The sequence below is a fragment of the Deinococcus indicus genome (genome assembly GCF_002198095.1).
In the GTDB taxonomy this organism is placed as follows: Bacteria; Deinococcota; Deinococci; order Deinococcales; family Deinococcaceae; genus Deinococcus; species Deinococcus caeni.
Genome location: NZ_NHMK01000008.1, coordinates 10001 through 121445, shown reverse-complemented (window position 1 = coordinate 121445; position 111445 = coordinate 10001). Strand labels below are relative to the sequence as shown.

At 70.6% G+C, this 111445-nt stretch carries 108 protein-coding genes (2 of these 108 cut by a window edge); 62 read left to right on the top strand and 46 right to left on the bottom strand.

Features of this window, described 5'->3' with window-relative positions; all coding sequences use genetic code 11:
- From CBQ26_RS02605 to CBQ26_RS02585, 5 genes are all read left to right on the top strand, one after another.
- Positions 1–106, top strand: partial view of a secondary thiamine-phosphate synthase enzyme YjbQ gene (locus tag CBQ26_RS02605; protein ID WP_088247042.1) — the end only. The gene continues 320 nt to the left of window position 1, outside the view; only the last 106 of its 426 coding nucleotides appear in the window; its start codon lies off the left edge, out of view; its stop codon occupies positions 104–106.
- The gene (locus CBQ26_RS23105; protein ID WP_088247041.1) at positions 103–372 is read left to right on the top strand and encodes a DUF7710 domain-containing protein; all 270 of its coding nucleotides are present in this window, start codon (positions 103–105) and stop codon (positions 370–372) included. The genes CBQ26_RS02605 and CBQ26_RS23105 overlap by 4 nt, the downstream gene beginning before the upstream one ends.
- Positions 373–568: 196 nt before the next feature.
- The gene (locus CBQ26_RS02595) at positions 569–1786 is read left to right on the top strand and encodes an adenylosuccinate synthase (protein WP_088247040.1); all 1218 of its coding nucleotides are present in this window, start codon (positions 569–571) and stop codon (positions 1784–1786) included.
- A gap of 154 nt (positions 1787–1940) precedes the next feature.
- Complete coding sequence (gene folE / locus CBQ26_RS02590; protein ID WP_078301978.1) at positions 1941–2552, top strand: GTP cyclohydrolase I FolE; 612 nt, start codon at positions 1941–1943, stop codon at positions 2550–2552.
- A 276-nt stretch (positions 2553–2828) separates the two neighbouring features.
- Positions 2829–5663 carry a sensor domain-containing diguanylate cyclase/phosphohydrolase gene (locus CBQ26_RS02585; RefSeq protein WP_143341953.1) on the top strand — a complete coding sequence of 945 codons (2835 nt, stop codon included), beginning with the start codon at positions 2829–2831 and terminating at the stop codon, positions 5661–5663.
- Positions 5664–5723: 60 nt separating this feature from the next.
- On the opposite strand, the gene sufU is transcribed toward CBQ26_RS02585, so the two are convergent.
- Positions 5724–6149, bottom strand: a complete 426-nt coding sequence (sufU, locus tag CBQ26_RS02580) for a Fe-S cluster assembly sulfur transfer protein SufU (RefSeq protein ID WP_088247038.1) — start codon at positions 6147–6149, stop codon at positions 5724–5726.
- Between the two features lie 5 nt (positions 6150–6154).
- A complete protein-coding gene (locus CBQ26_RS02575) occupies positions 6155–7333 on the bottom strand; it encodes a M20 family metallopeptidase (protein ID WP_088247037.1) in 1179 nt (392 codons plus the stop codon).
- A 134-nt stretch (positions 7334–7467) separates the two neighbouring features.
- On the opposite strand from CBQ26_RS02575, the gene CBQ26_RS02570 reads away from it, so the two are divergent.
- The 3 genes from CBQ26_RS02570 (at position 7468) to CBQ26_RS02560 (ending at position 10256) form a co-directional block, all read left to right on the top strand.
- Positions 7468–7668, top strand: a complete 201-nt coding sequence (locus CBQ26_RS02570) for a hypothetical protein (protein WP_229844112.1) — start codon at positions 7468–7470, stop codon at positions 7666–7668.
- Between the two features lie 63 nt (positions 7669–7731).
- A complete protein-coding gene (locus tag CBQ26_RS02565; protein ID WP_088247035.1) occupies positions 7732–8835 on the top strand; it encodes a Gfo/Idh/MocA family protein in 1104 nt (367 codons plus the stop codon).
- 212 nt (positions 8836–9047) lie between these two features.
- A complete protein-coding gene (locus CBQ26_RS02560; protein WP_088247034.1) occupies positions 9048–10256 on the top strand; it encodes an NAD(P)/FAD-dependent oxidoreductase in 1209 nt (402 codons plus the stop codon).
- A gap of 53 nt (positions 10257–10309) precedes the next feature.
- Here the strand turns inward: CBQ26_RS02560 and CBQ26_RS02555 are convergent, their stop codons facing one another.
- The 3 genes from CBQ26_RS02555 to pyrR are packed head-to-tail and all read right to left on the bottom strand — an operon-like array spanning position 10310 to position 13076.
- Entirely contained in the window at positions 10310–11569 is a 1260-nt protein-coding gene (locus CBQ26_RS02555) for a dihydroorotase (protein ID WP_088247033.1), read from the bottom strand.
- A gap of 17 nt (positions 11570–11586) precedes the next feature.
- Complete coding sequence (locus tag CBQ26_RS02550; protein ID WP_088247032.1) at positions 11587–12531, bottom strand: aspartate carbamoyltransferase catalytic subunit; 945 nt, start codon at positions 12529–12531, stop codon at positions 11587–11589.
- Positions 12528–13076 (bottom strand): bifunctional pyr operon transcriptional regulator/uracil phosphoribosyltransferase PyrR, encoded by a 549-nt coding sequence (gene pyrR, locus CBQ26_RS02545; protein ID WP_088247031.1) that lies wholly within the window; start codon positions 13074–13076, stop codon positions 12528–12530. Before pyrR ends, CBQ26_RS02550 begins: the two co-directional genes overlap by 4 nt.
- Before the next feature lie 390 nt (positions 13077–13466).
- On the opposite strand from pyrR, the gene CBQ26_RS02540 reads away from it, so the two are divergent.
- Positions 13467–13910: an Hsp20/alpha crystallin family protein gene (locus tag CBQ26_RS02540; RefSeq protein ID WP_088247030.1), complete on the top strand. Its 444-nt coding sequence runs from the start codon at positions 13467–13469 to the stop codon at positions 13908–13910.
- A gap of 109 nt (positions 13911–14019) precedes the next feature.
- Here the strand turns inward: CBQ26_RS02540 and CBQ26_RS02535 are convergent, their stop codons facing one another.
- The 4 genes from CBQ26_RS02535 to CBQ26_RS02520 form a co-directional block, all read right to left on the bottom strand.
- Positions 14020–14874, bottom strand: coding sequence for a hypothetical protein (locus CBQ26_RS02535; RefSeq protein ID WP_373297134.1), 855 nt, complete (start codon positions 14872–14874; stop codon positions 14020–14022).
- A 274-nt stretch (positions 14875–15148) separates the two neighbouring features.
- Positions 15149–15811 carry a phosphatidylserine decarboxylase gene (locus CBQ26_RS02530; RefSeq protein ID WP_088247028.1) on the bottom strand — a complete coding sequence of 221 codons (663 nt, stop codon included), beginning with the start codon at positions 15809–15811 and terminating at the stop codon, positions 15149–15151.
- A gap of 90 nt (positions 15812–15901) precedes the next feature.
- Positions 15902–16645, bottom strand: a complete 744-nt coding sequence (locus CBQ26_RS02525; protein WP_088247027.1) for a peptidylprolyl isomerase — start codon at positions 16643–16645, stop codon at positions 15902–15904.
- 54 nt (positions 16646–16699) lie between these two features.
- Positions 16700–17170, bottom strand: a complete 471-nt coding sequence (locus CBQ26_RS02520; RefSeq protein ID WP_055362231.1) for an Lrp/AsnC family transcriptional regulator — start codon at positions 17168–17170, stop codon at positions 16700–16702.
- A 162-nt stretch (positions 17171–17332) separates the two neighbouring features.
- Here CBQ26_RS02520 and ald point away from each other — a divergent pair, with 162 nt between their 5' ends.
- The 5 genes from ald to CBQ26_RS02495 all read left to right on the top strand — a co-directional run bounded on the left by ald (position 17333) and on the right by CBQ26_RS02495 (position 23732).
- A complete protein-coding gene (gene ald / locus CBQ26_RS02515; RefSeq protein WP_088247026.1) occupies positions 17333–18439 on the top strand; it encodes an alanine dehydrogenase in 1107 nt (368 codons plus the stop codon).
- A 342-nt stretch (positions 18440–18781) separates the two neighbouring features.
- A complete protein-coding gene (locus tag CBQ26_RS02510) occupies positions 18782–20620 on the top strand; it encodes an ABC transporter ATP-binding protein (RefSeq protein ID WP_088247025.1) in 1839 nt (612 codons plus the stop codon).
- Positions 20621–20645: 25 nt separating this feature from the next.
- Positions 20646–21539 carry an aldo/keto reductase gene (locus tag CBQ26_RS02505; protein WP_088247024.1) on the top strand — a complete coding sequence of 298 codons (894 nt, stop codon included), beginning with the start codon at positions 20646–20648 and terminating at the stop codon, positions 21537–21539.
- Positions 21540–21736: 197 nt separating this feature from the next.
- Entirely contained in the window at positions 21737–22756 is a 1020-nt protein-coding gene (locus CBQ26_RS02500) for a Gfo/Idh/MocA family protein (protein WP_088247023.1), read from the top strand.
- Positions 22757–22796: 40 nt separating this feature from the next.
- Positions 22797–23732, top strand: a complete 936-nt coding sequence (locus tag CBQ26_RS02495; protein WP_172417885.1) for a quinate 5-dehydrogenase — start codon at positions 22797–22799, stop codon at positions 23730–23732.
- A 6-nt stretch (positions 23733–23738) separates the two neighbouring features.
- Here the strand turns inward: CBQ26_RS02495 and CBQ26_RS02490 are convergent, their stop codons facing one another.
- A complete protein-coding gene (locus CBQ26_RS02490; RefSeq protein WP_172417884.1) occupies positions 23739–24677 on the bottom strand; it encodes a phosphotransferase family protein in 939 nt (312 codons plus the stop codon).
- A gap of 65 nt (positions 24678–24742) precedes the next feature.
- On the opposite strand from CBQ26_RS02490, the gene xpt reads away from it, so the two are divergent.
- From xpt to msrB, 3 genes are all read left to right on the top strand, one after another.
- Complete coding sequence (gene xpt / locus CBQ26_RS02485; protein WP_088247021.1) at positions 24743–25324, top strand: xanthine phosphoribosyltransferase; 582 nt, start codon at positions 24743–24745, stop codon at positions 25322–25324.
- 274 nt (positions 25325–25598) lie between these two features.
- A complete protein-coding gene (locus tag CBQ26_RS02480) occupies positions 25599–27161 on the top strand; it encodes an acyl-CoA carboxylase subunit beta (RefSeq protein ID WP_088247020.1) in 1563 nt (520 codons plus the stop codon).
- A 106-nt stretch (positions 27162–27267) separates the two neighbouring features.
- Complete coding sequence (gene msrB / locus CBQ26_RS02475; protein ID WP_088247019.1) at positions 27268–27720, top strand: peptide-methionine (R)-S-oxide reductase MsrB; 453 nt, start codon at positions 27268–27270, stop codon at positions 27718–27720.
- 59 nt (positions 27721–27779) lie between these two features.
- Here the strand turns inward: msrB and CBQ26_RS02470 are convergent, their stop codons facing one another.
- The 3 genes from CBQ26_RS02470 to CBQ26_RS02460 all read right to left on the bottom strand — a co-directional run bounded on the left by CBQ26_RS02470 (position 27780) and on the right by CBQ26_RS02460 (position 31250).
- Positions 27780–28604 carry a CAP domain-containing protein gene (locus CBQ26_RS02470; RefSeq protein WP_088247018.1) on the bottom strand — a complete coding sequence of 275 codons (825 nt, stop codon included), beginning with the start codon at positions 28602–28604 and terminating at the stop codon, positions 27780–27782.
- Between the two features lie 208 nt (positions 28605–28812).
- On the bottom strand, positions 28813–29544 hold the full coding sequence (locus CBQ26_RS02465; RefSeq protein ID WP_191299718.1) for a hypothetical protein: 732 nt from the start codon (positions 29542–29544) through the stop codon (positions 28813–28815).
- 254 nt (positions 29545–29798) lie between these two features.
- Complete coding sequence (locus CBQ26_RS02460) at positions 29799–31250, bottom strand: magnesium chelatase ATPase subunit I (protein ID WP_088247054.1); 1452 nt, start codon at positions 31248–31250, stop codon at positions 29799–29801.
- 128 nt (positions 31251–31378) lie between these two features.
- Here CBQ26_RS02460 and CBQ26_RS02455 point away from each other — a divergent pair, with 128 nt between their 5' ends.
- Positions 31379–31726 (top strand): hypothetical protein, encoded by a 348-nt coding sequence (locus tag CBQ26_RS02455; protein WP_088247017.1) that lies wholly within the window; start codon positions 31379–31381, stop codon positions 31724–31726.
- A gap of 22 nt (positions 31727–31748) precedes the next feature.
- Positions 31749–32396 (top strand): DUF2268 domain-containing putative Zn-dependent protease, encoded by a 648-nt coding sequence (locus tag CBQ26_RS02450; RefSeq protein WP_229844113.1) that lies wholly within the window; start codon positions 31749–31751, stop codon positions 32394–32396.
- Here CBQ26_RS02450 and CBQ26_RS02445 read toward each other — a convergent pair.
- From CBQ26_RS02445 to CBQ26_RS02435, 3 genes are read right to left on the bottom strand one after another with little or no spacing between them, the layout of a single operon-like run.
- Positions 32393–32896 carry a hypothetical protein gene (locus CBQ26_RS02445; RefSeq protein ID WP_088247016.1) on the bottom strand — a complete coding sequence of 168 codons (504 nt, stop codon included), beginning with the start codon at positions 32894–32896 and terminating at the stop codon, positions 32393–32395. The genes CBQ26_RS02450 and CBQ26_RS02445 overlap by 4 nt on opposite strands.
- Before the next feature lies 1 nt (position 32897).
- The gene (locus CBQ26_RS02440) at positions 32898–33806 is read right to left on the bottom strand and encodes a DMT family transporter (RefSeq protein WP_088247015.1); all 909 of its coding nucleotides are present in this window, start codon (positions 33804–33806) and stop codon (positions 32898–32900) included.
- A 35-nt stretch (positions 33807–33841) separates the two neighbouring features.
- Positions 33842–34363 (bottom strand): DUF1697 domain-containing protein, encoded by a 522-nt coding sequence (locus tag CBQ26_RS02435; RefSeq protein WP_088247014.1) that lies wholly within the window; start codon positions 34361–34363, stop codon positions 33842–33844.
- Positions 34364–34418: 55 nt separating this feature from the next.
- Here CBQ26_RS02435 and CBQ26_RS02430 point away from each other — a divergent pair, with 55 nt between their 5' ends.
- The 4 genes from CBQ26_RS02430 (at position 34419) to CBQ26_RS02415 (ending at position 37599) form a co-directional block, all read left to right on the top strand.
- Positions 34419–34850 carry a GNAT family N-acetyltransferase gene (locus tag CBQ26_RS02430; RefSeq protein WP_088247013.1) on the top strand — a complete coding sequence of 144 codons (432 nt, stop codon included), beginning with the start codon at positions 34419–34421 and terminating at the stop codon, positions 34848–34850.
- 93 nt (positions 34851–34943) lie between these two features.
- Entirely contained in the window at positions 34944–35438 is a 495-nt protein-coding gene (locus CBQ26_RS02425) for a hypothetical protein (RefSeq protein WP_088247012.1), read from the top strand.
- Between the two features lie 71 nt (positions 35439–35509).
- Positions 35510–36943, top strand: a complete 1434-nt coding sequence (gatB, locus tag CBQ26_RS02420) for an Asp-tRNA(Asn)/Glu-tRNA(Gln) amidotransferase subunit GatB (protein ID WP_088247011.1) — start codon at positions 35510–35512, stop codon at positions 36941–36943.
- Positions 36940–37599 (top strand): hypothetical protein, encoded by a 660-nt coding sequence (locus CBQ26_RS02415; RefSeq protein WP_244897976.1) that lies wholly within the window; start codon positions 36940–36942, stop codon positions 37597–37599. The genes gatB and CBQ26_RS02415 overlap by 4 nt, the downstream gene beginning before the upstream one ends.
- Positions 37600–37645: 46 nt before the next feature.
- Here the strand turns inward: CBQ26_RS02415 and CBQ26_RS02410 are convergent, their stop codons facing one another.
- The 4 genes from CBQ26_RS02410 to CBQ26_RS02395 all read right to left on the bottom strand — a co-directional run bounded on the left by CBQ26_RS02410 (position 37646) and on the right by CBQ26_RS02395 (position 43797).
- Complete coding sequence (locus CBQ26_RS02410) at positions 37646–39685, bottom strand: cation:proton antiporter (protein WP_088247010.1); 2040 nt, start codon at positions 39683–39685, stop codon at positions 37646–37648.
- Positions 39686–39751: 66 nt separating this feature from the next.
- Entirely contained in the window at positions 39752–41791 is a 2040-nt protein-coding gene (locus CBQ26_RS02405; RefSeq protein ID WP_143341951.1) for a sensor histidine kinase, read from the bottom strand.
- Positions 41792–41878: 87 nt separating this feature from the next.
- Positions 41879–43243: a sensor histidine kinase gene (locus CBQ26_RS02400; RefSeq protein ID WP_088247009.1), complete on the bottom strand. Its 1365-nt coding sequence runs from the start codon at positions 43241–43243 to the stop codon at positions 41879–41881.
- The gene (locus CBQ26_RS02395; RefSeq protein WP_229844116.1) at positions 43243–43797 is read right to left on the bottom strand and encodes a molybdopterin-dependent oxidoreductase; all 555 of its coding nucleotides are present in this window, start codon (positions 43795–43797) and stop codon (positions 43243–43245) included. The genes CBQ26_RS02400 and CBQ26_RS02395 overlap by 1 nt, the downstream gene beginning before the upstream one ends.
- Positions 43798–43887: 90 nt before the next feature.
- Between CBQ26_RS02395 and CBQ26_RS02390 the strand changes: the two genes are divergently transcribed.
- The 4 genes from CBQ26_RS02390 (at position 43888) to CBQ26_RS02375 (ending at position 47107) form a co-directional block, all read left to right on the top strand.
- On the top strand, positions 43888–44850 hold the full coding sequence (locus CBQ26_RS02390) for a carbohydrate kinase family protein (protein WP_172417883.1): 963 nt from the start codon (positions 43888–43890) through the stop codon (positions 44848–44850).
- Positions 44847–45878: an endolytic transglycosylase MltG gene (gene mltG, locus CBQ26_RS02385; protein WP_088247007.1), complete on the top strand. Its 1032-nt coding sequence runs from the start codon at positions 44847–44849 to the stop codon at positions 45876–45878. Before CBQ26_RS02390 ends, mltG begins: the two co-directional genes overlap by 4 nt.
- Before the next feature lie 145 nt (positions 45879–46023).
- A complete protein-coding gene (locus CBQ26_RS02380; protein ID WP_088247006.1) occupies positions 46024–46221 on the top strand; it encodes a hypothetical protein in 198 nt (65 codons plus the stop codon).
- 133 nt (positions 46222–46354) lie between these two features.
- Positions 46355–47107 (top strand): DUF421 domain-containing protein, encoded by a 753-nt coding sequence (locus CBQ26_RS02375; RefSeq protein WP_088247005.1) that lies wholly within the window; start codon positions 46355–46357, stop codon positions 47105–47107.
- A gap of 99 nt (positions 47108–47206) precedes the next feature.
- Here the strand turns inward: CBQ26_RS02375 and CBQ26_RS02370 are convergent, their stop codons facing one another.
- The 10 genes from CBQ26_RS02370 to ruvX all read right to left on the bottom strand — a co-directional run bounded on the left by CBQ26_RS02370 (position 47207) and on the right by ruvX (position 60439).
- Positions 47207–47944, bottom strand: a complete 738-nt coding sequence (locus tag CBQ26_RS02370; protein ID WP_088247004.1) for a hypothetical protein — start codon at positions 47942–47944, stop codon at positions 47207–47209.
- Between the two features lie 127 nt (positions 47945–48071).
- A complete protein-coding gene (locus CBQ26_RS02365) occupies positions 48072–48455 on the bottom strand; it encodes a 2Fe-2S iron-sulfur cluster-binding protein (protein WP_172417882.1) in 384 nt (127 codons plus the stop codon).
- Between the two features lie 26 nt (positions 48456–48481).
- Positions 48482–50020 (bottom strand): sensor domain-containing diguanylate cyclase, encoded by a 1539-nt coding sequence (locus CBQ26_RS02360; RefSeq protein WP_088247003.1) that lies wholly within the window; start codon positions 50018–50020, stop codon positions 48482–48484.
- A 268-nt stretch (positions 50021–50288) separates the two neighbouring features.
- Entirely contained in the window at positions 50289–51929 is a 1641-nt protein-coding gene (locus tag CBQ26_RS02355) for an adenine deaminase C-terminal domain-containing protein (RefSeq protein ID WP_229844118.1), read from the bottom strand.
- A 270-nt stretch (positions 51930–52199) separates the two neighbouring features.
- Positions 52200–53057: a hypothetical protein gene (locus tag CBQ26_RS02350; protein ID WP_088247001.1), complete on the bottom strand. Its 858-nt coding sequence runs from the start codon at positions 53055–53057 to the stop codon at positions 52200–52202.
- A 36-nt stretch (positions 53058–53093) separates the two neighbouring features.
- Entirely contained in the window at positions 53094–54194 is a 1101-nt protein-coding gene (locus tag CBQ26_RS02345) for a peptidase C39 family protein (protein ID WP_088247000.1), read from the bottom strand.
- A gap of 63 nt (positions 54195–54257) precedes the next feature.
- Complete coding sequence (locus CBQ26_RS02340; RefSeq protein WP_088246999.1) at positions 54258–55265, bottom strand: alpha/beta hydrolase; 1008 nt, start codon at positions 55263–55265, stop codon at positions 54258–54260.
- Between the two features lie 126 nt (positions 55266–55391).
- On the bottom strand, positions 55392–57095 hold the full coding sequence (locus CBQ26_RS02335) for a long-chain fatty acid--CoA ligase (RefSeq protein ID WP_088246998.1): 1704 nt from the start codon (positions 57093–57095) through the stop codon (positions 55392–55394).
- A 181-nt stretch (positions 57096–57276) separates the two neighbouring features.
- Positions 57277–59658, bottom strand: coding sequence for an isoamylase (locus CBQ26_RS02330; RefSeq protein ID WP_088246997.1), 2382 nt, complete (start codon positions 59656–59658; stop codon positions 57277–57279).
- A 325-nt stretch (positions 59659–59983) separates the two neighbouring features.
- Positions 59984–60439, bottom strand: coding sequence for a Holliday junction resolvase RuvX (gene ruvX, locus CBQ26_RS02325; RefSeq protein ID WP_088246996.1), 456 nt, complete (start codon positions 60437–60439; stop codon positions 59984–59986).
- On the opposite strand from ruvX, the gene CBQ26_RS02320 reads away from it, so the two are divergent.
- Complete coding sequence (locus tag CBQ26_RS02320; protein ID WP_088246995.1) at positions 60438–61238, top strand: enoyl-CoA hydratase-related protein; 801 nt, start codon at positions 60438–60440, stop codon at positions 61236–61238. The two genes, ruvX and CBQ26_RS02320, sit on opposite strands and share 2 nt — an antisense overlap.
- A gap of 41 nt (positions 61239–61279) precedes the next feature.
- On the opposite strand, the gene CBQ26_RS02315 is transcribed toward CBQ26_RS02320, so the two are convergent.
- A complete protein-coding gene (locus CBQ26_RS02315) occupies positions 61280–61891 on the bottom strand; it encodes a hypothetical protein (RefSeq protein ID WP_088246994.1) in 612 nt (203 codons plus the stop codon).
- A gap of 152 nt (positions 61892–62043) precedes the next feature.
- On the opposite strand from CBQ26_RS02315, the gene CBQ26_RS02310 reads away from it, so the two are divergent.
- The 8 genes from CBQ26_RS02310 (at position 62044) to CBQ26_RS02275 (ending at position 69434) form a co-directional block, all read left to right on the top strand.
- On the top strand, positions 62044–63183 hold the full coding sequence (locus tag CBQ26_RS02310; protein WP_088246993.1) for an XdhC family protein: 1140 nt from the start codon (positions 62044–62046) through the stop codon (positions 63181–63183).
- A 109-nt stretch (positions 63184–63292) separates the two neighbouring features.
- The gene (rraA, locus tag CBQ26_RS02305) at positions 63293–63805 is read left to right on the top strand and encodes a ribonuclease E activity regulator RraA (RefSeq protein WP_088246992.1); all 513 of its coding nucleotides are present in this window, start codon (positions 63293–63295) and stop codon (positions 63803–63805) included.
- A gap of 44 nt (positions 63806–63849) precedes the next feature.
- Positions 63850–64239 carry a YbaN family protein gene (locus CBQ26_RS02300; RefSeq protein WP_088246991.1) on the top strand — a complete coding sequence of 130 codons (390 nt, stop codon included), beginning with the start codon at positions 63850–63852 and terminating at the stop codon, positions 64237–64239.
- Positions 64236–65201, top strand: coding sequence for an alpha/beta fold hydrolase (locus CBQ26_RS02295; protein ID WP_088246990.1), 966 nt, complete (start codon positions 64236–64238; stop codon positions 65199–65201). The genes CBQ26_RS02300 and CBQ26_RS02295 overlap by 4 nt, the downstream gene beginning before the upstream one ends.
- A 9-nt stretch (positions 65202–65210) precedes the next feature.
- Positions 65211–66224: a 4Fe-4S dicluster domain-containing protein gene (locus CBQ26_RS02290; RefSeq protein WP_088246989.1), complete on the top strand. Its 1014-nt coding sequence runs from the start codon at positions 65211–65213 to the stop codon at positions 66222–66224.
- A 207-nt stretch (positions 66225–66431) separates the two neighbouring features.
- On the top strand, positions 66432–67913 hold the full coding sequence (locus CBQ26_RS02285; RefSeq protein ID WP_088246988.1) for a D-alanyl-D-alanine carboxypeptidase: 1482 nt from the start codon (positions 66432–66434) through the stop codon (positions 67911–67913).
- 222 nt (positions 67914–68135) lie between these two features.
- On the top strand, positions 68136–68735 hold the full coding sequence (gene rdgB / locus CBQ26_RS02280; protein WP_088246987.1) for an RdgB/HAM1 family non-canonical purine NTP pyrophosphatase: 600 nt from the start codon (positions 68136–68138) through the stop codon (positions 68733–68735).
- A 138-nt stretch (positions 68736–68873) separates the two neighbouring features.
- Positions 68874–69434 carry a hypothetical protein gene (locus CBQ26_RS02275; RefSeq protein WP_088246986.1) on the top strand — a complete coding sequence of 187 codons (561 nt, stop codon included), beginning with the start codon at positions 68874–68876 and terminating at the stop codon, positions 69432–69434.
- A gap of 74 nt (positions 69435–69508) precedes the next feature.
- Here the strand turns inward: CBQ26_RS02275 and CBQ26_RS02270 are convergent, their stop codons facing one another.
- Positions 69509–69958, bottom strand: coding sequence for a SufE family protein (locus CBQ26_RS02270; RefSeq protein ID WP_088246985.1), 450 nt, complete (start codon positions 69956–69958; stop codon positions 69509–69511).
- A gap of 143 nt (positions 69959–70101) precedes the next feature.
- On the opposite strand from CBQ26_RS02270, the gene CBQ26_RS02265 reads away from it, so the two are divergent.
- The 3 genes from CBQ26_RS02265 (at position 70102) to CBQ26_RS02255 (ending at position 72777) form a co-directional block, all read left to right on the top strand.
- Positions 70102–70962: a sulfurtransferase gene (locus CBQ26_RS02265; protein ID WP_088246984.1), complete on the top strand. Its 861-nt coding sequence runs from the start codon at positions 70102–70104 to the stop codon at positions 70960–70962.
- A gap of 199 nt (positions 70963–71161) precedes the next feature.
- On the top strand, positions 71162–72499 hold the full coding sequence (locus CBQ26_RS02260; RefSeq protein WP_088246983.1) for an alpha/beta hydrolase family protein: 1338 nt from the start codon (positions 71162–71164) through the stop codon (positions 72497–72499).
- Positions 72496–72777 carry a hypothetical protein gene (locus CBQ26_RS02255; RefSeq protein ID WP_088246982.1) on the top strand — a complete coding sequence of 94 codons (282 nt, stop codon included), beginning with the start codon at positions 72496–72498 and terminating at the stop codon, positions 72775–72777. The genes CBQ26_RS02260 and CBQ26_RS02255 overlap by 4 nt, the downstream gene beginning before the upstream one ends.
- A gap of 61 nt (positions 72778–72838) precedes the next feature.
- Here CBQ26_RS02255 and CBQ26_RS02250 read toward each other — a convergent pair whose 3' ends face one another.
- Positions 72839–73834, bottom strand: a complete 996-nt coding sequence (locus CBQ26_RS02250; protein WP_088246981.1) for a metallophosphoesterase family protein — start codon at positions 73832–73834, stop codon at positions 72839–72841.
- Between the two features lie 35 nt (positions 73835–73869).
- Between CBQ26_RS02250 and CBQ26_RS21710 the strand changes: the two genes are divergently transcribed.
- Genes CBQ26_RS21710 through CBQ26_RS02230 form a run of 4 tightly spaced genes read left to right on the top strand, consistent with a single transcriptional unit; the run spans position 73870 to position 75638 of the window.
- Entirely contained in the window at positions 73870–74124 is a 255-nt protein-coding gene (locus tag CBQ26_RS21710) for a hypothetical protein (RefSeq protein WP_088246980.1), read from the top strand.
- A gap of 16 nt (positions 74125–74140) precedes the next feature.
- Positions 74141–74506 carry an MmcQ/YjbR family DNA-binding protein gene (locus tag CBQ26_RS02240; RefSeq protein WP_088246979.1) on the top strand — a complete coding sequence of 122 codons (366 nt, stop codon included), beginning with the start codon at positions 74141–74143 and terminating at the stop codon, positions 74504–74506.
- Entirely contained in the window at positions 74503–75069 is a 567-nt protein-coding gene (locus CBQ26_RS02235; RefSeq protein WP_143341948.1) for a class I SAM-dependent methyltransferase, read from the top strand. Before CBQ26_RS02240 ends, CBQ26_RS02235 begins: the two co-directional genes overlap by 4 nt.
- A complete protein-coding gene (locus tag CBQ26_RS02230) occupies positions 75066–75638 on the top strand; it encodes a hypothetical protein (protein WP_088246978.1) in 573 nt (190 codons plus the stop codon). Before CBQ26_RS02235 ends, CBQ26_RS02230 begins: the two co-directional genes overlap by 4 nt.
- Before the next feature lie 173 nt (positions 75639–75811).
- Here CBQ26_RS02230 and CBQ26_RS02225 read toward each other — a convergent pair whose 3' ends face one another.
- The 5 genes from CBQ26_RS02225 to CBQ26_RS02205 form a co-directional block, all read right to left on the bottom strand.
- The gene (locus tag CBQ26_RS02225) at positions 75812–77206 is read right to left on the bottom strand and encodes a serine hydrolase domain-containing protein (protein ID WP_088246977.1); all 1395 of its coding nucleotides are present in this window, start codon (positions 77204–77206) and stop codon (positions 75812–75814) included.
- Between the two features lie 93 nt (positions 77207–77299).
- Positions 77300–79975 (bottom strand): alanine--tRNA ligase, encoded by a 2676-nt coding sequence (gene alaS, locus CBQ26_RS02220; protein ID WP_088246976.1) that lies wholly within the window; start codon positions 79973–79975, stop codon positions 77300–77302.
- Between the two features lie 99 nt (positions 79976–80074).
- Complete coding sequence (locus CBQ26_RS21210; protein ID WP_143341946.1) at positions 80075–80704, bottom strand: hypothetical protein; 630 nt, start codon at positions 80702–80704, stop codon at positions 80075–80077.
- Positions 80705–82570 (bottom strand): glucosaminidase domain-containing protein, encoded by a 1866-nt coding sequence (locus tag CBQ26_RS02210; protein ID WP_143341944.1) that lies wholly within the window; start codon positions 82568–82570, stop codon positions 80705–80707.
- A 104-nt stretch (positions 82571–82674) separates the two neighbouring features.
- On the bottom strand, positions 82675–83709 hold the full coding sequence (locus CBQ26_RS02205) for an AfsR/SARP family transcriptional regulator (protein WP_088246974.1): 1035 nt from the start codon (positions 83707–83709) through the stop codon (positions 82675–82677).
- A 152-nt stretch (positions 83710–83861) separates the two neighbouring features.
- Between CBQ26_RS02205 and CBQ26_RS02200 the strand changes: the two genes are divergently transcribed.
- Positions 83862–85361, top strand: a complete 1500-nt coding sequence (locus CBQ26_RS02200; protein ID WP_088246973.1) for an amidohydrolase — start codon at positions 83862–83864, stop codon at positions 85359–85361.
- A gap of 74 nt (positions 85362–85435) precedes the next feature.
- Here CBQ26_RS02200 and CBQ26_RS02195 read toward each other — a convergent pair whose 3' ends face one another.
- From CBQ26_RS02195 to CBQ26_RS02180, 4 genes are all read right to left on the bottom strand, one after another.
- The gene (locus tag CBQ26_RS02195; protein WP_088247046.1) at positions 85436–86164 is read right to left on the bottom strand and encodes a YebC/PmpR family DNA-binding transcriptional regulator; all 729 of its coding nucleotides are present in this window, start codon (positions 86162–86164) and stop codon (positions 85436–85438) included.
- 123 nt (positions 86165–86287) lie between these two features.
- Entirely contained in the window at positions 86288–86476 is a 189-nt protein-coding gene (locus tag CBQ26_RS02190) for a hypothetical protein (RefSeq protein ID WP_088246972.1), read from the bottom strand.
- A 144-nt stretch (positions 86477–86620) separates the two neighbouring features.
- Positions 86621–87658 (bottom strand): sugar phosphate nucleotidyltransferase, encoded by a 1038-nt coding sequence (locus CBQ26_RS02185; protein WP_088246971.1) that lies wholly within the window; start codon positions 87656–87658, stop codon positions 86621–86623.
- A gap of 58 nt (positions 87659–87716) precedes the next feature.
- Positions 87717–88694 (bottom strand): alpha/beta fold hydrolase, encoded by a 978-nt coding sequence (locus CBQ26_RS02180; RefSeq protein ID WP_373297139.1) that lies wholly within the window; start codon positions 88692–88694, stop codon positions 87717–87719.
- Between the two features lie 74 nt (positions 88695–88768).
- On the opposite strand from CBQ26_RS02180, the gene CBQ26_RS02175 reads away from it, so the two are divergent.
- The 11 genes from CBQ26_RS02175 (at position 88769) to CBQ26_RS02125 (ending at position 98530) form a co-directional block, all read left to right on the top strand.
- Complete coding sequence (locus CBQ26_RS02175; RefSeq protein ID WP_088246969.1) at positions 88769–89077, top strand: hypothetical protein; 309 nt, start codon at positions 88769–88771, stop codon at positions 89075–89077.
- 219 nt (positions 89078–89296) lie between these two features.
- The gene (locus CBQ26_RS02170) at positions 89297–89965 is read left to right on the top strand and encodes a response regulator transcription factor (protein WP_088246968.1); all 669 of its coding nucleotides are present in this window, start codon (positions 89297–89299) and stop codon (positions 89963–89965) included.
- A gap of 289 nt (positions 89966–90254) precedes the next feature.
- The gene (locus CBQ26_RS02165) at positions 90255–91271 is read left to right on the top strand and encodes a TerC family protein (protein ID WP_088246967.1); all 1017 of its coding nucleotides are present in this window, start codon (positions 90255–90257) and stop codon (positions 91269–91271) included.
- Between the two features lie 122 nt (positions 91272–91393).
- Positions 91394–92287 (top strand): P1 family peptidase, encoded by an 894-nt coding sequence (locus CBQ26_RS02160; protein WP_088246966.1) that lies wholly within the window; start codon positions 91394–91396, stop codon positions 92285–92287.
- A gap of 103 nt (positions 92288–92390) precedes the next feature.
- Positions 92391–92672, top strand: a complete 282-nt coding sequence (locus CBQ26_RS02155; RefSeq protein ID WP_055363170.1) for a hypothetical protein — start codon at positions 92391–92393, stop codon at positions 92670–92672.
- Positions 92673–92978: 306 nt separating this feature from the next.
- On the top strand, positions 92979–93635 hold the full coding sequence (locus tag CBQ26_RS02150; RefSeq protein ID WP_088246965.1) for a hypothetical protein: 657 nt from the start codon (positions 92979–92981) through the stop codon (positions 93633–93635).
- A gap of 9 nt (positions 93636–93644) precedes the next feature.
- Entirely contained in the window at positions 93645–95177 is a 1533-nt protein-coding gene (gene cobA / locus CBQ26_RS02145; RefSeq protein ID WP_088246964.1) for a uroporphyrinogen-III C-methyltransferase, read from the top strand.
- 85 nt (positions 95178–95262) lie between these two features.
- Positions 95263–95823 carry a precorrin-2 dehydrogenase/sirohydrochlorin ferrochelatase family protein gene (locus CBQ26_RS02140; RefSeq protein ID WP_229844120.1) on the top strand — a complete coding sequence of 187 codons (561 nt, stop codon included), beginning with the start codon at positions 95263–95265 and terminating at the stop codon, positions 95821–95823.
- Entirely contained in the window at positions 95820–96917 is a 1098-nt protein-coding gene (hemA, locus tag CBQ26_RS02135) for a glutamyl-tRNA reductase (protein WP_088246962.1), read from the top strand. The genes CBQ26_RS02140 and hemA overlap by 4 nt, the downstream gene beginning before the upstream one ends.
- Before the next feature lie 284 nt (positions 96918–97201).
- Positions 97202–98077 carry a CAF17-like 4Fe-4S cluster assembly/insertion protein YgfZ gene (ygfZ, locus tag CBQ26_RS02130; protein WP_088246961.1) on the top strand — a complete coding sequence of 292 codons (876 nt, stop codon included), beginning with the start codon at positions 97202–97204 and terminating at the stop codon, positions 98075–98077.
- Entirely contained in the window at positions 98078–98530 is a 453-nt protein-coding gene (locus CBQ26_RS02125; RefSeq protein WP_229844121.1) for a hypothetical protein, read from the top strand.
- 227 nt (positions 98531–98757) lie between these two features.
- On the opposite strand, the gene CBQ26_RS02120 is transcribed toward CBQ26_RS02125, so the two are convergent.
- The 3 genes from CBQ26_RS02120 to CBQ26_RS02110 form a co-directional block, all read right to left on the bottom strand.
- Positions 98758–99777: an ABC transporter permease gene (locus tag CBQ26_RS02120; protein ID WP_088246960.1), complete on the bottom strand. Its 1020-nt coding sequence runs from the start codon at positions 99775–99777 to the stop codon at positions 98758–98760.
- A 46-nt stretch (positions 99778–99823) separates the two neighbouring features.
- Positions 99824–100846, bottom strand: a complete 1023-nt coding sequence (locus CBQ26_RS02115) for an ABC transporter permease (protein ID WP_088246959.1) — start codon at positions 100844–100846, stop codon at positions 99824–99826.
- Between the two features lie 312 nt (positions 100847–101158).
- Entirely contained in the window at positions 101159–102880 is a 1722-nt protein-coding gene (locus tag CBQ26_RS02110; protein WP_088246958.1) for an ABC transporter substrate-binding protein, read from the bottom strand.
- Positions 102881–103113: 233 nt separating this feature from the next.
- On the opposite strand from CBQ26_RS02110, the gene CBQ26_RS02105 reads away from it, so the two are divergent.
- From CBQ26_RS02105 to CBQ26_RS02080, 6 genes are all read left to right on the top strand, one after another.
- Positions 103114–104133, top strand: a complete 1020-nt coding sequence (locus CBQ26_RS02105; protein WP_088246957.1) for a D-alanine--D-alanine ligase family protein — start codon at positions 103114–103116, stop codon at positions 104131–104133.
- Between the two features lie 105 nt (positions 104134–104238).
- The gene (locus CBQ26_RS02100; protein ID WP_088246956.1) at positions 104239–105234 is read left to right on the top strand and encodes an extracellular solute-binding protein; all 996 of its coding nucleotides are present in this window, start codon (positions 104239–104241) and stop codon (positions 105232–105234) included.
- A 184-nt stretch (positions 105235–105418) separates the two neighbouring features.
- Entirely contained in the window at positions 105419–107047 is a 1629-nt protein-coding gene (locus CBQ26_RS02095) for an ABC transporter permease (RefSeq protein ID WP_088246955.1), read from the top strand.
- Complete coding sequence (locus CBQ26_RS02090; protein WP_088246954.1) at positions 107044–108129, top strand: ABC transporter ATP-binding protein; 1086 nt, start codon at positions 107044–107046, stop codon at positions 108127–108129. Before CBQ26_RS02095 ends, CBQ26_RS02090 begins: the two co-directional genes overlap by 4 nt.
- A 175-nt stretch (positions 108130–108304) precedes the next feature.
- Positions 108305–109159 (top strand): KPN_02809 family neutral zinc metallopeptidase, encoded by an 855-nt coding sequence (gene ypfJ / locus CBQ26_RS02085; RefSeq protein WP_088246953.1) that lies wholly within the window; start codon positions 108305–108307, stop codon positions 109157–109159.
- A gap of 82 nt (positions 109160–109241) precedes the next feature.
- Complete coding sequence (locus tag CBQ26_RS02080) at positions 109242–109934, top strand: M48 family metallopeptidase (protein ID WP_088246952.1); 693 nt, start codon at positions 109242–109244, stop codon at positions 109932–109934.
- Between the two features lie 202 nt (positions 109935–110136).
- Here CBQ26_RS02080 and CBQ26_RS02075 read toward each other — a convergent pair whose 3' ends face one another.
- Positions 110137–110349 (bottom strand): hypothetical protein, encoded by a 213-nt coding sequence (locus CBQ26_RS02075; protein WP_088246951.1) that lies wholly within the window; start codon positions 110347–110349, stop codon positions 110137–110139.
- 124 nt (positions 110350–110473) lie between these two features.
- On the opposite strand from CBQ26_RS02075, the gene CBQ26_RS02070 reads away from it, so the two are divergent.
- Positions 110474–111445: the 5' portion of a PQQ-dependent sugar dehydrogenase gene (locus CBQ26_RS02070; RefSeq protein ID WP_088246950.1), read on the top strand. Its footprint extends 165 nt past the window's final position; 972 of the gene's 1137 nt are visible here — the first part of the coding sequence; the start codon lies at positions 110474–110476; its stop codon lies beyond the right edge, outside the window.

The following is a 111445-nucleotide window of genomic DNA, read 5'->3' as shown; positions in this document are numbered from 1 at the left end:
CGGTCGGCTGGCGCTGGGCACGTGGCAGGGCGTGTACCTGTGTGAACACCGTGATCATGGCGGCCCAAGACGACTGCTCCTCACGCTGAACGGCGAAGCGTTGTGACGGAAATCTGGGTTTTTCACGCGGAAGGGGCTGCCCTGGCTTCTGGTGCGTTCTCCACGCGCGAGCAGGCAGAGCTCTGGATTCGACGTCATGGCCTGACCGGACTGCTGACCTCCTATCCTCTGGACGAAGGGATGTACGACTGGGCAGTCGCCCACACGCCGTTTCGCCCCAGACGTGCTGACCAGACCACGCCGACATTCATCGGTCGGTTCACGAGTGGGTATCGTCCACACGAGCATTACCGGGATGGCAGGCCAGTCTGAACGGCCTGGGGGTTGAGGTTTTTTCAGAGATGTCCAGGTGTCGCCTGTCCGTCTCTGGTAAACAAGTCCCGCCGGGTGGCCTGCCGTTTCCCGTACACTGAGTTACGGTGCTGCGCGCCGTGTTTTTTTTGCTCTGGCCCCCTGGTGGGGTGCGGGTAAGGGGAGCAAGTCTGTGCGCGTGGCGTGGAGGGCTTGAATGCCTGGAATTGCGATTGTTGGCGCTCAGTGGGGCGATGAAGGCAAGGGGAAGATCACGGATTTCCTCGCGCCGGAAGCCGAGTTCGTGGTGCGGTATCAGGGCGGCGCGAACGCCGGGCATACGGTCACGGCGAAGGGGCAGACGTTCAAGTTGAACCTGCTGCCCAGCGGCGTGCTGCATGACGGGACGGTCAGCGTGCTGGGTGACGGGATGGTCATTGACGCGGACAAGTTCATGGAGGAACGCCGCAACCTGCTGGCGGGGGGCCTGAGCCCGGACCTGCGGATCAGTGACCGGGCGCATCTGGTGCTGCCTCACCACAAGTTCGTGGATGGCCGGAAGGACTTCGTGGGGACGACGGGGCGCGGGATCGGCCCGGCGTACGCGGACCGGGCGCGCCGCGTGGGCATCCGTTTCGGGGATCTGCTGGATGACGGCGTGCTGCGCGAGCGGATCGAGCGGCTGCTGGAGGCCAAGCCGAACAGCACCCGCGACGCGGGCTGGACGAGCGTGGACGTGGCGATGGAGTCCCTCGCCCCGACCCGCGAGGCGCTCGCGCCGTTCATTCAGGATACGGGCGAGCAGCTGCGCGCCGCGATCCGTGACGGCCGCAACGTGCTGTTCGAGGGCGCGCAGGCGACCCTGCTGGACCTGAACTACGGCACGTACCCCTTCGTGACCAGCAGCCACCCCACGGTGGGCGGCATCCTGGTGGGTGCGGGCGTGAACCACAAGGCCATTCACAAGGTGTACGGCGTGGCGAAGGCCTTCAACACCCGCGTCGGGCACGGGCCGTTCGTCACCGAAGTGCATGACGAGGCGGGCATCCTGCGTCTGCGTGGCGACGGCAGCAAACCCTGGGACGAGTTCGGCACGACGACCGGCCGTCCGCGCCGCGTGGGCTGGCTGGACCTGCACCTGCTGAAGTACGCGGTGGACGTGAACGGCCTGGACGGGCTGGTCATCAACAAGATGGACGTCCTGGCGGGCCTGGACGAGGTGCCGGTCTGCGTGGGGTACGACGCGGACGGTCAGCCGGTCATGAAACGCATGAAGGGCTGGGCGACCACCGAGGGCGCCGACAGTCGCGCGACCCTGGCGAAGGAAGCCCAGGCGTACCTGGACCTGATCGAGGAGACCGTGAACTGCCCCGTGGTGATCTTCTCGGCTGGCCCGGCCCGCGAGCAGACGTATGGCGAGGTCAGCTGGAAGTAACCCGGACTCCGGGTGGGGATTCCCTCACGTCCGGGAGGGTCGTGGGGGGTTCCTGAATCTTTTTTGACAATTGCCGCGAGGGGCTACGGCCTACACTCGCGGCATTCATGTTCACGCCTCCCGGACCGGGAGCGCGTGAGAAGGAGCAACGCCCTTGACGATTGAAACCGTGATCAGCGCCGCTGACGAGAAGCAGGAAGTGCCGGGCCTGAGCGCCCTGACCCACAGCTGGCTGGGCGCCATCGGGGAGGACCCGGAGCGCGAGGGGCTGATCAAGACCCCGCACCGCGTGGCGAAAGCCTGGGGGTTCCTGACGGCCGGGTACCAGAAGACGTTGCATGAGGCGGTGGGCGACGCCGTGTTCGCCGCCGACGGCAGCGAGATGGTGATCGTGAAGGACATCGAGTTCTACTCCATGTGCGAGCACCACATGCTGCCCTTCTATGGCCGGGCGCACATCGCGTACATTCCGGACGGGCAGATTCTGGGCCTGAGCAAGTTCGCGCGGATCGTGGACCTGTACTCGCGCCGCCTGCAGGTGCAGGAGCGCATCACGACGCAGGTGGCCGACGCCGTTCAGGAACTGCTGGCGCCGAAGGGCGTGGCGGTCGTCATGGAGGGCGTGCACCTGTGCATGGCGATGCGTGGCGTGCAGAAGCAGAACAGCAGCACCAGCACGAGCGCCATGCGTGGCCTGTTCAAGAGCGACCCGCGCACCCGCGCGGAGTTCATGAGCGCCGTGCAGACCACCCTGCGTTCCCGCTGACCGGCCGTCCGGGCAGGCGCCGCCTGTAAGAAATTCGACATTATGGGTGGGGTCACTTTCCGGTCCGGGGAACCGACACGCGCCGTGCGTTCACGCCTCCCGGACCGGTTCTGCCGGCCAGAACGCGCGCAGACCACGCCGGGACTTCGGGCGACGCCGGACCTCCGGTCGTGATTAGGGCCCGATGAGGATCCATTCAGGCCTTTGTGTGGTGTGCGCGCGATAAGAGGCATGTAAGGACCGATCCCCTACGGTGACTGGGGGGAGGAACGTGCCGTGTTACTGAATTTCTGCTTGCTGCTGACCTGCACGTTTCTGCTGAGTCTCACGTACCGTCAGTGGCCGGTCCCGGCGCGGGCGGCCGAGCATCAGCTGAGGATCGTGCTGGCAGCGGTCGCGTCGGTCCTGCTGCTGATGAACACCCAGGAGGTCGGTCCCTACAAGATCGACCTGCGGTTCGTGCCGCTGGCGCTGATCACCCTGCGCTACGGCGTCGGGCCGGGCCTGCTCGTCGCGGCCGGGCCGGTCGCGCTGCGCGCCCTGGAATCCGACCTGGGGGGCCTGTCGGCGCTCGTGAACGCCCTGAGCGTCCTGGCGCTGGCGGGCGTGCTGCGCGGACACCTGAACTTCCGGGAGCTGGGGCGCGCGGACCTCTGGAAACTGCCGGTCCCGTACCTGGGCGTGGGCCTGATGCTGTTCTTCACGCCCCAGCCGCCCGGCGTGTCCCCGTGGGTGTTGTACCCGTCCATGCTGGCGCTGCACTCGCTGGCGACCCTGGCCGTGCTGGGCGTCCTGAACGCCCGGCTGCGCCTGCTGCGCGCCACGTCCGAACTGGAACGGCAGGTCCTGACCGACGAACTGACCGGGCTGGGCAACCGGCGGCGCTTCGACCTGGACCTCGCGCGGCTGGAGACGGGCGGACAGCTCGTGATGCTGGACATCGACGACTTCCGCTCGCTGAACGAACGGCACGGCACGCCGGTCGGGGACCGGGCGCTGCGGTACATCGGGCAGGTCATGCAGGACGTCGCCCCGCACGCCGCGTACCGCCTGAGCGGCGAGGAGTTCGCGCTGCTGCTGAACGTGGGCGGAGAGGCGGCGGCCCGCACGCTGGTCGAGCGGCTCCAGGCGCAGGTCACGGAACCCGGCGGGCTGCCCTGGGCGAACCTGACCCTGTCGGCCGGCATGGCGACCCGCCTGCTGCACGAGACGCCCGGCGGGCTGATGTCCCGCGCGGACGAGGCGCTGTACCTCGCCAAGACGAACGGCCGCAACCGGCTGGTCGTGCAGCAGTACAGCGCCCGGCGCAGCACCACCGAGGCGGCCCTGCCGGACATCCGCCCCCGCTACTCGCTGTGGCAGGCGCAGCGCACCACCGTCAACCTGCTCACGCAGCGCCGCACCCTGACCGACGACGACTGGCACGAACTGCTGCGACTGGCCGTGCAGACCGTGGACGGCGTGGAGGCCGGCACCCTGAACGTCCGCGAGGGCAGCGTGTTCCGCGTGTGCGCTTCCGAGGGGTACGACGAGGGCCTGACCGGCCTGACCCTGACCGAGAGTTCCCAGCGCCGCTGGTACGGCGGAAGCCTGCAGGACTGGCTGGCCGGTAAACCGCGCGTCATGCGGCCCGGCGAGATCCAGCGCGCCTGGGCGTCAGCCGACGAGACGCACCAGGCCGGATCGGCCAGCGTGTTCGCGCACCTGGGCCGCCGCGACCAGCTGCGCGCGAACCTGTGCCTGCCGGTCGTGCTGGGCGGCGAGGTGATCGCGCACCTGAACCTCGACTCCCTGAGTTCCGAGGACGTGTTCACGCCGGCCGTCATGCAGGACGCCGGGGTGTTCGCGCAGCAGATCGCGGCGCTGCTGCAGTTGCAGGAACGCTGGCGGGAACTCGAACAGCTGGCCCGGCTGCACGGCGACCTGAGCCTCAGCCTCGACGACGACGCCATCGCCGGGCACCTGACCGACACCGCCCACGCCCTGCTGCGCACCAGTTACACCGTCCTACTGCGCTACGACGCCACGCAGGACATGCTGATCAGCGCGGCCCGCGCCGGGGCCAGCCCGCTGGACGGCCCCCCGGTGCGGCTACGGCGCGGCGAGGGCATGTCCTGGCGGGCGCTGGAGACCGGGCAGGTGCAGCGCGTGGAGGACATCATGACCACGCCCGGCGCGTACCGGCCCGAGAACCTGGAACCCGACCGCCGCGCCCTGATGGCCGTGCCGCTGCTGTCGCACCAGCGGCAACCGCTGGGCGTGCTGTGCCTGCTGCGCAGCGCCCACCGGCCCTTCCAGGCAAGTGACGAGGCGCTGGCCGCCATGCTCGCCAGCGTCGGCACGCGCGTCATGGAGCGCGGCACGCACCTGAACGACCTGCGCGCCACGCTGGAAGCCTCGCTGAACACGCTGGGCGTGGCCCTCGAAGCGCGGGACTTCGAGACGCAGGGCCACACCCAGCGCGTCCGGGACCTGGCGCTCACGATGGGCGCCGCGCTGCGCCTCCCGGACGACCAGATGACGGCGTTGCGGCACGGCGCGACCCTGCACGACATCGGGAAGCTGTGCATTCCGGACGCCGTGCTGCTCAAACCGGGCCGCCTGACCCCGGACGAGCGGGCCGTGGTCGAGCAGCACGCCCCGCTGGGCGCGGACCTCGTGGGCCGCATTCCGTTCCTGCACCCCGAGGCTCACCACGTCGTCCGGCACCACCATGAACGCTGGGACGGCGCGGGCTACCCGGACCGGCTGGCCGGCCAGGAGATTCCGCTGCTGGCCCGGATCTTCGCGCTGTGCGACGTGTACGACGCCCTGATCAGCGTCCGCCCGTACAAGGAGGCCATGACCCACACCCGCGCGCTGGAGATCATCCGCGAGGGGCGCGGCACGCAGTTCGACCCGGTGCTGACGGACCTGTTCTGCGAACTGATCGCCCAGGGCGCCCCGGTCCCGGCGGCCAGCCAGCCGGCCGGGGCGGTGCGCGGCGGTCCGGTCGGGACGGGTCCGGTGGGGGCGGGTCCGGTGGGGGTGGGCCCCGTCAGTGCCGGGCCAGTCGGCACCGGGTCGGTCCTGGCTGGCGCGGGCACCGAGGGGGAAGGCGTACGTTCCTGAACGGCGGCCGACCGGCCGGGTCCACACGGGTGGGCTTCCCGCTGACCTGAACGCCCGTCCCTAGCGGTCGGGCGTGTCCAGCGCCTGCTCCAGCGCCCGCCAGGGCAGCAGCGCGCATTTGCGCCGCGCGTGCAGGCGGCTGACGCCCGCCAGGGCCAGCAGGTCGCCCAGGTCCGGCGTGCCCTCGGCGTCGCCCATGACCATCGCGCGGAACTGCCCGGCCAGCGCCCGCGCCTCGGGCAGGGTCTTTCCGGTCAGGGCGACGGTCATCAGGCTGGCGCTGCTCTGACTGATCGCGCAGCCCTTCCCGCTGAAGGTCAGCTGCCCGATCCGGCCGCCCTGCACGTCGGCCCAGACGGTCACCTGATCCCCGCAGCCGGGGTTGTCCAGCGTGACGCCGGGCACGCCGTCCAGCGCTCCGGTGTGGCGCGGGCGGCGCTGGTGGTCGGCGATGATCTGCTTGGCGACCGCCTCGGGCAACTGCACGGGCCTTACTCCGGGCGGGCGAGGCGCAGCGCGGCGGCACGCAGCATCTGCACGCCGGTCTCCAGGCTGGTCTCGTCGATGGTGAAGCGCGGGTGGTGGTGAGGCCAGCGGCTGTCGGCCTCGTCGCTGCCGGACCCGACGTTGAAGTACGCGCCGGGCGCCTTTTCCAGGTACGCGCTGAAGTCCTCGCCGCCCATGGTGGGTTTCGCGTCCCGGAAGCGCTCGGCGCCGACCACGTCCAGCGCGATCTCCTTCAGCTGCGCCGCCACCCAGTCAGTGTTGATCAGCGGGCGGTACCCGAACTCGTAGTTCAGTTCGTAGGTGGCGCCGTGCGCCTCGCAGATGCCCTTAACGACCCGCTCGATCAGCTGCGGCGCCCGCTCACGCAGCGCCGGGTCGAAGGTGCGGACCGTGCCCATCAGCTCGGCCGTGTCGGGAATGACGTTGTGGGTGGTGCCGCTCGTGAACTTCGTGATGCTGACCACCAGCGCGTCCTGCGCGGCCACCATGCGGCTCACGACATGCTGGAGGTTCGTCACGACCTGCGCGCCCACCGCGATGGGGTCCACGGTTTCCTCGGGGTGCGCGCCGTGCCCGCCCTTGCCGCGGATCGTGAGTTCCAGCATGTCCGGCGCGGCCATGAACGCCCCCGGTTTCACGGCGACCACCCCGGCCGGCAGCTGGCTGTTCAGGTGCAGGCCCGTCACGACGTCCACGCCGTCCATCAGCGGGGTGTTCATGACCAGTTCCTCGGCGCCGCCCGGCCCGATCTCCTCGGCGTGCTGGAAGATCATGCGGATCTCGCCCGGCACGCTGTCCGGGGTGGCGGACAGCAGCTGCGCCACGCCCAGCAGGATCGCCGTGTGCCCGTCGTGCCCGCAGGCGTGCATCACGCCGGGCGTGCGCGAGGCGAACTCGAAGGTGTTCTCCTCGTGGATGGGCAGCGCGTCGATGTCGGCGCGCAGCAGCACGGTGCGGCCCGGCAGGCCCCCCTTCAGGACGGCCAGCACGCTGGTCGCCGTGGGGCGCGACACGCTCAGGCCCGGCATCTTGCGCAGCTCGGCCTCGATGTACGCGGCCGTCCCGTGCTCCTCGAAGCCCACCTCGGGGTGCATGTGCAGGTGCCTGCGCCACGCCACGAGTTGCCCACGAAGTTCCTCCACCCGGTCACCTGTTGCGGTCATGCCCCAGCCTAGCGCCTCCGGGCGGTCCGGCAGGCGGACGTTTCGATGGGCCGGACACCCGCCCGCTGCCCGAGGTGAAGGAACCTGAGTCTGCCCTCAGCAACTTTCCTCCGCGACGTGTCGTAATGGACAGCATGAAGACCTCCTCGAAAGGCAAACTCGGCCTGATCATGGCCGCCGCTCCGGTCGTGCTGGAACTGCTCGTCAAAGCACGCGCCGCCCAGAAGAAGAACAGCCGCTACACCCGCGCCCGCAAACGCGACCGCATGATCGACTCGCTCCTGAGCGGCGCGCAGCGGGCCGTGGGCAAACGCGGCAAACGCCGCTTCTTCTGAACCCGTAAGGCCCCCTCAAGGCGCGTCCCCCCATCCGGCGGGGGCGCGCCTTTACGGTGGGTCATGCCTCTGAAACCGCACATCACGCCGCCCGAAGCGCAGGACACGCGGGTGGGCTTCGCCCTGGTCGGTATCGGTAAGCTGACCGCCGAGGAACTCATTCCCGCCGCCCGCACCAGCGAGCACGCCCGCGTGGCGGCGCTCGTCAGTGGCGAGGCGGACCACGCGCAGGGTTTCGCGCGTGCCCTGGGCCTGACCGAGGGGGACGCCTACACCTATGAGCAGTTCGACGAACTGGCGGACCGTGACGACGTGCAGGCCGTGTACATCGTGCTGCCCAACAGCCTGCACCGCGAGTACGCCACCCGCGCCGCTCGCATGGGCAAACACGTCCTGTGCGAGAAACCGCTGGGCGTGAACGCCGAGGACGCCCAGGCCATCGTGGACGCCTGCCGGGAAGCCGGGGTGCTGCTGATGACCGCGTACCGCTGCCAGTACACGCCGGAACACTGGGCGGCCAGGGACGCCGTGCAGGACGGCACGCTGGGCGACCTGCGGCTGCTGCACTCCATCCACGCGCAGGTCGAGGACGACCCCGAGGCGTGGCGCCTGAAACGCGAGCTGGCGGGCGGCGGTCCGCTGCCGGACGTGGGCATCTACAGCCTGAACACCCTGCGTTTTCTGACCGGGCAGGAACCCGAGTGGGTGTTCGCCACGCAGCACCAGCCCGGCGGCGACCCGCGATTCCAGGAGGTCGAGGCGTCCATGAGCGCCCTGCTGGGCTTCCCCGGTGGTGTGAGCGCCACCATCCAGACGAGTTACGCCGCGCACGACACCGGCACCCTGCGCGTGATGGGCGAGGCGGGCAGCCTGAACATGGACCCCGCCTTCCCCTACGACGGCCTGAAACTCAGCCTGTCCGACCGGGACGGCACCCGCCAGCCCAGTTTCCCCGACTACGACCAGTTCACGCTGGAATTCGACCACTTCGCGCAGTGCATCCGCAGCGGCGACACCCCGTGGACACCCGGAGAGGAGGGGGTGCAGGACCACGTCATCATGGACGCCCTGTACGAGAGCGCCCGCACCGGGCAGGTCGTGCGCCTGCCCACCCACGCGGAACGCGACGCCTTCCGGGGCACGAAACCGCAGCTGCCGCAGAAGTAAGTACACTGCGTTTATCTTGTAGATAAACCGCGCGGAGCGCGTAGCAGAGGAAGTCCGTTGAAGCGGGAATGGAGAGATTCCGGTGCCTTCCCGGAATCTCGCAATGTTAGCTTCGACGGACTTAGAACCCCAACGAATCCTGAACGCTGCGTGCGGGGAACCGTAGCCACGCGCCCACCCGGCCCGGCGGGCGTCCCACCAGAATCGGGCGTATGGATCTCCGCAGCGGACGCGCCTTCTGGCCTCTCACGAACGGCCTCATGCACACCTACCCGCCCCTGAGCGGCGACGAACGCGCCGACGTGCTCGTCATCGGGGCGGGCATCACGGGCGCGCTGCTCGCCGACAAGCTCAGCGCCGCCGGACTGGACGTCGTTGTGACCGACCTGCGCGACGCCGCGTTCGGCAGCACCAGCGCCAGCACCGCCCTGCTGCAGTACGAGATCGACACGAACCTCGTGGACCTGATCCCCATGATCGGGCAGGCCGACGCGGAACGCGCCTACCACCTGTGCCGCGACGCCATCGACACGGTGCGCGACCTGACCGCCGAACTGCCCGACGACTGCGGCTTCCGCGAGCGCGGCAGCCTGTACTACGCCAGCAACCGCCGGGACGCCCGCATGCTCGCCCAGGAACACGCTGCCCGCACCCGCGCCGGCCTGAAGGTCGAACACCTGGACGCCCGCAGCCTCAAGTCCCGCTTCGGGATCACGGCGCCCGCCGCGCTGTTTAGCCCCGACGGCGGCGAGGTCGATCCGTACCGCCTCGCGCAGCACCTGCTTCAGCGGGCGCAGTCGCGGGGCGCGCGGGTGTACGACCGCACGGAAGTCACCCGCCTGGACGAACACCGGGATCAATTCACCGCGCACACCGACCGGAACGCGAAGATCCAGGCCCGCTGGGTCGTGGTCGCCACCGGGTACGAGGCCGAGAAGTTCCTCGGCAGACGCCTCGCGCAGCTGAAGAACTCCTACGCCCTGGCGACCGAACCCATCGAGCAGACCGACGGGGAACTGTGGCCCACCGGCTGCCTCATCTGGGAAACGGCCCGCCCGTACCTGTACGCCCGCACCACCCAGGATGGCCGCGTCGTCATCGGCGGCGAGGACGACAACCACCACAACCCCGCCCGCCGCGAACGCGCCCTGCCCGGCAAACAGAAACGGCTGGAACGCAAACTCGGGAAGCTCCTGCCGCACCTCCACCCGGAAACGGCCTTCGCCTGGGCCGGTACCTTCGGCGAGACGAAGGACGGCCTCGCGTACATCGGCCCCCGGCAGAAGGGCGACCGGCTGCTGTTCGCCCTCGGGTACGGCGGGAACGGCATCACGTACAGCGTGCAGGCCGCCCGCCTCCTCACGGAACTGATTCAGGGCGAGGAGCACGACGACCTGCGGATCTTCCGGCTGGACCGCTGAACGGCAGTCGGGCGCGGAGGCAATCCCTCCGCGCCTGGCCAGCCGTGTGCCCGTTACCGCTGGTAGGCGACTTTCCCGTCAACGACCGTCAGCAGCGGCCAGCCCTTCAGGCTTTCGCCGGCCCAGGGGGTGAACTTCGCCTTGCTCTTGAACCCGGCGGGGTTCACGGGGCGTTCAGTGGTCAGGTCGAGGACGACCAGATCGGCCTTCGCGCCCGCGTCCAGGGTGGGGGGCTCCCAGCCCATGACGCGCGCCGGGGCGGCGGTCATCAGGTCCAGGATGCGCTCCAGGCCCAGCGTCTCACCGAAACGGGTGTACATCAGCGGGAACGCCAGTTCGATGTACGCGATGCCGCTGGGGGCGTCCAGCAGGTCCCGTTCCTTCTCCGCGCGGGTGTGCGGCGCGTGATCCGTCGCGAGGCAGTCCACGCTGCCGTCCCGCAGGCCCTCCAGCAGGTGATCGGCGTCCGCCTGGGTGCGCAGGGGCGGCGCGACCTTGTAGATCGCGTCGAAAGAACGCAGCGCCTCGTCCGTCAGGGTCAGGTGGTGCGGGCAGACCTCACACGTCACCGGCAGGCCCTGCGCCTTCGCCGCCCGCACCAGATCCAGCGCGCGCGCCGTGCTCAGGTGCTGAATGTGCAGCCGCGCCGGGACGCCCTGCGCGTGCAGGCCCGCCACGATCTCGATATCCCGCGCCACGCGCGCCGCCTCGGCCGCCGCCGGGTTGCCAGGCAGTCCCAGCGCCTCGCTGACCGGCCCCTCGTTCATCACGCCGTCCGCGCGCAGGGATGCGTCCTCGGCGTGCACGCTGATCACCATGCCCAGGCTCCCCGCCGTCTCCAGCCCCAGGCGCAGCGTCCGGGCGTTCTCGTTCGTGCGCCCGTCGTCCGTGAACATCGCCGCGCCCGCCTCTTTCAGGTACGTCAGTTCGGCCAGTTCCTCGCCCTTCTGCCCCTTCGTCAGGGCCGCCGCCGGACGCAGGCGCGCAAAGCCCAGGCCCGCCGCCTTCTCGATCAGCGTCCGCACGATCGCCGGGTCGTCCACGACGGGGCTGGTGTTCGGCATGCTGACCACCGTGCCGTACCCACCGGCCGCCGCCGCCGCCAGCCCACTGCTCAGGTCTTCCTTCTCCGTCTGCCCCGGCTCCCGCAGGTGCGCGTGCAGCTCGATCAGCGCGGGCGCGACCGTGCCGCCCTGCCCGTCGATGACCTGCCCTTCTTCCGGAAGGTTCCAGCCCTTGATCAGGCCGCCCTCGATGGTGACGCTCTCGGTCTTCTCCGACCCGACGCGCTTGATGTTCGTAATCGTGATCATGTCTGTTCCCTCGCCCTTCAGTTCCGTCCGACCAGCAGGTGGTACAGGACGCTCATGCGGATGGCCTGTCCGTTCTCGACCTGTTTCAGGATGCGGCTCTGGGGGCCGTCGGCGGCGTCGCTGCTGATTTCCAGGTCGCGGTTCATGGGGCCGGGGTGCAGGACGATCGCGCCGCTCTCGGCTTCCCCCAGCAGGGTGTCGTTCACCTGGTAGGTGTCGGCGTATTCCTGAAGGCTGCCGAGGAACCCGCCGCTCATTCGTTCGCGCTGGAGGCGCAGGGCCATGACGGCGTGGGCGCCGCGCACGGCTTCCTTGGGGTTGGTGGTGAGGGTCACGCCGGGCATCTGCGCGAGGCCGGGGGGGAGGAGGGTGGCGGGGCCGCACAGGACGACCTGCGCGCCCAGTTTGGGCAGCAGTTCGGCGTTGCTGCGCGCCACGCGGCTGTGGCGGACGTCACCCAGGATGGCAATCTTCTTGCCTTCCAGGCTGCCGTATTCCTGCCGGATGGTGTAAGCGTCGAGGAGCGCCTGGGTGGGGTGGGCGCGGCGGCCGTCCCCGGCGTTGATGACGGGCTTGCCGCTGTAGCGCGCCACCAGATGCGCGGCGCCGGCGGCGTGGTGACGGACGATGTACGCGTCGACCTTGTAGGAGGTCAGGACTTCCAGCGTGTCGCGCAGACTCTCGCCCTTGCTGACGCTGCTGGCCCCGGCGGCGAACGTGAGGACGTCGGCACTCATGCGGCGCGCGGCCAGCTCGAAGGAGGTGCGGGTGCGGGTGGAGTTCTCGAAGAACGCGTTGCAGACCGTCAGGCCCTGGAGGGCCGGGACCTTCTTCACGGGCCGGTCGAGCACCTGGAGCATTGTGTCGGCGTTGTCGAGGATGGCGCCCAGGCGTTCGGGCGTCCAGTCCTGGAAGTCCAGGAGGTGGGGGGGGCGGGTGCCCATGCTGGTGGGCGAGTTCATCGCAGCGCCTCCATGTCCCACAGTTCGACGCTGTCCACGTCGTCGGTTTCCTGCACCTTGACCTTCACGACCTCGCTGGCGGCGGTGGGGAGGTTCTTGCCCACGTAATCCGCGCGGATCGGGAGTTCACGGTGCCCGCGGTCCACGAGGACGGCCAGCTGGATCCCGGCGGGGCGGCCGAGGTCGATCAGGGCGTCGAGCGCGGCGCGGACGGTGCGGCCGGTGTACAGCACGTCGTCGACCAGGATCACGCGGCGGTCGCGCAGGTCGAAGGGCACCTGCGTCTCGCGGATGATGGGCTGCTGGGCGACCTCGCTCAGGTCGTCGCGGTACAGGGTGATGTCCAGCATGCCGGTGGGGACGTCCACGCCTTCTAGGGCGCTGAGCTTCTCGGCCAGCCGCCGGGCCAGGGGGATGCCGCGGGTGTGTACGCCGATCAGGGCGAGGTTCTCGGCGCCCTTGTTGCGTTCGATGATCTCGTGCGCGATGCGGGTCAGGGCGCGGCGGACCTCGTCGGGCGTGAGGATGATGGCCTTGGGGGTCATGCGCTCACCGGGGCGGGGCGGGGCATAAAAAAAGGGCCGTTCAGCGTGGGCTGACGGTGCGTGGATGTGGACATGGTGCTCCTTCTCCTGCCTCACGGGGCGGGTGCAGCCTCACGGGACTGCCGGGAAAGGGACGGGTTGGGTTGGGGTTGCCGGGGCGCAGGCAGGTGGACTGCCGTGCGCGGCCTGACGAAGTGTAACACCGCGGGCGTGGGGGTGTGCCGGAGCGGGGGAGGGGTGTCCAGTTCTGAACGCCGATTCAAGGCGCACTAAACTTGACACGAATGCACTCAGGTTTTACTATGGTGTCAGTTGAGCGTATGGCACTCAGATGTTCGGAGTGAACCGGCGGCCCCGGAACCTGCGCTCCCACCCACAGGAGGAACCCCCATGATGCGATTCGACCCCTTCCGTGAAATCGAGGAACTGACCCAGCGCATGGACCGCGCCTTCGGCCAGAGCGCCAGCGCCCCCACCCGCATCGCCCCGCCCGTCGACGTCCACGAGGACGACCAGGGCCTGGAACTCACCCTGGACCTGCCCGGCATCCACCCCGACCAGATCCAGCTCGAAGCCGAGAACCAGACCCTGACCGTGCAGGCCACCCGCAGCTACGACCGCCGCGAAGGCCGCACCGCCCACCGCGTCGAACGCGCCTACGGCACCCTGGCCCGCACCTTCAGCGTGCCCGCCAAGTACGACCTGGGCAAGGTCGAGGCCGACTTCGACCACGGCACCCTGACCATCCGCGTCCCCCGCAGCGAGGCCGCCCAGAAACGCGCCATCACCGTCCGCAGCGCCCGCGTCCTCGACACCGAAGCCCCCACCGCCTGACCCCCACCTCCTTCCCTCTGCGCAGCAGGGCGAGCCGCTTGAACGGCTCGCCCTGCTGCGACTGCTGGTGGGTCATCCATCGCCCATCACCTGTCAACCATCACCCTCTCTACTCGCCCTCGCGTACCGCCTCCAGCAGCTCCTGCGCGAGATTCAGCGCGGCCGGACCCAGCGGCGCGCGGGTCACGCCCAGCAGGGTGCCCAGCTTGTCGCGCCGGGCGGGCGTCAGGTGCAGCCAGCCGCTCAGGTCCGCGCGGTGCGTGCGGGCCGCCTCGTCCCGCAGGTACCGCACGGCGCCGTCGTAGTACCCGGCCTGGAAGGCGGCGCGGGCGCGGCGTTCCTGCTCGACCAGCCCCAGGCCGCGCGTGGCGAGCAGCACCCGCCGGGCCTCGTCCTCGCCGCCGAACCCGTACAGGGCCTCCAGGCGGTACACCGCCTTCGGGAAGCGCAGGCCCGCCGAGGCCCGCCAAGCGTGCGGCAGGCGGATCTCGAACTCCGGCCACAGGTGCAGCCAGGTCAGCAGCGCCGGGTACAGCAGGTTCAGGGCGACGCTGCGCGCGTCCGCCAGGGCCAGCAGCTGCTCCTGCACGCCGTGACCGGGGCCGGTGTGCGCCTCGCGCGCCAGCTGGAGCTGCCCGGCCGCCTGGTTCAGCAGTTCGGCGCGGTGCGCGGCCCGCTGCGACTCGCTCAGGTTCCACAGGGTCCGCTGAATGCGGCCGTAATGCCCGGTGGGATCGTAGACCACGCGGCTGGTCGCCAGCAGCGCCAGCGGCGCCTCGGCCCGCGCCGTCTCCCAGTCACGCCACGCCTCCAGCTTCTCGAAGGGAAAGCGTTCGGTCGTCACGCCGGCCCGCGTGTCGGCGTGCGGCTCGGTCACGCCACGCTCGAACGCCACCAGGGTCGGCAGGCTGCCGGTCCACGCGAACTCCGTGCCGTAACTGCCGGCGTAGGCGACAGCCCGCACGCGCCGGTCCGCGACCAGCCGGTCCGCGGTGCGTTCGGGTCCGCCCGTCCCGTTATCGTCTGTTGCGCGTGCCCTGCCCACCCTGCCTCCCTTCGCCGGCCGTGACCCTGCGGTGACTGCCATGACTGCCCGGACCATTCCAGGCGCAGCAGCATACCGGTTCCGGGCGCCGGACGCCGTGACGCGCGGCAGGGTTCACCCGGAACCCGCGTTGCTTCCACTCGCTTCGCTCGGATTGATATGGGCTGCAAAGTCCGTTCAATCCGAGTCCGTCTCAGTTGTCTGCGCGGGCCGCGACGGTCTGCGCGCCCAGGACCCGGTCCCCGACGCCCACGGCCGGCGTGAACGCCCCCGGCAGGTGCAGCAGCACCAGCCCGCCCTCTGCCAGGAACGCGGCCTTGAAACCGGCGCGGCCCTCGTCGCCGCCCTGCTGGTACGAGGTGGCGCGCAGGCCCGCGCCCGGCGCCACAAGCGTGACCGTCACGTTCCCGAACGGCGTGACCGTCACGCTGCTCAGGCGTTCGTTCTCCAGGGTGCCCCGCCCCCCCAGCAGGTCCGGAATGCGCCCCGCCAGGGCGCCGGCCGCCGCGCCCGCCCCCAGCAGCGGCACGTTCATCACGGCCGGCCGGTGCGCGACCCGCGTGACCGTACCCGCCACCGGCTGGTACACGTAATGCGCGTCCAGCGGCCCCACCAGAACCCCGATCAGCCAGCCGTCGGCGGCGTCCGGTGCGTTCAGCAGGCCCGCCACGTCCACGCCGTCCAGCCCGGTGCCCTGCACGCGGCGCACGAAACTCACGGTGCCGTCGGCGGGACTCAGGACCTCGCCGGAACCCGCCTGCGGCAGCCGCACCGGGTCCCGGAACCGGTACACGCTGCGGACATACCAGAGGGCCGCGCCGGCCGCCACGAGCGGAAGAAGGGAACGCACACGCATGTCCGTCAGTGTAGAGCGCCCCGCCCCGCGCGGGATGGAACGCTCCTTACAGGATCACGCCGCGCAGGATCAGGCCGCACCCCCCGCCGGTCAGCGGGATTCGAGGATCTGCACGCCGATCAACGTGTCGGCCGCCGCGCCCGGAATGGCCTGCTCTCCCTGCCCAGTACTGCGCGCCGTGCGGGTCAGGCTGGCCAGCACGTTCTGCCCACCGATGACCTGCCCGAACACCGTGTACCCGCCGCTCAGGAAGTCCGCCGGGGCGACCGTGATGAAGAACTGACTGCCCTGCGAGGTCAGGCTCTGCGACCGCGCCATCCCCAGCACGCCCACGCGGTCGAAGCGCAGGCCGTTGCTGACCTCCGCCGCGAACTGGTAGCCAGGGCCGCCCGTTCCCCACGCGGACCGGCGGGCCGTGTCCGCACTGAGGGGATCGCCGCCCTGCGCCATGAACCCCTCGATCACCCGGTGAAAGCGCGTGCCGTCGTAGAAGCGGTGCCGGGCCAGGAACACGAAGTTGTTCACGGCGACCGGCGATCCCTTCGCGTTCAGGTCCACCGTGATGTCCCCCCGGTCCGTCTTCAGGACCGCGCGGTACGAACGGGCCGGGTCGATGGTCATGGCCGGCGCGGACGCGAAGGACCGCACCGGTGTCTCAGACAGGAACGGCATCGCCTCGAACGACACGGCGGGCGCCGGGGTGGGCGCGGGCGTGGCCACCGGGGCCGGCGCAGTCACGGGAGCGCGGGTGGCCGCCGGAGCGCAGGCGGACAGGGCGGCGCCCAGCAGCGCCGCGCAGGTCAGGGAACGACCGTTCAGGGAATGGAAGGGCATACCCCCAGTGTTCCACAGCGCCCATGAGATCGTCCTGAACGCCGCCCCCGCCGGTCATTCCAGCGGGAGGCTGGTCGTGTGCTTCTCCTGCTTGACCACGATGGTACTCGCGGTGTTGCGCACGCCGGGAATGGCGGCCAGGGTGTTCACCAGGAAATGCTGGTACGCGTCCAGGTCCGGCACGCACACCTTGAGCAGGTAATCGATGTCCCCCAGGCACAGGAAGCACTCCAGCACCTCCGGGCGCTCCTGCATCTTCTGCGCGAACTCCTCGAACCCCGCCTTCGTCTGCTTGTCCAGGGTCACGCGCACGATCACCATCAGTTCCCGGCCCACCATCTTCGGGTCCAGCAGCGCCACGTACCGCTGAATCACGCCCTCCTCCTCCAGGCGGCGCACGCGGCGCAGCGTCGGGGCGGGCGTCAGGCCGATCTCGTCGGCGAGTTCCGTGTTCGGAATGCGGGCGTCCCGCTGGAGGATGCCGAGAATCTGCCGGTCCAGCGCATCGAGAATATTCTGAGACATGATCGGTCGTATTCTGGCATAAACGGGCAACAGGGTTGCGAAGGCGCCCCGAAAGAGGCCGGCAACGGCAATCGCCGGTCCGTGAAGAACTGTTAATCTTGCGTCACAAGAAGCAGCACCACCGCCGGCAGGAGACACCTGCACGGCCAGCGAGGTCACACCATGCACATCGGACTCCCCAAAGAAATCAAGGTCAAGGAAAACCGCGTCGCCCTCACCCCCGGCGGCGTCGCCACCCTCGTCCGCCGCGGTCACACCGTCACCGTCCAGCAGGGCGCCGGCCTCGGCAGCGGCATCGCCGACCAGGACTACGTGAACGCCGGCGCCACCCTGGGAAGTGCCGACGAAGCCTGGGCCGCGCAGATGGTCGTGAAGGTCAAGGAACCCATCCAGAGCGAGTACCACTACCTGCGCCCCGACCTGCTGCTGTTCACGTACCTGCACCTCGCCGCCGACCGCCCCCTCACCGACGCCCTGCTCGCGGCCGGCACCACCGGCGTCGCCTACGAGACCGTCCAACTCGACGACGGCAGCCTGCCCCTGCTGACCCCCATGAGCGAGGTCGCGGGCCGCCTGAGCGTCCAGGCCGGCGCGTACCACCTCCAGAAACCCGTCGGCGGACGCGGCGTCCTCCTCGGCGGCGTCCCCGGCGTGCAACCCGGTCACGTCACCATCATCGGCGGCGGCGTCGTCGGCACCAACGCCGCCAAGATGGCCATGGGCCTCGGCGCCAAGGTCACCATCCTCGACGTGTCACAGCGCCGCCTCGCGTACCTCGACGACGTCTTCTTCGGCAAGATCACCACCATGATGAGCAGCGAAGCCAACATCCGCGACCTGCTCCCCACCACCGACCTCCTCATCGGCGGCGTCCTCATTCCCGGCGCCAAAGCCCCCCACCTCGTCACCCGCGACATGCTGAAACTCATGCCCGAAGGCAGCGTCATCGTCGACGTCGCCGTCGACCAGGGCGGCTGCGTCGAAACCATCCACGCCACCACCCACGACGACCCCACCTACGTCGTCGACGGCGTCATCCACTACGGCGTCGCCAACATGCCCGGCGCCGTCCCCCGCACCAGCACCTTCGCGCTCACCAACCAGACCCTCCCGTACGCCCTGCTGCTCGCCGACCATGGCCCCAGCGCCCTGCACCGCAACCCCGCGCTCATGCTCGGCCTGAACACCCACCAGGGCAAACTGACGTACCAGGGCGTGGCGGACGCCTTCGAGCTGCCGTACACGGCTCCGGAAACGGCTCTGGCCTGATTGGCCGATTGCTGCAAGGTTCCCCACCCCCCAGCCCCCATCCCCAGGGGGGACGGGGGGGCTTTCGTTGGCACTGGGCAGGTATTTCGCGGGCGTTGGTGGCGGGTATCGGGCGGGGACGGCCACGCCTCACACGCCATCCTTCACCCCAGCTGCGTGCGCCCCGCGCGCTGCGCGCACGACGGGCCTCGTGGCGACGACGGTAGCGTTAGCCTGCCTTCAAGGCTCCCCTTGAGGGGAGCTGTCAGCGAAGCTGACTGAGGGGTCCTGCGAAGCAGCGGTATTGCCTTTCCCCCTGCCTCCTTCCCGTTTGTCCTTCTGCTTCCCGCGTACGCTGTGGTCATGTTCTCCCGTCCTGGCCGCTCTGCTTCGTCCCTGAGTCCGGACTCGCCGCGTGTGCGGCGGGATCCGCGTCAGCTGGTGCGGCTCTTGGCGTTCGCGCGGCCGTACCGGGCGTTGTTCGTGGTGGGGTTGCTGGCGACATTGGTGTCGAGCGGGTTGAATCTGGTGTTCCCGGCGTTGTTCGGGCGGCTGATCGATGCGTCGTTCCTGCGGGTGGGTTCGTCGGATACGTCGCAGCTGGACCGGACGGTGGTGTTGCTGCTGGGAATCTTCGCGTTGTCGGCGCTGTTCGGGGCGGCGCAGTCGTACCTGCTTTCGCGGGTGGGGGCGGGCGTGGTGGCGGACCTGCGGCGGGCGGTGTTCTCGCACCTGCTGACGCTCTCGCCGCGTTTTTTCGGGGAGCATAAGACGGGGGACCTGACGAGCCGCCTGACGTCGGATGTGGGGACTGTGCAGACGGTGACGAGTACGGCGCTGGCGCAGCTGGCGGCGCAGTCGGTGAGTCTGGTGGGGGCGGTGGTGCTGCTGGTCAGCACGAGTCCGCGCCTGAGTCTGCTGACGCTGGCGGTCATTCCGCTGGTGATCGGGACGGCGGTGGTGGTGGGGCGGCAGATCCGCCGGGTGAGCCGTGAGGTGCAGGACGCCGTGGCGGGCGCGAACGCGAGTGCCGAGGAGGCGATCAGCGGCGTGCGGGTCGTGCAGAGTTTCACGGCGGAGGGCGTGGAGCGCGGCCGGTACGGAGAGGGGGTGCTGGCGAGCTTCCGGGCGGCGCTGCGGCGCGCGCAGTGGCAGGCACTCATGGCGGGCGTGATGAGTTTCCTGACGTTCGGGGCGCTGGCGGTGGTGCTGTGGTACGGGGGGCGGCAGGTGATGGCGGGCAGCCTGACGCCGGGGAATTTGGTGACGTTCCTGTTCTACGCCCTGCAGGTGGGGGGGACGGTGGCGGCCCTGACCGGGATCTTCAACCAGTTTCAGGAGGCGCTGGGCGCGTCGGGCCGGATCTTCGAGCTGCTGGACGAGCGCAGTGACCTGCCGCAGCCCGCGCAGCCGGCGCCGCTGGCCCGCGCGGAGGGCCGGGTGGCGTTCGAGGGGGTCTCGTTCGGGTACGGCGCGGACGGTGAGCGGGGCGCGGTGCTGCGGGACGTGACGCTGGACGTCCCGGCGGGGCAGGTCGTGGCGCTCGTCGGGCCGAGCGGGGCGGGGAAGACGACGCTGGTGAACCTGATTCCGCGTTTCTGGGACGTGACGGGCGGCACCCTGCGCGTGGACGGGCGGGACGTGCGCGACTACGCCCTGGCGGACCTGCGGGCGCAGGTGGGCCTCGTGCCGCAGGAGACGCTGCTGTTCAGCGGCACGGTGCGCGAGAACATCCTGTACGGCCGTCCCGGCGCGCGTCCCGAGGAGGTCGAGGCGGCCGCCCGCGCCGCGAATGCCCACGAGTTCATTACGGCCTTCCCGCAGGGGTACGACACGGTGGTGGGTGAACGGGGCGTGAAGCTGTCCGGCGGGCAGCGTCAGCGCGTGGCGATCGCGCGGGCGGTCCTGAAGGACCCCCGCATCCTGATTCTGGACGAGGCGACGAGCGCGCTGGACAACGAGTCCGAGGCGCTGGTGCAGGCGGCGCTGGAGCGGCTGATGCAGGGCCGCACGACCTTCGTGATCGCGCACCGCCTGAGTACCATCCGCAACGCGGACCGGATCGTGGTCATGGACGGGGGCCGCGTCGTCGAGGACGGCCCGCACGCCGATTTGATCGCGCAGGGCGGCCTGTACCGTGACCTGTACGAGTTGCAGTTCCGGTCGCAGGAGGACGCCCGCGCGCAACTGGCGGCGCCCTGACCCGCGCGGGTGCAGAATGCCGGGTATGGAGCAACGGGACTTTGGAACGACCGGCCTGCGCGTCTCGGCGCTGGGCCTGGGGGCCGGGCAGGTCGGGGACGCCGCACTGACCGAGGAGCATGTCGGGACGCTGCTGAACCGCGCCATCGACCGGGGCGTGACCCTGGTGGACACGGCGCGCGGCTACGGCCTCAGCGAGGAACGCATCGGGCGGCACCTGTCGTACCGGCGGCACGACTTCATCCTCAGCAGCAAGGGCGGGTACGGCGCGGACGGCGCCGACGACTGGACCCCGCAGGCCATCCGCCTGGGTATCGAGCGGGCCCTGACGCGGCTGCGCTGCGACTGGATCGACATCTTCCACCTGCACTCCTGCCCGGCCGACACGCTGCGCCGCGAGGACCTGCTGGGCGCGCTGGACGACGCCCGCGCCGCCGGCCTGATCCGCGTGGCGGCGTACAGCGGCGAGAACGAGGCCCTGGCCTGGGCCGCGCAGTCCGGGCGCTTCGGCAGCGTCGAGACGAGCGTGAACCTCGCCGACCAGTGGAGCCGCCATCAGGTGCTGCCCGCCGCGCAGGACGCCGGGCTGGGCGTGATCGCCAAGCGGCCCATCGCGAACGCCGCGTGGCGCTTCACGCAGCGTCCGGCCGGCGACTACGCCGAGACGTACTGGGAGCGGCTGGGCCAGCTCGACCTGAACGGTGTGCGCGAGGCCGCCGGGCTGGACTGGACGCAGTTCGCGCTGCGCTTCAGCGCGTACGCGCCGGGCGTGCACAGCGCCATCGTGGGGACCGCCAGCATCGAGAATCTGGAACGCAACGTCCGGACCGTGCAGGAAGGCCCGCTGCCGCTGGACGTCCTGACGCACATCGAGGCCGCGTGGCGCGCGCACGGCGCGGACTGGGGCGGCGAGGTCTGATCCGGACTCCGATTGAATGGGCTGCAAAGCCCGCTGGGTCCGAGCGAAGCGACTCGTAGAGCTGCTCCGCAGAGTGGGAGAGGGACGGGTTCCGGACGTGGAGCCGGCAGGGGCGGTGAAGTTCCGGATTGTTGGCGAAACAGACGGCAGTCCGTATGACTCCCAGCGGGGCGGCGCGGCTGCGGTAGGCTGCGGGTATGACTGAACCTGCGTTCCGCTGGGGGCTGCTGGGCGCCGCCCGCATTGCCCGCGCCCTGATTCCCGCGATCCGCGAGGCGGGCGGCGAGGTCGCGTTCGTGGGCGTGCGCGACCCGCACTCGGCGCGGGCGCAGGCGTTCGCGCAGGAGTGGGGCGTGCAGGTCGCCGGCACGTACGACGACCTGATCACGTCCGACGTGCACGCCGTGTACAACCCCCTGCCGAACGACGCTCACCTGCCCTGGACGCTGGCGGCGCTGCGGGCCGGGAAGCACGTCCTGACCGAGAAACCCCTGACCCTGAACGCCGCCGAGGCGCAGCAGCTCGCGGACGCAGCCGCGCAGACGGGCGGCACGCTGCTGGAAGCTTTCGCGTACCGTTTCCAGCCGCATGTCCTGCGGATCGTGGAACTCGTGCGGGGCGGCACGCTGGGCGACGTGCGGTCCGTGCACGGCGCGTTCGGGTTCCACATGACCAACCCGGACGACTTCCGCTGGAACGCCGCGCAGGGCGGCGGGGCGCTGTTCGACGTGGGCACCTACCCCGTGAACCTGATGCGCCTGCTGCTGGGCGAACCGCAGGCCGTGACCGCCGCCGCCCGCTGGACGCCCGCCGGGGCGCACCCCGGCACGGGCGACATCGACGTGGCCCTCAGCGGCACCCTGGACTTCGGGGGCGCGCTGGGCAGCCTGGACTGCGCCTTCGACTGGACGGACCCCAGCTTCAGCCGCCTGACGGTCGTGGGCACGCGCGGCACGCTGGACGTTCCGCGCGTCTACCACAGCCACACCCACGAACCCGTCACGCTGCACCTGAACCTGGGCGGCCAGGAAAGCCGCGAGGAGTTCCCGCCGTCGAACGGGTACGCGCGCATGGTCGCGCACTTCCAGCGGGTCGCGCGCGGGCAGGAAGCGGCGCTGTACCCCCCCGCCGACGCCGTGGCCCAGGCGCGGGTGCTGGACGCCCTGTACGCCTCGGCCCGCACGGGCGCCCGCGTGACCCTGGACGCGCACGCCTGAACCGGACGCGCCGCGCGCCCCCGCGCGTAGAATGCCCCGCATGACCGATCCCCTCCAGGGCTGGCAACCCGCACCGGCCGGGCACAAGCACGTCGTCAGCGTCAGCCTGGGCGGCAGCGCCCGCAACGCCCGCGAGACCACCACCGTGCTGGGGCAGCCGTTCATCATCGAACGCATCGGCACGGACGGCGACACCCGCAAGATGGCCGCCCTGTTCCAGGCCCTCGACGGCCGCGTGGACGCCTTCGGGCTGGGCGGCGCGGACCTGTACCTGCTGGCCGGCGGGAAACGTTACACCTTCACGAATGTCCGCAAACTCGTGGCCGGGGCGCGCATCACCCCGGTCCTCGACGGCAGCGGCCTGAAAAACACCCTGGAACGCGACGCCGTCACCCAGCTCGACCCGGTCCTGAACTGGCGCACCCGCCGGGTCCTGATGGTGTCCGCCGTGGACCGCTTCGGCATGGCCGAGGCCCTCGCCGAGCACGGCGCGGACATGGTGTTCGGGGACATCGTGTTCGGCCTGAACGTGGACCGGCCCCTGCGCAGCATCACGTCCCTGCAACGCGTCGCGCGGCTGATCCTGCCCGCCCTGACCCGCCTCCCGCAGGACTGGTTCTACCCGACCGGCGCCAAACAGGACACCAGCGTGCAGGGCAAAGGCACGCGCTACTACGCCTGGGCCGACGTGATCGCCGGCGACACCCTGTACGTCAAACGCTACGCCCCCCAGGACCTGAGTGGCAAGACCATCCTCACGCAGACCATCACCCCCGCCGACCGCGACTGGATGAAGGCGCGCGGCGTGGCCCGCCTGATCACCACCACGCCCCGCATGGGCAGCCGCAACTTCGCCACCAACGTCCTCGAGGCCATGTTCGTGGCCCTGAGCGGCCGCCGCGAGGCCCTCACCGGCCCCGAATACCTGGAATACATCCGGCAGGTGGGCTTCAGACCCGAAATCAACGAGCTGTAACCCGCGTCAGCACCCTTCCAGCGCCTCCTGCCACTGCGGAACGCGCGGACTGACGCGCAGGAGCCCCATCAGCGCGGTGGCAGGGCGGGTGTACCACAGGTCGCCGTTCTCGTGCGCCTCCGGCTGCCGCGTGAGGTAACGGGTCGCGTTGTCCAGCGTGTACGCCAGCACCCGCAGGGTCAGGGCGTCGCCGGTGGTGCCGCCCGACTCGTGGTACCCGGCCAGCAGGTCCGGCACGGCCAGCGGCCCGGAGTAACTGAGGTCCAGCGCCGGGTCGCCCCACCCGGCGTCCCCCCAGTCGATCAGGGCGGTCACCGCGCCGTCATCGGTCACCATCAGGTTCCCGGCGTGCAGGTCGTCGTGCAGGAAGGCGGGCTGCGCGGGCGGTGGGTTCTCGCCCAGCAGGCGGGCCGTCAGGCCGGTCGCCCAGTCGGCCTCGGCGGTGCCCAGCCGCTCGCCGGTCAGGACGCGCGTGCGGGTGCGGACCGGGTCGGGCGGCGTGATGGACTCCAGGTATCCGTGCGGGTCGGGCGCGTCGGTCACCCCGGCGTGCAGGGCGGCCAGGGCGCGGCCCGCCTCCCGCCACGCGCGGGACAGGCGCGGATCACCGTATCTCCAGCCCAGGCCGTCCAGGCTGCGGCCCGGCGCGAAGGCGTACACGCTGACCGGCGCGTCCAGCACCGCGCGCGAGTCGTCGAACACCAGCAGTTCCGGCGTCGGAATGCCCGCCCGCACCGCTGCGGGCACGGCCACACTCTCGGTCAGGGCGTCCCCGATGTCGCCGGGCATCGGCACGCGCAGCACCACGTCCCGCCCGGCGCGCCGGGCCCGGTACACGCGGTTCACGATGCCCACGCTCGGCAGGCGCGTCAGAGGCGATTCCAGGCCGAACTGCTGCGCGAAGGCCGTCAGTTCGGTGGGGGTCAGGTCAGGCAGGGCAGGCACGTCCCCCAGCATGCTGCCCAGGGTGCCCGCCCCGCATCCGTCAGGTGGCGGGTACACTCCGGGGCATGCAGGCACTCGTGGACGCGATTCGGCAGCAGGGTGAGGTTCTTCCCGGTGGGATTCTCAAGGTGGACGGACTGGTGAACCATCAGCTGCTGCCGCACCTGACGCGCGAGATGGGCGAGGTGTTCGCCGCGCACTTCGCGCCGCTGAATCCCGGCAAGATCGTGACCATCGAGGTCAGCGGCATCGCGCCTGCCATCGCGACGGCCATGGTGCTGGGCGTGCCGATGGTGTACGCCCGCAAGAAGAAACCCGTCACCATGAAGGAACCGGCGTTCACGGCGCAGTCCGTCAGCCGTACCAAGGGCGGCGTGGTGGACCTGTTCATCAGCAGCGAATTCCTGGGGGCTGGGGATCGCGTGGTCGTGATCGACGATTTCCTGGCGTCCGGCGGCACGTTGCGGGCGCTGGCGGGCATGATCGAGGTCAGCGGCGCCGAGCTGCTGGGCATCGGCTGCGTCGTGGAAAAGCAGTTCGAGGATGGCCGCGCGAAACTCGCCGACCTGAACGTGCCCATCCACACCCTGGCGAACATCGTCCGCATGAGCGAGGCGGACGGCATCGAGGTCGAAGCGGGAAGGTAAGAGGGCAGTGGGCAGTGGGTGGGGCTTGACAGTGGAGGTGGGGTCGCGCAGACGCTGTTGATCATCCACCATCCACCATCCACCATCCACCATCCACCATCCACCATCCACCATCCACCATCCACCATCCACCATCCACCATCCACCATCCACCATCCACCATCCACCATCCACCATCCACCATCCACCATCCGCCATCCGCCATCCGCCATCCGCCCTCTGTCCCCGGCCCGGTCACGCGGGTGCCTAACGCGCGTTTGGATACCATGCGGGCATGACAAATCCGGGCGTGGAGTTACAGGAACTGATCGCGGCGATGGAGCAGCGCCGCACGCGGGTCGAGCAGGGCGGCGGCCCGGAACGCCTGAAGAAACAGAAGGCCGGCGGGAAACTCACGGCCCGCGAGCGGATCGACGCGCTGCTGGACCCCGGTTCTTTCCTGGAGATGGGGACTTTCGTGGAGCACCGGGGCGGCCGTCTGATGCAGGGCGTGGACGCGCCGGGCGAGGGTGTCGTGACCGGGCGGGGCACGATCCACGGGCGGCAGGTGTTCGTGTTCAGTCAGGACTTCACGGTGCTGGGTGGCTCTCTGGGCAAGATGAACGCCGCGAAGGTCACGAAGATCATGGACATGGCCGCCAAAACGGGCTGCCCGGTGATCGGCCTGAACGACAGCGCCGGGGCGCGCATTCAGGAGGGCGTGGATTCGCTCAGTGGTTACGGCGAGATCTTCTACCGGAACGCGATCTACTCGGGTGCGGTGCCGCAGATCAGCGCGATCCTGGGTCCCTGCGCGGGGGGCGCGGTGTACTCGCCGGCCCTGACGGACTTCATCCTGATGAGCGGCGGCAGCAGTTACATGTTCATCACGGGTCCCGAGGTGATCAAGTCCGTGACGCGGGAGGACGTGACCTTCGATCAGCTGGGCGGCGCGGACGTCCACACCCGCAAGAGCGGCGTGGCGCACCTGGAGTACGACGGTGACGAGGCGGTCCTGGCGGGCGTGCGCGACCTGCTGGGCTACCTGCCGCAGAACGCCCGCGAGAGGGCGCCCGCGCATCCGACGGGCGACCCGGCCGACCGTACGAACGAGCGCCTGCTGGACATCGTCGTGCCCGACCAGCGCAAGCCGTACGCCATGCACGATGTGATCCACGAACTTGTGGACGACGGCACCTTCCTGGAAATCCAGCCGAACTGGGCGAAGAATATCGTGGTGGGCTTCGCGCGCCTGAACGGCGAGTCGGTGGGCATCGTGGCGAACAACCCGCGCGTCATGGCGGGCACGCTGAACATCGACGCGTCCGACAAGGCGGCGCGGTTCATCCGCACCTGCGACTGCTACAACATCCCGATCCTGACGCTGGTGGACGTGACGGGCTTCCTGCCGGGCGTGGCGCAGGAGCACGCCGGAATCATCCGCCACGGCGCGAAGATGCTGTACGCGTACGCCGAGGCGACCGTTCCCAAGGTCACCCTGATCACCCGCAAGAGTTACGGCGGGGCGTACCTCGCCATGAACAGCCGCGACATGGGCGCCGACGTGGTGTACGCCTGGCCGACCGCCGCCGTCGCCGTCATGGGCGCCGAGGGCGCCGCGAACATCGTGTACCGCCGCGACATCCAGAACAGCGAGAACCCCGACGCGACCCGCGCGCAGAAGATCGCCGAGTACAAGGACGCCTTCGACAACCCCTACGTCGCCGCCAGCAAGGGCTACATCGACGACGTGATCCCCATGGAGGACACCCGCCGCGTCCTGATCCAGACCTTCACCATGCTGCGCGACAAGGAAGAGGCCCGGCCCTACAAGAAACACGGCAACATCCCGCTGTAAGGGACGTGCGGGGTGTGGTGAGTGGGGGGGACGCTGGCCCCGACCCGCTCACCACTTCCTACGTTCGGTCACCGTCCCGGCGTCCCGCTGCGCCTAGACTGCTCCCATGACTGACAAGCCGTTCGTGAAACCGTCCGATGCCGAGCTGCGCGAGCGCCTGACGCCCATGCAGTACAGCGTGACCCAGCACGAGGGCACCGAGCGGGCCTACACCGGGGAGTACTGGGATCACACGGAAGAAGGCATCTACGTGGATGTCGTGAGTGGCGAGCCGCTGTTCTCCAGCCTCGACAAGTACGACGCGGGGTGCGGCTGGCCCAGCTTCACCCGCCCGATTCCCAGCGTGACGCTGACCGAGAACACCGATTACAAGATCGGGTACGCGCGCACCGAGGTCCGCTCGGCGGTGGCGGACTCGCACCTGGGGCACGTCTTCCCGGACGGCCCGCAGGAGCACGGGGGGCTGCGCTACTGCATCAATTCGGCTGCCATGCGCTTCGTGCCGGTGTCGGAACTGGACGCGCAGGGGTACGGCGAGTACCGGGCGCTGTTCGGGTAAGGATCAGAACAGAGGAGGGGGAGGCTGCGACCGGCCTCCCCCTCCTCTCGTTGCGTGCTTCAGCGGGTGCCGAAGTCCTGAACCCAGTACGGCCCGGAGGTGCTGGTCGCGTACCCGACGCCTAGTTCCCGGAAGCCGGCGTTCATGATGTTCTTGCAGTGCCCCTCGCTTTTCAGCCAGCCGTCCATGACCTGCGCGGCGGTGACCTGCCCGGCGGCGATGTTCTCGCCCCAGGTGCGGTAGGCGTACCCGGCGGCGGCGATGCGTTGCCCGGCGGTGCGGCCGTCCTTGCTCGTATGGCTGAAGTAGTTCTGGGCGGCCATGTCGGCGGCGTGGTCCTGCGCGGCCTGACCCAGCTGCGCGTTCAGGGTCAGGGCGGGCGCGGCGGCGTAGGCGGTGGCCCCGCAGGTGCGGCCCTGCGCGCGGGCGGCGTTCACGAGGTCCAGCACCTGCTGCGCGAAGCCCGTGCCGGGCGCCGGGGTGGGAGCGGGGGTCGGTGCGGGCGCGGCGGCGCGGACGGTCAGCGGGAAGTCGATGAACGCCGCCGCGTTGCTGCTCAGGGCGGCGCGGACGGTGGCGTTCCCGCTCCCCACGGGCGTGACCAGTCCGGTCTGCGTGACCGTGGCGACCGCCGCGTTGCTGGTGGTCCACACGAGCTGACCGGGTGCCGGGGCGCGGCCGCCGACCGTGACGGTCAGTTGCGTGGGCTGCCCCAGCGTCAGGGTGACGGGGCTGGCGACGCCCTGCGGCGAGAGCGTGTCGCTGACGTTTCCGGCCGGGTCGGTCGGGGTGGGGGCGCTGCCGGTGCCGCCAGTGCCGCCGCAGGCGCTGAGGATCAGGATCAGCAGGGCGACACTGGCGCCGCGCAGGGGGTGGGGGAGCATGAAGGCATTAGAACGTGCCGAAGTCTCTTTACCATGAGGAAACCTTTCTCATTTCTCATCTGGCCTGTGCGGTGGCGGGGGTGCTGACCCCCCGCCCAGTGAGGAGAATTTCACAGACTGCGGGCGGTTCCCTCGCGTTTGCCAGCCACAGGTACCCACCTCTCATGGGAAGCTCATGGGGGTGGCGACAGATCTGTTCCCACCAGCCTCAGCCCTGTGCGTCCGTTCCGGGCGTCAGCAGACCGTACTGCACGCTGGTCTCCCCGGCCAGTGGCGGCCCGTCCCACTCGCCTGCGCCGGGCAGCGTGACCGTCAGGTCCTCGCCCAGCCCCGCCGCCGCGTTCAGCAGCGCCACGCCCGCCCCGGTGTCGGCCGCGCCCCACAGGTGCGCCGCGCCGCCCGCCCCGCGCGCCTGCCACAGCAGCGACCCGACCGGCTGCCCGTCCCGGTACGCCATCAGCAGCGCGAAAGCCCCGGCAGTCCCAGGCCCGGCAGCGGCCTCCAGCGGTCCTGCCAGTTGCCGCGCCAGCCCCGCCGCCCACCCTGGCGTGCCGTGCGCCGCGCATAGCGCCCCCGCCCACGCGCTCAGGTGCAGGCGGCCCACCTGCTCGACCACCACCTGCTCGCCCGCCGGGGCGTCCAGTGGGTCCGGCCGACCGGACCAGCGGCCCACCCTCACCCGCGCGACCTCCCGCACCGTCAGGCCCGCCGGAACCTCGCCGCCCGCCCAGGCCATCAGCGGCGGCAGCCCCTGCCCCTCATGCCAGTCCTGCACGTCCCGCAGATCCACCCCGGTTACATCACCCGGCAGGAACGTCGCGTTCAGCGCCAGCACGTTCACGCCGGGCGTCAGGAGCGTCACCGCGCCCCCCTGCTCGCGCTGCACGACCGACAGCGGCGCGTGAAACCCGATCAGATCAGCCAGAACAGGGGAGAGCATACCCCCAGCGTAATAGGAAGAGGGACACGGACAGTGGGGAGCGGATGGGACGCCCGCCCCGATCCACTCCCCACTTCCTGCGGTTCGCCTGCTGTCTCATACGGATTCCGTCTGTTTCGCCAGCAATCCGGAACTTCACCGGATTGCTGGCTCCACGCCCGGAACCCGTTCCGCTCCCACTCTGCGAGGCAGCTCTACGAGTCGCATCCGCTCGGATTGAAGGAGCTTTGCAGCCCTTCCAATCGGAGTCCGGTTCAGTTCCAGCGGCCGCCGCGCTGCTGGCGCGTCTCGGCTTCCGGCGCGGCGTACAGTTCCTCGGCGCGTGAGAGTTTCTTGCGGCCATACAGGCCCTCCAGGATGAACTCGGCGGCCGACACGCGCACGGCGTCGTCGCTGCTCGCGGCGACCTCGGCGGTCAGGTCGGTCAGGCCCGGCACCTCGCCCGCCGCCTTCAGCGCGGCAGCGCTGTCGCCACCCTGCGGGAAGCGGAACACGTTCCCGGCCTCGAACCATTTCTCCAGGTCGCGGGTGTTCGCGCTGCCGTAGTGCCGGGCGTACACGGCCCCCGCCGCCTTGCGGATCACGTCGCGGGCCACGTTGTCCGCACCCTTGAGTTCGCCCTCGTACTCCAGTTCCATCTTGCCCGTGATGGCCGGCAGGCCCGCGTACACGTCACTGACCCGCACCACCGGCGCGTCCCCGGCCATCAGGCTGCGGCGCTCGGCGTTCGCGGCGGCGACCTCCATCAGCGAGATCGGCAGGCGCTGCGACACGCCGCTCAGCTTGTCCACGCGGCCGTCCTCACGCGCCTGGAATGCGATCTCCTCGATCAGTTCCGCGATGAACGGCGGCACGATCACGCCCTCGGCCCGCGCGGCCTCCTGCGCCGTGATGTCCATGCCCAGTCGCACGTCCGTCGGGTAGTGCGTGCGGATCTCTGACCCGATGCGGTCCTTGAGCGGAGTGACGATCTTCCCGCGCGCCGTGTAATCCTCGGGGTTCGCGCTGAAGACCAGCATCACGTCCAGCTCCAGCCGGATCGGGTAGCCCTTGATCTGCACGTCCCCCTCCTGAAGGATGTTGAACAGCGCCACCTGCACCTTCGGGGACAGGTCCGCCAGTTCGTTCACCGCGAAGATCCCCCGGTTCGCGCGCGGCAGCAGCCCGAAATGCATGCTGCGCACGTCGCCCAGGCTGGTGCCCAGACGCGCCGCCTTGATCGGGTCCACGTCCCCCACGAGGTCCGCGACCGTCACGTCCGGCGTCGCCAGCTTCTCCACGTACCGGTCGGCGCGCGGCAGCCAGCGGATCGGCAGGTCCAGCCCGTGTGCCTCCAGCAGCGCGCGGCCCTCGGCACCCACCGGGTTCAGCACGTCGTCCGGCATGTCCACGCCCGCAATGACCGGCACTTCCGGGTCCAGCAGGTCCGTGATGGCCCGCAGAATCCGGCTCTTCGCCTGCCCGCGCAGCCCCAGCAGAATGAAGTTCTGCCGCGCCAGCAGCGCGTTCACCAGCTGCGGAATCACCGTGTCGTCGTACCCGACCACACCGGGGAACAGCTCCTCGCCGCTCCGCAACTTGCGGGTCAGGTTCTCCCGCACCTCGTCCTGCACCAGGCGGATCTTCCCGTCGAACGGCGCGCGCCCGGCGTACCCTTCGGTCTGAAGCAGTTCTCCCAACGTCCTCGCCTTCGCAGTCACGGTCATGATGCGCGGAACGTACCACGCGCCCACACGCGGGAATGTGCGGCTTGCTGGGAATCCCCCACCGCCGCGCCCGCCCGGAAGCCGCAACCTCGCGTGCAGACCGGATCGCCACCCACTACGCTGACCGCATGACCAGCACCCGGACACCCACCAGCCCCGCCGCCACGCTGCTGCTGATCCCCGTCGCCGCACTGACCGTCTGGGCACTCGCCGCCGCCACCGCCGACCTCCAGACCAGCGGCAGCGTCCGCACCCTGCTCGGCGCCGCGTTCCTGCCCCTGACCCTGCTGACCATCAGCCGCCTCCCCTGGACCACCTTCGCCCTGCTCGCCTGCGGCTGGATCCTCGGCATTCTGGGCCTCACGACTGCCCTCGCCGGCACCGCCAGCTGGGCCATCGGCGCGCCCGCCGTCCTGCTCGCCCTGGGCAGCGCCGCCGGATTCTTCCTGCTGCGCCGCAAGGAGGGCAGCGAGTAAGCCAGGAGGAAAGACAGCAGCGATGAGCGTCCTGCATGTCATGAACGCAGCCGGGACCCTGCCTTCGCCCCTGGCGGACGAGATGAGGCATGTGCTGGAGGCGACCCTGCAACGCCACACCGCCCCGCTGGGTCTGACCGGCGTGGACGTGGCCCTGCGGGTGCTGCCCTGGGGCCTGCCGGAAACCGGGATTCACGGATTCGCGCCCACGGGGTCGTACGTGGAACTGACGGTCAGTCCGGAGAACCCGGAGTTTCTGCCCGGTTGGCGCGCCGAACTGCCCGCCACGCTGGCCCATGAACTTCATCACGCCCGCCGCTGGCGCGGTCCCGGTTACGGCCGCACCCTGCTGGAAGTGCTGGTCACCGAGGGCATCGCCCAGCACCACGAACGGACCGAGCGGGCCGGGCAGGCACCCCCTTACGCGCAGGCCCGTATCGACCGGGCCGCCCTGTGGCAGAGGGCGCGGCCGCTGCTCCAGACGACCGACTTCGGGTTCGAGGCGTGGTTCTACGGGTCCGGGGCACACGGCCTGCCCCGCTGGGCCGGGTACACCCTGGGATTCGAACTGGTCGGCCAAGCCCTGAAACGCCTCGGGGGGACCGCTCGGGATCACGTCGATACGCCTGCCGCGACCGTTCTGACCGCAGCGGGCGACGTCTTCTGCTAGGAGGGACTCCCGCTGCTGGTGGCGGAGGCGTCGTGCGCCTGCTGGTCTTCGAGGGCCTTGTACGCGCAGACGGCGGCCAGCGCGGCGACCTCGGTGGGCACGCCGTTCAGAGTGAGGTTCACGTCCTTGCCGTCCAGTACGCCGCCGATGCGGCCGTGCAGGCGTTCGCCGCTGACGTGCAGGTCCACGGTCTTGCCGTCGATGCGGCCGGAGTAGCGGCCCCGGACGCGGTCGCCGCTGATCTGGAGGTGAACGTCGTCGCCATCAATGAGGCCGCCGAGGCGCACGCTGACGCTCTGGGGGGTCACGTCGCCGTCGGCGTCGAAGCCGGCGAAGGTGCCGCCGATGCGGCCGTCCACATCCCCGGCGCGGACCGTGAGCCGGATGTCCTTGCCCTGGAAGGTCCCGCCGATGCGGCCGTCCAGTCGTTCGCCGTTCCAGTCGGCGCGCAGGTCGTAGCCCTGGGTGACGCCGCCGATCCGTCCGTTCAGTTCGCTCATGTCAGGCAGTACGCGGTGGGGGCGCGGTGGGTTGCCGGGCGGCGAGGGCCACGCCTGCCACGCACAGCAGCAGACCGCCCAATGACAGGGCGCTGAGGCGTTCGCCGTACAGCACCCAGCTTTCCAGCACGGCCAGCGGCGGCACGAGGTAGAAGAGGCTGTTCACGCGCGCGGCGGGCAGGTCGCGAAGCAGGCGCATGAGCAGCAGGATCGCCCCGACCGACAGGACCAGCACCAGCCACGTGAGGGACACGATGAATTCCGCGTTCCAGTGGATCACGCCGCCCCCGCGTGCCAGCGTGACGGCCCCCAGGGCGGCGGCGCTGACGACGTACTGCGCGGCCGTGCCGCCCAGCAGCGGCATGTCGCCGCCCACGCGGCGCTGGTAGAGGGTTCCGGCGGTGGTGCAGATCAGCGCGAACGCGGCGGCTAGCAGCGCCGGGCGGCTGGCCCCCGTCGGACTCCCGATGCCCTGCCCGCCCACGACCAGCAGCACGCCCACGAAGCCCAGCAGCAGGCCCGCCCACTGCGGCCGCGTGACCCGTTCGCCCAGCACCGGCCAGGACAGCAGGCCCGTCAGCAGGGGCTGCACGCCCACCAGCACGCTCGTCACGCCCGCCGGGAGGCCCAGCCAGATGGCGGTCGTCACGCCGCCCAGGTACCCGGCGTGCAGCAGCAGACCCGTCACGCCCGCCCGGCCCGCCTGCGCCCGCGTGGGCCACGGGGCGCGCAGCGCGGCCGTCAGGGCCAGCATCAGCAGGGCCGCCAGGGCGAACCGGACCGTCAGGTACGCGAACGGGTCGGCGTTCCGGGCCGCGCCCTTGGTGCCCAGGAAGCCGGTGCTCCAGAGCAGCACGAACAGCAGCGGCGCGGCCGACAGGAACGCGGCGGGCGGGAACTTGCGGGGCATGGGGCAGGCTAAACCAGCCACGTCCCCGCCGGAGCTCAGGTGTCCAGCATCGCTGCGATGGCCTGCACGGTCCGTTCGTTCCGGACGGTGACGCCCACGCCCAGCGTCCGCTCGATCACGGCGGCGGACAGTCGCAGGTTCCGCACGCCGTCCGGAACCGTCTGGTACAGGTGCTGGCCGACCACCTCCCAGCGTTCCGGGGTCACGTCCCGCGCGTGCAGGGCCGCCACGCGTTCCGGGTCGGGCGGGTCGCGCAGGAACGCCACCACGACCGTCTCGTCCCGCAGGTGCGCGGGGCAGCCACGGGCCGCCTCCTGCCACCCGTGCGCCGTGCGGAGCGTCACGGGGACCGGGAAACCGAACTGCGCTTCAAGCGCCGCCTCCAGCCGCCCGCGCAGCGCCGGGTCGGGGTCCGCGCTGAACACGGCGTTCCCGCTCTGGATGTACGTGCGGACCTCCCGCAGGCCCAGGCCGGTCAGCAGGGCGCGCAGGTCGGCCATGGGCACCTTGCGCCGCGCTCCCAGGTTCACCGCGTGTAGCAGCGCCACGAAGGTCATATGCAGCCGTTCTACCAGACTTTCGCGGCGCCAAGTGCGGCAGACTGGGGGCCTGATGCGCCCCGTCACGCCCGCCGACGCCGCCACCGTTGCCGCGCACCGTTACCCGGACGCCCGCGACCTCGCGGAGCGGCCCGCGTACGCCGCGTGGGTCGAGGGAGCGATCCGGGAGGGCCTGTACCTGGGCTTCCTGCTGGAGGGTGGGAAAGAGGTGATCGCCGGGGCGGGCGTGACGCTGCTGCACTGGGGGCCCACGCGCGGTGACCCGCAGCCGTGGCGGGCGCGGGTGGTGAACGTCTGGACGCACCCGGACCATCGCCGCGCCGGGCACGCCCGCACGCTGGTCCGGGCCTGCCTGGACGCGCTGCGGGCACGCGGGGTCACGCGCGTCAGCCTGGGCAGCAGCGACATGGCCCGCCCGCTGTACGCCGGGCTGGGGTTTGTAGCCAGCCCGCACGAGATGACCCTGACCCTCCCCCCGGAGTGAACCCCGCTGACCCTGGCGGCACGCCTGCGATCCGCCGCGCGGGCTTGAGGTTCCGCTCACGCGCGGGTCACACCCGCCCCCTACGGTGGAACCATGCGACCTCTGCTGCTGACCGCCCTGCTCCTGACGCCCCTGCTGAGCCTGCCGCGTGCGGCGGCCGCCGACCTGACCTGCGGGGGGGCAGTGTCGGGCCGCACGGTGCGCGGCGACGTGCAGGTGCGGGCGGGCAGTACCTGCACCCTCACGGACGTGCGCGTGGACGGGGACGTGAAGGTGCCGCGCGGCGCGACGCTGATCCTGAACCGCAGTCAGGTGGACGGCAACGTGGAAACCGACGACGGGTTCCGCAGCGTGACCGTCACCGGGAGCGTCGTGGACGGCAATATCGAGGCCGAGCGGGGCGGGAACGTGCGCGTGGAGAATACCCGCGTGAACGGCAACATCGAACTGGAACGCAACACCGGGACGCTGCGCGTGGCGCGCGCCACCGTGCAGGGCAACCTGAAGTGCGAGGACAACGCCCGCGCGCCGGGCGGCGGGCAGAACCGCGTGCAGGGCAACCGGGAAGGTCAGTGCCGGGCGCTGTGAGCGGGCGGCGCGCAGCGACCCGCTAGCCCGCGCCGGACCGGGCGCGGCGGCGCGGCGGTATCCTGCTTGGCATGTCGTATGTGGCGGTTATCGGTCTGGAAGTTCACCTGCAACTGAAGACAAGGTCCAAGATCTTCAGCTCGTGCCCGCAGGAGTACCACGGGGCGGACCCGAACACGTTCACGGACCCGTTCACGCTGGGTCTGCCGGGCACGCTGCCCACCCTGAACCGCGAGGCGGTGGAACTCGCCATGATGTTCGGGCTGGGCCTGAACTGCGACGTATCGGGCTTCACGCAGTTTCACCGCAAGAACTACTTCTACCCGGACGCCCCGAAGAACTTCCAGCTGTCGCAGTACGACCGGCCCATCGCCCGTGACGGCTTCCTGGACGTGACCCTGCCCGGCGGCGAGGTCAGCCGCGTGCGGATCAAACGCGCGCACCTGGAGGACGACGCGGGGAAACTGACGCACCCCACGTACGCGCCGTACTCCATGCTGGACCTGAACCGCGCCGGGTCCAGCCTGCTGGAGATGGTCACCGAGGCCGACATCACAGGCGCAGAGCAGGCCCGCGCGTTCCTGGAGAGCGTGCAGGCCATCGCGCAGGCGCTGGGGGTCAGTGACGCCACGCCCGAGGAAGGAAAGATGCGCTGCGACGTGAACCTCAGCCTGCACAGGGTCGGTGAGCCGTGGGGCACCAAGTGCGAGGTGAAGAACCTCAACTCGTTCCGTTCCGTGGCGCGCGCCATCGAGTTCGAGACGGCCCGGCAGGCCCGCATCCTGGACGCGGGCGGGCGCATCACGCAGGACACGCTGGGCTGGGACGAGGGCGGCCAGAAGACCTTCCTGATGCGCACCAAGGAAGGCGAGGCCGACTACCGCTACTTCCCCGAGCCGGACCTGCCGCCGCTGGACATCACGCCGGAATGGATCGCGCGCGTCCGGGCGCGGATGCCCGAACTGCCCGCGCAGAAACTGGAACGCTACCGCGCGGCGGGCGTGCGCGAGGCCGACGCGCAGACCCTGAGCCTCAGCGTGCCGCTGTCGCGCTTCTACGACGGGGCGCTGGAGACGCAGCCCCGCCCGGACGCCCAGAAGCTGGCGAACTGGCTGCTGGGTGACGTGTCCGGCCTGCTCGCCGCGCGCGAGGAGACGCTGGAGGCCAGCCCCCTGCGCCCCGCGCATCTGGCCGCGCTGGTGGGCCTGATCGACGCCGGCACCATCAGCGGCAAGATCGCCAAGGACCTGCTGCCCGACGTGCTGGCCGGACACGACCCCACCGCACTCGTGCAGGAACGCGGCCTGAGCGTCGTGACCGACACCGCCGCCATCGACGCCGCCATCGACGCCGCCATGGCGGCCGACCCGGCCACCGTCGAGAAGGTCCGCGCGGGCAACGCCAAGGCCATGAACGCCCTGTTCGGACCGGTCATGAAAGCCATGGGCGGACAGGCCAAACCCGAGGTCGTCCGCGAACGCCTGAGCGCGAAACTGGGCCTGTGAACCGCCCGGACCCGGCCCGCTGGCGCGCGGCAGCCCTGGCGGCCCTGTGGATGCAGGTCGCGGCGCTGCTGGGCACGGCCGCGTTCGCGCTGTGGCGCTCGGCGGACGTCAGCCGCTACTTCAACGCCTCCGAGGCGCTGCTCGCCGCGCTGGTCATGGCGTGGTGGACCACGCTGCTGGGCCGCGTCCTGACCGCCCGCCCCACGCCCGCCACGGACGGCGTGAGCCGCGCCCTGACCCTGACCTTCCCGTGGCTGACCTCGCTACGCGGCGCGCTGTGGGGCCTGACGCTGTTCGGCATTCTGGGCGGCGCCACCCCCGAGGCGAACCCGGTCGCCCTGACCGCCCTGCTGACCCTCTGGGGCGCGGCGATCCTCGCCAGCAACGCCACGTACGGCACCCTCGCGCGCCTCAGCAGTGAACCGCTGGCCGCCGCGCCCCGCCGCCGACTGATGGACTGGCTGAACCTGTCCGCCGCCCTGAGCCTCGGCATGGCCGTCCTGAACGTCGTGCCCATCCCCGGCTTCAGCAGCGCCCCCACCCTGAGCACCCAGCTCGTGTACGGCCTGGGCGGCCTGCTCGACGTGACCGCCACCCTGCTGGCCCTGCGCGCCCTGCAGGTGCAACCCACACCGGGCGGGGAAGAGAGTAGATAGTTGATGGATGATGGGTGATCGGGGCCAGCCCGATCACCCATTCCCCTTACTTCGTCCACTGGTGCTCGTAGCAGTACGCCCAGGTCTCGCCCGGTTCGGCGCTGCGGATGACCGGGTGATCCTGCCGCCGGGCGTGCGCGGTGGCGTGCCTGTTCTTGCTCGAATCGCAGCACCCCACGTGCCCGCAGGTCATGCACACCCGCAGGTGGACCCAGGTGTCGCCCTGCGCCACGCACTCCAGGCACACGTCCGCTTCCGGCGTGACCGGCCCGGCGTGGTGCGCGGCGTGTTCGCACTGCGCCCGCTGCGTGGCACTCAGGGTCACGGGCGGATGCTCGGCGAGGTGACGGGTGATGTCGGCGCGCGTCACCTCGGGCGGCGTCAGCAGGTCCAGAATCCCGGCCGCCACCTCGCGCGGGGCGGTCAGGATGTGCTGCGCCCCCAGCCCCTGCAACCCCTGGAAGCCCTCGGGGGACGTGGCGCGCGTGATGAGCCGCAGGTCCGGCGCGACGGAACGGACCACGCTGACGGTCCGTTCCGTCATCTCGGTGTCGTCGTCCACGATCACCAGCGCGCGGGCCGAGGCGATCTCCAGTTCCCGCAGCAGCCCGGCCCGCGTGTAATCCGCGATCAGGACCGGCGCGCCCCGCCCTTCCAGTTCACTGGCCCCGTCCGGGTTGCGGGTGATGACGCTGTACGGCACGCCCGCGCGGCTCAGGGCGCGGGCCGCGAGGCGGGCGTGCGCGCCGTACCCGGCGAACACCACCCGCCCCGCGACCGGCAGGCCGTGCGCGCCGTGCTCTTCCGGTCCCACCGCCGTCCCGGATGCCACGCCGGCCAGTGCCGGGGCGGGCAGGCGGCGGCCCAGCGCGTCCGCCAGGGCGTTCAGGGCGGGCGTGAACGCCATCAGCAGCACCGTCGCCGCGATGAACACCCCACCCCCCTGCGCGCCCAGACCCGCGAAACTCAGGCCCAGCGCCGTGCCGGTCGCCGCCAGCACGAACGAGAACTCACCCACCTGCGCCGTCAGGAACGCCACGGGCAGCGCCGTCCGCGTGGACTCGCCCAGCAGACGCACGCTCAGGAACGTCACGCCCACCTTCAGGGCCGCGATCAGCGCCGCCGCGCCCAGCACCACACCCAGGTTCCCCGCAAGGAACCCCAGGTCCAGCTGCAACCCCACCGACAGGAAGAACGCCGCGCTGAACAGAATCTGCAGCGGCAGGATCTCACCCATCGCCTGCGCCCCGTACCGGCTCTCGCTGACCAGCAGCCCCGCCAGGAACGCTCCCAGCGCCAGGCTCACGCCCGCCGTGGCCGTCAGGCTCGCCGTGCCGAAACACAGCGCCACGACCGTCAGCAGGAAGATCTCGTTACTACACGTCCGCGCCACGACCTCCATGACGGGCGGCACGATCCGCCGCGCCGCGATCAGCACGAACGCGATGATCCCCGCCGCCTTCGCCAGCGCCACCACCACGCCCGCCGCGCCGCCACCCTGCCCGGCCAGCATCGGGATCAGCAGCACCATCAGCACCACCGCCAGATCCTGAAAGATCAGGATCCCCAGGCTCACCTGCCCGGCCGGGCCGTTCGTGTCCCCCCGCTCGCCCAGCAGGCGCATCACGATCGCCGTGCTCGACAGGGCGATCAGGCAGCCCGTGAACACCGCGTCCGGCGCCGCCACCCCGGTCAGCAGCAACGCACCCGCCGCGACCAGCACCGTCAGGCCCACCTGCAACCCGCCGCCCACGAAAATCTGCCGCGCGATCCGCGACAGCCGCTCCAGACTGAACTCGATCCCGATGGTGAACAGCAGCAGCATCACGCCCACCTCGGACGCCGCCGAGATGAGCTCCTGATCCCGGATCAACCCCAGCGCGCCCGGCCCCGCCACCACGCCCGCCACCAGAAACCCGATGATCGGAATCAGCCGCAACCGGAACGACAGGTACGCCGCCAGCGCCGACACGCCCAGCAGCAACGTCAACTGCACCAGAAACGCCGGCGGCCCCGCATGGACCTCCGGAGCGGCGGCCAGGGCAGACCCGGCCAGCAGGAACAGCAGCGGCGCAACAGGATTCATGCCCCCAGCATGGCACCCTCACCCCCCGCCCGCCGGCCGCTGCACAGACCAGCCCCGCACCACTGATCAGGCGCTGGCCGGTGCCCCCAGCACCTGACCCGGCGCGGCCGGCAACGACACGAAGAACGACGCCCCCTCACCCGGCCGCCCCTCTGTCCGCACGTGCCCGCCGTGCGCGATCACCACGCGCCACACGTCCGCCAGCCCCAACCCCAGCCCCTCGAACGACTGCCCGGCCGGCAACTGACTGAACACCCGGAACAGCCGCTGCGCCGCCTCCGGATCGAAACCCACGCCGTTGTCCTGCACCTCGATCACGTGCATGCCCTGCTCCAGCGACGCCCGCACCACCACCCGCGCGCCTTCACGCCCCCGCGAGTGCTGCGTGGCGTTCGCCAGCAGGTTCCGGAACACCAGCCGCAACGCCGCCGCGTCCCCCATGACCACCGGCAACGCGTGCGTGACGAGCTGCACGTCCGCGCCCGGCGCCAGTTCCGTCCACGCGCCCTGCACCAGGTCCCCCAGCGGCACCGGGCGGGACTCCAGCGGTTTCAGGTGCCGTTCGGCGTACCGCAGCAACCCGTCCAGCATCTCCGACATCCGCCCGATGGACTGCATGATCCCCTCGGCGTGCGCGGCCCGCTCCTCTTCCGGCAGCGTCACCAGCAGGTCCGCGTGCCCCATGACCAGCTGCATGGGCGTCCGCAGGTAATGACTGAGCGACCACGCGAACGCACTCAGTTCCTCGTTCGCCGCCTGAAGTTCCTGTGTCCGCTGCTGCACCCGCGCTTCCAGCTGCGCGTGCAGCGCCGCGACCTCGCCACGCGCCTGTCCCAGCGCCGTCCGCTGAATGTCCGCCACCGCCTGCGCCCGGTCGAACTCCAGTTCCGCAAGCGCGACTTCCAGACGCTGCCGCTCGGCCTCCCGGTCCAGTTCTGCCTGCAACGCCCGGTGCCGCTCGGCGAACCCGTACGCCTCGCGGTAATCCCCGCGCGCCGCATGCACTTTCGACAGCACGTGCAGCGCCCGCGAACGGTACGACCGGTTGGACTCGGGACGTTCCAGCAGCGACAACGCCCGGCTGGCGTGCGCCAGCGCCACTTCCGGGTCGCGGTTCAGTTCCAGTTCCGCCAGCCCCAGCAGCGGCCAGACGATCTCCTCACCCTCCGCCAGCCGGTCGTAGATCTCGATACTGGACGTGAAGAAGCGGCGCGCCTCGTCCGGACGGCCCAGCGCGGCGTGCGAATGCCCCAGCGTGTCGTGCAGGGGAGCGCGCGACCGCTCCACCGGGGTATCGGTCACGCCGAAGCGCTCGATCACCGCGATGGCTTCCTCATGCTTTCCAGCCCGGTACAGCGTATCGGCGTAGTTCGTGATGACCAGGAGGGTGCTGTTGTTGAAGCTGCCAGGAGACACTTGTTCTGCCAGCCGCTCATGAACGGCGATCGATTGCTCCATCTGCCCCAGTTCCTTGTAGATGAGGGCGATCATGCCCTCCACCGCAAGCTGAGGCCCCGAAATGGCCAGGTTCTCCTTCTGGCAGATCATTGCGGCAACGTAATTGCCCGTGTAGAAATGCATGGAAGCGATGTTCGAAAGTGCTTTACTGACGCCCCGCTGATACCCATGTTCCAGGCACGCTGCCTTCATCTGCTCGAAGTACTCGAGTGCCCCCGGAATGTCGTCCTGATAGAACAGCACCGCGCCCAGACGGTTCAGGGCCTCGCCCCTTTCCACGACATGCGTGAGTGCGCCGACATCCTGCTTCAGCTGCCTGTAATCGTCATCCAGGGTATCTGTCTCGCCATGCAAGGTGAACAGCTTGATTTTCTGCATCAGGGCACGCGCGCGCTGCTCTGGGTCTGATCCGGCCATCCGCAGCGCCTCGTCCAGCTGCTCACGGGCCAGAGCGGGCTGCAGGGCCTGAAGGTTCGCCATTCCCAGCAGGGTCAGCAGCAGTTGCTCGGCCACCCTGTTTCCTTCGGCCTGCGCCTGCGCCAGCAGCCCGGTGATGGTGGGCAGGGCCGTCTCCGGGAAGTCCGTAGCCTCGTCCAGCAGGAACAGCAGGTCAGGCAGGTCAAGGGAGTGGGGGGCGGCGTCAGTCATGGAGGCTCAGGGGCAGTGTAGGTCGGATGCGGCCCGCCGGCGCGCGCAGGTCGCGTGCGGCGCGGCGCGGCCCTGGCTGCCGCGTGGTCATGCCGGAGCCTGGGCTGTGTCTGGGACGGCGTCGGGCGCGGCGGGGAAGGTCAGGCGCGCTTCCAGGCCCCCCCCATCCGGGGAGTGCAGGCTCAGGTGGGCGCCGTTGGCGGTGGCGTAGCGGCGGGCGATGGGCAGGCCCAGGCCGCGTCCCTCGCGGTGGGGACTGCCGGGCTGGCGGAAACCGACCTCGAACACTCGTTCCAGCAGGTCGCCGCTCAGGCCCGGTCCGTCGTCCAGGACACGCAGGACGGGGCCGCTGCCGGGCGTGGCGGGGTCCAGCGTGATCAGGACGGCGCCGTCGGAGTACCGCTGGGCGTTCTCGATGAGGTTCTCCAGCACCTGCCGCAGGTGGTTGGGGTCGGCCTGCACGTGGACGGGCGCGGCGGGGCGGCGGGTGCGGACCCGGTCGGTTTCCAGGCGGGTGATCAGGGCGTTCAGGTCGGTGCGTTCCGGGCGGGGCTCGATGTTCACGTACATCAGTTCCAGGCGTTCCAGGTCGGTGCGGATGGCCAGCTGGGCGGCGTGGTCCTCGATCATGCGCAGGATCTTCTCGCGGGCGCGGAGGTTCTCGGTGCCGCGCAGGGCGTCGGTGGACAGCAGCAGCGCCTGCAGGGGGCGGCGCAGTTCGTGGGCGGCCATGCCGAGCGCCTGACGGTGCTGCGCCTCGCGCGCCTCGCGGTTTTCCTGTTCGCGGCGGGTGGCGTTCAGGGCGCGCAGGATCAGGCCGGTGCCGAACATGCCGCTCAGGAGCGCGGCGGACAGGACGGTGACCTGCATGAAGTACAGGCTGGTCTGCAGTTGCCGGCGCACGCCGTTCAGGTGGGTGTTCGCGGCGGCGTGCAGGCTCTCGGCGATGCGGATGGCCTGTTCGGTGTCGGCGGGCCGCCCGCTGAGGATCAGGGGTTCGATGTCCGTGAGGCGCACCCCGGCGTCCCGTTCCCGTTCGGGCAGTTCGGCGAACAGGGGCTCGGCGGTGCCCGCGCCGGTCTGCTGCCGGGCGATCTGGATGTCCGACAGGACCCGGTCGCGCAGGTCGTCCAGGGTGGCGGGGGGGGTGCGTGGGTTGGTGGCGGCCCGGTCGTACTGGTACACGCGGTTCAGTAACCCCTGGTAGTTGTAGCCGGTCCAGGTGGTTTCCGGGTTGTTCAGGATGCGGAAGGCGGGCAGGAACGCCACGCTGAGCAGCATGACCGAGATCAGGCTGGGCAGCAGCGCCAGCAGCAGGTCCTCGCGGCGCAGCAGCATGCCCAGCACCCGCCATTCCGGACCGGCGGGTTCGCAGGCCTGGGCGGGGCGGCGCTGTCCGGGCGGCTGGGTGGCCGGCGTGGGGCCGGGCCTGGACTGGTCGGGGGCGGTCATCAGCGCGGGGAGACGCCAGTCACGTACCACGCCCACTGGCTGCCGTAGTCACGGGCGGGGAAGCGGTTCGGGTCGGGTGGGAACACGGTGGTCAGCGGGCCTTTCTTGAGGGCCGGGATGGGCCGTCCGTCCGCCTGGTACGCCAGCATGACCGGGTGCTGCTGGTAGTCGGCGGCGCGGATGATCGCGACGAACCCGTCGTCGGCGGTCAGGCGGATGTCCTGCCCGTCGAACTGCCCGCGCCGCGCGAGGTCGCGCAGCGTCACGCCCTGGTACTCGAAGGTCTCTTTCAGTTGCGGGTGGGTGGTGGTGTACCGCACGGCGGGCAGCGCCCGCAGTTGCCGCAGCGTGAGCCGTTCGGGGCGGCGGCCGCCGAGCGTGAGGGCCACGGTCTCGCCGGGCGTGGCGGCCGGGAAGGGGCGAGCGCCGCTGCCGTTCACGTACGCGAACCCGGCGGCCGGCGTGGTGGGGCCGGCCTGCGCGGGCATGGCCGCGTTCAACGTCACGGTCATCAGGATGAAACCGAGCGTCAGGCGAGGCTGTGGCGGGAGCACGCCGGGTATGCTAGCGGTTCTGACGGCCGGTCCTCAAGGGGGGGCGGGGGGCGCGGGCGGTGCGGGGCAGACGCTATGCTCTGCACTGGAATGACTGACCGTAACCCCCTCGTTTCGCTGGGTGACCTGACCTGGGACGTCCTGGCGAAACCCGACACCATGCTGCTTCCGGGCGGCGACAGCACCGGCCGCATCGAACTGTCCGGCGGGGGCAGCGCCGCGAACCTGGCCGTGTGGGCCAGCCGCGCCGGGTACCCCGCGCGGTTCACCGGCAAGATCGGGCAGGACCGTTTCGGGGAACTCGCCACGGCGGAACTGCGGGCCGAGGGGGTCGGCGCGGACGTCATCCTGAGCGGCGAGCACCCGACCGGCGTGATCCTGGGCCTGATCGACCGGCGCGGCCAGCGGGCCATGCTGACCGGGCAGGGCGCCGACTGGGAACTGCTGCCCGGCGAACTGCCGCTGGACACGCTGCGCGGCGCGGGCCACCTGCACCTGACCGCCTGGAGTCTGTTCCGCGATCCGCCGCGCGGGGCGGCGCTGCACGCGGCGCGCGTGGCGAAACAGGCCGGCGCGACCCTCAGCCTGGACCCCGGCAGTTTCCAGATGATCCAGCAGATGGGCCGCGAGACCTTCCTGCGCGTGCTGGAGGACGTGCCGTTCGACGTGTTCTTCCCGAACGACGACGAGGCCCGCGCCATGAGCGGTCACGCCGACCGGCACGCCGCGATGGACTGGTTCCGCGCGCAGTACCCGCAGGCCCTGATCGTCATGAAACTCGACGAGGACGGCGTGCTGATCGAGGGTCCCGCGCAGGCGCGCGTGGCCGTGGCCGCCACGCAGGACCGCGCGGTGGACGCCACGGGCGCCGGGGACTCGTTCGGCGGGGCGTTCCTGGCCGGGTGGCTCACGCACGGGGACGCCGTGCGCGCCGCCGATCTGGCCGTGCAGGTGGGCGGCTGGGTCGTGGCGCGCTTCGGGGCGCGGCCCCCGGCGGACGACGACCTGCACGGCCGGCTGACCCGGCACGGCGTGACCGGCGGTGACGCGTGACCCGCCTGGGCGCGCGGCGCGGCCTGCCCGTCTGGGCGCGGGCGCTGCTGGCCCTGCTGCTGCTGGCGCTGCTGGCGGCGGGCGGCGCGGCGCTGTACCTGCGGTCGCTGCTGGGACCGGCGGGCGGCGCGGCCTTCACGCTGGAAGTGAAACCCGGCGACACGCTGGGCAGCGTGGCCCGTACCCTGCAGGAACGCGGCGTGGTGCAGAACGCCGACGTGCTGCGGTTCGTCATGCGGCGCGACGGCACGGCCGGCAGCCTGAAAGAGGGCCTGTACGACCTGAACGGCCAGATGACCGTGCAGCAGGTCGCCGAGAAACTGGCCGGCCCGGCCCGCATTCCGACCGTGTCCGTCACCATTCCCGAGGGCCGGCGCGTGAAGGACCTGCCCGCCATCTTCCAGAAGGCCGGGTTCGACGGGGCCGCTGTCCTGAAGGCCCTGAAGGACACCAGCCTCAGCCGCTACGCGGGCGGGCAGCCCGACCTGGAAGGCTTTGTGTTCCCCGCCACGTACGACATCCGCCCGCAGGAGACGCCGCAACGGATCGTGCAGACCATGGTCAGCCGCATGGAAACCGAGTTCACGCCCGCGAACGTGGCGGCCGCCAAAGCCCTGGGCCTGGGCGTGCGCGACTGGGTGATCCTGGCGAGCATGGTGCAGGCCGAGGCCGCCAACGACGCCGAGATGCCCATCATCGCCGGGGTGTTCCTGAACCGCCTGCGTGACGGCATCGCGCTCGGCAGCGACCCCACCGTCGCGTACGGGCTGGGCAAGGACCTGCCGGAACTCGACCGCAGCGCCGGGGATTTCACGCGCGACACGCCGTACTCCACCTACACCCGCCAGGGCCTGCCGGCCGGGCCGATCAACAACCCCGGTCAGGCGGCCCTGCTGGCGGTCCTGAACCCCGAGCGCAAGTTACCCGACGGCCGCGACGCCGTGTACTTCCTGCACGGCCTGGACGGCAAGATCTACGTGAACCACGATTACCCCGCGCACCTGCGCGACATCGCCCGCTACCGCTGAACTGGACTCCGACTGAACGGCGTGCAGGGCCGCCGGGTCCGGGCAAAGCGGCCCGGCGCAGGGGCGGGTGCATGGCGCAGCCCGGAGACGCTGACTGAACCCTTCCTGAAGGCCCCGACAGCGTATCCGGGCCTACACTCCGGGCATGACCCACTCCACACGCGCCGACTGGTTGCGGCGGCGCAACGCGCTGTGGCAGCGGCTGCGCACCCTGCCCCCCACGCCCGGCACGCCGGAATTCGAGGCGACAGCCGCTGAACTCTCCGCCCTGACCGGCTGGGACCGCGCCCGCATCCTGGCGGGCCTGGGCCTGCCGGACCCCGACCGTCCCGGTGCCCCGTGATACGGATTCCGTTTGTTTCGCTGACAATCCGGAACTTCACCGGATTGCCAGCTCCACGCCCGGAACCCGCTCGGCTCCTACTCGCATCCGCTCGGATTGAACGGGCTTTGCAGCCCATTCAATCGGAGTCCGTATGAGCGCCGAGATCGTTCCGTTCGACTGGGCGCGGATGCTGCTGGGCGACGCGCCGCCCCTGTTCCTGCTGGAAATCGTGTTCCGCACCGCCGTGATCTTCCTGTGGCTGGTGTTCCTGCTGCGCGTGACCGGCAAGCGCGGACTGGCGCAACTCAGCCCGCTGGAACTCGCCATCGTGATCGGGCTGGGCTCGGCAGCCGGCGACCCCATGTTCTACCCGGAAGTCCCGCTGCTGCACGCCATGCTGGTCCTGGCGCTCGTGGTGGGACTGCAGCGCCTGCTGTCGCACCTCGTGATCCGCAGCGAGCACGTCGAGACGTTCATCGAGGGCCTGCCGGTCGAACTCGTCCGGGACGGCGTGCTGCGCGGCGAGGCGCTGCAACGCGCCAACCTGAGCCGCGAGGACCTGTTCGAACGCCTGCGCGCCCAGGGCGTACGGCAGCTCGGCGAGGTGCAACGCGCCTACTTCGAACAGGACGGCGCCCTGAGCGTCTTCACGCACCCGCACGACCCCCCGCCGGGCCTGCCGGTCGTGCCGCCCTGGGACCTGGAACCCCCACGCGCCCTGCCGCCCGGCGATCCGTACCGGGGACCGCTGGCCTGCCTGGGCTGCGGCGCACTGCGCGGCGCAGAAGCGAGCGGCCAGCAGGACGCCGGACAACTGGCCACCATTGACCCGTCGGTTTGCACCTGCGGCGGCGCCCGCTGGACACCCGCCACCACCGACCCGCTGGCCGGGCCGCGCGACTGACCATGAGCGGCCCGGCGGCCGGATTCTACGGACTGTCGTCTGTGTCGCCCTCCATCCGGTGAAGTTCCGGATTGTCAGCGAAACAAACGGCAGTCCGTATCAGGAGCCCTTTCTCCTGCTGCCGTGGTTACGAGAGCTGCCCCAGTCGTCCTGCGACGGGCACGAAAGATCGGACGGGAGAAGCCACTGGTCTTCAGGGAGTGGTGACGTGTATGCCAACATCTCTCCCAACAGGTAAAACTGACTATCTGGCGTGCGGGTCAGCACGTTGCGGATCCAGGCCGTCGTCTGTTCCAGTTGCGCATAGCGACCTGAATCGCCTGTAAGTTCCAGTGTCTCGCCACCCACGACACGCACCTTCAGGAGTCTGACGTGATGCCAGACCAGATCCGCCGATGCTCGAAGGGCGGCGGCGCCTGTGACTGTCACCTTGACCTGCCCCTCTGACGTCAGTTGAGCGCAGAGACTGGGCTTCGCACGCAGAATGGACACCCTCTCGCCCCATGGGATGTCATCAAGGACATCGTACGAAAACATCATCGCCTCAGAGTCGGTCAGGTGACTCTGAACGAATCGCGCCGCCTCCGTGAGCCTCAGAGTACGGTCCTCCCGAAACTGCCGGGTTTCCCTCACGAGGACGGAATGGTCCGGCTGAAGTTCAAGCAGGTCAACGCCAGAGAGCAGGGCAATATCCAGTTCCGCCAGGCGCCGGAGAAACCTGAGGGCCTGGGATGCAGGGATCAGGAGTTCAGGGGGCGCCCACGATACGCCGCCATCAGAGGGGCGCAACGCTTCAAATTCCTGTTGCAGGAGGCGTTGTTTGGTAGCAGCATCCACGGGTCACATGCTGTCATGTCCTGCCGGGAGCCGTTGACCCCTCGACTTCACCGTGCGGTCGCAGCCCTCGCGGCTCACCCGTGGCGGTTCTGCCTCTTGGCGGAGGCCTATTCAACCGGAGTCCGGATCAGCCCTCGGTGGACGCGCCGGGCCGGGTGGTCCAGACCGGGTCGGGTTCGATCTGTTCGGCGGGCGCCTTGCCGCGTTCCAGCCCGCTGCTCGTCTCGGTCTGGAGGGGCGTGACGCTCATGCCGGGCGCGCACTCGATCTGGCAGGACAGGCGCGCCTGACCCAGCAGGTCCTTCTCGGTCAGTTTGTCGAATTCGGCGGCGGTCATGGCGTCCGGTTCCCCTTCCTGGAAGGTGACGCGGCAGGTCGTGCAGCGCGCCACGCCGCCGCAGCGGTGCAGGATGTCCACCCCGCCGCGTTCCAGCGCCCGTACCAGCCGCTCGCCGCTGCTCGCCTCGATCTCCCCGAATCCTGCCACCTGCACCGTGAACGTCTGCGTCATGCCGCCCAGCATCGCACAGCGTCCGCTCAGCGGAACAGGGTGGGCATGGTGACCTCGCCCTCCACCCACACGCGTCCCTTGCCGCGCCGTTTGCCGCGGATCAGGGCGGTGTCGGCCCGCGCCAGCCACTGATCGCTGCTCAGGGCGCCCTCGTGCAGGTCCAGGAACGCCAGTCCGGCGGTGGAGGCCAGTGCGTGCGCCACGCCGTCCACGACGACCGGGCGGCGGGCGACGGCTTCGAGCACGCCCTCGACCCGCAGGCGGACTTCCTCGCGGGACGTGGCCTGCACCAGCAGCGCGAACTCGTCGCCGCCCAGCCGGCCCAGCGTGTCGCCGGCCCGCAGCGCCGCGAGCATCCGCGCGCCCACCGCGTGCAGCACCTCGTCGCCCGCGTGGTGCCCGAAGGTGTCGTTCACGGCCTTGAAGCCGTCCAGGTCGAACACGGCCAGTCCCAGCGCGCCCTGCCCCGGTTCGCGCAGGGATTCCTCGAGCTGCGCGACGAAGCTCGCGCGGTTGGGCAGGCCCGTCAGGTAATCGGTGGTCGCCTGCCGCTGCAACTCGACCAGCGGGCGCGTGGCGCGCAGCACGACCGGCCACGCCAGCAGACTGCCGACCAGACTGACCAGCAGCACGAAGACCAGTGGGCGCCGGTTGCCGCTCAGGCCGGACGTGAAGTCGGTGGTGGGGGCGTACACGCCGACCATCCAGGTCACGCCGGGCTGCACCTCGACGGGGCGGATCACGGCGGCGAACTGCTGCCCGGACACGTCGTACCAGTGCGTGCCCGGCGCGAGGGCGGGGCGCGCCTCCCGGTCCAGCAGCGCCCGCAGCGCCGGGTCGGCCACGTCCCGCAGCAGCGGGATGCTGCCCGTCCCGGCCGCGCCGGGCCACGCGCGTGAGGTGGCGATGGCGTGCCCGCGCTCGTCCGTGACGAACGCCCGTCCGTTCGGGCTGATCTGCACGCCCTGCAGGAACTCGGCGAGTTGCCGCAGCTGCACGTCCGCGCCGATCACGACCGCGCCGCCCGGCGTGGACAGGGCCGACGCGACCGTCACGCCGGGCTGCCCGGACGACGCGAACACGTACGGGTCGGTCCAGATGACCTGCCCGGCGGCCGCCTGCGCCTGCCGGTACCAGGGCCGCTCGCGCGGGTCGTACGGGTCCGGCTGCGCCGACTGGCCGGTCAGGACGCCCCGCGCGTCGTAGGTGCTGGTCAGCACGCGCCGTTCCGGGCGGACCTCGATCACGCGGGAGAAGCGCCCCAGGCTGTCCGGGCCGTCGCGGCGCAGGAACACGAAGCGGCCGTCGCTGTGGCCGACCAGCACGCCGTTCAGTTGCGGCACGCTGGTCAGCAGCGCCTGGAAGTTCAGGAGTTGCCCGGCCGCGTCGTCGGCGCTGAGCAGGCCGCTGACCATGTTCGCGCGGTTGATCTGCACGATCTGCGACGCGAACTGGAGGTACCCGGCGACGTTCTCGGACGCGACCCGCGCCAGCTGCTCCAGCGACCCCTGCGCCTGGGACTTCACGGTCTGTTCGGACCCCTGCCGGTCGCTCCAGAGGGCCACCAGCAGCGTCAGGGACTGGGTCAGGACCAGCGCCGCCAGCAGCCAGCCACGGGACCATGAGAACGCCCGGAGCGCCTGCGCGGGCGTCAGTGAGTTGGAGGCAGCGGGCCTGGGACGAACCTGGGAAATACGGAAGACCTCACGGCAGTCTAGGGCCAGGTCCGCCCGCCCGGTATCCCCAGGTGGGGGTCATTGGGCGGCGGGTCAGCAAAGGGTTGAATCAGCAACGGGTCTGATCGGCCTGGGGCCGGACCAGCAGGGGGCCGGGTCAGGGCAGGTACGCCCAGGCATTCACGTCCAGCAGGCCGCGCGGCGTGAGTTTCAGCGCCGGAATCACGGTCAGGCCCAGGAAACTCAGGGTGGTCACCGGGTACGGCAGGCGGCAGCCCAGCGCCCGGCACGCCGCCGTGACCTCGCCCAGCCGCGCGGCCGCCCCGGCGGGGGGCAGGTCGGTCATCAGGCCCGCGAACGGCAGCGGCAGACTGGCCCGCACCTCGCCGCCCGACACGACCACCACGCCGCCCCCCATGGCTTCCAGCGCCCGCCCGGCGGCCCGCACGTCCGCGTCCGTGCCGCCCAGGAACGCCGCGTGGTGAGCGTCGTGCAGCACGCTGATGCCCAGCGTCCCCCCGTCCATGCCGGTGCCGGACGTCAGGCACGCCGACCACTCGCCGCGCCCGTAGCGGTCCGCGACGACCAGCCGCGCGTCCCCGCTGCCCGGCTCGCCCACCCCGGTCGTGATCTGCGACGCGCTGACCTGCATGACCGGCCAGTGCGCCGGCACCCCGAAGGTCGCCGAGTCCCACCCGGCCCCCAGGTTCACGCCGCCACCCGGCAGCGGCGGCGTGACCGTCCCGGCCCGCGCCTCCTGCCCGCCCACGAAGGTCTCCAGCACCCTGAAGTCCGACAGGTCCCGCAGCAGCACGAAATCCGCGAGGTAGCCCGGCGCGACCAGCCCGCTGCCGTGCAGGCCCCAGTACTCGGCCGGGTTGCAGGTCACCAGCGCCACCGCGTCGGCCGGGTGCAGGCCACCCGCCACGCAGGCGCGCAGCAGGCGGTCCAGGTGCCCCAGTTCCAGCAGTTCGTCCACGCTGACGTCGTCACTGACGAGCATCGCCCGTCGGGGGCGTTCCAGCAGCACTGGCAACAGCGCCTCCAGGTTCCGCGCCGCTGAGCCCTCGCGGACCATCAGCCACAGGCCCGCCCGCAGGCGCTCACGGGCCTCGTCGGGCGTGGTCGCCTCGTGATCCGAGTGCAGGCCCGCCGCCGCGTACCCCATCAGGTCCCGGCCCCGCACGCCCGACGCGTGCCCGTCCAGCCGCAGGCCCGACGCCCGCCCCGCCTCCAGCACGTCCCACACGTCCCCGCTGCCGCCCAGCACGCCGGGGTAGTTCATCATCTCGGCCAGACCCAGCACGCCCGGCAACCGCAGCATGCCCGCCACGCCCGCCGCGTCCACGACCGCGCCGCCCGCCTCGAAGGGACTGGCCGGCACGCACGACGGCGCCGACGCCCACACCCGCAACCCCGACGAACGGCCCGCCGCGAGCATCCACTCCAGGCCCGCCGCGCCCAGCACGTTCACCAGTTCGTGCGGCTCGGCCACCACGCCCGTCGTGCCGCGCCCCAGCACCGCGCCCGCGAAGCCCGCCGGGGTCAGCAGACTCGACTCGATGTGAACATGAGCGTCGATGAAGCCCGGCGCGAGGAACGCCCCGCGCGCCTCGACCACCCGCGCCGCCTGAAAACCGGACCCCAGCGCCGCGACCCGCCCGTCCGCGACGAGCACGTCCGCCGCGAACACCTCACGCGTGGCGGGCTGCACCACCTGCGCGCCCCGCACCAGCAGGTCGCCGGGTTCCTCGCCGCGCGCCACCCGCACCAGACGGCGGCGATCCACGCCCCGCATTCCCTCAGACACACCCGCAGACACACCAGACATGACGCAGTGTAGGGGAGAAGGCCACCCACGCCCCCCGCCTGCCCAGACGCACCCCCAGACCCGTCATACGGACTGCCGTTTGTTTCGCCAACAATCCGGAACGTCACCGCCCCTGCCGGCTCCACGTCCGGAGGGGCGTTTCTCTCCCACTCTGCGGAGCAGCTCTCCGAGTCGCTTCGCTCGGACCCAGCGGGCTTTGCAGCCCATTCAATCCGAGTCCGTATCACTCCCGGCCCGCTACTCCCGGCCCGGCGGTACGTTCAGGGGCGGCCCCTTGAACGACCGCAGCAGCGCCCCGCGTTCCTCCAGCGCCTGCCGGAACAGCGCCTGCTGGTACGCCCGCGCGTCGTTCACGGCCTTGCCCGGCTTGCGCGCCTGCCCCGGCACCTGACCCGGCACCGGCTGGGGTGACAGTTTCGGCGTGGCCGCCAGCCCACCGGACCGCCGCGCGCGGAACATGCCCGGATGCTCCTCGAACACCGCCGTCACCCCGTCCGGCAGGGCCGCCAGATGCGCGGCGAACACCTGCTCCTGCGCCAGTTCCGCGTGCGCCGCGCCCGGCCCCAGCTCGGTCAGCAGACGGTCGATCAGCGCGAACACCAGCGCCGCGTACGCCTCCACCTCGGCCCGCGACGGCAGCGCACCCCGGTGAATCACGCGGTTGCGGAAATCTGTGCCCAGGCCCCGCGCCGTCAGGAAATCCGGCTCGCGGCCCTCGCGCAGCAGGTACGCCAGCGCGAACATCCCCAGCTGCCTCTCGGACTGACTGGACACGTGCCGCCACGTTCCCTCCAGCCCCGCCAGGGCCGCCCCGAACTCCTGCTCGGCATTCGCGGCGCGCTCCAGCGTGAACGCCCACACGTAGAACTCGAAAAACCGCTCCAGTGCCGCCGCGAAACTCGCCACCGCCTCACGCGCGTACCCGTCCAGCAGCGCCCGCGTGCCCAGGTCGAACAGCACCTCGAAGCGCTGCTTGCGCAGGAACACGCAGTACCGCGCCCCGCAGTGCCCGCAGGTCAGGTCATGCACGGAACTGTCCGTGAACTCCGCACGGTTCTCACGGGCGCACGCCGGGCAGACGGTCGGGAACTCCATACCCGCGAGTCTACCCGCGCGGCCCCCGCGCAGCGCTCACGGCACAGCAGTCACGGCAGGCGCGTGCCGGGGGGGCGCGATCACGTAGCTCAGGCCGCCGCTGTGGGTCAGCCAGAGTTTCTCGAAGGCCGCGCGGGGGTACGTGCGGCGCACGCCCGCGTCGGTGGGCGCGGCCGGGTCGTTCAGGACCGGGTTGCCCTTCGCGTCGAAGCCGGTCAGGACCATCAGGTGCCCGCTGCTGGTGGGCAGCGCCGCGCCCGGCAGTTCCCCGGCCTTCCAGCCCAGACTGACGGCCAGCGGAATCCCGGCCGCCGTGAACCGCTCGGCCTGCGCGAGGCTGGGCAGGCGCGTGATGAAGGCCCGCATGCCCTGCGTGGCGGCGTACGCGGCATTGAACGGCCAGTTGCCGGTGCCGTCGTACACGCGGTCGAAGGTGCCGCGCGCGGCGTCGGGGACGGTCACGTTGCGGCCCCAGTGGGCCAGGATCATGCTGACGCTGGTGGGACTGCACCAGACCGGGCCGCCGTCCGGGTAGATCATCTGCGAGCGCATGGGCACGCGCACCTCGTGGCCCCACGCGGCCCGGTCGCCGGGCGTACCCAGACCCGCCGCGCGCCGCGCCCGGTCCGAGGCAGTGAAGGCCAGCAGGGTCACGCGGGTCCCCGCGCCGCGCAGCGTCACGCGGTACTGGAAGGCGGTCGCCTTCGCGTTCAGGCGCAGCGTGTCGGTCAGGACCTGCCCGGCGGCGTCCTTCTGCCCGTCCAGACTGGCCCGCTCGGGGCCGCTGCTCCAGCTGCCGAAACTGAACCACCGGGACCACTTCCCGCCCGTCAGTTCCGCCCGGACCTCCACGCTCACGCTGCCGCCCGCCGGGGTCACGGCGTTCCACGACGGCACCAGTTCATCGAAGGCCGCCGCCCTGATCGTGCCGGAGGTCAGCGTGCCGCTCGCCGCGCCGGCGTTCAGGCTCAGGCCGCCTGCGCCTGCGGTCACGCCGCTGGCCTGCGCGCCCGCCCAGTCGCCGGGCTGCTCATGAAGGACGGTCGTGCTGTTCGGGTAGGTCATCGTGACGGCTCCAGCGCCGCCCGGAGCCGACAGGCCCAGGACGGCAGAAAGGACGAGCAGAGGAAGTCGCATGTGTGCCCCGAACTATGCCGCGCCGCGCCGCCGGGAGGATGAGGAGGCTCGGCCCGCGCGCCCTTACGCCCCGCCCTGCAGGTACAGGAACGCCTCGGGCAGCGCCTCGCGCCACGTGACCCAGTTGTGCCCGCTGGGGTACTCGCGGTACTGGTGGTCCAGGCCCAGGTCCGCGAACAGGCCGGCCATGCGGCGGTTCGGGCCGGTCAGCCATTCCAGCGTGCCAGTGTCCAGGCTGGTCGTCAGGTGCGTGGGGGGTGCGGCGCGCAGTTGCTCCAGCAGCCACTCGCCGGCGGTGGTGGTGTCGATCACGCCGTCACGGGTCGCACCGGGCCGAGCGATGAACGCCCCGCTGTGCGCCGCCACCCGGCTGAACAGCTCCGGGTGCCGGGCGCCCAGGAACAGGCTGATCAGCCCCCCCAGGCTCGCACCCCACAGGCCCCGCACGGACGCCTGCACCAGCGGCCCCTCCACGCGCGGCATGACCTCGGTGGTCAGGAAGTCCAGGTAGCGGGGGTTCAGGTAGTACTCCCCGTTCCGGTCGCCCGGCTCCACGAACACCAACGCGGCGCCCTCCGTCAGCCCGGCCTGCACCGCGCGGTCCATCACGTCCCCCAGTTTCCCGGTGCGGTAGAAAGCCACGCCGTCCTGCACGTAGTACACCGGCAGCGGCCCCCCCGCGTACCCGTGCGGCGTGTACACGATCACCCGCCGCGTCCCCGGAAACACCGTGCCCTCCCAGGTCAGGCGGTGCGCCGTGCCCTTCAGGGTCGCGTCCGGCGCCTGCCACAGCGGGTGCCGGGCGTACTCGCCGACCACCGCCGCGCGCGGGTACGGCCACCACGGATTCAGGGACCGCTGCGCGTTGTCAGGGTCCGCGAACGCCTCGCCCGAGGCGTCCACCCACGCGTATTCCACCCACGCCCCACGCGGCAGGCGCAACCGCACCGGCCCGCCATCCACCACTGGCAGCGGCGCGCGCTTGCGCCAGTCCGTCATGTCCCCGATCAGGCCCACCGCGCCCGCCGGAGGCGAGAACGTCACCCACTGCCCATCCACCGAAACAGCCATGCCCGCAAGTGTACGGGAGCGGTGCGCTGGACGCAGTGCGCGGGGCCCAGTCAGGCAAACGGGTCAGGGAAACGGGAGGCGGGAAGCGGTCAGTCCTTCACTGCTTCCCGCCTCCCGCAGTTCTGCTTACTCGCTGCGGTCGGGGCTGGCGGGCGGCACGAGGCCGGGGTTGGTGCTGTAGCCACGGTACTGGTCGCGCAGTTCGCGTTTCAGGACCTTGCCGGTCGCGCCGATGGGTAGCTGGTCGGTGACGACGGTCGCGTCGGGCAGCCACCACTTCGCGAATTTGGGCGCGATGAAGTCCGTCAGGGCGTCGTGCGTGACCGTCTGGCCGGGGCGGGGCACGACGATGGCCAGCGGGCGCTCGTCCCACTTGGGGTCGTCCATGGCGATCACGGCGCACATGGCGACCGCCGGGTGGGCCATGATGGCGTTCTCCAGATCGACGCTGCCGATCCACTCCCCGCCGCTCTTGATCAGGTCCTTGGCGCGGTCCTGAATGTGCATGTAGCCGCGCTCGTCCAGCGTGGCGATGTCGCCCGTGTCGAACCAGAGTTGCCCGTCGAGGTCGAAGAAGTTGCTCTGGCCCTCGCCCTTGAAGTAGCTGTTCGCCACCCACGGGCCGCGCGTGATCAGGCGGCCCATGGTCTTCCCGTCGTGCGGGAGGCGCTGCCCGTCGTCACTGAGGATCTCCAGTTCGATCAGGGGCACGGTGCGGCCCTGCTTGGCGCGCAGGGTGAAGCCCTCGTCGCTGGTGGGGTCCACGCCGGCCGGGACGGCGCTGGCGGTGCCCAGCGGGTGCGTTTCGGTCATGCCCCAGGCCTGCAGCAGGCTCAGGCGGTGGCGGTCCGAGAAGGCGCGGATCATGCTCTCGGGCGCGGCGCTGCCGCCCACGATCAGGCGTTCCACGCGGCTCAGGTCGTAGGGGTGCCCGTCGGCGGCGGCGCGGTCCAGTTCGCCCAGCAGGCCCATCCAGATGGTCGGTACGCCCGCCGTGATCGTCACCTGCTCGTCCCGCAGGAGGCTGGCGACGCTGCGGCCGTCCGCGAACACCCCGGCGTACACCTGCTTGGCGCCGTACATGGCGCAGGTGTACGGCAGGCCCCAGGCGTTCACGTGGAACATCGGCACGATGGGCAGCACGCTGTCGGCCTCACCGACGTTCAGGGCGTCCTTGGGCGCGCTGACCATCGAGTGCAGCAGCGTGGAGCGGTGCGTGTACACCACGCCCTTGGGGTTGCCGGTCGTGCCGCTGGTGTAACACATGGCGGCCGCGTCGGTCTCCTGAATCTGCGGGTAGCGGGCCAGCGGGGCGCTGTCCGCCACGAACGTGTCGTAGTCGGCCACGCCGGGCAGCGGGATGGGCTGCGGCGTCGGCCCCAGCACGAACACGTGCTCCAGTTTCGGGCAGGCGGCCTTCAGGGCGGGGATCATCGCGGCGAACACGTTCTCGATCAGCAGCACGCGGTCCTCGGCGTGGTTCAGGATCCAGGCGATCTGCTCGGGGTGCAGGCGGATGTTCACGGTGTGCAGCACCAGCCCGGCGCTGGGCACGCCCAGGTACGCCTCCAGGTGCCGGAACGAGTTCACGGCCAGCGTCGCCACGCGGTCGCCGCTCTGCAGGCCCAGGCCCAGCAGTCCGGCCGCGAGGCGCAGCGAGCGGTCCGCGACCTGCCCGTACGTGGTGCGGTGCTTGTGCGCCACCGGGTTGCCCTGCTCGTCACGGCCGGCGACCAGCAGGCTGACGACCTCACGGGCGGCGTACTGCGTGCGGATGCGTTCGAGAATGGTCGGTACGGTCAGCTGAACGTCCATCATGTTGCCTTGCATGGAAACCTCCGTGGGTGCGCTGCCCTGCGGACCACGGGCGGCCCGGCCAGCGTCACCAGACTGCTGAGAATGCCGGGAGTATAAGGAAAATTGAACCCGCACCAGCCGCGGGCGGGTTCCGGCGTGGGGGACACCGGGCCGTGGTGGCGGGACCATTCCCGCCACCACCCCCCGGCGACACTCAGCGCGCGACGAGGACCAGCATTCCGCGCCCGCACAGGCCGTACGTGGCGTTCTCGCCGCCGACGCCCGTCGCGGCGTTCAGGTCCACCTGTCCCGCACCTTCCGCCCAGGAGCAGGTATCGGTTACGCGGTACCAGCTGCGGCCCGCGCCGGGCCACGGCAACGTGAAGTTCACGTTCCCGGACCAGCCGTTGTACGCCACGTAGATCGCGCCCGCCGGATCGGCGAACTCGGTCCCGTCGAGGCGGTACGCGAGCGCGTGGTTGTTCGCGTCGTTGAAGTAGGCGCTGTCCGCCACCGCGCCGTCCGGCCTGAACCAGCGCAGCTGCTCCATGGCGTTCCCGTTCGTGTCGGTCGCCGCGTAGAAGTTCGCGGGCCGCAGCGCCGGGTGCGCGGCGCGGAACGCCAGCAGGTTCTGCGTGAAGGTCCGGAACGTCGCGCCGTCCGCGCTGGCCGTGACGGGCAGCCAGTTGGCGCTGGAATCCAGGTTGTACGGGTTGTTGTTGCAGTTCACCGAGCGCAGGATCTCGTCCCCGCCGGTCAGCATGGGCGTCCCGGCACTCAGCAGCAGCAGCGCCATGCCGTTGCGCGCTGCCTTGCGCTGATCGGCCGCCACGCCGCCCTGATCCCAGGAGTGGTTGTTGTCCTCGCCGCCGTCGGACGGACCGTACGGCCACGCCTGCGTGTTGTTCTTGGTCGTGCAGCGGTACAGGTCCGCGTGCGTGAACCCGTCGTGCGCGACCATGAAGTTCACGGAATGCTGCGGGCGGCGCCCGTCGTCCCCGTACAGGTCGCTGGAACCCGACAGGCGGGACGCGAGCTGCCCCGGCGTGACCGGCTCCACGCCCATCTTGTTCTGATCCCGGCGCAGCGTGTCGCGGTACTGCCCGTTCCATTCGCTCCAGCCGGACGGGAAGTTCCCCACCTGGTACGAGTTCCCGCCGATGGCCCAGGGTTCGGCGATCAGGTCCACGCCGCTCCCGCCGCCCACCGGGCGGGGCGTCAGGTCCCGCGTGATCCGGTTCAGGGCGGTGCCGGCGTTCATCTTGTCGTAGTTGAAGCAGCCGCTCGTGCAGGTGTTGCCCAGCACGGACGCCAGATCGAAACGGAAACCGTCCACGCCCAGTTCGTCCCGCCAGTACTTCAGGGAATCCACGATCAGGTTCTGCGCCGCCGCGCCGAAGGTATTGAAGTTCGCGCCGATTCCGGTGTTGTCCCAGTAGTTCTGACCGTCGCCGGTCAGGGTGTAGTACGCGGCGTTGTCCAGCCCCCGCCACGACAGGATGGTCGCGGTGTCGTTCGGTCCCCAGGTGCCGCCCTCGGCGGTGTGGTTGTACACCACGTCGATGAACACCTTGATGCCCTGATCGTGGAACGCCTTGACCATCGCGCGGAATTCCTTCGTGGGGCCGCCCGCCGTCTGGTCGCAGGCGTAACGGCGGTCCGGGGCGAAGTAGTTCGTGGTCATGTAGCCCCAGTAGTTGTCACCCGTCGTGCCGGTCGCCGAGCGGCCGCTGGCGGCGTCGGTCACGTCGTTGGCGTCGTTGTCGGTTTCCTGTACGGGCAGGAATTCCACGGCCGTCACGCCCAGCGCCTTCAGGCTGGCGGCCCGCGCGGCGGCGCCCGCGTACGTGCCCGCGCAGGACACGCTGGCGTCCCCCTTCGTCAGGCCGCGCAGGTGAACCTCATACACCACGTCGTCCTTCAGCGAGCGGGTGGGTCTGGTACCCACGGCGGCAGTGGTGCTGCTCAGCACGATGCCCTTGGGCGCCGCGCGGCCACTGTCGAGCGCGCGGTTCGCCGCGCCGGTCGCGTACACCGCGTTCGAGTACACCCCGCTGGCCGGACCCTGCGGGTCGTGGCTGACCTCCAGCGCGTACGGGTCGAGCAGCAGCTTGTTCGGGTTGAAGCGGTTCCCGCTGGCGTCCACGTCGCTCACGAAGCCCACGCTGCTGCCCTTGCTCCAGCTGGCGTTGTACGGCCAGTTCGGGCCCCAGGCGCGGTACCCGTAGTACACCGTGCCGATGCCCGCACCGGTCAGGCTGCTGACCGGCACGGTGACCGACCAGACGTTCGTGCTGGCGTTCTTCGTCAGGGTGTAGCGCAGCTTCTCGTCGGCGCCGCTGCGGGCGGCGTACAGGTTCACTTCCAGCCGCGTGGCGCGCGACGAGTACACCCGGAACGTCAGGTGCGTCGTGCCGGTCGCGGTGCCCGCCGCGTCGGTGTAGCGGGCGCCCAGACTGGTCGGACTGAGCGCCTGCGCGGCCAGCCCGTCAGGCCGGGCCGGCGCCGGGGCCGGAGAGGGAGCGCCGCAGGCACTCAGCAGCGCGGTGACCGTCAGGGTCAGGGCGGGGCGGGACAGCAGGGCAGGACGGTACATGACAGACCTCCGGCCCACGGTCGGGCCGAGACAGGAAGAAGCCGTGATCACAGGCGAACACGGCGGGAACATCGGGAGCGATTCCACGATGGTGTACCACGCCGGCCCGCCGGTGCGGAAGCGCGGCCGGTCACCTGCCGCGCCGCCCTGCCCACGACCCCCACCCCCCTCACCGGAAGCTGTCAGCCGGAGTCCGTCTCATACCGACTCCGATTGAATGGGCTGCAAAGCCCGCTGGGTCCAGGCAAAGCGACTCGGAGAGCTGCTCCGCAGAGTGGGAGAGGGGCGGGTTCCGGATTGTCGGCGAAACAAACGCCAGTCCGTATCAGGAGCGGCCCAGCAGGTACAGTTCCAGGATCTGCACGGCGGCCGCCTCGTCCTCGTCGGCGGCGCCCAGGTCGCGGGCGCGGCGGGTCGTGAAGCGTTCGTCCTGGTACTCGACCGCGTAGCCCTTCTCGGTCAGGATCTTCCCGAAGGCGCGGACGCGGTCGGCGGCCGGGCTGTGCGCGCCGTCGGTGCGCAGCGGCAGGCCCAGCAGCAGCAGGGTCGCGCCGGTCTCGGCGACCTTCAGGCGCACGGCCTTCAGGTCCAGCGGCAGCCGCTTGCGGTCCACGCTGCCCCGTCCGAACGCCAGCCGGCCCGCGTTCACCGCGAACCCGATTCGGTTCTTGCTGACGTCCAGCGCCAGGATCACGGGAGGGGAGGCATCGGGGGCCGGGTGGGGGTCGCTCACGCGGGCGAGTGTACCGCGCGCCCCGGCAGGCGGTACCCTGACGGGCATGACCCAAACGAGCGTTATTGCCGCGCACACCCGCGCGGGCGTCCGGACCCTGACCCTGAACCGCCCGGACCGCCTGAACGCCGCGAACGACGAACTGCTGCTCGCCCTGACCGCCGAACTGCGCGCCGCCGACGCCGACAGCGCCGTGCGGGTCGTGGTGATCACCGGGGCCGGGCGTGGCTTCTGCGCCGGGCAGGACCTCGGGGACGTGTCGGGCCGCGACATGACCTTCACCGAGCACCTGAACGCCACGTACAACCCCCTGATCCGCACCATCCGCGCCCTGGGCAAACCCGTGATCACCGCCGTGAACGGCGTGGCTGCCGGGGCCGGAGCGAGCCTCGCCCTCAGCGGCGACATCCGCCTGTGGGCGCAGTCCGCCAGTCTGATCGAGGTGTTCAGCAACATCGCCCTCGTTCCGGATTCCGGCAGTACGTGGTTCCTGCCGCGCCTTGTGGGCTACCACCGCGCCTTCGAGATGATGGCCCTGGCCGAGCGCGTCCGGGCCGACGACGCCCTGCGCCTGGGCCTGTGCGAGCAGGTCTACCCGGACGAGACCTTCGTGCAGGACGTGCAGGCCTACGCCGAACGCCTCGCGGCGCGCCCCGCGCACGCCCTGAACCTCACCAAGCAGGCCCTGAACGCCGCAATGACCGGCACCCTCGACCAGGCCCTCGACGAGGAAGCCCGCCTGCAACAACTCGCCGGCGACCACTGGGAACACGAGGAGGGCGTGACCGCCTTCAAGGAAAAACGTCCCGCACAGTTCGTGCGGGACGTGAATTCACCGGATCAGTAAGCAGGCGGGGCAGAGGCTGTTGACCATCAGCCATCAGCCGTTCACTTCTCCAGCGGATCGGGGTTGCGGCTGGCGGCCTTGCCTTCCTCGATGGTGTTGCGGTGGCGGGCCATGTCGTCGCGGGCAGCCTCGTTGCCCATGCTGGCAGTCTGGTCGCCCAGCGGGAGTTTCTCGTCGCTGTGCTGCACGGTCGGGTCGGGCGTGGTGGGGACGGGGGTATCGGTGTCTTTCGTCATGCGGACCTCCGGAGTCGGTTGCGGGGTGGGGTGCTGGGTCGGGTGGGGAACGGCGGCTGGCACGGTCGGTTCGGTCCGGGGCGCGGGTGCGCTGCCGGGGGTGGCCGCGCTGACCAGTCCGGTGTCGGTGGCCGGGCCGGGCATGTCCTGTTCGGGGTCGGCGCCGAGTTCGGTGATCAGGCGTTCACGGGCGCGGATTTCTTCCTCGACGCGGCGGATGTCCTCGCGCACGCCGTTCAGGACCTCGACCTCGGCGCCGGCGTGGTACGAGCGGCCCAGGCGGGCGTACAGGGCGTCGAGTTCCCGCGAGAGCTGAAAGACTTCCATGCGCAGGCGCGTGGCGTGCGCGACTTCCTCGCCGCGCCGCTGCACCCGTTCGGCCCCTCGTTTGACGGTATTCAGGATGTTGTCCAGCATGGCCCCAGTGTGCCGCACGCGCGGGTCCGGGCGCGTGAGGGGCCGCCCAGGAAACCTTGGGGCAACCGCGCCGGGACCGTGGGGGAAGCGCGCCGGGGGCCAGGGGAGGGGGCCACCTTGCGCCAACCCTGACGGCGGTACAGTGGGCGGCAATGAATGCTGCTGAGACCCGCGCCCTGCTGGGCGCCCTGCGTGACGCCCTGGGCCGGGGGCAACAGGCGGCCATCGCGACCGTGGTTGGCGTGCACGGCAGCGCGTACCGCCGCGAGGGCACCCGCATGCTGGTGCTGGATGACGGCGCGCAGGTGTGCATGCTGTCCGGCGGCTGCCTGGAGGCCGAGGTGGTCGAGGTGGCCCTGGAGGTCATCCGCACGGGCGTGCCGACCGTCACGCACTACGACCTGTCCGAGGACGCCACCTGGGGCCTGGGGATCGGCTGCGGCGGCAGCGTGGACGTGCGCGTGGAGCGCGTGGACGCCCATGATCCGGTCACGGCGGCGTGGCTCTCGGCGCTGGAGGCGGGCCGCGCGGCGGCGCTGGTCGTGCCCCTGCGCGGCGAGGGGCGCGCGCTGGTGCTGCCCGGCGCCGAGGGAATGGACGCTCAGGTGCTGGGCACCCTGAGCGGCGACCTGCACGCCCCGGCGGTCGCGGCGGCGCTGGACCGCCTGGGCAGCCGCGAACCGCGCGCCGCGACCCTGACCCTGCCGGGCGTGGACGGCGAGGAGGGCACGCCGGTCTTCATCGACCTGAGCAGCCCGCCGCCGCAGCTGGTGCTGTACGGCGCCGGGCACGACGCCATGCCGCTCTCGGCGCAGGCACACGCGCTGGGCTACGACGTGCATGTGATCGACCCGCGCGGCGCGTACCTGACGCCCGGCCGCTTTCCCGGCGCGACCCTGCATGACCTGAGCCCCGAGGACCTGGGGGCGTTCACGCCGTCGCCGCGCGCGCACCTGATCGTCATGAACCACCACGTGGACCGGGACCGGGTCTGCCTGCGGCACGCGCTGGAATCCGGCGCGGAGTACGTGGGCGTGCTCGGCCCGCGCAGCCGCTCTCTGGACCTGCTCGCCGCGCTGGCGGGTGAGGGCGTGACCTTCACGGACACGCAACTCGGGCGCCTGCGTTCACCCATCGGCCTGCGCCTGGGGGCCGAGGCACCCGAGGAAGTCGCGCTGAGCATCCTGGCGGAACTCATGGCGTGGCGGCGCGGGTACGACGGTTCGTTCCTGAGCGGGCACGCGGGCCGCATCCACCACGCGCCCACCCACCCGGCCGCGCCCTCCAGCTGAACCCACCGGGCGGGGCGGGAGCAGGCAGGCCGGGCGTTCCCGCGCGGGTTGCAGGGTCGTTCCCGGCCCGGTACCGGCCCCGCGCGGCGGGCGCCTGCTTGACTGGAGCATGTCTCATGAACTGCCGGAACAGAACCTGCCGCTGACCGACCTGCCCACCACCGACCTGAGCGACCTGTACCCGGACGCCCCGGTGTTCGCGCCGGTCTTTCAGGAGTTCGGGGGTCGCCCACGCTTCACGGGGCGGGCCGTCACGCTGCGTGTCCACGAGAACAACCCGCTGGTCCGCGAGCGGCTGGGCACGCCCGGCGAGGGCCGTGTGCTGGTCGTGGACGGCGGCGGCAGCCTGAACTGCGCGCTGCTGGGCGGGCAGCTGGGCGAACTGGCCGAGCAGGGCGGCTGGGCGGGCGTGATCGTGAACGGCTGCGTGCGCGACACGGCCGAGCTGCGCGGCCTGAACGTCGGCATCCGCGCGCTGGCCGTGCATCCACGCCGCAGCGGCAAGGTGGCGACCGGCGAGCGTGACGTGCCCGTGACCTTCGCGGGCGTGACCGTGAACCCCGGCGACCTGATCAGCGCCGACGAGGACGGCATCCTGATCCTGCCGTCCGCGCTGGGCTGAGCGCCGCTGCCGGGTCCGGGCGGGCAGACGCTACTCTGACGGGCATGACCCGCCCGCCCTCCCGCTTCCGGCCCCTGTGGGTGGCGCTGGGGTTCGTGCTGTGCGCCTTCGGGGTGCTGGGCCTGATCCTGCCGGGCTTTCCCGGCACCGTGTGGTTCATCCTGGCGGCCGCCGCCTTCTCGCGCGGCGATCCGCGCTGGGAGGCGTGGCTGCTGTCACGCCCGGTGGTCGGCACGCTGGTTGCGGATTACCGCGCCGGGCGGGGCATGCCGCTGCGCGCCAAGTGGATCGCCTGCGTCTGCATCGTGCTGGCGGTGGGCCTGAGCCTGGGCCGCATCCCGGTGCTGGCCGGGCAGGTCGCGTGGGTGCTGGTGGGGCTGGCCGGGGTGCTGTTCATCACGCTGCGCGTTCCCACCCGGCGGGACACGCCGTGACGCGCGCCCGCTGGTCCTGGGCGGCGCTGCCGCTGCTGGCGCTGGGCGTGGCCGTCACGTCCCGGCACGCCCGGCGCCTGCCGCGCCGCATTCCGCCGCCCGGTCCGGTCCTGCCGCTCCCGGACGGCCCCACCCACACGCTGCTGAGCGGCGCCCCGGCCGCGCCGCCCCTGCTGCTGATCCACGGCAGCGACGGCGTGACCCTGGACTGGCCGCTGTGCCCGCTGTGGCCGCTGCTGGACGGCGCGTTCCTGATCGCCCCGGACCGCCCCGGTCACGGGTACACGCCCGCGCGGCCCGGCACGCCCGTCACGCTGGAGTTGAACGTGCGCCGCCTGACGCAGCTGCTCGACCACCTGAACGTCCCGCGGGTGACGGTGCTGGGCCACTCGTACGGCGCGGCGGTCGCGCTGGCCCTGGCCGCCCGGCACCCCGAGCGGGTCTCGGCGCTGGTGCTGGTCGCGCCGCTGTCGCACCCGGCGCGCGGCCTGACCCGCCCGCTGGCGTTCGTGCCGCTCGTGCCGGGCCTGGAGGCGCTATTGACCCGCGCGCTGCTGCTGCCGGTCGGGCGGATCGTGGCGCGCATCGAGGGCCGCCGCGCCTTCCACCCGCACCCGGTCCCGCCGGCGTGGCACGCGCTGATGCTGGCCTTCTCGCGCCGCCGCGCGCAGGTGCACGCCCTGGCCGGCGAGAACCGCAGCCTGGGCCGGGAACTCGCGGCCCTGCAAGCCCACTACCCGGCGCTGACGGTGCCGGTCACGGTGCTGGCGGGCCGGCAGGACCGGCTGTCGCCGCCCACGCAGCACGCCGACCGACTGACGCCCCTGCTGCCGGACGCCACGCAGCTCGACCTGCCCGGCGGCGGCCACCAGCTGCACTGGACCCACCCGCACGAGGTGGCGGACGCCGTGCGCGCCGCACTGGGGTTGACCTCACGGGCTTCCGGGCGGCCGGACGCGTAGACTCCGCTCATGCTGCAAGGTGTTCTGGCCCGCCTGGATGACTCCGGGAATCACGTTCCGCGGTTCACGCCGCTCCGCTGCCTGCTGGACCGGCAGGCGGTCGGCGGGTGCGACGCCTGCCACGCCACCTGCCCGCACGAGGCCATCAGCGTCGGCATGGTTGGCTCCAGCATCCAGATCGACGCGGACCTGTGCACCGGCTGCGGCCTGTGCGTGCAGGTCTGCCCGACCGGCGCGCTGGAATACAACCTGCTGCCGTCCCTCCAGAGCGTCAAGGACCAGCAGGCCCAGCCGGGCCGCCCGGCGCAGGACGCCAGCCTGACCTGCTCGCAGAGCGGCGCGGGCGGCCCCAGCCTGCCCTGCCTGGGCCGCGTGACCCCCGCGCTGCTGTCGGCGGCCGGCGCGTGGAACACGCCCCTGACCCTGATCCACGGGGCCTGCGACACCTGCGCGGTCGGCGCGCCCGACGTGCCGGCCCGTCTGGAGCGCGTGCTGGAGGAAACCCAGCGGCTGCGCGCCGCGACGGGTCGCCCGGCGCCGGTCACGGTGCGCCCGGTCACGCCGGACGACGCCGGCCGCGCCCTGAAAGTCTCGCGGCGCGGGGCGTTCGGCGCGATGTTCCGCGCGGCGGGGCAGCAGGTCGCGCAGAGCATCCCGGACAGCCCGCTGCCCTTCGTGGACTGGAGCGTGCCCGAGGACCGCACCCCGCAGGAGTGGAGCTGGCGCGCCCGCACCCTGAAACCCGCGCCGCCCGAGGACGCCGCCATTCACTGGCCCGCCCCGCTGGTGGACGACACCTGCATCGACTGCCCCGTGTGCGCGAACGTGTGCCCCACCGAGGCGATCACGCGCGACCTGCAACCCGACGGGGGCGTGCGGCTGCTGCTGAACCTCGCGGCCTGCACGGGCTGCATGGCGTGCCTGCACTCCTGCCCGCCGCAGGCGATTCACGCGCAGGACCACTGGCTGCCCGCCGCGTTCCGCGCGCCGATCCTGCTGCGCGAGAGCGACACGGTGATGTGACCTCCGGTGCCTGCTACGGACTCCGATTGAATGGGCTGCACAGCCCGCCCGGTCCGAGCGGATGCGACTCGTAAAGCTGCTCCGCAGAGTGGGAGCAACACGCCCCTCCGGACGTGGAGCCGGCAGGGGCGGTGAAGTTCCGGATTGCTGGCGAAACAGACGGAGTCCGTATGATCCCTCGCGGCGCGGCCCGCTATCCTGCCGGTCATGCGCCGCCTCCTGCTGATCTCCCTGCTGCTGCTGCCGGTCAGCGGAGCGCAGGCTCCCGCCCGGCCGGTCCCGGCGAGTTCTGAACCGGCGAGTCCTGAACCGGCGGGTTCCGGAACCGCGATGCCCGGAACGGCGTTGCAGCTGGCGCGTGAACCCGGCCTGAGTGCCGGGGTGCGCGCCGCGCTGCGCGACCTGCCGCCCGGCGTGCAGGTGGGCGTCCTGCTGCGCGAGGTGGGGGGCGGCCCGGTCCTGGAAGCGCAGGCGGCGGACGGGGCGTTCATTCCGGCCAGCACCGTCAAGCTCGTCACGGCGGCCGCCGTGCTGGCCGAACGGGGCGGCGCGGACGGCGAGTGGACGGCAGAACTGACCGTCCCGGCGGCGCAGGCGGGCCGCGCGGCCGTGAAGGCCGTCACGCTGCGCGGCAGCGGCGACCCGCTCCTGAGCGCCCGTGACGGCCCGTACAGCCTGCGGGCGCTGGCCCGGCAGGCACGCGCGCGCGGGCTGCGCTCGGTGGGCGAGGTCCGCCTGGACGACGCGGGCCTGAACGCCCCCAGTTTCGGGTCCCTGACGCTCGCCGAGCCCATGCCGGCGCTGCGCCTGAGCGACTGGAAGGACGACCCGCCCGCCAGCGTGGACGCGGCCCGCGCCCGCCTGGGCGCCGCGCTGATCGCCGAGCTGCGCCGCGCGGGCGTGACCGTCACGCGGGACACGCCGGGCCGGGCCGCGCCGTTCACGCCGTACCTGCCGCCCACCCCTCCGGCCGCCAGGGAGGGAGGGGTGGCCGAACCGGACCCGTTCGTGCCGGTCGCCCGCCGACCCGAGCAGGGCGTGGCGAGCGTCCGCAGCGGCTCTCCGTTCGAGGTGCTGGCCCGCACCCTGCGGCCCAGCGACAACCGCCTGTCCGAGGCGCTGCTGGCCACCCTGGCGCACCCGCCGGGCGGGAACGGCACGCTGGGCGGCGCGCTGGCCCGTGAGCGGGCGTTCCTGCGGCAGATCGGCGTGAATCTTGCGGGCGTGCGGCTGGCCGACGGCAGCGGCCTGGGCCGCGAGGCCCGCCTGAGCCCCCGCGCGCTGGGCACCCTGCTGACCGTCATGCACGACCTGCCGTACCCGACGCCCGCCGCGCAGCTCGCCGCCGTGAAGGCCGGTCAGCCGGCGCAGCTGCTGCCGGACGCGCTGTACCGCAGCCGGGGCAACGCGTTCGTCGAGGCGCTCCCGCAGGCCGGGACGGGCGAGGACGTGCCGGGCCGGACGGGGCGCGGCGGGACGCTGGCCCTGCGGCTGCGCGGCCTGGACCTCGACGTGCGCGCCAAGACCGGCACGCTGCCCGGCGTGAGCGCCCTGGCGGGGTACGTGACGGGCCGCAGCGGCCGCACCCTGGCCTTCGCGGTGCTGATGAATGGCCCCGAGGACACGCCGATCCTGACCCTGCGGGCCGTGCAGGACCGCGTGGTGCAGGCCATGGCGCAGGCCCACTGATACGGACTCCGATTGAATGGACTGCAAAGCCCGCCCGGTCCGAGCGGATGCAAGCAGGAGAGAAACGCCCCTCCGGACGTGGAGCCGGCAGGGACGGTGAAGTTCCGGATTGCCAGCGAAACAAACGGCAGTCCGTATGAGCCTGTCGGTATTTTCACTCGCTGGGCAGCCCCATCGTCTAGACTTGCGGGTGTGATGAGTGACGGGGCAGCAGGGGCAGGGATGACGGTGGTCGTGGCGACCGGCAACGCGGGCAAGGTCCGCGAGATCGACGAGGCGCTGGACGGTCTGGGCTGGACGCTGCGCGCCTTGGACGGCCTACCGCTGCCCGAGGAGACCGGCTCGACCTACGAGGAGAACGCCGCCCTGAAAGCCTGCGCGGCCGCGCACATGCTGAACCTGCCGGCGCTGGCCGACGACAGCGGCATCGAGGTCGAGGCGCTCGGCGGGGAGCCCGGCGTGTACAGCGCCCGTTACGGCAACGCCGAGAGCGACACGGAACGCAACGTGTTCCTGCTTGAGCGCCTGCGCGGGCAGAAGAACCGCCGCGCGAAGTTCGTGTCCGTGATCATCCTCGCGTACCCGGACGGGCACCTCGAGACGTACCGGGGTGAACTGCCCGGCACGCTGCTGGAAGGCCCGCGCGGCGAGAACGGCTTCGGGTACGACCCGCTGTTCGTGCCGGACGGCGACACCCGCACCCTGGCCGAGATGACCGTCGCCGAGAAGCGCGCTGTCAGCCACCGTGGGCAGGCGCTCGCGGCGCTGCGGGCCGCGCACCGCGCCGGGCTGCCGGAACGGGAAGTCAGTCAGCTCGGCTGACCCGCTTCGGCCGACCTGCTTCGGCCGACCTGCTTCGGCTGACCCGCGTTCAGGGACCGCTGGGACAACAGCAGGGAAACCTTCACTCTGGGGGCCGGGCGGCAGTCGCGCGGCCCCCGGCCCCGTACGGTGGGCCGCATGAGTGACCGTCACAGCACCTACCGCAGCATCCTGATCGGCCTTGTCGGCGGCGCGGCCGGCACCCTCGCCATGGGGCAGTACTGGACCCGCGTGGCGCCTGTCGTCGAGGGCAGCAGCGAGGGAGAGGACGGCGGCGGCCAGCAGCAGAAGCCGAAACCCGATCAGCATTCCATCGCCCCGCTCGGGCAGGTCCATGAACCCGGCGAGAGCAGCACCGCCGCCCTGGGCCGCCTCGCCTACGAGGGCGTGGCCGGGCACGCGCCCGGCAAGCAGACCCGCGCGGCCCTCAGCGAGGTCGTCCACTGGGGCATGGGCGCCGTCAGTGGCGGCCTGTACGGCGCACTGGCCGGGCGCGGCAACCCGGTCAAGGGCGCGGCGTTCGGCGTGGGCCTGTGGGCGCTGATCGACGAGGGCCTCGTGCCGCTGCTGGGCCTTCAGGACGGCCCGGCCGGCAGTCCGGCGCGCGGGCATGCCAACCGCCTGGGCGCGCACGTCGCCTACGGCCTGGGGCTGGGCCTGACCGTCCTGCTGCTGGACGCCGCGCTGCCCGAGGACTGACGGGCCGGCGCACCGGCTGGCAATCTTCAGGCCGCCGGGCGTTCACCGGGCGGCCTGTGGGGTGGGTCTTTGGTTTACGCCTGGGCGTGTTCGCGCACGTCGTTCTTCAGGCGCATCAGGATGGCGCCCATGCCGCGCAGGCGCATGGGGGTGATCAGTTCGGTCAGGCCCATGTCCATGTAGAACTGGTCCGGGACGCTCAGGATCTCGTCGGGCGTGGCGCCGCTGAGGGCCTCGTGCAGGATGCCGGCGTAGCCGCGCACGGTGGGGGCTTCCTCGGGCACCTTGAAGTACATGTTCACGCCGCCCTTCTCGTCGCGCTCGGTGACCAGGAAGAAGGGGCTGGTGCATTCCGGGACGGGTTGCAGGAATTCCGGGTGCTCGACGTACTTCTCAGGCAGGCCGGGCAGCTTCTTGCTGTATTCCAGCAGGGCCTGGAGGCGCAGGGCCTTGGGGGCGCTGCGGAACATGCTGACGATGCTCTGGAGTTTCTCGGGCAGGGGGGCGGGGGCGCTGTCGCTCATGCGGGTACTGTAGCGCCGGGGTGGGGGCGGGATTGGGTGGCCCTGTCCAGTTGACCTCTTTTGTCAATTGGTGGCCGGTGAGGGTACAATCGGTGGGCAAACCCGAGCGTCACCCGACACACCCGCCACAGGAGGCACCCCACATGGAATACGCAAAAGACGTACTGGTCAGCACCGACTGGGTCGCGCAGAACCTGAACACCCCCGGCATCCGCCTGATCGAGGTCGACGAGGACATCCTGCTGTACGACACCGGCCACATCCCCGGCGCCGTGAAACTCGACTGGCAGACCGACCTGTGGCACCCGGTCGAACGTGACTTCATCACGCCCGACAAGGTCAGCGACCTGCTGGGCCGCCTGGGCATCGGCGCCGACGACCAGATCATCCTGTACGGCGACAAGAGCAACTGGTGGGCCAGCTACGCCTACTGGTTCCTGAGCTACAGCGGCGTGAAGAACCTGAAACTCATGAACGGCGGCCGCCAGAAGTGGATGGCCGAGGGCCGCGAGACGACCACCGACGCCCCCACCGTGCAGGCCACCGAGTACCCCGCCCTGACCCGCGACGACAGCCTCCGCGCCTACCGCGACGAGGTCAAGGCCCACCTGAGCGCCGTGCAGGAAGGCAAGGGCGCCCTGGTCGACGTGCGCAGCCCCGATGAGTTCAGCGGCAAGGTCACGCACATGGCCAACTACCCGCAGGAAGGCGTGCTGCGCGGCGGCCACATTCCCGGCGCGCGTTCCATTCCCTGGGCGAAGGCCACCAACGAGGACGGCACCTTCAAGAGCGCCGAGGAACTCAAGGCCCTGTACGAGGGCGAGGGCGTCACGGCCGACAAGGACGTCATCGCGTACTGCCGCATCGCCGAGCGCAGCAGCCACAGCTGGTTCGTGCTGCGCGAACTGCTGGGCTACCCGAACGTCCGTAACTACGACGGCAGCTGGACCGAGTGGGGCAACGCCGTGGGCATGCCCATCGAGAAGAGCTACAGCGAAAGCTGAGCGCCGCTCCTGTCACCCCCCCCGCCCTGCGCGGGGGTGTTTTTTGTTGTCTGGACGTGTCCGGAAGGCGGGCCGCCTGACGCCCGCCTGACCCCGCAGGAACAGAGTATCCTGCGCTTTGAATCACAAATCAGTTGACGGTCCGCGTCATGTCGGGAAGATCGCCTGACCCGCCCGGACCGCCTGTGGAGGCCGATCCATGAAACAGACCCTGACCCTCGCCCTGGCGCTGCTGCTGGCCGCGCCCGCCGCCCACGCCCAGCCCACCTCGTTCAGCGCGCCGCTGTCCGTTCCCGGCGACCTGCGCCCCGACGCCCCCGAACTCGCCGCGCGCGGCCAGTACGCCGTGGGCGTCCGCACCCTGAACCTCGTCAACCCGGACCAGCTGGACATCGTGAAAGCCAAGGACGGCGTCGTGCCCCGCTACGACCGCCCCCTGACCGTCGAGGTCTGGTACCCCACCGCCGGCCGCAGCGGCAGCGGCCTGACCACCTACAGCGACGTGCTGGGCAGCGCCCCCGACAAACCCTTCCTGACGCGTGGCCGCGCCCACCGCTCCGCCCCGGCCCTTAAGGGCGAGGCGTTCCCGCTCGTGATCCTCTCGCACGGGTACGCCGGCAGCCGCGTCCTGATGACCTACCTCGCCGAGAACCTCGCCAGCAAGGGTTACGTCGTGGCGGCCATCGACCACACCGACAGCACCCACGGCAACCGCGCCGCCTTCGCCAGCACCCTGCTGAACCGCGCGCTCGATGACAACTTCGTGATCAGCGAGATGGCCCGCCTGGGCGCGCCGGGCAGCGGCTCGCCCCTGAGCGGCGTCGTGAACGCCGACCAGACCGCCATCGTCGGGTACTCCATGGGCGGGTACGGCGCCCTGAACGCCGCCGGCGCCGGGTTCGGCCCGCAGATGCTGCCGCTCGTGCCGGGCGGCGCGCTCGCCCAGCGGCAGGCCGGCAACTACACGCCCGACCCCCGCATCAAGGCCGTCGTCGCCATGGCCCCCTGGGGCGGTGACGCCGCCGTGCGCGGCATCGGCGTGAACTTCGGCGGCAAGTACGGCTTCTGGGAGGACGCCGGGCTCCAGAACCTCAAGGTGCCGACCCTGTTCATCGTCGGCGACCGCGACGACGTGTCCTGGTACGAGGGGGGCGTCAAACCGCTGTTCGAGAACGCCGTGAACGCCGAACGGTACATGCTGGTGTACCAGAACGCCCTGCACAACGTCGCGCCGAACCCCGCGCCCCCCGAAACGAACGGCAACTTCGACGAGTACATGCACTACGCCGAACCGGCCTGGGACAGCGCCCGCCTGAACAACCTCAACCAGCACTTCGTGACGGCGTTCCTGAACCTGAAGCTCAAGGGCGACCAGAGCGCCGCCGACTACCTGAACGTGCCGGTCCCCGTCTCCAACAACGCGAAGTACAGCCGCAACGCCGACGGCACCCCCAAGGCCGACGACACCTACTGGAAAGGCTTCAAGAACCGCACCGCGCGCGGCATGGAACTGTACCGCCTGATGCCCGCACAGTGAACTCCGCAGGCGCGCCCGGCGCCCCGGTCACCGTCCGCCGCACCCTCAACCGCGTCCATAGCGGCGACGGGCAGCTGACGGTGGACCTGCTCAGCAGCGGCGAGGTGCGGTTCAGCGTGACCGGCCCGGACGCCCCGCCGCTGGAGGGCACCTTCGGCACCCTCGAAGGGCTGATGGAGGCGGTGGCCGCCCACCCGGACGTGCCGCCCGCCCTGGCCGGCGCGCTCGTGTGGGAACTGGACCTGCTCGCCCTGCGCGGAGACGGCCCCAGCACCTGAACCGCCCGCCCGCCCCTGCCCTGACCGGGTGGAGGTGGGCGGTGTGCTCGTGCCGCCTGCCTTACCGGAAGTCGTTCACGCGGTTCAGCGGGCCGCCCAGTCCGTCCAGGCGGGCGGGCAGGCTGTTGGTCTGAACGGGCTGGCCGGTGTCCGCGTCCACCGTCTGGAAGGTCGCGCGGCCCGCAGCGGGGTGCAGGGTCAGCAGGGTGAGGGTGCTGCGGGCCGTGCCGGGGTGTCCCACGTAGTCGCGCCCGCCGATGCCGCCGCTGGCGAGGACGTTCAGGCCGCCCAGCCGTCCGGGGTAGTACGCCGCGTGATGCCCGCTGACGTACGCCAGCACCCGCCCGTCCTGCATGACCTGCCGCAGCGGTCCGGCGTCCCGGATGATCTCGCCGGCGCGGTTCTTGCCCTCGCTGACGCCCGCGAGCGGCAGGTGCCCCAGGACCAGCCGGATCCCGGCGGCGCGGGCGGGCGCCGAGGCGAGCTGCGCGGCCAGCCACGCCCGCTGGCCGGCGTCCACGACCGGCCCGGCCGCGTCCAGGGTCGCCACGAACACCGTCCCGCCGCCCAGCGTGAAACTGCTGCGAAACGGGAAGTCCGCGCGGTCCACGAACGTCAGCGCGGGCGGGTGCGCCTGCCAGTACGTGCGCGCCTCGCGGCGGTCGCGGGGCAGCGAGGCGTCGTGGTTGCCGGGCGTGAACGCGAACGGAATCCCGGCGCGGTTCAGCGGAACGCGCACATCCCGGTCGAACGCCACCCACATGGCCCGCACCTGCGCGTCCGTCAGGGAAGCCTTCTGCCCGGCGATCACGTCACCAGCCGACAGGACCGCGTCGGGCCGCCAGTCGTTCACGATGCGCGCCACGCTGCGGCCCAGCGCGGGCGGGTAGCTGGTGCTGCCGTACGCGCCGTTGAAATCGCTGAGGATCGCCACGCGCACCGGACCGGGCACGGCAGGCGAAACAGGGGCGGCCGAGAGCAGCAGCGGCAACAGCAGCAGGGGCAGGGCAGGGGAGCGCACGCCCGGCAGTTCATCACGGGTTCTTGAGGAAATCATCAGCCGCCCCGGACGCTCAGGGCGCACCCTGGGGCATGACCCCCGACGACGCCCCCAGCCTGAACCCCACCCTGGCCCCCCACCCGACCCCCACGCCGGAACACCGCCCGGCCGAACAGGGACCCGCTCCGGCGGACCTGCCGCCCGCCCCGGCGGTGCCTGCGCCCTCCGGGGACGCCCTGAGCGCCCGTGAGGTCGAGGCCCTGATGGGCGGCGCGGACGCCAGCATGACCGAGGCGAACATGGCCCTGAACACCGCTGAGGGACTCGACCCGGACACGGAAAGCTGACCGGTATCCTGCGGCCATGCAGTCCATCACGGAACTCCGGGCCGCGTGCGCCGCGCTGCCGCACTCGCATGAGACCTTCCCGTTCGATATGACCACCCTGGTCTTCAAGGTGGGCGGGGCGGGCGCGAAAATGTACGCCCTGACCGACGTGCAGGGCGACCCGGTCACGGTATCGCTGAAGGTCACGCCGGAACGCGGCGAGGAACTGCGCGCCGCGTTCCCGGCGGTCACGCCCGGTTACCACCTGAACAAACGCCACTGGATCACCGTTACCCTGGACGGCCGCGTGCCGGACGGACTGCTGCGCGAACTGATCGTGGGCAGCCACGCGCTCGTCGTGCGTGGCATGACGCGGGCGCAGCGCGCCGAGCTGAATCTGTGACGCCCGCGCCGCTGCGGGTCATGATCGGCGCCGGAGAGCAGTGCTGGGACGGCTGGATGCCCACCCAGCAGGCCGACCTGGACCTGCTGGAACCTGCCAGTTTTGCCGCGTACTTCGGGGACCGGCGGGCCGACGCGTTCCTGTGCGAGCACGTCTGGGAGCACCTGACCGTGGAGGAAGGCGAACGCGCCGCCCGGCTGGTCTACACGTACCTGAAGCCGGGCGGGCGGCTGCGGGTCGCCGTGCCGGACGGACACCACCCGGACCCGGCGTATCAGGCGCTGGTCGCCGTGAACGGCCCCGGCCTCGCGCACGACCACCGGGTGCTGTACACGCTGGCCACCCTGACGCCCGTGTTCACCCAGGCGGGTTTCGACGTGCGGCCCCTGGAATGGTGGGACGCGGACCACACCTTCCACCACGCGGACTGGGACGTGCTGGACGGCCCGGTCTATCGCAGCCGCCACCTCGATCACCGCAATGCCGCGTTCCGGGCAGGTGTGGGCGCACCGGGGTTCAGTAGCCTGATCCTCGACTGCCACAGGCCCCCGGCGACCGCGTGACCGCGCCGGGCAGCGGGGTCCGCCGACGCCGCGCGCTGCGGCGACTGGGCGTCACCGGCCTGTGGCTGGCGGCCCTCCTGACGGTCGGGGCGTGGCTGGGCGTGTGGCTGACCCTGGCCCCGGCCCGCGCGGCCCTGACCGGTGCCGGGCAGTCCCTGGCCACCCTGGACCGGCAACTGGCGGACACGCAGACGACCCTGGCCCCGCTGGACCTGCTGGGCCGCCCGGAAACGCGGGACGCCGCCCGCACCCTGCGTACCCTGGCCGAGGCGGCGCAGCGCACGCCACTGCTGGACGCGTTCATTCCGCCCGCCACGCTGGAGGCCGGCGTGACCCTGGCCCGCCAGTGGGAAACGGACCTGCGCGGCCGCCCGCCGCTGCCCACCCTGACCGACGCGCGGCGCAGCGTGACCGAGTGGCAGGCGCGTGTGCAGACCCTGCAACGCCGCCTGACGGGGCTGGGCGTGGGGCTGGGCCTGCTCGTGACGCTGCTGTGCGCGTGGTTCGCGGCCGGACAGGTGGCCCTGATCCGGCTGGCGGGGGACGCCTGGCCGGACCGGCAACCCTGATACGGATTCCGTTTGTTTCGTTAACAGATCGGAACACCACCGATCTGCCAACTCCACGTCCGGAGGGGCGTTTCTCTCCCACTCTGCGGGGCAGCTCTACGAGTCGCATCCGCTCGGATTGAATGTCTTTGCAAGCCATTCAATCCGAGTCCGTATGACGCAGCCCCCGGCAGTCAGCCCAGGGAGGGGAGGGGTGGCAGGCCCACCCGCGCCCGGTACGCCGCGACCGGCCACGCCCGCCCGCCGCCCTGCCGGACCCACTCGACCTGACCGGCCCCGTCCCGCTGGTAGTGGTAAGTCTCGCCCACCGCGCCGAATCCCGCTTCCGGCGCGGGCTTTAGCGTGTCGGCGGCCAGCACGGTCAGTTCCGTGACGCTCAGGGCCGGGTCGCCCTGCGGCACCAGCGACACGAGGCGGCCCCCCAGGTTCACCACGTCGAACACACCCCAGTCGGTCGCAAAGCGGCCCGTGAAGCTGTCCAGGTCGGTGTCCGGCGCGTCCGCCTCGGCCTTCGTGGGGGTCTTGGCGGCCAGATCGATCAGCCGCACGAGGTTCGTGGCCCACTCGGTCGCCGGGCCACCCAGGCAGTTCGTCAGGACCGACACCGACAGGCCCGACTGCGGGTCCAGCCACGACTGCGTGATGTGCCCCGGAAAGCCGCCCGAATGCCCCACCAGCGTCCGCCCGTTCACCTCGTCCAGAATGAAACCCAGTCCGTACCAGCGCCGCGACGGGCGCGTGACCTCCGATTCCCGGCGCTGCATCAGCCGTTTCGACCGGTCCGACAGCAGCTCCGGGCGGCCCGGCGCGTGCGCCGACAGGTACGCCGTCACGTCCTCCGCCGTGCCGTAGAAGCCCGTCGCGGCCGCCATGGCCCGCGTGTCGCTGGACGGCAGCACCCGCCGCGCGTCGTTCCCCGCCAGCCGCCCACTGTGCCCCGCCGCCAGTTCCGCCTCGCGCGCCGCCGGGAGTTCCGGCCCCAGGTTCCGCAGCCCCAGCGGCCCCGTGATGTGCGCCGCCACGAAGTCCCCGTACGACTCCCGGCTGGCCGCCTCGACGATCAGGCCCAGCAGCGAGTACCCCATGTTCGAGTACTTGAAATGCGTGTTCGGCGCGAATACCTCCGGCGCGCGGCACAGGTCCAGCAGCGCCGCCCGGTCCGGGAAAGGCTGAAGCTGCTGCCAGTAATCGCTGTCCGCCCCATCCCGGTTGATGCCGGACTGGTGCCCCAGCAGTTCCCGCACCGTCATGGACGCGGCCGGCGAGCCCTCCAGTTCCGGTAGCCAGTGCCCGGCCGGGTCGTCCAGCCGCACGATCCCGGCCTCGATCAGCTGAAAGACCGCCGTCGCCGTGAACGTCTTCGAGTGCGACGCGATCCGGAACAGGTGCCCCGGCGTGAGCCGCTCGCCCGTCGCCTCGTTCGCCACGCCCAGCGCGAACGACGCCACCAGTTCCCCACCCACCCGCACCGCCACCTGCACGCCCGGCACCCGCGCCAGATCCCGCTGGAACTCCAGCCAGGACGGCAGGTAGGGGGCCAGGGCGCGCACCGCATCAAGAAGAGGCATGAGGCGAGGGTAGCGCGCCCCGCCCCCGGACCGCACGGAGGCGGGGGCGCCCCGGTCAGCCCAGGACGCCCCCACCCGATCATACGGACAGGTTCAGAATGCCGTGTCCAGCGCCCCCAGCGCCGCGTCCGCATCCGTCACGCCCGCTTGGGCCATGTCGGGGCGGCCGCCGCCCTTGCCGCCGCCCGCCGCGGCGAGCTTGCCGATCAGTTGCCCGGCGTGCGCGCCGCGCGTCACGGCGTCCTTGGTGGCCTTGACGACCAGTCCCTTGTCGCCGGCCAGGACGACCATGTCCGCGCCGCTCTGGTCGAGCAGTTTGTCGGCGGCGGCGCGCAGGTCGTTGCCCTCGATGCCCGCCAGTTTCAGCGTGGCGACCTTGAACCCGCCCAGCTCGCGGGTCTGCGCGGCCCCGCCGGCCCCGCCGCCCATCTGCGCCTCGGCCAGCTGGCGGCGCACGGCGGCCGTTTCCTTCTCGGCGGCCTTCAGTTGCGTCTGCAGGCCGGTCACGCGGGCCTCCAGGCCGTCGGGGCTGGTGTTCAGCAGCGCGGCGGCCCGCGCAGCGGCGTTCAGGCGCTCGCGCACCCACGCGGTGGCCTGCTCGCCCGCCAGGGCTTCCACGCGGCGCACCCCGGCGGCCACGTTCTCGTCACTCAGGATCACGAACGCGCCGATGTCGCCGGTGCGGGTCACGTGCGCGCCGCCGCACAGTTCCATGGAGCTGACGGTCTGCCCGGCGTACTCCACGCTGCCGCCCACGCGGACCACGCGGACCGTCTCGCCGTACTTCTCGCCGAACAGCGCGGTCGCGCCCGCCGCCTTGGCGTCCGCGATGGGCATCTCCTGCCACGTGACCGCGAAGTTCGCACTGATCCAGCGGCTCACCAGGGCCTCCACGGCCGCGATCTCATCGGCTGTCATCGCCGCGCCGTGCGAGAAGTCGAAGCGCAGCCGGTCGGCCGCCACCAGCGAGCCCTTTTGCTGCACGCCGCTTCCCAGCACGGCCCGCAGCGCGGACTGCAGCAGGTGCGTGGCGGTGTGGTGCCGCTGGATGGCCTGCCGCTCGCCGGACACGACCGCGCGCACGCTCAGGCCCTCCTTCAGCTCGCCGGACTCGATCAGCACGTCGTGCAGGAACACGCCCTGCGGCGTCTTGCGGGTGTCGCGCACCACACCGGCGCCCCCATCCCACTCGATGCGCCCGGTGTCGCCCACCTCGCCGCCGCCCTCGGCGTAGAACGGCGTGCGGGACAGCACCACCGTCGCCTCCGACCCGGCCGGCAGGTGCTTCAGGCGCTCGCCCGCCCCGACCAGCGCCACGACCTCGCCGTCCGCCTGCAGGTCGTCATACCCGACGAACACAGTGGGGGAGAGGCCGTCCAGCGCCTCCATATTCCCGCCGAACAGTTCGCTCTTCCCGTACTTGCTGCCCGCCCGCGCGAGGTTCTGCGCGTTCTCCAGGCTCTCCGCGTACCCGGCCTCATCCACCGTGATCCCGTACTCCTCGGCGATCTCCTTCGTCAGGTCCACCGGGAACCCGTACGTGTCGTACAGCACGAACGCGTCGTTGCCAGACAGGGTCGCGCCCCTCTCCATGCCGCTCAGCAGCTTGCCCAGGCGCTGAATGCCGCCCTCCAGCGTCCGCAGGAAGCTCTCCTCCTCGGCCCGCACGGTCGCCTCGACCTTCGCCTGATTCTCGCGCAGTTCCGGGTACGCGTCGCCCATGCGGTCCACCACGATCGGCACGAGCTTGAACAGGCTCGGCTCGCGCAGGCCCAGCAGGTACGCGTGACGGCAGGCGCGGCGCAGGATCTTGCGGACCACGTACCCGCGCCCCGTGTTGCTGGGCACGCTCCCGTCCGCGATCACCATGCTCACCGAGCGGATGTGCTCGGCCACCACGCGGTGGGACACGCTCTGCGGCCCCTCGTACGCCTGCCCACTCATCTCGGCGACCTTCGCCACGATCGGCGCGAACACGTCGTTGCTGTAGAAGTCGTACACGTCCTGCACCACCGTCGCGATGCGCTCCAGGCCCATGCCGGTATCGATGTTCTTGAACGGCAGGTCCTTCAGGACCGGCGTGCCGTCCGGCAGCGGGTCCTGACGGTCGAACTGAGGGAACACGTTGTTCCAGATCTCCAGGAACCGCGCACTCTCACGCGTATCGGCGTACTCCGCCCAGGTGTCGTTCCCGTACTTCGGCCCGCGGTCATAGAAGATCTCGCTGCACGGCCCGCACGGCCCGTTCGGACCCTCCTTCGGCGCGTCCGCCGGCCAGAAGTTCTCATCCGCCCCGAACCGCAGAATGTGATCGGCCGGCAGCCCGTTCACCTCGGTCCAGATGCGGAACGCCTCCTCGTCCTCCTCGTAGATCGTCACGTACAGCCGCGCGCGGTCCAGCCCCAGCCACTCCGGGCTGGTCAGGAACTCCCACGCCCACGTCAGCGACTCCTGCTTGAAGTAATCCCCGAAAGAGAAGTTCCCCAGCATCTCCAGCAGCGAGCAGTGCCGCAGCGTCCGCCCCACGTTCTCGATATCCCCGATCCGCAGGCACTTCTGTGCCGTCGTCACGCGCTTGTTCGCCACCCCATCGAACACGGCCGGCGCGCCCATGAACTGCTCCTTGAACGGCTGCATGCCCGCCACCGTGAACAGCGTCGTCGGGTCCGGCGCGACCGTGCTGTAACTCGGCAGACGCAGATGCCCCTTACTCTCGAAGAACTGCAGGTACTTCTCGCGAATCTGTGCGGTAGAAAGCGGACCAGTCATACCGCAAAGTCTAGCGCGCCCACCCCGGAGAGCCACGCCACACGCCCCAGGACAGAGAAGCTCCTGCCGGCCAGCACACCCCCCAACGGCACAGGCGCCTTACCGCAGCGGCACCCGCCGGAACCCGGACCCCGTCCACACCAGCTTCAGCACGTCCAGCCGGTCCCCACAGGTGTAATCGTTGTTCGCCACCACCGTGCACTTCGCTAGCAGTCGCTCATCATCCGGTTTCAGCGAGATGACGATGCTCGTTCCGAACCTCGGCAGGTTCACTGCCGTCCGTACTGGCCCTTTCGGGCTGACGCCCGTGATCTTTTTGTAGAACGCTGCTGCCTCCGCCGGAGCGACCCGCAGCACACCCGTGACGTTCCGCAACTTGAACGCAGAATCGAACAGATACAACGCCTGCGCATCCTCATCTCCACGGTAGCGGTTCAACCCCACCGCACCAGTTCCGCCCTTCCCGTTCCAGACGGTTAATTCTAGGTAACCACCCTCATCTAAGCTAAGAATTGCGTACTGGTTTTTGCGATCTACCATGTTGCTTTCGCTCATCAAAAATTTTTTTCTTGCTGATAATGTTAAAGATTGCAGTTTTTTTACTTCAGGATCATATTTAAGAGCGGGTAACGCGCTTATTGGTAGATTTTGCCATGCGGAGTCTATGCCGACTGAGGTGGCAAATGAAAAATAGGATAGGACGGCAAGGCTAATGGTAAGTATTTTCATTCAACTCCTCTCAAATGCGGCAATCCAGTGAAAAGTAAACTTACTGACCTGAATCCATGGAAAAATCGTGTCTTCGCCGACTCCCGTTTCCTTGGTTTTGCCATTTAAATTTCCTTTATAGCTTCCTGTTACATTGTTAGGGCTATAATTTAAAAGACTGGGTAATCTTCCGTAGGGGTCGTCTACGGTGATTCCGTGTTCTGCGACGGATTGCAATCTGACTATATGGCCGTTCAGGCTCATCATAACCCCATTGCCATTTCTTATGTACGGCAGAATTTCCTCTTTCCACTCAGTATAATCTCCTCTGAATTTTTCTTTGTGCATTGTCTTCCTTGCTCTAAGTTGGCGTGCGACGCCTGCCCATCCACCTTCAGTTGTTCTGGGTGACAAGCTATTTTTGCGTCTTACATTCTCTAAAAAGTCTTCATATTGGCCACTGGAGGGATTCTCGATCCCCAGCGTTTCCAGAACCATTGCTAGGGAGGTCAAATTGCACATTATGTCGCCGATAGGCTTGCCGGTATACACTGCCCAATGAGTTTTCCCATCTCGGCCTTTATATGTCCAGCGGTCTGATTGTAGACCGATAGATTGATTGTTCCTTTGATTACGATAGGGTACTTTAGTTTGGAGTATTTCAAACAAGTCGCCTTTAAGCTTATCATCTTGTATCTTGGATATCAGTGAGCGGGCTAAGTTTATTTCCTTTATAGTATAAATTTTTTTATACGACTTGAGATTAATGAGTCTATCCAGCTGATCTGGAGACACTGAGGACTGTGCGACTCTATTGCCTTCAGCTGATAATTGTGGTTGGGGAGGGGCCACGGCGATAGTCGCAGTCTTCTCGACGTCAATTCCGCACCCTACCATAATTGAAATTAGGCTTTCTGCATATGATCCGGGATCGCCTGTATTGGCATATCCAGCTCTGTCGATAGCATAAGCGGCCTCTTTCAAATTTTTGGCCTCAAAATATCCCGCTTTGGCATATCGCGGATTGTCAATTGTGAAATTTGCGCGAGCTATAAATGCGTCTGCGTAGTCCTTATAGTCGGCAAAAGGCTCGGCTTTCTCAACTAATTTCTGGAGATTCGGATCCCACTCCTTCGTTGGGGCGAATGTTCTGGGCTTGGTTGGGTCAAATTCCTTGATCCCAAATACATTATTTTTTCCTGAATGTGATTTTCCCCAGCTAGACTCGGTGGCCCACTGCGCAGCAATAAGCTCGGGATGTGGAACTCCTAAGCTCCGGAATGATTTAACAATATTAAAAAATACCTCATGCCTATCCTTCTTGACCATCGTTTTTGGTGTGTAAGTTGAAGAATTAAGGGCACTAATTACACTTTGGGAGACCTCGGATCTCTCTATGCGTGCCGTGTGGGCAGCGTTTTTTGCATTTTCAACGGAAGGTGTCTGAGTCGCACCCGTTATAAGAATGCGCGTCGGAGGAAGTGAAACTGGAATAGCTGAAAGGGTCAGACTTGGAGCTTGAAATGATCCAGATAAAGTCTGGTTCTTGAAACTGCTGGTCACAGTTTTTCCGTCGGGGCTGATTTTTCCCTGAAATTCGGCGTTGTTCTCGGTGCCTTTCAGGGTGAAGGTGTTGTCGTCGCGGAGTTGTCCTTCAAGGTGCCAGCCGCTGCCTTTGCCGGGGGTGGCCTGATAGCGGGCGGTGAGGTGGCCGTCGGGTCGGCGGATGATGCGCAGCTGGAAGGTGACGCCTTTGGCCGCGCCCCGGAACGTGCGTTCCCAGCGTTGCTGGTTGGCTTTGAGCGGGCGGGGTGGTGTGGTGGGAGTGGGGGTTTTGGGCTTGGGTGATGGGCCTGGGCCGGTCTTTGGCTCTCTGGTATCGAACATGTGACCTCCGGTTCACCTAGCGTACCGGGTGGTCCAGGGGTGGCGCGGTGCAAATGAGGCAGGCCCGGCGCGTGGGCGGCCGGGCCTGTTCTCTGGGGGGTGTTTCAGTCGAGGTCGACGGCCCACCACGCTTCGCGTTGCGCGGCGAGGCGGGCGCGGGGGTCGCCGATGGTGTCGAGGGCGCGGGCGAGGCCCTGCCAGTCGGGTTCGCTCATGGGGTCGATGGCCAGGGCGCGCTGGTGGAATTGCGCGGCGTCGCGGTCTCGGCCGGCTTCGGTGGCGGCGCGGGCGGCGACGCCGAGCAGGCTGAGTTGCTTCTGTTCCAGGCGGGCGCGGACGTCGTCGGCCCAGGGGCTGTCGGTGCCGGGGAGGTAGTGGCCGTACTGCGTGACGAGTTCGCGGAGTTCCTCGAGGCCCAGGCTGCCCTGTTCGGCCTGCGCGGCGAGCAGTTCGAAGCGTTGCACGTCGTATTCGGGGTTCAGGTCGCTGGCCAGGGCGTAGCGGCGGTTGGCGCTGACGACCGCTTCGTTGCTCAGGCTGCGGCGCAGGCGGTGCAGGGTGGTGTGGAACAGGCTGCTGGCGCGCGCCTCGTCCTTCTCGGGCCAGAGGGCTTCGGCGGCTTCCCAGCTGGTGACTTCCTTGTGTTCCAGCAGGTAGAAGAACAGTTCGAGGGCCTTGCGGCTGACCCAGGACACGGCGCTGCCTTTCCACACGACCTGCGCGGTGCCCAGGCCTTTGGCCTGCATGCCGCTTTCGCCCTGGAGGGTCAGGCCGGCGCGGCGCAGCCGGGCGTCGATGGCGGTGGTCAGGTCCTGCGGCGTGAAGGGTTTGGGCAGGTAGTCGTCTGCGCCGAGGTTCATGCCGCGCCGCACGTCGCCGCGTTCGGCGTGGCTGGAGAGCAGCATGAAGGGAATGGCGGACAGCTGCTCGTGCGCGCGGAGTTTCTCCAGGAATTCCAGGCCGGTCATGTACGGCATGACCACGTCGCTGATGACGAGGTCCGGCGTGAACACTTTCAGCAGGTCGAGGGCTTCGACGGGATGGGTGCTGGTGCGCACCTCGTGCCCGGCGCGGGAGAGGATCACGCTGACGAGTTTGAGGATGGCAGAGTCGTCGTCCACCACGAGGATGCGGGGCATGCCGCTCAGTTTAACAGGACGGCGGGCCACCTGGGGGCGCAGGCGGGGCGCGTTACACCCGGCAGGTGGGTGTTTTGACTGGATGGACGCGCGGGCGCGGCGTTCCGGGCGTGCGGGGCGGGTGCGGGGGCCGGTGCCGTAGGCTGTCGGGCATGACGCAGCCGCTGACCGTGATTCACGCCCTGACCCTGACCCTCGACGACGCCCGGCCGGAGGCGCAGGCGGTGCTGGTGGGTGGTGGGCGCGTCCTGGCGGCCGGGTCGCGCGAGGAGGTGGGGGCGCTGGCGCCGCGCGCGCAGGTGCTCGATCACCGGGACCTGCTGCTGACGCCGGGGCTGGCGGAGGCGCACATCCACCTCGTCACCCACGGGTTCTCGCTGTCCGAGGTGCCGCTGCACGGGGCGCGCAGTGTCGCGGAGGTGCAGGCGCGCGTGGCGCAGCGCGTGATGAACACGCCGCCCGGCACCTGGATTCGCGGCGGGGGTTTCCTGTTGTCGGAACTGGGTCTGAGTGGGTACCCGTCGGCGGCGCTGCTGGACGAGGTCAGCCCGCACCATCCGGTGCTGCTGTACTCGCGGGACCTGCACCTGAGCTGGGCAAACAGCGCCGCCCTGCGACTGGCGGGCATTCACGACGGCACGCCGGACCCGGAGGGCGGGCGGATCGTGCGGCCCCTGGGGTGCCTGCTGGAGCACGCCTCGGATCTGGTTGCGCGGGCCATTCCGGTCCCGACCGAGGCGCAGTACCTCGCGGCGGCCCGCGCCGGGGCGGACGATCTGGCCGCGCGCGGGTACGTGAGCGCGCACACCATGGCCTTCGAGCCGGTCGAGGCGCCCCGCGCCCTCCAGACGCTGGCGCAGCGCGGCGAGTTGCCGCTGCGGGTGTGGGCGTGCCTGCCGCACGACCGCCTCGGGCACGCCCGCGCGCTGGGACTGGCCCGCACGCCCGGCGGCCTGTTCCAGTGGGGCGGGGTGAAGTTCTTCGCGGACGGCGCGCTCGGCAGCCGCACCGCGTGGCTCCACGCGCCCGGCTTCGCGGACGGCTCCGGCACCGGCATGCCGCTGGACCCGCCGGACCTGATCGCGGACCTGGGCCGCGAGGCCATCGAACTGGGCCTGACCCCGGTCACGCACGCCATCGGGGACCGCGCGAACACCGAGGTCCTGAACGCCTACGACCGCCTGCGCCCCCACGCCGGGGCGCGCGGCATCCGCCTGCGCGTCGAGCACGCCCAGCACCTGCGCCCCGAGGACGTCCCGCGCTTCCGGGGCCTGACCGCCAGCGTGCAGCCCATCCACCTCCAGGCGGACGGCCCCATGATCCGCGACCTCATGCCGCACCTGGAGGGCCTCAGTTACGCCTTCCGGTCCCTGAAGGACGCCGGGGCGGTCCTCGCGTTCGGCAGCGACGCCCCGGTCGCCCCGCCCGAGTACCGCGCGAACTTCGCCGCCGCCATCACCCGCGTGGACGACAGCGGAGCGCGCCTCGCACCCGAACAGGCCCTGACCGAACTCGACGTCCTGCACGCCCACACGCGCGGCCCCGCCCTCGCCGCCGGCTGGGACGACGAGGGCATCATCCGCCCCGGCGCCCGCGCCGCCTTCACCCTCTGGGACCGCCTCGGCGGCAACGCCCAGGCCCTGGTGCTGTAAGAGTTGATGGTCAACAGTTGATGGTTGATAGAGGGTGTGTCCTCCATCAACCATCACCCTTCAACTATCGACCTTTATTCCTCGTCGGGGAGGTCGGCGTTGCTGTAGACGTTCTGCACGTCGTCGAGTTCTTCGAGGGCGTCGATCAGGACGAGCAGTTTGCGGGCGTCGTCACCGGCGACGGCGACGGTGTTGCTGGGGACCATGTCCACCTGGGCGTTCTCGATGCTGAATCCGGCGGCGATCAGGGCGTCCTGCACGGCGTACAGGTCGTTCGGGCCGGTGCTGATGGCCAGACCTTCCTCGGATTCCTGGATGTCCTCGGCACCGTGTTCGATGGCGGTTTCCTGCACCTGTTCGCTGGTGTCGGTCAGCAGGATCACGCCTTTCTTCTCGAACTGCCACGCCACGGAGCCGCTGGTGCCGAGGCTGCCGCCGCGTTTGTTGAACACGGCGCGGATGTCGGCGACGGTGCGGTTCACGTTGTCGGTGAGTGCCTCGATCAGGATGGCGGTCCCGCCGGGCCCGTAGCCTTCGTACGTGACTTCCTTGAATTCGGCGGCGCCTTCACCGGCCCCGACGGCGCGTTTGATGGCGTTCTCGATGTTGTCGACCGGGACCGTGTCGCTCTTGGCGGCGGCGATGGCGTTTTTCAGGCTGAGGTTGCCGCTGGGGTCGCCGCTGCCGCCAGAGCGGACGGCGGCCTGAATGGCGCGGATGTGCTTGGAGTACATCGCGCTGCGTTTCTTGTCGTTCGCGCCTTTCTTGCGCTTGATCTGCGACCATTTGCTGTGACCGGCCATGTTGAACACTCCTTGACGTGAAACTGCGCCCACCGGGTCCCTGGGGGGCGGGGGCGCGTGCGGGGAGCATTCTAGCGCAGCGGGGCGCGGGGTCCGGTGGGAGGACCGGGGCTGGTCGTGGGTTCAGCCGTCCTCGTCGGTGGGTTCCTCGTTAGGTCGCCAGGGGTGCAGGCGCGCCTGGGCGCTGGTGGGGGAGAGGTTCTCCCGGTCCCGGCTGCGTGGGCCGGTGTCCAGTCCGCTGATCAGGACCTCGCCGCCGGAAGCTGCGGTGTCTGCCCGTTGCCCGCCGTCCTGCCCGTCGCGTTGGGTCATACCGGTCAGCGTAGGCCGGGCGTGGGGCGGGCGGGTGTGTGTCGCATGGAGGCGCGTTGAGCCTCGGCTGCTGCGGCTCCACCGGGGGTGTTTGCGGGGGCTTCCGCACGCCATCAGCCATGTGCCATCGGCCATCAGCCACCCTCACATGCGCATGACGCTGCGGTCCCCGATGACCATCTGGAGGCCGGTGTCGCTGGGCGCGGTGACCAGGGCGTGGCGGCCGATCAGGCTGCGGACGATGGGCTGGGTGGGGTGCAGGATGCGCGCGAAGTCGTCGATCAGGGTGGCGTGAACGCGGGCGCTGTCCACGCGGGCGTGCGCGCCGATGCTGACGCCCGGTCCGATGGTCGCGCCGCGCACCAGGGCGTGCGGGCCGATCCAGACGGGGCCGGTGATGACGCTGTCCTCGACGGCGGCGCCCGCCTCGATCACGACCGGGCCGTTCACGACGCTGCGTTCCACGCGGCCCTCGATGCGGGGTTGCAGGTGTGACAGGAAGTGCAGGTTGGCGCTCAGCAGGTCGTCGGGCGCGCCGGCGTCGCTCCAGAAGCCCGTGAATTCCACGGCGCGGACCTGTCCGCCGGCGGCCATCAGGGCGCCCAGGGCCTGCGGGAACTCGATCTCGCCCCGGTCGCTGGGCAGCAGGTCCTGCACGTATTCCAGCAGCGCGGGGCGGAAGCTGAACACGCCGCACGCCGCGAGGTTGCTCTCGGGTTTGCGGGGTTTCTCCACGAGGCGCAGCAGGCGGCCGTTCTTCACGACGGCCACGCCGTACGCCTGCGGGTTCGGGACCTGCTTGACGCCGACCACGGCGTCCGCGTCGCGCAGCGTGCCGATCAGGGGCGTCAGGCGGTCCTCGAAGAGGTTGTCCCCGAGGTACAGCAGGGTCGGTTCCCGTTCCAGGAAGGCGCGGGCGCTCAGGACGGCGTGCCCGGTGCCGAGCGCCTCGCGTTGCCGGATGAAGGTCAGGTGGCCGCTGTGCTGCGTGGCGTCGCGCAGGTCCGTCTCGCTGGACGGACTGCACACAATGCCGATGTCGTGGATACCGGCGTCCCGCAGGGACTGCACGGCCCGCGCGATGATCGGGACGCCCGCCACGGGAACGGCGTGCTTGGCGCGGGTCGCGCTGATGGGAAGCAGGCGGCTGCCGCGCCCGGCGGCGAGAATCAGACCTTTCATGAGATCACACGCGAGTATACGGGCCGGTCCGTGAGCGAATCTGAGAAGGGCGCGGGCCTCAGCGGGTCAGGGCGTCTTCCAGCGCCTGCGCGAAGGCGTCCTCGTCGTCCAGCCAGGGGTAGTGCGCCGCGTCGAGCACCGTCACGTCCGCGTCGGCGAGGTCCGCGACCCACTGCACCTGTTCGGGGTAGCTGGTGCGGTCGTGCGCGCCGCTGATCACGAACACCGGGCGGCGGATCTCGGCCAGGAACGGCGGGTACTCGAATTCCCACAGGCCCTGGTTCACGAGCGCTTCCTGCATCTCGGCGCCGCCCACGAGCTGCCCCTCGGTGTCCAGGAACTCCAGACGCATCCGGGTGGGGCTGTCGCGGAACTGCAGGGCGTTCAGCAGGTCACGGGCGTTCAGCAGCTCGAAGGCCGCCTCGATGCGGGCCGCGCCGACCGGGGCGTGCTGCCCCTCGGGCGTGTCGGCCTGCACCCGCCCGGCCGGGTCGTCCATGGGCGTGCCGCGCCGCGCGCTGGCTTCCTCCAGCAGGGTGCGCGCCAGGTCCGGGTAGTGCACCCAGGGGTTCACGGCGATCACGCGGGCGGTGCGGGTCGGGTGGCGGCGCGCGTACTCCAGCGCGATCAGCGCCCCGAAGCCGTGTCCGAGCGGCACGATCTGCGCGGCGCCCAGGAAGTCGCGCACGGCGTCCAGGTCACCGACCAGCGTGTCGAGGTCCAGGGTGTCGGCGCCCTGCTCGGTATCCTCCAGCGGTCCGCTGCGCCCGCAGCCGCGCTGATCCAGGAACACGGTGGCGCGCGGCAGGCGGTCCCCGAACGCCGCCTGGAACGAGTAACTGTTGTAACCGGGCCCGCCGTGCAGGAACACCACCGGGGCCTCCCCGGCGGCCGGGTCGCCCGTCACCTCGAAGTACAGGTCCGCGCCGTTCAGGTGTTCCAGGTACACCTGATCCCCGCCCTCCGGGCCGAAGTCGTCGGGCAGAAGGTCGTCGGGCGCAGTGTCGGACGGCGGCAGGTCGGTCATGCCGGGCATTCTAGTCGGCGCCGCCCGGACCCCGCAGCGGTGGGCGGCACGGTTCGGACCGGGGGTGCGCTACGCTGCCGCGCATGACCGATCCGCTGTCCGGCGCCGGAACGACCGGCGATCCCGCGCCGCTGGGCATCGCGTTCACGCTGGGCGGCGTGGACGAACTGACCTTCACCCGCATCCTGCGGGACCTGCTGCGCGACCCGACCTTCCGCCGCCCCCTTCAGGTGCAGGCGCAGGAACCCCGGCCCGGCGCGGCCGCCCGCCTGACGCTGGTGTTCCAGCCGGCGGATCAGGCGCTGGCGGTCGCGGCCACGCAACGCCTGAAAACGCTGCTGCTGCGCCACGGGGTGCAGGTGGACGACGTGATCGTGCCCGGACCCGCCTGACGCCTCCGGACGTGCCTTCCCTCCCGGCCGTCCCGGCGGGAGCGGCTGTTAAGGGACCATAAACCGCACTTCGGCCCCACGCGGCGGTCCGGACCCCTACGATGGGCCGGAACCAGGTGCACCCGCATCCGCACGGGAGCTTTCCCCGTCACCGTCCGCACTGACCCTGCTCGGCCGGACCGCACAACACCCCAGGGATGAGGAGACGAAAAGGCAGCTATGGAGCAACGCATCCTACTTATTGAAGACAACCCGGACATCACCCGCGTCGTGCAGTACGAACTCGAACAGGCCGGGTACCGGGTGCTGGCCGCGCCGGACGGCGTGACCGGCCTGACCAGCGCCCGCGAGAGCAACCCCGATCTGGTGATCCTGGACCTGGGCCTGCCGGACTTCGACGGCGCCGAGATCGCTCGCCGCCTGCGCAAGACCAGCAGCGTGCCGATCATCATCCTGACCGCCATGGACGCCGTGGACCGCAAGGTGAACCTGCTGGAGGCCGGCGCGGACGACTACATGACCAAGCCCTTCCACCCCGAGGAACTCGTGGCCCGCGTGAAGGTGCAGCTCCGGCACCAGCAGCACGGCGAGGTCATCTCCATCGGGCCGCTGGAGATCCACCCGCAGAAGCGCCTGTGCCACTACAACGGCCACGAGGTGCGCCTGTCGCCCAAGGAGTTCGACCTGCTGACCTTCCTGGCGCGCCAGCCGGGCCGCGTGTACTCCCGCCAGGAGATCGAGCGTGAAGTCTGGAACGGCGAGCTGCCCAGCAACAGCAACGTCGTGGACGTCCACATGGCGAACATGCGCGCCAAGCTGCGCGACCTCGACGGGTACGGCATCATCCGCACTGTGCGCGGCATCGGGTACGCCCTCAAGACGCCCTGAACGGCCCACCGTGGACCCCCGGCAGGGGTTCACGCAGTTCTCACCCGCGCGGCGTAGCCGTCCGGGATACTGAACACCAATCCGGGGGAGTACGCCGCCCTGCTCCGGCAGGGAGCGCCTGATCGTCAATACGGAAACCAAGGGTTTCCCGGTCAGGAGCAGCAAAGGCAGAGACCCGGCAGGAACGCGGTGCGAACCGTGGTTTCTGCCGGGCGTTTTTCTGCCGTTACAGGCATGACGCTCCCGCCAGTCACCCACCGTCACGCGCCGCGCCCACCGGAGGAACACCGTGGACGCACTCATGACCCCCTGGCTCGGCCAACCCACCTGGATGTGGCTGGTCTTCATCACCCTCGTCGTCGCCCTGCTCGCCTTCGACCTCGGGATCCTGGACCGCCTGCGCCGCCGCCGCGCCGACGCCGCCGGCGTGGCCGCCGAAGATCAGGTCATCGGGATCGGCAGCAGCCTCAAACTGAGTGCCTTCTACATCGCCGTGGCGCTGGCCTTCGGCGGGTGGGTGTGGGCCACGCTGGGACCGGCCAGCGGCATGGCGTACCTGACCGGTTTCGCGCTGGAAAAGGCGCTGGCCCTCGATAACGTGTTCGTGATCAGCGTGATCTTCGCGTCGTTCGCCATTCCCCGCCACCTCCAGCACCGCGTGCTGTTCTGGGGCATCCTGGGCGTGATCGTCCTGCGCGGCCTGATGATCGGCCTGGGCACCGCGCTCGTCACTCAGTTCGACTGGATCATGTGGATCTTCGGCGCGTTCCTGCTGCTGACCGGCGTGAAACTGCTGCGCGGCGGCGACGACGAGGCCCCGGACATGGCCAACCACCCCGCCGTGCGCTTCCTGCGCCGCTTCCTGCCCATCAGCCCCAGACTGGACGGCCAGAAGTTCCTGACCCGCCTGCCCGACGCGACCGGCCGCCTGCGCCTGCACGCCACGCCGCTGCTGCTGGCCCTGCTGGTCGTGGAATTCGCCGACGTGATCTTCGCCGTGGACAGCATTCCCGCCATCTTCGCCATCACGCAGGACCCGTTCATCGTGTACACCAGTAACATCTTCGCCATCCTGGGTCTGCGCGCCCTGTACTTCGCGCTGGCCGCCATGGTCCACCGTTTCGAGGCCCTCAAGCCCGCGCTGGCGCTGGTGCTGGTGTTCATCGGCGCGAAGATCTTCTACGCGCAGTTCTTCGGCAAGGTCGACCCGGCCATCAGCCTGACCGTCACGCTCGGCATCCTCGGCGGCGGCGTCCTGCTGAGCCTGTGGCGCACCCGCAACGACCCCACCCCCGACGTGAGCTGACCGCACACCCCCACCCGCCCGCAGGCGCGCCGTGACTCTGGTTCACGGCGCGCCTCTCTGTCGTGCCGGGTGTGTCGTGTCTGGCCTGTCGTTTCCAGAAGACCTGTGCTCTGCTGAGGCGCATGAGCGAGAACCGTACCCTGACCGGCGTTCCGGGCTTCCTGGTGGGCCACTGGACGCACGCCGAGGCCCGCACCGGCTGCACCGTGATCCTGTGCCCCCCGGAGGGCGCCGTGGCGTCCGCGTCGTTCCTGGGACCCAGCCCCGGCACGCGCGAGGGCGTGCTGCTCTCGACCGACAAGAAGATCGAACGCATTCACGCGCTGCTGCTGACCGGCGGCAGCGCCTTCGGGCTGGGCGCGGCGGGCGGCGTGGTCCGGGTGCTGGAGGAACGCGGCGTGGGGCACCCGACCCCCTGGGCGCGCGTGCCGCTCGTGCCGGCCGCCGTGATCTACGACCTGGGTGTGGGCCGCGCCGACATCCGCCCCGGCGAGGCGCAGGGTGAACACGCCGCCCGCACCGCCAGCGCCGACCCGGTCCCGCGCGGACTGGTCGGAGCCGGGACCGGCGCGACTGCCGGGAAGTACCTGGGGGGCGGCGTGCCGGGCGGGCTGGGCAGCGTCCTGATCGAACGGCACGGCGTGCGGGTGGGCGCGCTGGCGGTCGTGAACCCCATCGGGGACGTGCTGGACGAGCGGGGCGGCGTGCTGGCCGGTCCCGGCGTCGGGCCGGGCGCCGCCGCCTTCACGCCGGGCGACGTGCAGAACACCACCCTGATCGCCGTGGTCACCGAACACACCCTGAGCAAGGGCGAGTGCCGCCGCCTCGCGGACGCCGCGCAGGCCGCGCTGGCCCGCGTCATCCACCCCAGCCACACGCCCTGGGACGGCGACAGCGCCTTCGTCCTGAGCGCCGCCACCCTGCCCCCGGCGGACCCGCTGCTGCTCGTCGCGCTCGTGCAGGAGGCCGTGTGCGCCGCTGTCCGGGACGCCGTGCGCGCGGCCCGAACGGCCTGAACCTGACCGCGCCTTTGAGGGCCTGACCATCCAGGCTTGGCCCAACCTTGACCTTGTGTTCCCTCACCCGTTTCTGTCCGTGCGCGGCGGGTCACTCTGGGGCATGCTCGCCTTTCACCCTCAGCTGTTCGTGCGGATCGCCGAGCTCGACGGTCCGCGTGCGCCCATGCCCCGCCCGCTGTCGAGCGGCTTCAACCCCGACCGCGCCTACCGGGTGCTGGGCGTGTACAACCCGTCCGAGTCGTCGGACGCGTACTTCATCCTCCCGAACGACCGGGACGAGATGTGGTTCATCTGCCAGCGGCACCTGCGCTTCGCGGGCCTGCACGACACGTCCGCGCACCACCTGGACCTGACGCACGAACACGCCAGCGCCGCCGACTAATCCGGCCTCCGTTTGTTTCGCCAACAATCCGGAACTTCACCGCCCCTGCCGGCTCCACGTCCGGAGGGGCGTGTTGCTCCCACTCTGCGGGGCAGCTCTCCGAGTCGCATCCGCTCGGACCCAGCGGGCTTTGCAGCCCATTCAATCGGAGTCCGTATGATCCGGCCTCCGATCGCAGGGGCTGCCAGGACCCCTCGATCCGGGTCCGTGCGACCCACCACGCGCCCACCCTCGCCCGGCCTTTCTGAAGATGCCTTCAGTCTCCTCTGGGGTGCGGGGCGGCCCCTGCCGCGAATACTGACCGGTATGCGACATCTCCTTTCCGCTGTCCGGTCGCTGCCGCGCCCGCTGTGGCTGATCGCGGGGGTGCTGGGGTACACCGCCTACCTCCAGAACCCCCGCGATCCGCTGCGGCCCACCGACCTGCCGGACGGGGTGGGGCCGGTCACGCACCGCCTCTACCGCGCCGACGTGCAGGGCGCCGTGCTGGACGCGGTGGCCGTGACGGCGCTCGTCGGGCAGCGCCTGCCGGACCTCGCGCCGAGGTTCACCGCGTGGTTCCGTGGGCTGGACGCGCCGCTGCCGTCGCAGGGCGGGCCGCCCATCCGGCCCGGCACGCGGCTGCGGATCCTGATGACCCTGACCCGCCGGGCGCGCGTGCAGGTGCAGGTCATGGACCCCACCCGCCTGTGCTTGCGCACGCTGCGGCTGCACGCCGACGCCGGGACCGTCACGTTCCGCGCGCTGGACACCGGCCCCGGCCGGCTGCGCCTGGAGATCGAGACGGTCGTGCGGGCCGCCAGCTGGCCGGACCGGGCCGCGTACCTGCTCGCCGCGCACCTGTTCCAGCGCCTGAACTGGGAGGCGGTCCTGACCGGCGCGGCCCGCCTGGGTGGCGGGCAGGTCGCCGCGCGGGAGCACCGCACCCGCGAGTACGCATATGTCCCGCCTGCCGCCCGCTAGCCTGTAGGCATGACCGACGCTCCCGCCGCTTCCCCCGCCGCACCGTCCCGCGCCTTCGTGTCCCTGATCGGGGCGGGTCCCGGCGATCCGGGACTGCTGACCGTGCGCGGCATGCAGGCGCTCATGGAGGCGGACGTGGTGCTGTTCGATTACCTCGCCAACCCGGACCTGCTGCGCTACGCGCCGGACGCGCAGACCATCTACGTGGGCAAGAAGGGCTTTTCCGAGTACATCAGCCAGGAGCAGATCAACGCGCTGATCGTGGAGCAGGCGCAGGCGAACGGCGGGCAGCGCGTCGCCCGGCTGAAGGGCGGGGACGTGTTCGTGTTCGGGCGCGGCGGCGAGGAAGCCGAGGCCTGCGCCCTGGCCGGCGTGCCGTTCGAGATCGTGCCCGGCGTGAGCAGCGCCATCGCCGCGCCCGCCTACGCCGGGATTCCCGTCACGCACCGCGAGGTCGCCCGGTCCTTCGCGGTCCTGACCGGCAACACCCAGGAGGGCGGCGCGCACTACGAGCGCCTGTCCGGCGTGGATACCCTGGTCCTGCTGATGGGCGTGCGGAACCTGCACCAGATCGCCGCCGACCTGATTGGCGCCGGGCGCGACCCGCACACGCCCGCCGCGACCGTCCAGTGGGGCAGCACGCCCCGCCAGCGGACCGTGACCGGCACCCTGGCCACCATCGCCGACGTGGTCCGCGAGGCCGGACTGGAAGCCCCGGCCGTGACGGTCGTGGGCGAGGTCGTGCGCCTGCGCGACACCCTGCGCTGGTTTGACGCCCGCCCCGGCTTCGGCGGCCCGCTGACCGGGCAGACGGTCGCCGTGACCCGCACGCGCGGCGGCGCCAGCGGCCTGGGCGACCTGCTGCGCGCGCGCGGCGCGGGCGTGCTGGAAGTCCCGCTGATCGAGTTCGCGCCCACCGCGCAACCCGACGCGCTGCACGAGCGTCTGCGCGACCTGAGCGGCGTGAGCTGGCTGCTGCTGACGAGCAACCACGCCGTCACCACCCTGATCGGGCACCTGCACGCCCTGGGCCTGGACACCCGCCACCTGGCCGGCGTGAAGCTCGCGGCGGTCGGCCCCAGCACCGCCCGCAGCCTCGAAGCGGTGGGCCTGCGCGCCGACTTCGTGCCCGGCACGCCCGGCGCCCGCCACCTGGGCGCCGAACTGCCCGCCGCGCCCGGCGAGACGCTGCTGCACCTAACCTCGCAACTCGCGGAAGCCGACCTGCAACGCGCCCTGGAGGCGCGCGGCCTGACCTACGCCCGCGCCGAGCTGTACCGCACGGAACCCGCCCGGCCCGACAGCCTGTCCATGGACCGCCTGCGCGGCGCGGCGGTCGTGACCCTGGCCTCCGGCAGCGCGGCCCGGCACCTCGCGGCGCTGGTCGGCACGGACCTGCGCGTGGCGGCCATGGGTCCCCAGACGGCCGACGCGGCGCGCGAGGCGGGCTTCACGGACATCACCGTGGCCCACACCGCCAGCCTGGAAGCCCTGGCCGACGCGGCCGAACAGGCCGTCGCCGCCGCCGCTGTTACCGACTGAGGCACGTTTCATGGCGTCCCAGTCGCCTTCCCGACCGATCGGTCGGGGACGGCTGCCCCGCCCGGCCCGCGCTATGCTGCGCCCCATGAGCCTGCTGCCCGCCTTCCTCGACCTGCACGGTGAGCGCGCTGTCGTGGTCGGCGGTGGCCCCGTCGCCCTGCGCCGCACCCGCACCCTGCTGGACGCCGGACTGCGCGTGCAGGTCATCGCCCCGGACCGCTGCGACGAACTGGCGGCCCTGGACACCGACTGGCAGCCCCGCCCGTACCGCAGCGGCGACCTGCGCGGCGCGGCCGTCGTCGTGGCCGCCACCAGCAACGCCGGCGTGAACGCCCAGGTCGTCCGCGACGCGCGGGACCTGGGGCTGCTCGTGAACGACGCCAGCGACGCCACGCGCGGCAACCTGCGCTTCCCGGCCGTGGCGGAACGGGCGGGCGTGCAGGTTGCCGTCAGCACCGGCCGGGAACTGCCGATGCTGGCGCAGGCGCTCACCGAACGCACCCGCGACCTGCTGCCCACCCCCGAACAGCTCGGCACCTGGACCGAGCGGCGCGAGGCGGCCCTCGCCCTTCCCGAACCGCAGAGACAGGCGGACCTCGGCGCGCTGCGCCGGGACATCCGCCGCGCCGTAGGAGTACCCGCATGACCCTGGCCTGCCCCACTGCCCGCGCCTTCCTGTCCGTGACGGGCGCCCCCACCCCCGGCACGCTCGACGTGGCGGTCGTCGGCCTGAACCACCAGACCGCGCCCGTCGAGGTCCGTGAACGCGCCGCCGTCCGCGCCGGTGAGGAAGCCTCGCTGCTCGCCCACCTGGGCCGCCACGCGCAGGAAGTCATGCTGCTGTCCACCTGTAACCGCACCGAGGTCTACATGGCCGGCCTGGACGGCGACCCGCTCGCGGCCTTCGAGGGCGCCTGGGGGCACGCGCTGGGCGACCACCTGTACGTCCACCGGGGCGAGGCGGCCGTCACGCACCTGTACCGCGTGGCGGCGGGCCTAGACAGCCTCGTGATCGGCGAGACGCAGATTCAGGGGCAGGTCAAGCGCGCCTGGATGGACGCCCGCGAACGCGGTCTGACCGGCACCCTGCTGAACAAGGTCGCGCAGGGCGCTCTGGCCGCCGGCAAACGCGTGCGCTTCGAGACCGGCATGAGCGACAAGGTCGTGTCCGTCTCCAGCGCCGCCGTGGAACTTGCCCAGGCCGCGCTGGGCGGACTGTCCGGACGGACCGCCCTGATCATCGGGGCGGGGGAGACGGCCGAACTGACCCTCACGCACCTGCGGGCCGCCGGGGTCGAGGACATCATCGTCGTGAACCGCACCGTGGAACGCGCCCGGCAGCTCGCCGAGAAACTCGGGGGCCGCCCCTGCGCCGCCGAGTACCTGCACGAGGTCCTCCCCGAGGCGGACGTGCTGATCGCCAGCAGCGGCGCCCCCCACTACGTCCTGCACGGCGAGGGCGTCGCCGAGGCGCTGCGGCAGCGTCCGGGCCGCCCGATGTTCCTGATCGACATCAGCGTGCCGCGCATCCTCGACCCGGACATCGCGGGCGTGCCCGGCGCGCACCTGCACAACCTCGACGACCTGACCGGCATCGTCGCCCGCAACATGGACAGCCGCCGCGCCGCGCTGCCGCAGGCGAACGCCATCGTCCGTGACGCCGCCGCCGACCTGAGCCGCTGGCACCTGACCCGTCAGGCCCGGCAACGCCAGCGCGACCTGGCCCTCGCCAGCGACTGATACGGACTCCGATTGAATGGGCTGCAAAGCCCGTTCAATCCGAGCGGATGCGACTCGTAGAGCTGCCCCGCAGAGTGGGAGAGAAACGGGTTCCGGACGTGGAGCCGGCAATCCGGTGATGTTCCGGATTGTTGGCGAAACAAACGGAATCCGTATGATCCGGACCCCGATTGAGTGGGCGGCATAGCCCGCCGGGTCCGAGCGAAGCGACCCGGAGAGCGGCCCGGCGCCGCCTGTCATCCGCGTTCCACATGCCTTCCCCGCTTTCCCGTACGCTGGGCGGCATGTGGACCCGGATTCCTTCCAGCAGCCTGCGCGTGACCGGCGCCGACCGCGTCGATTTCGTGCACGGGCAGATGACCAACGACCTGCGCGGCGCCCCGACGCCCGGCGTGGTCGCCTGCGCGTTCCTGAACGTGCGCGGGCAGATCGAGCAGTTCGCCCGCGCGTACCGCCGCGCCGACGACGTGTACCTGCACCTGGACGCCGGGCAGGCCCCGGCGCTCGCGGCGCGCCTGAAACGCTACGTGATCTTCGATCAGGTCGAGATTCAGGATGTCAGTGAGCAACTGCGCACCGTCCACGTCTGGCAGGAGGCCGCGCTGCCCGGCTGGGACGCGGCGGGCGGCGCGGCGCAGACCTTCGGGCTGGGCGGCGGGACAGTCCTGGCGGGCCGGGTGAACCGCACGGGCACGCCCGGCGTGGACCTGCACTACCTCGCGCGGGACGAGGAGGTCGTCCTGGCGGCCCTGACCGGCCCGGAAGTCCCGCTGGCCGAGCTGGACGCCGCCCGCGTGCGCGCCGGCATTCCGGACGTCATCCGGGACGCCCTGACCGGCACCCTCCCGCCCGAGATCGGCCTGGACGTGGGCGGCCCGCTGCCGGCCATCAGTTACCGCAAGGGCTGCTACGTGGGCCAGGAGATCATGGCCCGCCTGGAAGCGCGCGGGAACGCCCGCCACCACCTGACCCGGCTGGAAGGCGACCAGCCCTGGCCTGCCGGGGCTGAGGTGACGGCCGACGGGAAGGTCGTGGGACAGGCGGGCCTGTACGCGGCGGGCGGCAGCGTGGCGCGGCTGCGCAAGGAACTCGCCGGGGGCGCGGCCGTGCAGGTGGGCGGCGTGCCGGCCCGCGTCACGCTCCTGACCCCGGTGGTCTGAGTGGGCGTTCTGGACGCCATGACCCGCGACCTGCACGCCGGCGACCGCGCGGGCCTGCTGCGCGCCTGCCGCCGCGCGTACCTGCTGGCGCTGGCCGCACTGGTCCTGCCGGGCCTGCCGCTGGGCGCGCTGCTGGCCGCCCTGAACCCCGCGCCACTGACCGGGGCGGGCGGCGTGCTGGCCGTGACGCTGCTGGCGGTGATCCTGGCGGCCGTGACGGCCCGGCTGGCCCGCCGCGCCGCGCAGAACCCGGAAGGCCCGGCGCGGCAGGCGGCCCTGACCGGCGCGATCCAGGCGGCCACCGCGCCCGGCGTGCCGTTCCTGATCGGCTGCGCGTTCCTGGGTTCCGGCGCGGCCCTGCTGGCCCTGTGGGGCGTGGCGTTGCTGGCCCACGCGCTGGTGTGGTGGCAGCTGCCCGGCTGGCTGCGCGCCGAGCCGACCCCGACCGCCTGATCCGGACTCCGAGTGAATGGGCTGCAAAGGCCGCTGGGTCCGAGCCGATGCAAGCCGGAGAGAAACGCCCCTCCGGACGTGCAGCCGGCAATCCGGTGAAGTTCCGGATCGTTGGCGAAACAAACGGCAGTCCGTATGAGCGGCCCGGCTGCCGCAACCGACAGAACAATCCCCCACCGCACTGTGCAGGTGGGGGATTGTTCTGTGGCGCTCTGGTGTGGTCCGCTTCAGCGGGACTTGGGGTCCAGCGCGTCGCGCAGGCCGTCACCGAACAGGTTGAAGGCGAGGCTGAACAGCACGATGAACACGGCCGGGTAGACCAGGGTGTACCAGTACTCGGGTTTCAGCCACGCGCGGGCGAAGTCGACCAGCTGACCCCATTCGGAGTAACCGGGTTCGAAGCCCAGGCCCAGGAACGACAGGCCGGCAATGGCGAGCGGGATGGTCGCGAGGTCCAGCACGGCGGTCGTGAACACGGCGGCCACGCTGTTCGGGATGACGTGCTTGAAGATCAGGCGGGCGTCGCGCGCGCCGAGGCTGCGGGCGGCGTCCACGTACTCCAGTTGCCGGGTGCGCAGCACCTCGCCGCGGATCAGGCGGGCGTAGCCGGTCCAGCCGGTCACGCAGAACGCCACGATCATGGGCACGGTCGGGTCGTAGTCACCGCCGCCGCCCTGCAGGCGGGCACGCAGGATGGTCAGGATCACGACCGTCAGGATCAGGGGCGGCAGCGAGAACAGCACGTCGATGAAGCGCTGGATCAGGTTGTCGATCCAGCCGCCGTAGTAGCCGCTGGCCGCGCCGATGATGATGCCGGCCGTCAGGGTGATCGCCACGATGATGAACGACAGTTTCAGGGCGGTGCGCGTGCCCCACACCAGACCGTAGAAGATGTTGTAGCCGTTCACGGTGCCCATCGGCGCCTCGGCGCTGGGGGGACTGGGCTGCTGCTGGAAGCTCAGGCGTTCGGTCAGGTAGCAGCTCTTGGGGGGTGCCAGGGTCGCCTGCCAGAACGGGGCCTGCAGCGGGTTGTACACCTGCCGGGCATCGGTGATGTTCAGGTCGCGCAGGCAGTTGCCGCTGGGTTTGGCGATCAGCGGCGCGAACAGCGCGATCAGGCCGAACAGCAGCGTGATGATCAGGCCGGTGATGGCCAGGGGGTTGCGGCGCATCTTGCGCATGGCGGGGCTGGTCCAGAACAGCTGCCAGTTGCTGCGCTGCTCGACCTTGACGGGCGCGGTGGTCATCGGGGGTCCCTCCGGGTGGCGTGGCGGGCGTGGGGCTGGGCGGGCATCAGTCGAACCTCACGCGGGGGTCGATCACGCCGTACAGGATGTCCACGACCGTACTCACGACGACCACGATCACGGCGGTCAGCATGGCGAAGCCCAGCACGGCCGCGAGGTCCACGCCGACGGCGGCCTGCACGACCCACTGGCCCACGCCGGGGTACGCGAAGATCGTCTCGGTGATCAGCGAGCCGCTGAGCAGACCGATGATCAGGAAACCGCCGAGCGTCACGATGCTCAGCAGGGCGTTGCGCCGGGCGTGCTTGTTGTTCACGACGCGGCTGGACAGGCCCTTGGCGCGCGCGGTGCGCACGTAGTCGCTGGTGAGCGCCTCGAGCATGTTGTTGCGCATCACCTTGATGATGCTGGCGCTCAGGACGATCAGCAGGGTGGTGGCGGGCAGGATCAGGTGGCGCAGGGCGTCCCAGGCGATGTCCCAGCGGCCGTTCAGGGCGGCGTCCACGGTCAGCAGGCCGGTGTAGCGTTGCAGGTCGCCGAGCGCGAAGGTGTTCAGGACGCTCACCTGACCCGCGCCGGGCAGCCAGCCGAGGTACGCGTAGAACACCGCCAGCAGCAGGATGCCCACCACGAAGCTGGGCAGCGAGTACCCCAGGACCACCAGTACGCGCAGCACCTGGTCGATCAGCTTGTCCTTGTGCAGCGCGCTCAGGGTGCCCAGCCAGACGCTGAGCAGCAGGATCGGGATGGCGGTCACGATGGTCAGTTCCAGGGTGCGTGGCAGGCGTTCCTTGATGGTCGCCACCACGTCCTGACTGCTGGCCTTCGAGTACCCCAGGTCACCCTGGAGGGTCGAGGACAGCCAGCGGCCGTACTGAACGGGGAAGGGATCGCGCAGACCGCGCTGTTCGATGATCTGTTCGAGTCGGGCAGCCTGCTGCTCGCTGCGGATGTACGGCGCGGCGCGTTGCTCGGGCGTGAGCAGCTGCGTGATGCCGACGATCATCAGGGATAGGACGAGCATCACCACGGGAATCTGGATGAGTCGCCGCACGATGAAGTTGAGCATGTGGGCCTCTGAGGGGAGAACAGCCTCCGCGTCTGACCGCGTTCGGTCAGCGGAGGGGGAGGGGCTGGAAGGGCTGGATCTGACAGGTTGTATGGACTGGAATGCAGGCCATCGTTCAGCCTAGACCAAAACAGACCCGGCGCGCAAAGTCAAGCGGTCTGATGTCCCGCCCAGTGGAACCGTGCGTCTGGGAGGGCGTGCAGGGCCTGTCCTGCCGGGGCCACAGGTGCGGACCACAACGCCAGAGGGCGGGGCCGCCCTGTCAGGGGCCGCCCCGCCCTCGCTGCGCCGCTGACGGCGCCGGGTTCCGGATTACTTCTTGCTGAGGTCCTTCCAGAGGGTGCCGGTGTAGCTGAAGGAGGTCATGGGGTTGAAGTTCGCGGTGCTGGCGCCCACCAGGTTGTCACGCACGAAGGTGTAGCCGATGCCGGCGGGCATCAGGATGTAGGGGGCCTGCTCGTAGGCCTTCTTGCCGACGAGGCTGTACAGGCGGTTGCGCTCGGCGGTGTTGACCGTGCTGCGGGCCTGCTCGAGCCACTTGTCGACCTGGGCGTCTTTGAAGTTGCTGCGGGGGGAGTAGTACCCGTTGCTGGAGTAGAAGGTGTACATGAAGTTGTCGGGGTCGGCGTAGTCAGGCGCCCAGCCGATCACGATCATGGCTTCCTTGCCGGTCTTGGAGTCGGCCAGCATCTCGCTCCAGGGCTTGGCCTGGATGTTGATCTTGAACTTGGGGTTCAGGGCTTCGACGTTCTTCTTCAGGATTTCCATGGCCGTCTGCGCGGGCACGCTGCCGGCGCGGTAGTTGGCGTTCATGACGAAGCCGTTCTTCCAGACCTGACCGCCCCAGGCGCGCTTGAAGAACTGCTCGGCCTTGGCTTTGTCGTAGGAGTACGTGCCGATCTTGGCGTCATAGCCGGGGAAGGTGTCGGGCAGCAGCATGGTGCGCTGTTTGCCTTTGCCCTTCAGGACGTCGTCGATGTACTGCTTGTAGTTGAAGGCGTAGCTGAAGGCGCGGCGCACGTTGGCGTCCTTGAAGAAGGTCGCGGGGATGCCCTTGCCGTCCAGTTTGCCGCTGCCCAGCAGGCCGCTGCTCTTGATGTTCTGGTTCATGAAGAACGCGCTGGACACGGTGTTGGGCAGGTTGTCGATCCAGGTGACGCCGCTCTTGCCCTTGATCTGCTCTTCGTCCACGGCGCGGCCGCCACCCTCGATCAGGTCGGCGTCGCCGCGCAGGAAGGCCTGCTGGCGGGCGGCCAGTTCGGGCACTTTCTGGATGATGACGTTCTTGATGGCGGGTTTCTTGCCCCAGTAGCCGTCGAAGGCGCTGGCCAGGAAGGCGTTGGCGTCCTTGCGGACGAAGCGGTAGGCGCCGGTGCCGCTGGGCTGCTTGCTCAGGGCGCTGTTGGTCAGGTCCTTGCCGACCCAGGTCTTCCAGTCGCTTTCCTTGCCGCTCCACTCGCCGAGCTTGATGGCGTGCTTGCTGTCGATGACGCTCTGGCCGGTGTAGGCCAGTTTCGCCAGGAAGGCGGGGTCCACGGCGGGCAGCGTGAAGACCAGCTGGCCGGCCGCGTTGCACTCGACGGCCTTGTCGATGCGGGCCCAGGTGATGGTCTTGTCGTCGTTGGCGTTGGCGCCGGTGCCCAGCAGGCTCTCGGCGATGAACCAGTTGCCGGACTCGGCGCTGTTGGTCACGAGGTTGCGCTCGAAGGAGTACTCGGCGTCGGCGCAGGTCATGGCGCCGCCGCTGTGGAACTTGACGTTCTTGCGCAGGTCGAAGGTGTAGGTCTTGCCGCCGTTGCTGATGGTCCACTTGGTGGCCAGCAGGGGCTCGAGCTTGGTGAGGCTGGCGCCGCTGTAGGTCAGCAGGGTCTCGTACAGGTTCTCGGTGATGGAGCCGGAGGCGGTGTCGTAGGTGACGCCGGGGTCCATGGTGGGGATGTCGGCGGACTCCTGGATGACCAGGGTGTCTTTGGGGGCGACCGCCAGGGCGGAGGTCAGGATGAGCAGGGTGCTGAGGGCAGCGATTTTCTTCATGTGGACTCCTGGGTATGGTTCGACAGAGGGCTCGGGTAAAGCGTCTGCTCAACTCGTGCCGGGGCTGTCTGGGGGTTATCGCGGCGCATCATAACGCAGCGCGGCCGGGCGTGGTGTGAGGATGTCGCACTTGCTGTCCTGCCTTCCCGACTGACCACCTGTCTGCCGGGCTGTCTGCGGGGGTGGGGAGCGGCTCCGGGGGAGGCGGGGCGGGGCGTGGCATACTGCGCCGCGTGAAGAAGCGCATTCTGCTGCTGGCCGGCGGCCAGTCCGGTGAACACGAGGTCAGCCTCATGAGTGCCCGTAGTGTCCTGGGTGCCCTGCCCAGGGATCAGTTCGACGTGACGCCCGTGGTGATCAGCAAGCAGGGGCGCTGGCTGCCGCCCACCGAGACGCAGCGCGCCCTGGAGAGCGGCGAGGCTGCGACCGGCGGGGACCTGGTGCTGCACCGCGTGGCGAGTGCCGAGGGCTACGACGCGGTGTTCCCGCTGCTGCACGGCCCGATGGGCGAGGACGGCACCGTGCAGGGCCTGCTGACCCTGGCGGGCATTCCGTTCGTGGGGAGCGGCGTGCTGGGGTCGTCGGTCAGCATGGACAAGGTCATGACCAAGCAGGTGCTGGCCTCGGCCGGGATCGCGCAGGTGGAGTGGCGGCTGGCGGTGCGCCGCGAGTGGCAGCAGACCCCGGACGCCGTGCGTGCCCGCGCGGCCGAGCTGGGCTTCCCGCTGTTCGTGAAACCCGCGAACCTGGGGTCCAGCGTGGGCATCAGCAAGGTGGGCACGCCGGACGAACTGGACGGCGCGCTGAACCTGGCGTTCGGGCTGGACCGCCGCGTGATCCTGGAGGCCATGACCAGCCACAAGCCCCGCGAGGTCGAGGTGGGCATCCTGGGCAACGACGCGCCCATCGCCAGTCCGGTGGGCGAACTGCGTTTCGACGCCGAGTTCTACGACTACGAGACGAAGTACACCGAGGGCCGCGCGACCATGCACATCCCGGCGCCGCTGCCGCCGGAGGTGGCCGCGCGGGTGCAGGCGGCGGCGCTGACGGCGTTCCGGGCGCTGGACTGCGCCGGGCTGGCCCGTGTGGACTTCTTCTATGTCGAGGAGACCGGCGAGCTGCTGCTGAACGAGGTGAACACCATGCCGGGCTTCACGACGACCAGCATGTACCCCAAGCTGTTCGAGGCGGCGGGCCTGAGCTACAGCGAACTGGTCACGCGGCTGGTGGGGCTGGCCCTCGAGGAACGCTGAGCGCCGCCGGGGTAGGCGGTGGGCGCCCAGGCCGTCAGGGGGGAGTGCCCGGAGATGGGACGTTTGTACCTTATTAATCCGACCTGCTTACTTAGGATTAAAGGTATGAAGCGCACCCTGCTCGCTGTCACCACCCTGCTGCTCGCCGGCACCAGCCTCGCGCAGACCAAGACCCTGACCGTCTACTCCGGCCGCGCCAAGACCTTCGTCGACCCGGTCGTGCAGCAGTTCGAACGTCAGACCGGCATCAAGGTCAACGTCCGCTACGGCACCGACGCCCAGCTGGTCGCCGCCATCCGCGAGGAAGGCAGCAAGAGCCCCGCCGACGTCTTCTGGGGCAACTCCATGGGCGCCCTGGGCGAACTGGCCGAGGAAGGCCGCTTCACGAAACTCGGCACGGCCCTGACCCGCAACGTCAGCAGCGACTACCTGCCCGACAACCGCGCCTGGGTGCCCACCACCGTCCGTTTCCGCACCCTGGCGTACAACACCGGCAAGATCAAGCCTGAGCAGCTGCCCGAATCCATCCTTGACCTGCCCAAGATGACCAGCCTCAAGGGCCGCATCGGCTGGACCGTCAGCTACCCCAGCTTCCAGGACTTCCTGGGCGCCATGATCAGCAAGTACGGCGAGGCCACCACCCGCCAGTGGCTCGAGGGCATGAAGGCCCTGCAGCCCAAGGACTACAAGACCAGCAACGTGGGCATGCTCGAGGCCATGCGCGCCGGCGAGATCGACGTGGCGCTCACCAACCACTATTACATCCAGCGCGTGAACCGCCTGAGCTACCCGATCGACACGTACTTCTTCAAGAACGGCGACATCGGCAACCTGGGCAACGCCACCGGCGCCGCCATCCTGAAAACCACCAAGAACAGCGCCAGCGCCGCCCGCTTCCTGAGCGCCCTGGTCGCCAAGGACGCCCAGACCTTCTTCCTGAGCGTGAACTTCGAGTACCCGGTCATCGGGAACATCCTGCAGCCCACCACCATGCTGCCCTACAGCGACGTGGTCAAGCGCAGCCCCCGCATCGACCCCACCGTGCTGCCCAAGAACATCGACAAGGCCCAGAAACTGCTGCGCGACGCCGGCCTGCTCTGATCCCCCGGTCCTGATCCCACAGTCCTGATCCCACAGCCGCGACGATAGCCCTGACCGCCGCCCCGACCCACGACCCGTGGGGGGCGGCGGTCTGCATGACCGCAGCGGGACGCCCGCCCTGAATCCTGACCAATCCGGTCTGCTATGGTGACCCGGTTGCGCGGCCCCGCCCGCCCCCCACCCCATGAACGCACGCCGTCCCCACCCCCTGCTGCTGCTCCCGGCCCTGCTGGCCGTGCTGGGCGTCCTGCTGCCGCTGGTGTACCTGGTGCTGCGCGCCCTGGACGCCGAGAGCAGCGAACTGCGCGAGATCGTGTTCCGCCCCCGCAACCTGGAACTGCTGGCGAACACCCTGCTGCTCACGCTGGGCGTGCTGGCCGGCACGACCCTGATCGCGCTGCCGCTGGCGTACCTCGCCGCCCGCACGGACCTGCGCCCCCGCCGCCTGCTGATGCTGCTGGGCGTGCTGCCCCTGGCGATTCCCGGTTACGTGGGCGCGTACGCCCTGATCGCCGCGAGCGGCGCGGGCGGCACCATCGACGCCCTGACCGGCATCCGCTGGCCCGGCCCGAGCGGCTACTGGGGCGCGCTGGGCGTGCTGACGCTCTTCACGTTCCCGTACCTGTTCCTGAACCTGCACGCCGCGCTGCGCAGCCAGGACCCCGCCCTGGAGGACGCCGCGCGCCTGCTGGGCCGCACGCCCTGGCAGACCTTCCGCGAGGTGACGCTGCCGTATCTGCGGCCCGCGTGGCTGTCCGGCGCGCTGCTGATCGCCCTGCACGTCCTGGGGGACTTCAGCGTGGTCAGCCTGATGCGCTTTCCGACCTTCAGCGCCGCCATCTACCAGCAGTACACCGCCGCGTACGACCGGGTGTACTCGGCGTGGCTGGCGCTGGCGCTGCTGCTGGTCACGGGCGCCGCGCTGCTGCTCGAGGCCCGCCTGATGCGCGGCGTGCGCCTGTCGCGCGTCTCGCCCGGCGGCACGCGCCGCCCCACGGTCCTGCCGCTGGGCCGCGCCGCCCCGCTGGCCTGGGCGGGACTGGCCGCCCTGGCCGGCGCGGCGCTGATCGTGCCGCTGGGAACCATCGTGTACTGGCTGCGCCTGGAAACCAACCCCTTCGCCTGGAACAGCCTGCTGGAAGCGTTCCAGAGTGCGCTGGGCGCCGCGGCGGTCGCCGCCGTCACGACCACCGCCCTGGCGTTCCCGCTGGCGTACATCGGCAGCCGTCACAGCGGCCCGCTGGCCCGGCTGACCGAACGGGCCGCGTACCTGGGGTACGCCACGCCGCCCCTGGCGTTCGCGCTGGCGCTGGTGTTCTTCACGCTGAACGTCGTGCCGCCGCTGTACCAGACCTTCCCGCTGCTGATCATCGCGTACACCCTGCACTTCCTGGCGGAGGCGGTCGGGCCGGTCCGCACCAGCCTCCTGAAAGCCACGCCGCGCCTCGAGGAAGCCGGGCGGCTGCTGGGCCTGAGCGCCCCGCAGACGCTGCGGCGCGTGACCATCCCGCTCGTCCGGCCGGGCCTGCTGGTCAGCGCGGCCTTCGTGTTCCTGAGCGTCCTGAAGGAACTGCCGCTCACGCTGCTGCTGTCACCCATCGGGTTCGAAACGCTGTCCCGCAACGTCTGGGCGTACACCGAGGAAGCGCAGTACGCCTCGGCCGCGCCCTACGCGCTGGCGCTGGCCCTCAGCGGCGCGCTGCTGACCCTGCTGATCCTGCGCCGCGAGGACCGCCGCGCGCCCCGCTCCGCCCCCACCCGCCCCGCTCCGCCGGCCGCCGCGCCGGCGCCCCCGAAGGAAGGCCCCGCATGACCCACACCCTGGCCCGCACCCCCGGCCCCGCGACCGCCCCGGAAACCGCCCCGGCCACCCTGGACCTGCTGGGCCTGGGCAAACGCTACGCGCCGGGCCTGCCGCCCGTCGTGGACAACCTGAACCTGAGCGTCCAGCGGGGCGAACTGCTGACCCTGCTGGGCCCCAGCGGGTGCGGCAAGACCACCACCCTGCGCCTGATCGCCGGCCTGGAACGCCCGGACAGCGGCGAGATCCGCATCGAGGGCCGCAGCGTCACCGCGCCCTTCACGCCCCCCGAGCGGCGCGGCGTGGGACTGGTCTTTCAGGACTACGCGCTGTTCCCGCACCTGAACGTCCTGGGGAACGTGCTGTTCGGCCTGCGACACCTGCCGCGCCACGAACGCCTGCCCCGCGCCCGCGAGACGCTGTCCCTGGTCGGCCTGACCGTCTTCGAGACGCGCCGCCCGGACCAGCTGAGCGGCGGGCAGCAGCAGCGGGTTGCGCTGGCCCGCGCGCTCGCCCCGCGCCCCAGCGTCCTGCTGCTGGACGAACCGTTCAGCAACCTCGACGCGCAGCTGCGCCACTCCACCCGCCAGGAAGTGCGGGCCATCCTGCGCCGCGCCGGCACGACCGCCATCCTGGTCACGCACGACCAGGAGGAAGCCCTGGCCTTCAGCGACCGGCTGGTCGTCATGCGCGGCGGCCGCGTCGAGCAGAGCGGCCCCCCGCACGAGGTGTACGCCCGCCCCAGCACGGCGTTCGTGGCGAACTTCCTGGGGCGCAGCAACCTGCTGGGCGGCACCGCCGACCGCTTCATGGCCCGCACCGCCCTGGGCGTCGTGCCGCTCATGGAGGCCGCCAGCGGCCCGGTGCTGGTCAGCGTCCGCCCGGAACACCTGACCTTCACGGACGACCCGCAGGGCGCGCCCGTCACCATTGTCGCCCGCGAATTCAAGGGCCACGACGTGACGTACACCGTCCGGCTGGGCAACAGCCAGGAACTGCTGGTCCACGTTCCCAGCGACACCGTCCGCCCGGAAGGCAGCGAGGCCCGCGTGAGCGTCACGCACCCCGCCCGCGCCGTGCCGTCCCCTGCCTGACACGGACGTCGATTGAATCCCTCCGGACGTGGAGCCGGCAGGGGGCCGGAATCCATAAAGGGACCGTCAGGCAGGGCCGGCCGCGCGGCCCCTACACTGTGTTCCGGACCCCCATCATTCCGCCTGCCACACGCGACAGCCGGAGGGCGGTCCTGCAAAGGAGACACGAGCCTGTATGGACTGGAAAAATCTTCCCGGTAGCGGAGGCAACGTCGAGGACCGGCGGGGCCGGGGTGGCGGCGGCGGGATCGCCGTGGGCGGCGTGGGCGGCCTGATCATCGCCCTGATCGCCATGTTCTTCGGGATCGACCCCGGCGCGATCCTGGGCGGCGGCACGGGCACCCCCCAGACCCAGTCGCAGCCGGCCCAGCCGCAGGCAGACGACGAGGCGTACCAGTTCGTGAACAGCGCCTACCGCAGTACCAATCAGGTGTGGGGCAGCATCTTCCAGCAGGCCGGCCGGACGTACACCCAGCCCCGGCTGGTGCTGTACACCCGTGGCACCGAGAGCGCCTGCGGAGCTGCCAACTCGGCCGTCGGTCCCTTCTACTGCCCGGCGGATTCGAGCATCTACCTCGACACCAGCTTCTTCGCGCAGATGGACCGGCAGCTCGGCGGCGGCGGCGACTTCGCGTACTCGTACGTGATCGCCCACGAGGTCGGGCACCACGTCCAGAACGAACTCGGCATCGCCGATCAGGTGAGTCGCAAGCAGCGGACTGCCCGCACGGAAGCCGAGGCGAACAGCTACTCCGTCCGGCTGGAACTCCAGGCCGACTGCTTCGCCGGCGTGTGGGGCAGCAAGGTGCAGTCCGTCGCCAACCTCACCCAGGAGGACCTGCGCGAGGCCGTCAGCACCGCCGAGGCCATCGGGGACGACAACCTGCAGCAGCAGTCGGGCGGGCGGGTCGTGCCGGACTCGTTCACGCACGGCAGCGCCCAGCAGCGCGTCAACTGGTTCATGAAGGGCTTCCGCAGCGGCGACGCGAACACCTGCGACAGCTTCAGCGTTCCCTACCGCCAGCTGTAACAGCAGGAACCGGAACACAGGGGGCCGGGGTGCGTGACGTGAATCACGGCGCCCCGGCCCGAACTGCGCTCTGCTGGGCGGCGTGAGCGGCACAACGAACCCGAACGGATGGCAGGTGGCCGGGATTCCCGTCCTCGTGAAACGCAGCGACCGGCGCCGCACGGTGGCCCTGCAGGTCAGGCCCGGTCAGGTCACGCTGTACGCACCTGCCCGCGTGCCCGACACGAAACTGCTCGAGATCCTGAACGCCCGGCGCGACTGGGTGGCGGGTCACCTCGCGCAGTACGCCCGGACGGTTCCGCCCACGCCCCCCGCGCCCGGCGACGGCCAGCCCCTGCCGTTCCTGGGCGACACCCTGACCCTGCGCCTCTCGGAGGACGTGGACCGCCCCGAACGGCGCGGCGACACCCTGCACCTGCCTGCCGCGCACGCCGACGCCGCCCTGGAAGCCTGGACCCGCCACGCCGCGCAGGACCCGTACCGCGGGCTGGTCGCCGGGTACGCCGCCCGGCTGGGCGCGCAGGACCGGCTGCGGCGCGTGCTGGTCGCGGGCGCCAAGGGCCGCTGGGGCAGCTGCACCGCCAGCGGCGACATCCGGCTGCACTGGCGCCTGACCCGCGCGCCCCTGCCGGTCCTGCACTACGTGGCGCTGCACGAGGCGGCCCACCTGCTCGAACTGAACCACTCGCCGTGCTACTGGGCGCATGTGGCCCGCGTCATGCCCGGCTGGCCGGCCCACCGCGCGTGGCTGCGGACGCACGGGCACACGCTCTGACGGGCACACGCTCTGATGGCCTCCGATTGAATGGGTTACAAAGACCCTTCAATCCGAGTGGATGCGACTCGCAGAGCTGCCCCGCAGGGTGAAAGCAGGGCGGTTTCCGGATTGTCGGCGAAACAGACGGAATCCGCATGAGGAGTAGCGCAGAGGGTCAGGAATCCAAGTCGGACTCCTGACCCTCTGTGCTGAGGCGCCTTCACATCGCGGGCATGGGTGACGGTGTCGGCAGGCCCGGCGTGTCCGGGTTGTCGGTGGGGATGGGTTCCGGCATGCCGGGCGTGTCCGGATTCACGGGCGGATCGCTGATCTCGCCGATGTCGCCGCGTCCCGGCATCTGCTCGGGCAGCGGGGCGGGCGTGTCGGTGGGTTCGGTCGCGGGAACGGGTGGACGGTCGTACGGTCCAGTCATGGTGTACCTCCTGGGTGTGAATGGGTCAGTCTGGCGCGCCCCGGTGGGCGGCGGCGCACAGCGGCATGAAGCGCCCTTCATGCCCCTTCACGCTGGCCGCGCAGTCTGCACGGCACACTGGAGCATGACCCCGCGATTCCCGATCCGCGCCGCTGCCCTCCTGTCTGGTGTCCTGCTGGCTGGCCCCGGTGCGGCGGCCCAGACGGCCGCGCCCGCCGTGACCTTTCAGCCGTTCGTGAGCGGCGTGACGCAGGTCACGACCATCGCGCACGCCGGGGACGGCTCCGGGCGGCTGTTCGTGACGCAGCAGGACGGCCGGGTGCGGGTCATCGCGGGCGGGCGCGTGCAGCCGCAGGTGTTCCTGGACCTGCGGTCCCTGACCCGCGCGGGCGGTGAACGCGGCCTGCTGGGACTGGCCTTCGACCCGGCCTTCAGGACGAACCGCCGCCTGTACGTGCATTACACCGACCGTTCCGGCAACACCGTCCTGGCGCGCTACACGGCGGCCGCCAGCGGGACGACCGCCGACCCGGCCAGCGCGAAGACCCTGTTCACGGCCCGCCAGCCGTACTCGAACCACAACGGTGGGCAGCTCGCCTTCGGGCCGGACGGATTCCTGTACCTGGGCCTGGGGGACGGCGGGTCCGGCGGCGACCCGCAGAACCTCGCGCAGAACCTCTCCTCGCCGCTGGGAAAACTGCTGCGCTTCGACGTGAGCGGCGACGCCGCCCGGCCCGCGCCCGGCAATCCCTTCCTGACCCGCTCGGGCGCGAACCCGAACATCTGGGCGTACGGACTGCGCAACCCCTGGCGGTTCTCCTTCGACCGGCAGACCGGCGACCTGATCATCGCGGACGTCGGCCAGAACGCCTTCGAGGAGATCGACTTCCAGCCGCGCGCCAGCCGGGGCGGCGAGAACTACGGCTGGCGCCCCCGCGAGGGCCGGCAGTGCTTCGAACCGAACTGCTCCGCGCAGGGATTCGTGGACCCGGTGCTGGTCTACGGCCGCCAGGAGGGGCAGAGCGTCACGGGCGGCTTCGTGTACCGGGGCGCGGCCATTCCCGCCCTGAAAGGCCAGTACGTGTTCGCGGACTTC

What these genes read in the sequence shown, in the direction of transcription:
- CBQ26_RS02265 (WP_088246984.1), top strand. Translation starts at nt 70,102, where the DNA reads ATGGAATACGCAAAAGACGTACTGGTCAGCACCGACTGGGTCGCGCAG.
- CBQ26_RS02180 (WP_373297139.1), bottom strand. Translation starts at nt 88,694, where the DNA reads ATGCCCGGCATGACCGACCTGCCGCCGTCCGACACTGCGCCCGACGAC.
- CBQ26_RS02375 (WP_088247005.1), top strand. Translation starts at nt 46,355, where the DNA reads ATGAGCGCCGAGATCGTTCCGTTCGACTGGGCGCGGATGCTGCTGGGC.
- CBQ26_RS02520 (WP_055362231.1), bottom strand. Translation starts at nt 17,170, where the DNA reads ATGTCTCAGAATATTCTCGATGCGCTGGACCGGCAGATTCTCGGCATC.
- CBQ26_RS02175 (WP_088246969.1), top strand. Translation starts at nt 88,769, where the DNA reads ATGACCGATCCGCTGTCCGGCGCCGGAACGACCGGCGATCCCGCGCCG.
- CBQ26_RS02300 (WP_088246991.1), top strand. Translation starts at nt 63,850, where the DNA reads ATGACCCGCCCGCCCTCCCGCTTCCGGCCCCTGTGGGTGGCGCTGGGG.
- CBQ26_RS02390 (WP_172417883.1), top strand. Translation starts at nt 43,888, where the DNA reads ATGACTGACCGTAACCCCCTCGTTTCGCTGGGTGACCTGACCTGGGAC.
- CBQ26_RS02185 (WP_088246971.1), bottom strand. Translation starts at nt 87,658, where the DNA reads ATGAAAGGTCTGATTCTCGCCGCCGGGCGCGGCAGCCGCCTGCTTCCC.
- CBQ26_RS02365 (WP_172417882.1), bottom strand. Translation starts at nt 48,455, where the DNA reads ATGACGCAGACGTTCACGGTGCAGGTGGCAGGATTCGGGGAGATCGAG.
- CBQ26_RS21210 (WP_143341946.1), bottom strand. Translation starts at nt 80,704, where the DNA reads ATGAAAATACTTACCATTAGCCTTGCCGTCCTATCCTATTTTTCATTT.
- CBQ26_RS02140 (WP_229844120.1), top strand. Translation starts at nt 95,263, where the DNA reads ATGAGCCTGCTGCCCGCCTTCCTCGACCTGCACGGTGAGCGCGCTGTC.
- xpt (WP_088247021.1), top strand. Translation starts at nt 24,743, where the DNA reads ATGCAGGCACTCGTGGACGCGATTCGGCAGCAGGGTGAGGTTCTTCCC.
- CBQ26_RS02500 (WP_088247023.1), top strand. Translation starts at nt 21,737, where the DNA reads ATGACTGAACCTGCGTTCCGCTGGGGGCTGCTGGGCGCCGCCCGCATT.
- CBQ26_RS02095 (WP_088246955.1), top strand. Translation starts at nt 105,419, where the DNA reads ATGAACGCACGCCGTCCCCACCCCCTGCTGCTGCTCCCGGCCCTGCTG.
- ypfJ (WP_088246953.1), top strand. Translation starts at nt 108,305, where the DNA reads ATGGACTGGAAAAATCTTCCCGGTAGCGGAGGCAACGTCGAGGACCGG.
- gatB (WP_088247011.1), top strand. Translation starts at nt 35,510, where the DNA reads ATGTCGTATGTGGCGGTTATCGGTCTGGAAGTTCACCTGCAACTGAAG.
- CBQ26_RS02570 (WP_229844112.1), top strand. Translation starts at nt 7,468, where the DNA reads ATGAAGACCTCCTCGAAAGGCAAACTCGGCCTGATCATGGCCGCCGCT.
- CBQ26_RS02150 (WP_088246965.1), top strand. Translation starts at nt 92,979, where the DNA reads ATGCGACATCTCCTTTCCGCTGTCCGGTCGCTGCCGCGCCCGCTGTGG.
- CBQ26_RS02410 (WP_088247010.1), bottom strand. Translation starts at nt 39,685, where the DNA reads ATGAATCCTGTTGCGCCGCTGCTGTTCCTGCTGGCCGGGTCTGCCCTG.
- CBQ26_RS02565 (WP_088247035.1), top strand. Translation starts at nt 7,732, where the DNA reads ATGCCTCTGAAACCGCACATCACGCCGCCCGAAGCGCAGGACACGCGG.
- CBQ26_RS02155 (WP_055363170.1), top strand. Translation starts at nt 92,391, where the DNA reads ATGCTCGCCTTTCACCCTCAGCTGTTCGTGCGGATCGCCGAGCTCGAC.
- CBQ26_RS02075 (WP_088246951.1), bottom strand. Translation starts at nt 110,349, where the DNA reads ATGACTGGACCGTACGACCGTCCACCCGTTCCCGCGACCGAACCCACC.
- hemA (WP_088246962.1), top strand. Translation starts at nt 95,820, where the DNA reads ATGACCCTGGCCTGCCCCACTGCCCGCGCCTTCCTGTCCGTGACGGGC.
- CBQ26_RS02270 (WP_088246985.1), bottom strand. Translation starts at nt 69,958, where the DNA reads ATGAGCGACAGCGCCCCCGCCCCCCTGCCCGAGAAACTCCAGAGCATC.
- CBQ26_RS02315 (WP_088246994.1), bottom strand. Translation starts at nt 61,891, where the DNA reads ATGCTGGACAACATCCTGAATACCGTCAAACGAGGGGCCGAACGGGTG.
- CBQ26_RS02495 (WP_172417885.1), top strand. Translation starts at nt 22,797, where the DNA reads ATGACCGATCCCCTCCAGGGCTGGCAACCCGCACCGGCCGGGCACAAG.
- CBQ26_RS02560 (WP_088247034.1), top strand. Translation starts at nt 9,048, where the DNA reads ATGGATCTCCGCAGCGGACGCGCCTTCTGGCCTCTCACGAACGGCCTC.
- CBQ26_RS02505 (WP_088247024.1), top strand. Translation starts at nt 20,646, where the DNA reads ATGGAGCAACGGGACTTTGGAACGACCGGCCTGCGCGTCTCGGCGCTG.
- CBQ26_RS02550 (WP_088247032.1), bottom strand. Translation starts at nt 12,531, where the DNA reads ATGAACTCGCCCACCAGCATGGGCACCCGCCCCCCCCACCTCCTGGAC.
- CBQ26_RS02440 (WP_088247015.1), bottom strand. Translation starts at nt 33,806, where the DNA reads ATGCCCCGCAAGTTCCCGCCCGCCGCGTTCCTGTCGGCCGCGCCGCTG.
- CBQ26_RS02100 (WP_088246956.1), top strand. Translation starts at nt 104,239, where the DNA reads ATGAAGCGCACCCTGCTCGCTGTCACCACCCTGCTGCTCGCCGGCACC.
- CBQ26_RS02340 (WP_088246999.1), bottom strand. Translation starts at nt 55,265, where the DNA reads ATGGCTGTTTCGGTGGATGGGCAGTGGGTGACGTTCTCGCCTCCGGCG.
- CBQ26_RS02460 (WP_088247054.1), bottom strand. Translation starts at nt 31,250, where the DNA reads ATGACCGTGACTGCGAAGGCGAGGACGTTGGGAGAACTGCTTCAGACC.
- CBQ26_RS21710 (WP_088246980.1), top strand. Translation starts at nt 73,870, where the DNA reads ATGACCCCCGACGACGCCCCCAGCCTGAACCCCACCCTGGCCCCCCAC.
- CBQ26_RS02400 (WP_088247009.1), bottom strand. Translation starts at nt 43,243, where the DNA reads ATGACCGCCCCCGACCAGTCCAGGCCCGGCCCCACGCCGGCCACCCAG.
- CBQ26_RS02350 (WP_088247001.1), bottom strand. Translation starts at nt 53,057, where the DNA reads ATGGAGTTCCCGACCGTCTGCCCGGCGTGCGCCCGTGAGAACCGTGCG.
- cobA (WP_088246964.1), top strand. Translation starts at nt 93,645, where the DNA reads ATGACCGACGCTCCCGCCGCTTCCCCCGCCGCACCGTCCCGCGCCTTC.
- CBQ26_RS02110 (WP_088246958.1), bottom strand. Translation starts at nt 102,880, where the DNA reads ATGAAGAAAATCGCTGCCCTCAGCACCCTGCTCATCCTGACCTCCGCC.
- CBQ26_RS02335 (WP_088246998.1), bottom strand. Translation starts at nt 57,095, where the DNA reads ATGCAAGGCAACATGATGGACGTTCAGCTGACCGTACCGACCATTCTC.
- CBQ26_RS02455 (WP_088247017.1), top strand. Translation starts at nt 31,379, where the DNA reads ATGACCAGCACCCGGACACCCACCAGCCCCGCCGCCACGCTGCTGCTG.
- CBQ26_RS02160 (WP_088246966.1), top strand. Translation starts at nt 91,394, where the DNA reads ATGAGCGAGAACCGTACCCTGACCGGCGTTCCGGGCTTCCTGGTGGGC.
- CBQ26_RS02290 (WP_088246989.1), top strand. Translation starts at nt 65,211, where the DNA reads ATGCTGCAAGGTGTTCTGGCCCGCCTGGATGACTCCGGGAATCACGTT.
- CBQ26_RS02525 (WP_088247027.1), bottom strand. Translation starts at nt 16,645, where the DNA reads ATGCCCTTCCATTCCCTGAACGGTCGTTCCCTGACCTGCGCGGCGCTG.
- CBQ26_RS02120 (WP_088246960.1), bottom strand. Translation starts at nt 99,777, where the DNA reads ATGACCACCGCGCCCGTCAAGGTCGAGCAGCGCAGCAACTGGCAGCTG.
- CBQ26_RS02380 (WP_088247006.1), top strand. Translation starts at nt 46,024, where the DNA reads ATGACCCACTCCACACGCGCCGACTGGTTGCGGCGGCGCAACGCGCTG.
- CBQ26_RS02195 (WP_088247046.1), bottom strand. Translation starts at nt 86,164, where the DNA reads ATGGCCGGTCACAGCAAATGGTCGCAGATCAAGCGCAAGAAAGGCGCG.
- pyrR (WP_088247031.1), bottom strand. Translation starts at nt 13,076, where the DNA reads ATGACCCCCAAGGCCATCATCCTCACGCCCGACGAGGTCCGCCGCGCC.
- CBQ26_RS02240 (WP_088246979.1), top strand. Translation starts at nt 74,141, where the DNA reads ATGCAGTCCATCACGGAACTCCGGGCCGCGTGCGCCGCGCTGCCGCAC.
- CBQ26_RS02450 (WP_229844113.1), top strand. Translation starts at nt 31,749, where the DNA reads ATGAGCGTCCTGCATGTCATGAACGCAGCCGGGACCCTGCCTTCGCCC.
- CBQ26_RS02200 (WP_088246973.1), top strand. Translation starts at nt 83,862, where the DNA reads ATGACGCAGCCGCTGACCGTGATTCACGCCCTGACCCTGACCCTCGAC.
- CBQ26_RS02115 (WP_088246959.1), bottom strand. Translation starts at nt 100,846, where the DNA reads ATGCTCAACTTCATCGTGCGGCGACTCATCCAGATTCCCGTGGTGATG.
- CBQ26_RS02330 (WP_088246997.1), bottom strand. Translation starts at nt 59,658, where the DNA reads ATGTACCGTCCTGCCCTGCTGTCCCGCCCCGCCCTGACCCTGACGGTC.
- CBQ26_RS02430 (WP_088247013.1), top strand. Translation starts at nt 34,419, where the DNA reads ATGCGCCCCGTCACGCCCGCCGACGCCGCCACCGTTGCCGCGCACCGT.
- rdgB (WP_088246987.1), top strand. Translation starts at nt 68,136, where the DNA reads ATGACGGTGGTCGTGGCGACCGGCAACGCGGGCAAGGTCCGCGAGATC.
- CBQ26_RS02530 (WP_088247028.1), bottom strand. Translation starts at nt 15,811, where the DNA reads ATGCGTGTGCGTTCCCTTCTTCCGCTCGTGGCGGCCGGCGCGGCCCTC.
- msrB (WP_088247019.1), top strand. Translation starts at nt 27,268, where the DNA reads ATGACTGACAAGCCGTTCGTGAAACCGTCCGATGCCGAGCTGCGCGAG.
- ruvX (WP_088246996.1), bottom strand. Translation starts at nt 60,439, where the DNA reads ATGCCCGTCAGGGTACCGCCTGCCGGGGCGCGCGGTACACTCGCCCGC.
- CBQ26_RS02405 (WP_143341951.1), bottom strand. Translation starts at nt 41,791, where the DNA reads ATGACTGACGCCGCCCCCCACTCCCTTGACCTGCCTGACCTGCTGTTC.
- CBQ26_RS02190 (WP_088246972.1), bottom strand. Translation starts at nt 86,476, where the DNA reads ATGACCCAACGCGACGGGCAGGACGGCGGGCAACGGGCAGACACCGCA.
- ald (WP_088247026.1), top strand. Translation starts at nt 17,333, where the DNA reads ATGCACATCGGACTCCCCAAAGAAATCAAGGTCAAGGAAAACCGCGTC.
- CBQ26_RS02260 (WP_088246983.1), top strand. Translation starts at nt 71,162, where the DNA reads ATGAAACAGACCCTGACCCTCGCCCTGGCGCTGCTGCTGGCCGCGCCC.
- CBQ26_RS02595 (WP_088247040.1), top strand. Translation starts at nt 569, where the DNA reads ATGCCTGGAATTGCGATTGTTGGCGCTCAGTGGGGCGATGAAGGCAAG.
- CBQ26_RS02510 (WP_088247025.1), top strand. Translation starts at nt 18,782, where the DNA reads ATGTTCTCCCGTCCTGGCCGCTCTGCTTCGTCCCTGAGTCCGGACTCG.
- CBQ26_RS02555 (WP_088247033.1), bottom strand. Translation starts at nt 11,569, where the DNA reads ATGATCACGATTACGAACATCAAGCGCGTCGGGTCGGAGAAGACCGAG.
- CBQ26_RS02470 (WP_088247018.1), bottom strand. Translation starts at nt 28,604, where the DNA reads ATGCTCCCCCACCCCCTGCGCGGCGCCAGTGTCGCCCTGCTGATCCTG.
- CBQ26_RS02310 (WP_088246993.1), top strand. Translation starts at nt 62,044, where the DNA reads ATGAATGCTGCTGAGACCCGCGCCCTGCTGGGCGCCCTGCGTGACGCC.
- CBQ26_RS02210 (WP_143341944.1), bottom strand. Translation starts at nt 82,570, where the DNA reads ATGTTCGATACCAGAGAGCCAAAGACCGGCCCAGGCCCATCACCCAAG.
- CBQ26_RS02170 (WP_088246968.1), top strand. Translation starts at nt 89,297, where the DNA reads ATGGAGCAACGCATCCTACTTATTGAAGACAACCCGGACATCACCCGC.
- rraA (WP_088246992.1), top strand. Translation starts at nt 63,293, where the DNA reads ATGTCTCATGAACTGCCGGAACAGAACCTGCCGCTGACCGACCTGCCC.
- CBQ26_RS02465 (WP_191299718.1), bottom strand. Translation starts at nt 29,544, where the DNA reads ATGCTCTCCCCTGTTCTGGCTGATCTGATCGGGTTTCACGCGCCGCTG.
- CBQ26_RS02355 (WP_229844118.1), bottom strand. Translation starts at nt 51,929, where the DNA reads ATGCGGGGCGTGGATCGCCGCCGTCTGGTGCGGGTGGCGCGCGGCGAG.
- CBQ26_RS02205 (WP_088246974.1), bottom strand. Translation starts at nt 83,709, where the DNA reads ATGCCCCGCATCCTCGTGGTGGACGACGACTCTGCCATCCTCAAACTC.
- CBQ26_RS02425 (WP_088247012.1), top strand. Translation starts at nt 34,944, where the DNA reads ATGCGACCTCTGCTGCTGACCGCCCTGCTCCTGACGCCCCTGCTGAGC.
- ygfZ (WP_088246961.1), top strand. Translation starts at nt 97,202, where the DNA reads ATGTGGACCCGGATTCCTTCCAGCAGCCTGCGCGTGACCGGCGCCGAC.
- CBQ26_RS02445 (WP_088247016.1), bottom strand. Translation starts at nt 32,896, where the DNA reads ATGAGCGAACTGAACGGACGGATCGGCGGCGTCACCCAGGGCTACGAC.
- CBQ26_RS02090 (WP_088246954.1), top strand. Translation starts at nt 107,044, where the DNA reads ATGACCCACACCCTGGCCCGCACCCCCGGCCCCGCGACCGCCCCGGAA.
- CBQ26_RS02435 (WP_088247014.1), bottom strand. Translation starts at nt 34,363, where the DNA reads ATGACCTTCGTGGCGCTGCTACACGCGGTGAACCTGGGAGCGCGGCGC.
- CBQ26_RS02320 (WP_088246995.1), top strand. Translation starts at nt 60,438, where the DNA reads ATGACCCAAACGAGCGTTATTGCCGCGCACACCCGCGCGGGCGTCCGG.
- CBQ26_RS02250 (WP_088246981.1), bottom strand. Translation starts at nt 73,834, where the DNA reads ATGATTTCCTCAAGAACCCGTGATGAACTGCCGGGCGTGCGCTCCCCT.
- CBQ26_RS02575 (WP_088247037.1), bottom strand. Translation starts at nt 7,333, where the DNA reads ATGACCGCAACAGGTGACCGGGTGGAGGAACTTCGTGGGCAACTCGTG.
- CBQ26_RS02225 (WP_088246977.1), bottom strand. Translation starts at nt 77,206, where the DNA reads ATGCCTCTTCTTGATGCGGTGCGCGCCCTGGCCCCCTACCTGCCGTCC.
- CBQ26_RS02285 (WP_088246988.1), top strand. Translation starts at nt 66,432, where the DNA reads ATGCGCCGCCTCCTGCTGATCTCCCTGCTGCTGCTGCCGGTCAGCGGA.
- CBQ26_RS02480 (WP_088247020.1), top strand. Translation starts at nt 25,599, where the DNA reads ATGACAAATCCGGGCGTGGAGTTACAGGAACTGATCGCGGCGATGGAG.
- CBQ26_RS02345 (WP_088247000.1), bottom strand. Translation starts at nt 54,194, where the DNA reads ATGCGACTTCCTCTGCTCGTCCTTTCTGCCGTCCTGGGCCTGTCGGCT.
- alaS (WP_088246976.1), bottom strand. Translation starts at nt 79,975, where the DNA reads ATGACTGGTCCGCTTTCTACCGCACAGATTCGCGAGAAGTACCTGCAG.
- CBQ26_RS02275 (WP_088246986.1), top strand. Translation starts at nt 68,874, where the DNA reads ATGAGTGACCGTCACAGCACCTACCGCAGCATCCTGATCGGCCTTGTC.
- CBQ26_RS02540 (WP_088247030.1), top strand. Translation starts at nt 13,467, where the DNA reads ATGATGCGATTCGACCCCTTCCGTGAAATCGAGGAACTGACCCAGCGC.